Source organism: Sinorhizobium sp. Y406 (assembly GCF_058732025.1).
Map to the genome: position 1 here is coordinate 956,882 of NZ_CM178974.1, position 111,794 is coordinate 1,068,675.

At 62.0% G+C, this 111,794-nt stretch carries 114 protein-coding genes and 4 tRNA genes (2 of these 118 running past the window's edge); 81 read left to right on the plus strand and 37 right to left on the minus strand.

All coding sequences use genetic code 11. The features are described 5' to 3' along the window. The 9 genes from nuoN to dnaE all read left to right on the plus strand — a co-directional run. Positions 1-1,243, plus strand: the 3' portion of a protein-coding gene (gene nuoN / locus AC4P1R_RS04560) for an NADH-quinone oxidoreductase subunit NuoN (RefSeq protein WP_069460752.1). The gene continues 200 nt to the left of window position 1, outside the view; the window shows 1,243 of its 1,443 coding nt (coding positions 201-1,443); its start codon lies beyond the left edge, outside the window; the stop codon is at positions 1,241-1,243. Then, positions 1,240-2,007, plus strand: a complete 768-nt coding sequence (locus tag AC4P1R_RS04565; RefSeq protein ID WP_069460753.1) for a biotin--[acetyl-CoA-carboxylase] ligase — start codon at positions 1,240-1,242, stop codon at positions 2,005-2,007. The genes nuoN and AC4P1R_RS04565 overlap by 4 nt, the downstream gene beginning before the upstream one ends. A gap of 26 nt (positions 2,008-2,033) precedes the next feature. After that, positions 2,034-3,701 (plus strand): ribonuclease J, encoded by a 1,668-nt coding sequence (locus tag AC4P1R_RS04570; protein ID WP_492177461.1) that lies wholly within the window; start codon positions 2,034-2,036, stop codon positions 3,699-3,701. A gap of 64 nt (positions 3,702-3,765) precedes the next feature. Then, positions 3,766-4,170 carry a methylmalonyl-CoA epimerase gene (gene mce / locus AC4P1R_RS04575; RefSeq protein WP_069460755.1) on the plus strand — a complete coding sequence of 135 codons (405 nt, stop codon included), beginning with the start codon at positions 3,766-3,768 and terminating at the stop codon, positions 4,168-4,170. A 259-nt stretch (positions 4,171-4,429) separates the two neighbouring features. Beyond that, positions 4,430-4,699, plus strand: a complete 270-nt coding sequence (locus tag AC4P1R_RS04580; RefSeq protein WP_069460756.1) for a DUF1467 family protein — start codon at positions 4,430-4,432, stop codon at positions 4,697-4,699. 864 nt (positions 4,700-5,563) lie between these two features. Beyond that, positions 5,564-6,892: a proline--tRNA ligase gene (proS, locus tag AC4P1R_RS04585; RefSeq protein ID WP_069460758.1), complete on the plus strand. Its 1,329-nt coding sequence runs from the start codon at positions 5,564-5,566 to the stop codon at positions 6,890-6,892. An 18-nt stretch (positions 6,893-6,910) separates the two neighbouring features. After that, a complete protein-coding gene (locus AC4P1R_RS04590) occupies positions 6,911-8,221 on the plus strand; it encodes a lipoprotein-releasing ABC transporter permease subunit (protein ID WP_069460759.1) in 1,311 nt (436 codons plus the stop codon). Positions 8,222-8,238: 17 nt separating this feature from the next. Beyond that, complete coding sequence (locus AC4P1R_RS04595; RefSeq protein ID WP_069460760.1) at positions 8,239-8,925, plus strand: ABC transporter ATP-binding protein; 687 nt, start codon at positions 8,239-8,241, stop codon at positions 8,923-8,925. Between the two features lie 602 nt (positions 8,926-9,527). Continuing rightward, the gene (dnaE, locus tag AC4P1R_RS04600; protein ID WP_069460761.1) at positions 9,528-13,022 is read left to right on the plus strand and encodes a DNA polymerase III subunit alpha; all 3,495 of its coding nucleotides are present in this window, start codon (positions 9,528-9,530) and stop codon (positions 13,020-13,022) included. Between the two features lie 25 nt (positions 13,023-13,047). Here dnaE and AC4P1R_RS04605 read toward each other — a convergent pair whose 3' ends face one another. Together AC4P1R_RS04605 and AC4P1R_RS04610 are read right to left on the minus strand one after the other, a co-directional pair. After that, positions 13,048-14,259, minus strand: a complete 1,212-nt coding sequence (locus AC4P1R_RS04605; RefSeq protein ID WP_069460762.1) for a L,D-transpeptidase family protein — start codon at positions 14,257-14,259, stop codon at positions 13,048-13,050. A gap of 122 nt (positions 14,260-14,381) precedes the next feature. Further along, positions 14,382-15,674, minus strand: a complete 1,293-nt coding sequence (locus tag AC4P1R_RS04610; RefSeq protein WP_069460763.1) for a DNA polymerase IV — start codon at positions 15,672-15,674, stop codon at positions 14,382-14,384. Between the two features lie 154 nt (positions 15,675-15,828). Between AC4P1R_RS04610 and AC4P1R_RS04615 the strand changes: the two genes are divergently transcribed. Then, positions 15,829-16,416: a GNAT family N-acetyltransferase gene (locus AC4P1R_RS04615; RefSeq protein ID WP_069460764.1), complete on the plus strand. Its 588-nt coding sequence runs from the start codon at positions 15,829-15,831 to the stop codon at positions 16,414-16,416. Between the two features lie 50 nt (positions 16,417-16,466). On the opposite strand, the gene AC4P1R_RS04620 is transcribed toward AC4P1R_RS04615, so the two are convergent. Both AC4P1R_RS04620 and AC4P1R_RS04625 read right to left on the minus strand, forming a co-directional pair. Then, on the minus strand, positions 16,467-17,117 hold the full coding sequence (locus AC4P1R_RS04620; protein WP_069460765.1) for a hypothetical protein: 651 nt from the start codon (positions 17,115-17,117) through the stop codon (positions 16,467-16,469). Between the two features lie 8 nt (positions 17,118-17,125). Continuing rightward, positions 17,126-17,398 carry a DUF3572 domain-containing protein gene (locus AC4P1R_RS04625; RefSeq protein ID WP_069460766.1) on the minus strand — a complete coding sequence of 91 codons (273 nt, stop codon included), beginning with the start codon at positions 17,396-17,398 and terminating at the stop codon, positions 17,126-17,128. Between the two features lie 156 nt (positions 17,399-17,554). Here AC4P1R_RS04625 and AC4P1R_RS04630 point away from each other — a divergent pair, with 156 nt between their 5' ends. Together AC4P1R_RS04630 and AC4P1R_RS04635 are read left to right on the plus strand one after the other, a co-directional pair. Beyond that, positions 17,555-17,926, plus strand: a complete 372-nt coding sequence (locus AC4P1R_RS04630; protein ID WP_003537642.1) for a response regulator — start codon at positions 17,555-17,557, stop codon at positions 17,924-17,926. Between the two features lie 17 nt (positions 17,927-17,943). Beyond that, a complete protein-coding gene (locus AC4P1R_RS04635; RefSeq protein ID WP_069460767.1) occupies positions 17,944-19,311 on the plus strand; it encodes a PleD family two-component system response regulator in 1,368 nt (455 codons plus the stop codon). A gap of 754 nt (positions 19,312-20,065) precedes the next feature. Here the strand turns inward: AC4P1R_RS04635 and rpmG are convergent. The 10 genes from rpmG to AC4P1R_RS04685 form a co-directional block, all read right to left on the minus strand. Further along, a complete protein-coding gene (gene rpmG / locus AC4P1R_RS04640; RefSeq protein ID WP_034795357.1) occupies positions 20,066-20,233 on the minus strand; it encodes a 50S ribosomal protein L33 in 168 nt (55 codons plus the stop codon). 93 nt (positions 20,234-20,326) lie between these two features. Then, positions 20,327-21,511, minus strand: coding sequence for an MFS transporter (locus tag AC4P1R_RS04645; protein ID WP_069460768.1), 1,185 nt, complete (start codon positions 21,509-21,511; stop codon positions 20,327-20,329). A gap of 114 nt (positions 21,512-21,625) precedes the next feature. Next, a complete protein-coding gene (locus AC4P1R_RS04650) occupies positions 21,626-22,333 on the minus strand; it encodes an NUDIX hydrolase (RefSeq protein WP_069460769.1) in 708 nt (235 codons plus the stop codon). Next, entirely contained in the window at positions 22,330-22,785 is a 456-nt protein-coding gene (locus tag AC4P1R_RS04655) for a DUF983 domain-containing protein (protein ID WP_069460770.1), read from the minus strand. The genes AC4P1R_RS04650 and AC4P1R_RS04655 overlap by 4 nt, the downstream gene beginning before the upstream one ends. Before the next feature lie 149 nt (positions 22,786-22,934). Then, on the minus strand, positions 22,935-25,301 hold the full coding sequence (gene rnr / locus AC4P1R_RS04660) for a ribonuclease R (RefSeq protein WP_069460771.1): 2,367 nt from the start codon (positions 25,299-25,301) through the stop codon (positions 22,935-22,937). A 2-nt stretch (positions 25,302-25,303) separates the two neighbouring features. Continuing rightward, positions 25,304-27,961 carry a type I DNA topoisomerase gene (gene topA / locus AC4P1R_RS04665; RefSeq protein WP_069460860.1) on the minus strand — a complete coding sequence of 886 codons (2,658 nt, stop codon included), beginning with the start codon at positions 27,959-27,961 and terminating at the stop codon, positions 25,304-25,306. Between the two features lie 225 nt (positions 27,962-28,186). Continuing rightward, on the minus strand, positions 28,187-29,356 hold the full coding sequence (dprA, locus tag AC4P1R_RS04670; RefSeq protein ID WP_069460772.1) for a DNA-processing protein DprA: 1,170 nt from the start codon (positions 29,354-29,356) through the stop codon (positions 28,187-28,189). Continuing rightward, positions 29,356-29,967 carry a glycerol-3-phosphate 1-O-acyltransferase PlsY gene (plsY, locus tag AC4P1R_RS04675; protein ID WP_492177462.1) on the minus strand — a complete coding sequence of 204 codons (612 nt, stop codon included), beginning with the start codon at positions 29,965-29,967 and terminating at the stop codon, positions 29,356-29,358. The genes dprA and plsY overlap by 1 nt, the downstream gene beginning before the upstream one ends. A 28-nt stretch (positions 29,968-29,995) precedes the next feature. Further along, positions 29,996-31,288 (minus strand): dihydroorotase, encoded by a 1,293-nt coding sequence (locus AC4P1R_RS04680; protein WP_069460774.1) that lies wholly within the window; start codon positions 31,286-31,288, stop codon positions 29,996-29,998. Then, complete coding sequence (locus AC4P1R_RS04685) at positions 31,285-32,238, minus strand: aspartate carbamoyltransferase catalytic subunit (protein ID WP_069460775.1); 954 nt, start codon at positions 32,236-32,238, stop codon at positions 31,285-31,287. Before AC4P1R_RS04685 ends, AC4P1R_RS04680 begins: the two co-directional genes overlap by 4 nt. A 157-nt stretch (positions 32,239-32,395) precedes the next feature. Here AC4P1R_RS04685 and AC4P1R_RS04690 point away from each other — a divergent pair, with 157 nt between their 5' ends. Beyond that, on the plus strand, positions 32,396-34,048 hold the full coding sequence (locus AC4P1R_RS04690) for an acyl-CoA dehydrogenase family protein (protein ID WP_069460776.1): 1,653 nt from the start codon (positions 32,396-32,398) through the stop codon (positions 34,046-34,048). Here AC4P1R_RS04690 and AC4P1R_RS04695 read toward each other — a convergent pair. Continuing rightward, positions 34,030-34,965, minus strand: coding sequence for an AEC family transporter (locus AC4P1R_RS04695; RefSeq protein ID WP_069460777.1), 936 nt, complete (start codon positions 34,963-34,965; stop codon positions 34,030-34,032). The genes AC4P1R_RS04690 and AC4P1R_RS04695 overlap by 19 nt on opposite strands. 167 nt (positions 34,966-35,132) lie before the next feature. Between AC4P1R_RS04695 and AC4P1R_RS04700 the strand changes: the two genes are divergently transcribed. Continuing rightward, positions 35,133-35,285, plus strand: coding sequence for a hypothetical protein (locus AC4P1R_RS04700; protein ID WP_106407952.1), 153 nt, complete (start codon positions 35,133-35,135; stop codon positions 35,283-35,285). Then, entirely contained in the window at positions 35,282-35,632 is a 351-nt protein-coding gene (locus AC4P1R_RS04705; RefSeq protein WP_069460778.1) for a DUF6105 family protein, read from the plus strand. Before AC4P1R_RS04700 ends, AC4P1R_RS04705 begins: the two co-directional genes overlap by 4 nt. Here the strand turns inward: AC4P1R_RS04705 and ruvX are convergent. Continuing rightward, on the minus strand, positions 35,575-36,063 hold the full coding sequence (gene ruvX, locus AC4P1R_RS04710) for a Holliday junction resolvase RuvX (RefSeq protein WP_069460779.1): 489 nt from the start codon (positions 36,061-36,063) through the stop codon (positions 35,575-35,577). The two genes, AC4P1R_RS04705 and ruvX, sit on opposite strands and share 58 nt — an antisense overlap. A 123-nt stretch (positions 36,064-36,186) precedes the next feature. On the opposite strand from ruvX, the gene AC4P1R_RS04715 reads away from it, so the two are divergent. From AC4P1R_RS04715 to AC4P1R_RS04750, 8 genes are all read left to right on the plus strand, one after another. Further along, a complete protein-coding gene (locus AC4P1R_RS04715; RefSeq protein WP_069460780.1) occupies positions 36,187-36,891 on the plus strand; it encodes a metal-dependent hydrolase in 705 nt (234 codons plus the stop codon). Between the two features lie 91 nt (positions 36,892-36,982). Further along, a complete protein-coding gene (gatC, locus tag AC4P1R_RS04720; protein ID WP_034854016.1) occupies positions 36,983-37,270 on the plus strand; it encodes an Asp-tRNA(Asn)/Glu-tRNA(Gln) amidotransferase subunit GatC in 288 nt (95 codons plus the stop codon). 49 nt (positions 37,271-37,319) lie between these two features. Continuing rightward, positions 37,320-38,801, plus strand: a complete 1,482-nt coding sequence (gatA, locus tag AC4P1R_RS04725; protein WP_069460781.1) for an Asp-tRNA(Asn)/Glu-tRNA(Gln) amidotransferase subunit GatA — start codon at positions 37,320-37,322, stop codon at positions 38,799-38,801. Between the two features lie 70 nt (positions 38,802-38,871). Next, positions 38,872-39,378, plus strand: a complete 507-nt coding sequence (locus AC4P1R_RS04730; protein WP_151611119.1) for a GNAT family N-acetyltransferase — start codon at positions 38,872-38,874, stop codon at positions 39,376-39,378. A gap of 130 nt (positions 39,379-39,508) precedes the next feature. Beyond that, entirely contained in the window at positions 39,509-41,011 is a 1,503-nt protein-coding gene (gene gatB, locus AC4P1R_RS04735) for an Asp-tRNA(Asn)/Glu-tRNA(Gln) amidotransferase subunit GatB (RefSeq protein ID WP_069460783.1), read from the plus strand. Between the two features lie 2 nt (positions 41,012-41,013). Further along, positions 41,014-41,511, plus strand: coding sequence for a GNAT family N-acetyltransferase (locus AC4P1R_RS04740; protein ID WP_069460784.1), 498 nt, complete (start codon positions 41,014-41,016; stop codon positions 41,509-41,511). Between the two features lie 174 nt (positions 41,512-41,685). Next, entirely contained in the window at positions 41,686-42,081 is a 396-nt protein-coding gene (locus tag AC4P1R_RS04745; protein WP_069460785.1) for an NADH:ubiquinone oxidoreductase subunit NDUFA12, read from the plus strand. A 125-nt stretch (positions 42,082-42,206) separates the two neighbouring features. Then, on the plus strand, positions 42,207-42,659 hold the full coding sequence (locus AC4P1R_RS04750) for a DUF2155 domain-containing protein (protein WP_069460786.1): 453 nt from the start codon (positions 42,207-42,209) through the stop codon (positions 42,657-42,659). 45 nt (positions 42,660-42,704) lie between these two features. On the opposite strand, the gene aat is transcribed toward AC4P1R_RS04750, so the two are convergent. From aat to AC4P1R_RS04775, 5 genes are all read right to left on the minus strand, one after another. Next, a complete protein-coding gene (aat, locus tag AC4P1R_RS04755) occupies positions 42,705-43,325 on the minus strand; it encodes a leucyl/phenylalanyl-tRNA--protein transferase (protein WP_192803749.1) in 621 nt (206 codons plus the stop codon). A 3-nt stretch (positions 43,326-43,328) separates the two neighbouring features. Continuing rightward, entirely contained in the window at positions 43,329-44,672 is a 1,344-nt protein-coding gene (gene accC / locus AC4P1R_RS04760) for an acetyl-CoA carboxylase biotin carboxylase subunit (RefSeq protein WP_069460787.1), read from the minus strand. A gap of 12 nt (positions 44,673-44,684) precedes the next feature. Continuing rightward, a complete protein-coding gene (accB, locus tag AC4P1R_RS04765; RefSeq protein WP_069460788.1) occupies positions 44,685-45,164 on the minus strand; it encodes an acetyl-CoA carboxylase biotin carboxyl carrier protein in 480 nt (159 codons plus the stop codon). A 23-nt stretch (positions 45,165-45,187) separates the two neighbouring features. After that, the gene (aroQ, locus tag AC4P1R_RS04770) at positions 45,188-45,634 is read right to left on the minus strand and encodes a type II 3-dehydroquinate dehydratase (protein ID WP_069460789.1); all 447 of its coding nucleotides are present in this window, start codon (positions 45,632-45,634) and stop codon (positions 45,188-45,190) included. 137 nt (positions 45,635-45,771) lie between these two features. After that, positions 45,772-46,539 (minus strand): DsbA family protein, encoded by a 768-nt coding sequence (locus tag AC4P1R_RS04775; protein WP_083265439.1) that lies wholly within the window; start codon positions 46,537-46,539, stop codon positions 45,772-45,774. 221 nt (positions 46,540-46,760) lie between these two features. Here AC4P1R_RS04775 and AC4P1R_RS04780 point away from each other — a divergent pair, with 221 nt between their 5' ends. Next, positions 46,761-47,918: a pyridoxal phosphate-dependent aminotransferase gene (locus tag AC4P1R_RS04780; RefSeq protein ID WP_492177463.1), complete on the plus strand. Its 1,158-nt coding sequence runs from the start codon at positions 46,761-46,763 to the stop codon at positions 47,916-47,918. Between the two features lie 41 nt (positions 47,919-47,959). Here the strand turns inward: AC4P1R_RS04780 and AC4P1R_RS04785 are convergent, their stop codons facing one another. Together AC4P1R_RS04785 and AC4P1R_RS04790 are read right to left on the minus strand one after the other, a co-directional pair. After that, positions 47,960-48,868: a C45 family autoproteolytic acyltransferase/hydrolase gene (locus AC4P1R_RS04785; RefSeq protein WP_492177464.1), complete on the minus strand. Its 909-nt coding sequence runs from the start codon at positions 48,866-48,868 to the stop codon at positions 47,960-47,962. 186 nt (positions 48,869-49,054) lie between these two features. Further along, positions 49,055-51,835 carry an Rne/Rng family ribonuclease gene (locus AC4P1R_RS04790; protein ID WP_492177465.1) on the minus strand — a complete coding sequence of 927 codons (2,781 nt, stop codon included), beginning with the start codon at positions 51,833-51,835 and terminating at the stop codon, positions 49,055-49,057. A gap of 812 nt (positions 51,836-52,647) precedes the next feature. Here AC4P1R_RS04790 and AC4P1R_RS04795 point away from each other — a divergent pair. From AC4P1R_RS04795 to prfB, 3 genes are all read left to right on the plus strand, one after another. Further along, entirely contained in the window at positions 52,648-53,832 is a 1,185-nt protein-coding gene (locus tag AC4P1R_RS04795) for an N-acetylmuramoyl-L-alanine amidase (RefSeq protein ID WP_427915843.1), read from the plus strand. A gap of 441 nt (positions 53,833-54,273) precedes the next feature. Further along, positions 54,274-56,730, plus strand: a complete 2,457-nt coding sequence (locus tag AC4P1R_RS04800; protein ID WP_069460795.1) for a penicillin-binding protein 1A — start codon at positions 54,274-54,276, stop codon at positions 56,728-56,730. 97 nt (positions 56,731-56,827) lie between these two features. Then, positions 56,828-57,959, plus strand: a protein-coding gene (gene prfB / locus AC4P1R_RS04805) for a peptide chain release factor 2 (RefSeq protein ID WP_106407942.1) whose coding sequence is annotated in 2 segments (ribosomal slippage) — positions 56,828-56,896 and positions 56,898-57,959 — 1,131 coding nt in all. Because the reading frame shifts where the segments join, the coding sequence is not laid out codon by codon here. Between the two features lie 52 nt (positions 57,960-58,011). Here the strand turns inward: prfB and AC4P1R_RS04810 are convergent. Then, positions 58,012-58,503 carry a hypothetical protein gene (locus AC4P1R_RS04810; RefSeq protein ID WP_273362739.1) on the minus strand — a complete coding sequence of 164 codons (492 nt, stop codon included), beginning with the start codon at positions 58,501-58,503 and terminating at the stop codon, positions 58,012-58,014. A 78-nt stretch (positions 58,504-58,581) separates the two neighbouring features. Next, positions 58,582-59,352: an NAD kinase gene (locus AC4P1R_RS04815; RefSeq protein ID WP_069460797.1), complete on the minus strand. Its 771-nt coding sequence runs from the start codon at positions 59,350-59,352 to the stop codon at positions 58,582-58,584. 156 nt (positions 59,353-59,508) lie between these two features. Here AC4P1R_RS04815 and AC4P1R_RS04820 point away from each other — a divergent pair. The 3 genes from AC4P1R_RS04820 (at position 59,509) to AC4P1R_RS04830 (ending at position 61,168) form a co-directional block, all read left to right on the plus strand. After that, positions 59,509-59,584, plus strand: a tRNA-Thr gene (locus AC4P1R_RS04820). A gap of 257 nt (positions 59,585-59,841) precedes the next feature. Then, positions 59,842-60,747 carry a LysR family transcriptional regulator gene (locus tag AC4P1R_RS04825; RefSeq protein ID WP_069460798.1) on the plus strand — a complete coding sequence of 302 codons (906 nt, stop codon included), beginning with the start codon at positions 59,842-59,844 and terminating at the stop codon, positions 60,745-60,747. Between the two features lie 127 nt (positions 60,748-60,874). Continuing rightward, the gene (locus tag AC4P1R_RS04830) at positions 60,875-61,168 is read left to right on the plus strand and encodes a YciI family protein (protein ID WP_069460799.1); all 294 of its coding nucleotides are present in this window, start codon (positions 60,875-60,877) and stop codon (positions 61,166-61,168) included. A 16-nt stretch (positions 61,169-61,184) separates the two neighbouring features. Here the strand turns inward: AC4P1R_RS04830 and AC4P1R_RS04835 are convergent, their stop codons facing one another. Next, complete coding sequence (locus AC4P1R_RS04835) at positions 61,185-62,126, minus strand: LysR family transcriptional regulator (protein ID WP_069460800.1); 942 nt, start codon at positions 62,124-62,126, stop codon at positions 61,185-61,187. A 204-nt stretch (positions 62,127-62,330) separates the two neighbouring features. Here AC4P1R_RS04835 and AC4P1R_RS04840 point away from each other — a divergent pair, with 204 nt between their 5' ends. Further along, positions 62,331-62,951 carry an FMN-dependent NADH-azoreductase gene (locus AC4P1R_RS04840; RefSeq protein WP_069460801.1) on the plus strand — a complete coding sequence of 207 codons (621 nt, stop codon included), beginning with the start codon at positions 62,331-62,333 and terminating at the stop codon, positions 62,949-62,951. A 119-nt stretch (positions 62,952-63,070) separates the two neighbouring features. Then, positions 63,071-63,346, plus strand: coding sequence for a hypothetical protein (locus AC4P1R_RS04845; RefSeq protein ID WP_069460863.1), 276 nt, complete (start codon positions 63,071-63,073; stop codon positions 63,344-63,346). A 15-nt stretch (positions 63,347-63,361) separates the two neighbouring features. Here AC4P1R_RS04845 and AC4P1R_RS04850 read toward each other — a convergent pair whose 3' ends face one another. After that, positions 63,362-64,237 (minus strand): TrmH family RNA methyltransferase, encoded by an 876-nt coding sequence (locus tag AC4P1R_RS04850; RefSeq protein WP_069460864.1) that lies wholly within the window; start codon positions 64,235-64,237, stop codon positions 63,362-63,364. A 216-nt stretch (positions 64,238-64,453) separates the two neighbouring features. On the opposite strand from AC4P1R_RS04850, the gene AC4P1R_RS04855 reads away from it, so the two are divergent. The 14 genes from AC4P1R_RS04855 to rpoC all read left to right on the plus strand — a co-directional run bounded on the left by AC4P1R_RS04855 (position 64,454) and on the right by rpoC (position 80,900). Continuing rightward, positions 64,454-64,538, plus strand: a tRNA-Tyr gene (locus tag AC4P1R_RS04855). A 23-nt stretch (positions 64,539-64,561) separates the two neighbouring features. Beyond that, positions 64,562-64,635: transfer RNA gene (locus AC4P1R_RS04860), tRNA-Gly, on the plus strand. Positions 64,636-64,899: 264 nt separating this feature from the next. After that, complete coding sequence (gene tuf, locus AC4P1R_RS04865; protein WP_069456381.1) at positions 64,900-66,075, plus strand: elongation factor Tu; 1,176 nt, start codon at positions 64,900-64,902, stop codon at positions 66,073-66,075. A 328-nt stretch (positions 66,076-66,403) separates the two neighbouring features. Then, positions 66,404-67,066: a hypothetical protein gene (locus AC4P1R_RS04870; RefSeq protein WP_069456476.1), complete on the plus strand. Its 663-nt coding sequence runs from the start codon at positions 66,404-66,406 to the stop codon at positions 67,064-67,066. A gap of 213 nt (positions 67,067-67,279) precedes the next feature. After that, positions 67,280-68,179 carry an NAD-dependent epimerase/dehydratase family protein gene (locus AC4P1R_RS04875; protein ID WP_069456477.1) on the plus strand — a complete coding sequence of 300 codons (900 nt, stop codon included), beginning with the start codon at positions 67,280-67,282 and terminating at the stop codon, positions 68,177-68,179. A gap of 288 nt (positions 68,180-68,467) precedes the next feature. After that, positions 68,468-68,543 (plus strand) — tRNA-Trp (locus tag AC4P1R_RS04880). 191 nt (positions 68,544-68,734) lie between these two features. Continuing rightward, the gene (gene secE, locus AC4P1R_RS04885; RefSeq protein ID WP_069456478.1) at positions 68,735-68,935 is read left to right on the plus strand and encodes a preprotein translocase subunit SecE; all 201 of its coding nucleotides are present in this window, start codon (positions 68,735-68,737) and stop codon (positions 68,933-68,935) included. Between the two features lie 16 nt (positions 68,936-68,951). Next, positions 68,952-69,482 carry a transcription termination/antitermination protein NusG gene (gene nusG, locus AC4P1R_RS04890; RefSeq protein ID WP_069456479.1) on the plus strand — a complete coding sequence of 177 codons (531 nt, stop codon included), beginning with the start codon at positions 68,952-68,954 and terminating at the stop codon, positions 69,480-69,482. Positions 69,483-69,686: 204 nt separating this feature from the next. Beyond that, positions 69,687-70,115, plus strand: a complete 429-nt coding sequence (rplK, locus tag AC4P1R_RS04895) for a 50S ribosomal protein L11 (RefSeq protein WP_069456480.1) — start codon at positions 69,687-69,689, stop codon at positions 70,113-70,115. 4 nt (positions 70,116-70,119) lie between these two features. Then, a complete protein-coding gene (rplA, locus tag AC4P1R_RS04900; RefSeq protein WP_069456481.1) occupies positions 70,120-70,818 on the plus strand; it encodes a 50S ribosomal protein L1 in 699 nt (232 codons plus the stop codon). A 328-nt stretch (positions 70,819-71,146) separates the two neighbouring features. Next, entirely contained in the window at positions 71,147-71,665 is a 519-nt protein-coding gene (gene rplJ / locus AC4P1R_RS04905) for a 50S ribosomal protein L10 (RefSeq protein WP_069456482.1), read from the plus strand. A 58-nt stretch (positions 71,666-71,723) separates the two neighbouring features. Then, on the plus strand, positions 71,724-72,101 hold the full coding sequence (gene rplL / locus AC4P1R_RS04910) for a 50S ribosomal protein L7/L12 (RefSeq protein WP_069456483.1): 378 nt from the start codon (positions 71,724-71,726) through the stop codon (positions 72,099-72,101). 263 nt (positions 72,102-72,364) lie between these two features. Further along, a complete protein-coding gene (rpoB, locus tag AC4P1R_RS04915) occupies positions 72,365-76,507 on the plus strand; it encodes a DNA-directed RNA polymerase subunit beta (RefSeq protein WP_069456484.1) in 4,143 nt (1,380 codons plus the stop codon). 187 nt (positions 76,508-76,694) lie between these two features. After that, a complete protein-coding gene (gene rpoC, locus AC4P1R_RS04920; protein WP_069456485.1) occupies positions 76,695-80,900 on the plus strand; it encodes a DNA-directed RNA polymerase subunit beta' in 4,206 nt (1,401 codons plus the stop codon). Between the two features lie 108 nt (positions 80,901-81,008). On the opposite strand, the gene AC4P1R_RS04925 is transcribed toward rpoC, so the two are convergent. Continuing rightward, the gene (locus AC4P1R_RS04925; protein ID WP_069456486.1) at positions 81,009-81,302 is read right to left on the minus strand and encodes a transcriptional regulator; all 294 of its coding nucleotides are present in this window, start codon (positions 81,300-81,302) and stop codon (positions 81,009-81,011) included. 671 nt (positions 81,303-81,973) lie between these two features. On the opposite strand from AC4P1R_RS04925, the gene rpsL reads away from it, so the two are divergent. The 31 genes from rpsL (at position 81,974) to rplQ (ending at position 101,217) form a co-directional block, all read left to right on the plus strand. Next, the gene (gene rpsL / locus AC4P1R_RS04930) at positions 81,974-82,345 is read left to right on the plus strand and encodes a 30S ribosomal protein S12 (RefSeq protein WP_003507760.1); all 372 of its coding nucleotides are present in this window, start codon (positions 81,974-81,976) and stop codon (positions 82,343-82,345) included. 57 nt (positions 82,346-82,402) lie between these two features. Further along, the gene (gene rpsG, locus AC4P1R_RS04935) at positions 82,403-82,873 is read left to right on the plus strand and encodes a 30S ribosomal protein S7 (protein WP_034858889.1); all 471 of its coding nucleotides are present in this window, start codon (positions 82,403-82,405) and stop codon (positions 82,871-82,873) included. A gap of 30 nt (positions 82,874-82,903) precedes the next feature. Continuing rightward, entirely contained in the window at positions 82,904-85,003 is a 2,100-nt protein-coding gene (gene fusA / locus AC4P1R_RS04940; protein ID WP_069456487.1) for an elongation factor G, read from the plus strand. Positions 85,004-85,074: 71 nt separating this feature from the next. Beyond that, on the plus strand, positions 85,075-86,250 hold the full coding sequence (tuf, locus tag AC4P1R_RS04945; RefSeq protein ID WP_069456381.1) for an elongation factor Tu: 1,176 nt from the start codon (positions 85,075-85,077) through the stop codon (positions 86,248-86,250). A 147-nt stretch (positions 86,251-86,397) separates the two neighbouring features. Beyond that, a complete protein-coding gene (gene rpsJ, locus AC4P1R_RS04950; RefSeq protein WP_003547547.1) occupies positions 86,398-86,706 on the plus strand; it encodes a 30S ribosomal protein S10 in 309 nt (102 codons plus the stop codon). Positions 86,707-86,829: 123 nt separating this feature from the next. Then, a complete protein-coding gene (gene rplC, locus AC4P1R_RS04955; RefSeq protein WP_071023197.1) occupies positions 86,830-87,516 on the plus strand; it encodes a 50S ribosomal protein L3 in 687 nt (228 codons plus the stop codon). Between the two features lie 12 nt (positions 87,517-87,528). Continuing rightward, positions 87,529-88,149, plus strand: coding sequence for a 50S ribosomal protein L4 (gene rplD, locus AC4P1R_RS04960; RefSeq protein WP_492177466.1), 621 nt, complete (start codon positions 87,529-87,531; stop codon positions 88,147-88,149). Then, on the plus strand, positions 88,146-88,439 hold the full coding sequence (locus tag AC4P1R_RS04965) for a 50S ribosomal protein L23 (protein ID WP_034859451.1): 294 nt from the start codon (positions 88,146-88,148) through the stop codon (positions 88,437-88,439). The genes rplD and AC4P1R_RS04965 overlap by 4 nt, the downstream gene beginning before the upstream one ends. 43 nt (positions 88,440-88,482) lie before the next feature. Then, complete coding sequence (rplB, locus tag AC4P1R_RS04970; protein WP_069457937.1) at positions 88,483-89,319, plus strand: 50S ribosomal protein L2; 837 nt, start codon at positions 88,483-88,485, stop codon at positions 89,317-89,319. Positions 89,320-89,334: 15 nt separating this feature from the next. Next, positions 89,335-89,613 carry a 30S ribosomal protein S19 gene (gene rpsS / locus AC4P1R_RS04975; protein WP_002964358.1) on the plus strand — a complete coding sequence of 93 codons (279 nt, stop codon included), beginning with the start codon at positions 89,335-89,337 and terminating at the stop codon, positions 89,611-89,613. A 2-nt stretch (positions 89,614-89,615) separates the two neighbouring features. Then, a complete protein-coding gene (gene rplV / locus AC4P1R_RS04980) occupies positions 89,616-90,005 on the plus strand; it encodes a 50S ribosomal protein L22 (RefSeq protein ID WP_071023189.1) in 390 nt (129 codons plus the stop codon). Next, positions 90,005-90,718 (plus strand): 30S ribosomal protein S3, encoded by a 714-nt coding sequence (gene rpsC, locus AC4P1R_RS04985; RefSeq protein ID WP_034859448.1) that lies wholly within the window; start codon positions 90,005-90,007, stop codon positions 90,716-90,718. The genes rplV and rpsC overlap by 1 nt, the downstream gene beginning before the upstream one ends. A 38-nt stretch (positions 90,719-90,756) precedes the next feature. Beyond that, complete coding sequence (gene rplP, locus AC4P1R_RS04990) at positions 90,757-91,170, plus strand: 50S ribosomal protein L16 (RefSeq protein WP_069457935.1); 414 nt, start codon at positions 90,757-90,759, stop codon at positions 91,168-91,170. 12 nt (positions 91,171-91,182) lie between these two features. Then, positions 91,183-91,383 (plus strand): 50S ribosomal protein L29, encoded by a 201-nt coding sequence (rpmC, locus tag AC4P1R_RS04995; RefSeq protein ID WP_034859457.1) that lies wholly within the window; start codon positions 91,183-91,185, stop codon positions 91,381-91,383. 13 nt (positions 91,384-91,396) lie between these two features. Next, positions 91,397-91,633 carry a 30S ribosomal protein S17 gene (gene rpsQ, locus AC4P1R_RS05000; protein WP_069457934.1) on the plus strand — a complete coding sequence of 79 codons (237 nt, stop codon included), beginning with the start codon at positions 91,397-91,399 and terminating at the stop codon, positions 91,631-91,633. A 178-nt stretch (positions 91,634-91,811) separates the two neighbouring features. Next, positions 91,812-92,180 (plus strand): 50S ribosomal protein L14, encoded by a 369-nt coding sequence (gene rplN, locus AC4P1R_RS05005; protein ID WP_069457933.1) that lies wholly within the window; start codon positions 91,812-91,814, stop codon positions 92,178-92,180. Between the two features lie 14 nt (positions 92,181-92,194). Next, positions 92,195-92,506 carry a 50S ribosomal protein L24 gene (gene rplX / locus AC4P1R_RS05010; protein WP_069457932.1) on the plus strand — a complete coding sequence of 104 codons (312 nt, stop codon included), beginning with the start codon at positions 92,195-92,197 and terminating at the stop codon, positions 92,504-92,506. Further along, the gene (gene rplE / locus AC4P1R_RS05015) at positions 92,499-93,056 is read left to right on the plus strand and encodes a 50S ribosomal protein L5 (protein WP_069457931.1); all 558 of its coding nucleotides are present in this window, start codon (positions 92,499-92,501) and stop codon (positions 93,054-93,056) included. The genes rplX and rplE overlap by 8 nt, the downstream gene beginning before the upstream one ends. A 34-nt stretch (positions 93,057-93,090) precedes the next feature. After that, positions 93,091-93,396, plus strand: a complete 306-nt coding sequence (gene rpsN, locus AC4P1R_RS05020) for a 30S ribosomal protein S14 (RefSeq protein ID WP_066875649.1) — start codon at positions 93,091-93,093, stop codon at positions 93,394-93,396. A gap of 12 nt (positions 93,397-93,408) precedes the next feature. Next, complete coding sequence (rpsH, locus tag AC4P1R_RS05025; RefSeq protein WP_069457930.1) at positions 93,409-93,807, plus strand: 30S ribosomal protein S8; 399 nt, start codon at positions 93,409-93,411, stop codon at positions 93,805-93,807. 39 nt (positions 93,808-93,846) lie between these two features. After that, positions 93,847-94,380: a 50S ribosomal protein L6 gene (gene rplF / locus AC4P1R_RS05030; protein WP_069457929.1), complete on the plus strand. Its 534-nt coding sequence runs from the start codon at positions 93,847-93,849 to the stop codon at positions 94,378-94,380. A gap of 12 nt (positions 94,381-94,392) precedes the next feature. Next, on the plus strand, positions 94,393-94,755 hold the full coding sequence (gene rplR / locus AC4P1R_RS05035; RefSeq protein WP_151611126.1) for a 50S ribosomal protein L18: 363 nt from the start codon (positions 94,393-94,395) through the stop codon (positions 94,753-94,755). A 132-nt stretch (positions 94,756-94,887) separates the two neighbouring features. Further along, positions 94,888-95,457 carry a 30S ribosomal protein S5 gene (gene rpsE, locus AC4P1R_RS05040; RefSeq protein WP_069457927.1) on the plus strand — a complete coding sequence of 190 codons (570 nt, stop codon included), beginning with the start codon at positions 94,888-94,890 and terminating at the stop codon, positions 95,455-95,457. Positions 95,458-95,469: 12 nt separating this feature from the next. After that, complete coding sequence (gene rpmD / locus AC4P1R_RS05045; RefSeq protein ID WP_026617379.1) at positions 95,470-95,673, plus strand: 50S ribosomal protein L30; 204 nt, start codon at positions 95,470-95,472, stop codon at positions 95,671-95,673. Positions 95,674-95,686: 13 nt separating this feature from the next. After that, complete coding sequence (rplO, locus tag AC4P1R_RS05050; protein WP_069457926.1) at positions 95,687-96,160, plus strand: 50S ribosomal protein L15; 474 nt, start codon at positions 95,687-95,689, stop codon at positions 96,158-96,160. Between the two features lie 231 nt (positions 96,161-96,391). Continuing rightward, positions 96,392-97,732, plus strand: coding sequence for a preprotein translocase subunit SecY (gene secY / locus AC4P1R_RS05055; RefSeq protein WP_069457958.1), 1,341 nt, complete (start codon positions 96,392-96,394; stop codon positions 97,730-97,732). Next, entirely contained in the window at positions 97,729-98,307 is a 579-nt protein-coding gene (locus AC4P1R_RS05060; protein ID WP_069457925.1) for an adenylate kinase, read from the plus strand. Before secY ends, AC4P1R_RS05060 begins: the two co-directional genes overlap by 4 nt. A 232-nt stretch (positions 98,308-98,539) precedes the next feature. After that, positions 98,540-98,908 (plus strand): 30S ribosomal protein S13, encoded by a 369-nt coding sequence (gene rpsM / locus AC4P1R_RS05065; RefSeq protein WP_014328076.1) that lies wholly within the window; start codon positions 98,540-98,542, stop codon positions 98,906-98,908. 230 nt (positions 98,909-99,138) lie between these two features. Beyond that, positions 99,139-99,528, plus strand: coding sequence for a 30S ribosomal protein S11 (rpsK, locus tag AC4P1R_RS05070; protein WP_003536496.1), 390 nt, complete (start codon positions 99,139-99,141; stop codon positions 99,526-99,528). 105 nt (positions 99,529-99,633) lie between these two features. After that, positions 99,634-100,644, plus strand: a complete 1,011-nt coding sequence (locus AC4P1R_RS05075) for a DNA-directed RNA polymerase subunit alpha (protein WP_069457924.1) — start codon at positions 99,634-99,636, stop codon at positions 100,642-100,644. Positions 100,645-100,791: 147 nt separating this feature from the next. Then, positions 100,792-101,217 (plus strand): 50S ribosomal protein L17, encoded by a 426-nt coding sequence (gene rplQ / locus AC4P1R_RS05080; RefSeq protein WP_071023160.1) that lies wholly within the window; start codon positions 100,792-100,794, stop codon positions 101,215-101,217. A gap of 44 nt (positions 101,218-101,261) precedes the next feature. On the opposite strand, the gene msrQ is transcribed toward rplQ, so the two are convergent. Both msrQ and msrP read right to left on the minus strand, forming a co-directional pair. Then, positions 101,262-101,927: a protein-methionine-sulfoxide reductase heme-binding subunit MsrQ gene (gene msrQ, locus AC4P1R_RS05085; protein ID WP_492177721.1), complete on the minus strand. Its 666-nt coding sequence runs from the start codon at positions 101,925-101,927 to the stop codon at positions 101,262-101,264. Between the two features lie 2 nt (positions 101,928-101,929). After that, positions 101,930-102,865, minus strand: coding sequence for a protein-methionine-sulfoxide reductase catalytic subunit MsrP (gene msrP, locus AC4P1R_RS05090; RefSeq protein ID WP_492177467.1), 936 nt, complete (start codon positions 102,863-102,865; stop codon positions 101,930-101,932). Positions 102,866-103,267: 402 nt separating this feature from the next. Here msrP and AC4P1R_RS05095 point away from each other — a divergent pair, with 402 nt between their 5' ends. The 3 genes from AC4P1R_RS05095 to sugE all read left to right on the plus strand — a co-directional run bounded on the left by AC4P1R_RS05095 (position 103,268) and on the right by sugE (position 106,454). After that, positions 103,268-104,665: a DegQ family serine endoprotease gene (locus tag AC4P1R_RS05095; protein WP_069457921.1), complete on the plus strand. Its 1,398-nt coding sequence runs from the start codon at positions 103,268-103,270 to the stop codon at positions 104,663-104,665. Beyond that, positions 104,662-105,972 carry a replication-associated recombination protein A gene (locus AC4P1R_RS05100; protein WP_492177468.1) on the plus strand — a complete coding sequence of 437 codons (1,311 nt, stop codon included), beginning with the start codon at positions 104,662-104,664 and terminating at the stop codon, positions 105,970-105,972. Before AC4P1R_RS05095 ends, AC4P1R_RS05100 begins: the two co-directional genes overlap by 4 nt. Before the next feature lie 167 nt (positions 105,973-106,139). Continuing rightward, on the plus strand, positions 106,140-106,454 hold the full coding sequence (gene sugE, locus AC4P1R_RS05105; RefSeq protein WP_492177469.1) for a quaternary ammonium compound efflux SMR transporter SugE: 315 nt from the start codon (positions 106,140-106,142) through the stop codon (positions 106,452-106,454). Positions 106,455-106,499: 45 nt separating this feature from the next. On the opposite strand, the gene AC4P1R_RS05110 is transcribed toward sugE, so the two are convergent. The 3 genes from AC4P1R_RS05110 to AC4P1R_RS05120 are packed head-to-tail and all read right to left on the minus strand — an operon-like array spanning position 106,500 to position 108,932. After that, positions 106,500-107,282 (minus strand): ATP12 family chaperone protein, encoded by a 783-nt coding sequence (locus tag AC4P1R_RS05110; protein ID WP_151611130.1) that lies wholly within the window; start codon positions 107,280-107,282, stop codon positions 106,500-106,502. Then, positions 107,275-107,940: an HAD-IA family hydrolase gene (locus tag AC4P1R_RS05115; RefSeq protein WP_151611131.1), complete on the minus strand. Its 666-nt coding sequence runs from the start codon at positions 107,938-107,940 to the stop codon at positions 107,275-107,277. The genes AC4P1R_RS05110 and AC4P1R_RS05115 overlap by 8 nt, the downstream gene beginning before the upstream one ends. Beyond that, a complete protein-coding gene (locus AC4P1R_RS05120) occupies positions 107,940-108,932 on the minus strand; it encodes an RluA family pseudouridine synthase (RefSeq protein WP_069457956.1) in 993 nt (330 codons plus the stop codon). Before AC4P1R_RS05120 ends, AC4P1R_RS05115 begins: the two co-directional genes overlap by 1 nt. 166 nt (positions 108,933-109,098) lie before the next feature. On the opposite strand from AC4P1R_RS05120, the gene AC4P1R_RS05125 reads away from it, so the two are divergent. Continuing rightward, positions 109,099-109,410, plus strand: coding sequence for a DUF1883 domain-containing protein (locus AC4P1R_RS05125; RefSeq protein WP_069457955.1), 312 nt, complete (start codon positions 109,099-109,101; stop codon positions 109,408-109,410). Positions 109,411-109,481: 71 nt separating this feature from the next. Here the strand turns inward: AC4P1R_RS05125 and fghA are convergent, their stop codons facing one another. From fghA to AC4P1R_RS05145, 4 genes are all read right to left on the minus strand, one after another. Beyond that, positions 109,482-110,315: an S-formylglutathione hydrolase gene (fghA, locus tag AC4P1R_RS05130; protein WP_151611132.1), complete on the minus strand. Its 834-nt coding sequence runs from the start codon at positions 110,313-110,315 to the stop codon at positions 109,482-109,484. Positions 110,316-110,328: 13 nt separating this feature from the next. Next, on the minus strand, positions 110,329-110,985 hold the full coding sequence (locus tag AC4P1R_RS05135) for a DUF1345 domain-containing protein (protein ID WP_492177470.1): 657 nt from the start codon (positions 110,983-110,985) through the stop codon (positions 110,329-110,331). A gap of 101 nt (positions 110,986-111,086) precedes the next feature. Beyond that, a complete protein-coding gene (locus AC4P1R_RS05140; RefSeq protein WP_069457914.1) occupies positions 111,087-111,527 on the minus strand; it encodes a YaiI/YqxD family protein in 441 nt (146 codons plus the stop codon). Positions 111,528-111,701: 174 nt separating this feature from the next. Continuing rightward, positions 111,702-111,794, minus strand: partial view of an S-(hydroxymethyl)glutathione dehydrogenase/class III alcohol dehydrogenase gene (locus AC4P1R_RS05145; RefSeq protein ID WP_151611133.1) — the 3' portion only. 1,035 nt of this gene lie beyond the right edge of the window; 93 of the gene's 1,128 nt are visible here — the last part of the coding sequence; its start codon lies off the right edge, out of view; its stop codon occupies positions 111,702-111,704.

Sequence of the window (111,794 nt, forward strand, 5' to 3'; positions counted from 1 at the left end):
CGGTGCCTTCCTCTCCGATCCGTTCTCCAAGTTCATGAAGGTCCTGGCGCTGATCGGCTCGATCACTGTCATGGTCATGACCGTCGGCCATGCCCGCTCGGCCCAGATCGACCGGTTCGAGTTCCCGGTGCTTCTGCTGCTTGCCACGCTCGGTATGCTGTTGATGATTTCTGCCAACGACCTGATCTCGCTTTATCTGTCGCTGGAACTGCAGTCGCTCGCGCTCTACGTGGTCGCAGCGATCAATCGCGACAGCATCCGTTCGACGGAAGCGGGCCTCAAATATTTCGTTCTCGGTGCTCTGTCGTCAGGCATGCTGCTCTACGGCATGTCGCTCGTCTACGGCTTCACCGGCCATACCGGCTTCGACCAGATCGCCACTGCGCTGACATCCGAGGGCCGCTCGCTCGGCCTCGTCTTCGGTCTCGTCTTCATTCTTGCCGGGATCGCCTTCAAGATCTCCGCCGTGCCGTTCCATATGTGGACGCCGGACGTTTACGAGGGTGCACCGACGCCGGTCACGGCCTTCTTCGCCGCAGCGCCGAAGGTCGCGGCCATGGCCATGCTCGTCCGCATCGTCATCCACGCCTTCGAACCGGTCGTCGCCGACTGGCAGCAGATCGTCGTTTTCATCTCGATCGCTTCGATGCTGCTCGGGTCCTTCGCTGCGATCGGCCAGCGCAACATCAAGCGGCTGATGGCCTATTCGTCGATCGGCCACATGGGCTACGCCCTGGTCGGCCTCGCCGCCGGCTCGATGACCGGCGTACGCGGTGTGATCCTCTATATGCTCATCTATATGGTGATGACGCTCGGCACCTTCGCCTGCATCCTCGCCATGCGCCGCCGGGAAGGCGAGAATGTGGAAGGCATCGATGATCTGTCGGGCCTGTCGCAGACGAACCCCTTCATGGCGACGGTTCTGACGCTCCTGATGTTCTCGCTTGCGGGCATCCCGCCGCTTGCCGGCTTCTTCGGGAAGTATTTCGTATTCGTGGCTGCGATCGAGGCGCATCTCTATGCGCTTGCGATTATCGGTGTGCTCGCCTCCGTCGTGGGCGCCTACTATTACCTGCGCATCGTCAAGGTCATGTGGTTCGATGAGGCGAAGGGCGAGTTTGCACGCACCGCCGGTGAATTGCGTCTGGTCTTCGGGCTGTCCGGGCTGTTCGTGCTCGGCTATGTGCTGATCGGCGGCCCGCTCGGCAATGCTGCGGAAGTCGCGGCGCGGACCTTCTTTTGACGCGCGGGCAGGGCAGCGGCCGGATTTCAGCTGAGGACTTCCGGCATGTTGCGCTCGACGAAGCGGTCTCGACCAATAGCGAGTGCCTGGCGCGGGCCCGCGAAGGCGATCCAGGTCTGCTCTGGATCACGGCGGAGCGCCAGACCGGCGGCCGCGGCCGGCGGGGCCGTGCCTGGTTTTCGGAACCTGGAAACCTCTATGCGTCGCTGCTGCTCGTCGATGCCGCTCCCGTCGAACGCCTGCACGCGCTGCCGCTCGCGGCGGCGGTGGCGGTTCACCGCGCCATTCGCCGGGTCATGCCTCCGGGCGGGCCGGAGGTTTCGATCAAATGGCCGAACGACATTCTGATCGATGGCCGGAAGACCTGCGGCATTCTTCTTGAGGGCGAGGGGCTGCCGGACGGCCGCCATGCCTTGGTGATCGGCTGCGGTGTCAATGTGGCGGCGACGCCGAAGGAGGCCCTCTATCCGGTCACGTCGCTGCGGCAGGTGGGCGCCACGGTATCGCCCGTGGAACTTTTCGCCCACCTCTTCGTAACGATGGCCGAGACGCTGTCGCTGTGGGACCGGGGCGCCGGGATCGGCGCCATTATCGATCAGTGGAGGGCGTCGGCAAAAGGCATAGGTGAACCCATCACCGTCAACCTGCCGGATCGGTCGCTTTCCGGACGTTTTGTCGGAATTGACGAGGACGGCCGGCTGCTACTCGATACCGGCGCCGCGGCGCCGGTCGCGATAGCAGCGGGTGACGTATTTTTCGGATGAACGAGGAACAGAGGCGCATAGAATAAATGGCGCAAGAAGAAGAACTGGTATTCTTGCCGCTCGGCGGCGTCGGCGAGATCGGCATGAATCTCGGCCTCTACGGCTATGGCAGGCCGGGCAACCGCCAATGGATCATGGTCGATTGCGGCGTGACCTTCCCCGGCCCGGACCTGCCGGGGGTCGATTTGGTTCTGCCGGATATCTCCTTCCTGGCTGAAGAGCGGCGCAACTTGAAGGCCATCATCATCACGCATGCGCATGAAGACCATTATGGCGCCTTGAACGATCTTTGGCCGGGGCTGAACGTCCCGGTCTATGCCTCGCCGTTCACCGCCGGCATGCTCGAGGCGAAGCGAGACTACGAGAAGGCGCGGGCCGAAATTCCCGTCACGGTTTTCAAGTCGGGAGACCGCACCAATGTGGGTCCCTTCAGTATAGAGGCGGTCGGCGTCAACCACTCCATTCCCGAGCCGATGTCGCTCATTATCCGCACGCCTCTCGGCACCGTGGTGCACACGGGCGACTGGAAGATCGATCTTGAACCGTCGCTCGGGCCGCTGACCGACGAGGCGCGGTTCCTCCAGGTTGGCGAGGAGGGCGTGCTGGCACTCGTCTGCGATTCGACGAATGCGCTACGCGACGGCGTTTCGCCATCGGAGCGACAGGTCTCCGAGAGCCTGGCAAAGATCATTGCCGATGCGGAGGGCCGTGTCGGCATCACGACCTTCTCCTCCAATGTCGGCCGCATTCGCTCGGTCGCCGAAGCGGCGGAAGCCGCCGGCCGGGAAGTGCTCCTGCTGGGCAGTTCGATGAAGCGCGTGGTCGCCGTTGCAAGGGATCTCGGTCTGATGGAAGGGCTGAAGCCGTTCCTCGCCGAGGACGAGTTCGGCTATATCCCGCGCGACAAGGTCGTCGTCATTCTGACGGGAAGTCAGGGAGAGCCGCGGGCCGCGCTTGCCAAGATCGCCCGGGACGAGATGCGCAATGTCGCGTTCTCGGCCGGCGACACGATCGTGTTTTCGTCGCGCACCATTCCCGGCAATGAAAAGGCGATCAACGACATCAAGAACGGCTTGATTGAGCAGGGCATCCATATCATCACCGATGGCGAGGCGCTGGTGCATGTCTCCGGTCACCCGCGCCGCAACGAGCTGCAGCAGATGTATCAATGGCTGAAGCCCCGGACCGTCGTGCCGGTGCACGGCGAGGCGGCGCATCTCACGGCCCATGCCGAGTTCGCGCGGCATTCCGGCATTGCGGACGTGCCGCGCCTGCGCAACGGCCAGATCCTGCGCCTGGCGCCAGGTCCGGCGGAGGTGGTCGACGAGGCGCCGCACGGCCGCATCTTCAAGGACGGCATGCTGATCGGCGACTTCGACGAGATGGGCATAGGCGAACGGCGCAAGCTCTCCTTCGCCGGCCATGTCTCCGTCAACGTCGTGCTCGACAATCGTTATGATTTCCTGAACGATCCGGTGGTCGTGCCGATCGGACTTCCCGAGTTCGATGACGAAGGCGACGATATGGCCGACGTGCTCTATGATTCGGTGCTCGGTGCGGTGGAGAGTATTCCCCGTCCCAAGCGCAAGGACCTCGCAACCCTGCAGGAAGCGGTACGGCGCGCCGTTCGCAGCACGGCCAACCAGGTCTGGGGCAAGAAGCCGATGGTCACGGTTTTCGTCACCAAGGTCTGATTGTCGGGGCGTGGCGGTCGCAGCACCGCTTTGTCTGGCGAGGCACGCAGCGGGAGGACGTTCGATGCTGGGAAGAGTGAACCACGTGGCGATCGCGGTGCCGGATCTGGAGGCAGCAGTCGCGAGCTACCGTGCGACGCTCGGAGCGTCCGTCAGCCAAAGGCAGGCCCTGCCGGAACACGGCGTGACCGTCGTCTTTGTCACGCTTGCCAACACCAAGGTGGAGCTCTTGGAGCCGCTCGGCGATGCATCGCCGATTGCGGCATTTCTCGAAAAGAACCCGTCCGGCGGCATGCACCACATCTGCTACGAGGTGGAGGACATAATCGCGGCGCGCGATCGCCTGCAGCGGGCCGGTGCGCGTGTCCTCGGCGACGGGAACCCGAAGATTGGTGCCCATGGCAAGCCGGTCCTCTTCCTGCACCCGAAAGATTTCCAGGGCACACTGATCGAGCTTGAAGAGGTGTGACAGTCGGGCGCGGCGGAAATGTTTGCCCATTGCGCCGCATTGGCGCTATAAGGCGCCCAGTGCGTGACGGCGCCCTACTGCTTGTCTCCTTTAGTCGAGCTCGATTAAAGGACGAAGACAAGCAGCAAAACATTGCAGCGGCCTTTGCGCGTCTAAAATGACGCGCAGCGCTGTAGCTGCTGTCATGGTGCGGAAGACAAAGCCACCGCGAGAAGCTGCCGCAGCGCGGCTCGACCGCGACTCCTTTCAGGGATGCTGCATGTCCGCCTTTTCGACCTTCGCCGTTTATTTCATCATCTGGTGGATCACGCTCTTCGCGGTGCTGCCCTTCGGCGTGCGGACGCAGGCAGAGGAGAACGATGTCGTGCTCGGCACGGTCGAAAGTGCGCCTGCCAGGTTTCGTGGTCTACGCGTGGTATTGCTGACGACGGTCGTCGCCGCCGTCATCCATCTCGGCTGGTATGTCCTGTCGGTCAAGCTCGGCTATGACCTGGATACGATATTCGGTTTCATCGCTCCTCAGGGGTAGTCGCCTCCGCCACAGCGCGTCTGCTACAGCGCCGCGCGTCTTATCAGACGCGCAATAAGCAGTAGGACGAACAACGGACGCTGCAGAATTGGCAAAAAGCAAAAAGCGTGCCGCTTTCGGGTTGCTTGTGATGATGCACGCCCGCACGCATCGGCGCTGATGTGCAGTCTTGACAGCCGGCTAAATGCCGTATTCGGCGTCGCTGCTTCGGTGGGGCTGGAGCTAAAGCCAAAAAAAAACAAGGCCAAAGCCTTGTTTTTAAGTTTCGCGTGATCTCTAATCCGTTTCCGGCGGCAGCGAACGAGCGCGCCTAAGATCTTATCCTCCCAAGACTTGACCGCGAATATCGGCAGAAATTTGGCCTTCCTGCCTGTTTTGTGGGCCGAAATTAGCTCAAACATTGGGCGCTGTCACTCGATTTTTTTGCATTTTTGCTACACTCCGGCAAATTTTTCCGGTTGACAGGGGCGGCTCGCCTCCTGTTACTAGCGTGCTCTTTTGACGCAGGGTGAGGTCCGCAGTTCCGCGCAGGCCGACCAGAGCTGGATACGAGGCTGGTTCAGGCTGTCCCGACCCGTATTCCTGTGGCGAGCATGGAAGCCGGTCATTCTCGGTAACATTTTCATAGAAGGTTCGGCGGCGCGAAAATCGCCGTGCTGGAGCCGTTGCGGCAGGGTTTCCTTCCGCGCGCGAAGCGGCTATGAACGCTGGACTTAAGGCTCCCGCCGGCGCCGACGGGAGACCAAGGAGCCGAATTCAATGCAGCTCCTCCATTGCCCGGAACGGCCAATGGAGGGGTGAAGCCTAACGTCATTTCGCCCGAATCCCTCGATAGTGCGAGATTCGCCAGTTCTGGAACCCGTCATGCGCCTTTCCCGTTATTTCATGCCCATTCTGAAGGAAAATCCGAAGGAAGCCGAGATCGTTTCCCATCGTCTGATGCTGAGGACGGGCATGATCCGCCAGCAGTCGGCGGGCATCTACAGCTGGCTGCCGCTCGGCAAGCGCGTGCTCGATAAAGTGAACGCGATCATTCGCGAGGAGCAGAACCGTTCCGGCGCGATCGAGCTTCTGATGCCGACCCTGCAATCTGCGGAACTCTGGCAGGAAAGCGGACGTTATGACGCCTACGGCAAGGAGATGCTGCGCATCAAGGACCGGCAGGATCGGCCGATGCTCTACGGCCCGACGAATGAGGAGATGATCACGGACATCTTCCGTTCCTATGTGAAGTCCTATCGAAACCTGCCGCTCAACCTCTATCACATCCAGCTGAAGTTCCGTGACGAGATCCGTCCGCGCTTCGGCACCATGCGCTCGCGCGAGTTCCTGATGAAGGACGCCTACTCCTTCGATCTCGACCGGGAAGGGGCGGAACATGCCTATAACAAGATGTTTGCCGCCTATCTGCGCACCTTCGACCGCATGGGTCTGCGCGCCATTCCGATGCGCGCCGATACGGGCCCGATCGGAGGAAACCTGAGCCATGAATTCATCATTCTTGCCGATACCGGCGAGTCGGAAGTCTTCTGCCACAAGGACTTCCTCGATTTCGGGATTCCGGGCGAGGGCACCGATTTCGATGACGCCGTCGGCCTGAAGGCGATTTTCGAGAAATGGACATCGCGCTACGCCGCCACCTCGGAAATGCACGACGAGGCCGCCTTCGACGCCATTCCGGAAGCAGAGCGCCTGTCGGCGCGCGGCATCGAAGTTGGTCACATCTTCTATTTCGGTACCAAATATTCTGAGACCATGGGCGCCAAGGTGCTCGGCCCCGACGGCAAGGAGCACTTGGTGCACATGGGCTCCTATGGCATCGGTCCCACCCGTCTGGTGCCGGCGATCATCGAAGCCTCGCATGATGAAAACGGCATCATCTGGCCGAAGTCGGTCGCACCGTTCGACGTCGTCGTCATCAACATGAAAACGGGCGATGATGCTTGCGATGCCGCCTGCGCCACGCTCTACTCGGACCTCGGCAATGCCGGGCTCGATGTGCTTCTGGACGATACCGACGATCGTGCCGGGGCAAAATTCGCCACCGCCGATCTCATCGGCGTTCCCGTGCAGATCGTCGTCGGGCCGCGTTCGATCGCCAATGGCGAGGTCGAGGTCAAGGACCGAAAGACCGGCGCGCGCGAGACGATGACGGTCGGGGCCGCGATCAACAAGCTGATCGCGTTGAAATAAGAGGCAAAGGGATCGAATATGACCGCGGCGACGGAAGAGCAAGCAAAGGCAGCCGCCCCGGCGGGCGTGTCTTCCAGCCGTCCCTTCTCCGCCTTCGAGCGCATGGTGGCCTGGCGCTACCTGCGCTCGCGGCGGAAGGAAGCCTTCATCTCGGTCATCGCCGGCTTTTCCTTCGTCGGCATCATGCTTGGCGTGGCGACGCTGATCATCGTGATGGCGGTGATGAACGGTTTCCGCACCGAACTCATCTCGCGCATTCTCGGCATGAACGGCCATGTCATCGTGCAGCCGCTCGATGGTCCGCTCACCAATTATGCCGATCTTGCGGCGCGGTTCTCCGCCATTCCGGGCGTGACCATGGCGATCCCGACGGTTGAAGGCCAGGTGCTTGCCCAGGGCGTCGGCGACGCTTCGACGGGTGCGCTGGTTCGCGGCGTGAGGGCGGACGATCTTTCGAAGTTGAAGTCGATATCGAACCATATTGTTTCCGGCGATCTCGTCGGTTTCGCGTCGGGCAGCGGCATCGCCATCGGATCGCGCATGGCTGACCAGTTGGGCGTTAGCGTCGGTGGCACGGTCACGCTGACCTCGCCGAACGGCGACGTGACTCCGCTCGGGATGAACCCGCGCATCAAAGCCTATACCGTTTCGGCGATATTCGAGATCGGCATGTCAGAATATGATGCGACGATCATCTTCATGCCGCTCGAGGAAGCGCAGCTCTATTTCAATGCGGAAGGGCTCGTTCAATCGATCGAGCTCTTCGTCGAGCATCCCGATGCCGTCGACGACCTGCGCCAGCCGATCGAGGAGGCCGCCGGCCGGCAGGTCTTCATCACCGATTGGCGGGATCGCAACAAGACCTTCTTCTCCGCGCTCGCCGTCGAGCGCAACGTGATGTTCATGATCCTGACGCTGATCGTTCTGGTTGCGGCGTTGAACATCGTCTCGGGTCTGATCATGCTGGTCAAGGACAAGGGCAGCGACATCGCCATCCTGCGCACCATGGGCGCGACTTCGGGCTCGGTCATGCGGATCTTCTTCATGACCGGCGCCGCGATCGGCGTAGCCGGGACGGTGGCCGGCGTCGCGCTTGGCGTGGTCGTCTGCCTGAACATCGAATCGATCCGCCAGTTCTTCTCCTGGCTGTCCGGCGCCACACTCTTCGATCCGGAGCTCTATTTCCTGAGCCAATTGCCGGCAGACATGAATGCCGACGAAACCATCGCCGTCGTCGTCATGGCGCTGGCGCTCTCCTTCCTTGCGACGATCTTTCCGGCCTGGCGCGCCTCGCGCCTCGATCCGGTGCAGGCCCTGCGGTACGAATAACAAGGACAACAACCGGAATGAATGCGCGCGTGGCACTGCATCTCTCGGCCGTCGAGCGGCACTATGGCGAGGGCGATACCTTCCTGCCGATCCTCAAGGGCGTCGACCTGATCTTGCGGCGCGGTGAGACCGTGGCACTGGTTGCGCCATCCGGCACAGGGAAGTCGACGCTCCTGCACATTGCGGGGCTTCTCGAACATCCGGACGGCGGCGATGTCATCGTGAATGGCAAGGCTTGCAATGGCCTTAGCGACGATCGGCGCACCGCGATCCGCCGCAACGAGATCGGCTTCGTCTACCAGTTCCACCATCTCCTGCCGGAATTCTCGGCGCTGGAGAACATCATGATGCCGCAGCTGATCGCCGGCCTTCCGAAGGCGGAGGCGGCGGAGCGGGCAAGTGCGCTACTCGACTATATGCGCATCGGGCATCGCGCTTCCCACCGCCCGGCGGAGCTTTCCGGCGGCGAGCAGCAGCGCGTCGCGATTGCGCGCGCGGTCGCCAATGCGCCGCTCATTCTGCTGGCTGACGAGCCGACCGGCAATCTCGATCCCGAGACGGCCGGCTATGTGTTCGAGGCGTTGGAGGCGCTGGCCCGCCAGTCCGGTCTTGCGGCGCTGATCGCCACGCACAATCATGAACTTGCCTCGCTCATGGATCGCCGCGTCACGATCGAGGACGGCAAGATCGTCGAACTGGAATAGCGACTACAGCGCCGCGCGTCCTTTCAGACGCGCAAAGCTCGCTGTAACTCTTGGATCTGCGCATCGAGCTTTCCGAAAGTCGGGTGCGACGCCGCGCGCCAGCCGGGCAAACATTCCGCTTCGCTTGAGCCAACAGAATTGTTTCCATTTAACCCGGAAAGGCTCTAGGCGCATGCGGTGCCGCCGAAACATTTCCGGATATGGTTGTCTTTGGTGTGATCGAGCGGCTTCGCTCTGGAGAGATTGCCTCCGGACCTGGAATGACTTGCACGCCGTCCGGTTGCGTTAACCATAGCCGATGAATAGCGGGCGTTTCATTCGTCCTTGCTTGACTATCGAACAAAAAAAGAACAAAAAGGGAACAATAGCGAAAAGGAGCCATGTTATGACAGATTTCGTTCGTGATCTTGCTGCCTTTGCATCGATGACGCTCTTCATCGCGAGCGTTTCGATGATCGCGCTGGGCATGTGATTCCCTCTTCCCTGGATCGCACATCAGCGGAATGGCCGGTTTAAAAAGGTCCCCGGCCCCGCTGCAAGGCTGGACAGCCGGGACCGGAAACGGGATATGCTCCGCACCGGACAGGAATCGGAGTGCGACAATGGTAAATGGCGAAGGCACTGGGCAGGACATCACGGGCGCAAAGAACCCCCAATTCGTCCATCTGCGTGTGCACTCCGCTTATTCGCTGCTCGAGGGGGCGCTGCCGCTCAAGAAGATTATCGGCAAGGCGGTTGGCGATGACCAGCCGGCAATCGGAATAGCCGACACCAACAACTTGTTTGCGGCGCTGGAATTCTCGCAGAAGGCGGCAGACGACGGATTACAGCCGATCATCGGCTGCCAGCTCTCCATCGATATGGAGGACGAGGATGGCGAGCGGCGGGGGCATCCACATCAACTCGCGAAGCTGCCTACAATCGTCCTTATCGCCGCAACCGACGCCGGCTACGCGCGGCTCGTCGATCTCGTCAGCCGCGCCTATCTCGAAGGCGAAGGGCATCAGGCGGCGCGGATCACGCGTTCATGGCTTGCGGAGGGTGGAACGGAAGGGCTGATCGCCTTGACGGGTGCTGCCGGTGGTCCCGTCGATCTGGCGCTCAAGGCCGGCTCGCAGCCGCTTGCGGAGGCACGGCTGAAAGTGCTGCTCGCGCTTTTCGGCGATCGCTTCTATGTCGAGGTGCAACGGCAGGGCAATTACGATCGGCGTCACGAGAGCCGCATGGTGGAGCTTGCCTATTGCCACGACGTTCCGCTTGTCGCGACCAATGAGGCCTTCTTTCCTTCACCCGCCGACTACGACGCCCATGATGCCCTGATGGCGGTCGCCCATAATGCCGTCGTCTCGGATGACAGCCGTTTCCGGCTGACGCCGGATCATTATCTGAAAAGCCGCAAGGAAATGGCGACGCTCTTCGCCGATCTACCGGAGGCGCTGGAACATACGGTCGAGATCGCGCGACGCTGTTCATTCATGCTCAATACACGCAAACCGATTCTGCCGCGCTTTACCGGCGGCTCGGACGATCCGGAGGAAGCCGAACGCGCGGAAGCGGCGGAGTTGCGCCGGCAGGCGGAGGAGGGGCTGGATTTCCGTTTGGCCAAGCTCGGTATGGCGCCCGGCTATAGGGAAGAGGATTACCGCGAGCGGCTGGCCTTCGAGCTCAGCGTCATCGAGCGCATGAAGTTTCCGGGCTACTTCCTGATCGTTGCGGACTTCATCAAATGGGCCAAGGAGCATGACATTCCGGTTGGCCCCGGCCGTGGCTCCGGCGCCGGCTCGCTGGTCGCCTATGCGCTGACGATTACCGATGTCGATCCGATGCGCTTTTCGTTGCTGTTCGAACGCTTCCTCAATCCCGAGCGCGTGTCGATGCCGGACTTCGACATCGACTTTTGCCAGGACCGGCGCGAAGAGGTCATCCGCTACGTCCAGCGCAAATATGGACGCGAGCAGGTGGCACAGATCATCACATTCGGTTCGCTGCAGGCGCGAGCGGCGCTGCGTGACGTCGGGCGGGTGCTGGAAATGCCTTACGGGCAGGTCGACAAGATCTGCAAGCTCGTACCGAACAACCCCGCCAATCCGACGCCGCTTTCGAAGGCGATCGAGGAGGAGCCGCGCCTGCAGGAGGAGGCGGAGAAGGAGCCGGTCGTCGCCCGCCTTCTCGACATCGCGCAAAAGATCGAGGGTCTCTATCGTCACGCCTCGACCCATGCGGCCGGTATCGTTATCGGCGATCGGCCGCTGTCGCAGCTCGTGCCGATGTACCGCGATCCGCGTTCGGACATGCCGGTCACTCAGTTCAACATGAAATGGGTTGAGCAGGCCGGTCTCGTAAAATTCGACTTTCTCGGGCTCAAGACGCTGACGGTGCTGAAGACAGCCGTCGACTTCGTCGCCAAGCGCGGCATCGAGGTTGATCTTGCGAGCATCCCGATCGACGATCCGAAGACTTACGAAATTCTCTCCCGCGGCGAAACGGTCGGCGTCTTTCAGGTGGAAAGCGCCGGCATGCGCAAGGCGCTGATCGGCATGCGCCCGGACTGCATCGAGGACATCATTGCACTCGTCGCGCTCTACCGCCCCGGGCCGATGGAGAACATCCCGGTCTACAATGCCCGCAAGCATGGCGAGGAGGAGATCGAATCGATTCATCCGAAGATCGATTACCTGCTCAAGGAGACCCAGGGCGTTATCGTCTATCAGGAGCAGGTGATGCAGATCGCCCAGGTGCTTTCGGGTTATTCGCTCGGCGAGGCGGACCTGCTGCGCCGCGCCATGGGCAAGAAGATCAAGGAGGAGATGGACAAGCAGCGCGCCCGCTTCGTCGAAGGCGCCGTTCAGAACGGCGTCTCCAAACCGCAGGCGGATCTGATCTTCGACCTGCTTGCGAAGTTCGCCAATTACGGCTTCAACAAGTCGCATGCGGCCGCCTATGCCATCGTCTCCTACCAGACCGCCTATATGAAGGCGCATTATCCGGTCGAATTCCTGGCAGCGTCCATGACGCTCGACATGTCGAACACGGAGAAGATCAACGATTTCCGCCAGGACGCAAAGCGCCTCGGTATCGAGGTGATCTCGCCCTCGGTGCAGACGTCGTTCCGCCATTTCGAGACCGGCGACAACCGCATCTATTATGCGCTGGCGGCGATCAAGGGTGTCGGCGAGTCGGCGGTCGACCATATCGTGGAGGTTCGTGGCGACCGGCCCTTCGCAAGCCTCGAGGACTTCTGCCTCAGGATCGATCCGAAGCTTTTGAACCGGCGCGTCTTCGAGAGCCTGATCGCCGCCGGTGCCTTTGACTGCTTCGGTCATGATCGGGCCGAGCTCATCGGCGGGCTCGACCGCATCCTCGGCTTTGCGCAGCGCGCCCAGGAAAACAAGGTGAGCGGGCAGAGCGACATGTTCGGCGCAGGCGCTGCGACGGGCCCCGAAAAGATCGTGCTGCCGCCCTACACGCCCTGGCTCGCCTCGGAGAAGCTGCACCGCGAATTCCAGGTGCTCGGCTTCTATCTCTCGGCGCACCCGCTCGATACCTACGCAAAGCTGCTCCAGAAGATGCGGGTGCAGGCATTCGGCGATTTCGCCGCGGCGGTAAAAAAGGGCGCCACCGCCGGCCGGCTCGCGGGGACGGTCACATCGAAACAGGAACGCAAGACGCGCACCGGCAACAAGATGGGCATTGTTGCCTTTTCCGACGCCTCCGGCCAGTTCGAGGCGGTTCTCTTTTCGGAGACGCTGCACCAGAACCGCGATTTGCTGGAACCGGGCAAATCGCTGGTGATGACGGTGGATGCCGACGAGCGCCCGGAAGGCATCGGTCTTCGCATAAGAACGCTCCGTTCGCTAGAGGAGGAATCGCTGCAGATGCAAAAGGCGCTGCGCGTCTATGTGCGCGATTCCGGCCCCTTGCGCTCGATTGCACCCCACCTCAACACGAAGGGCGACGGCCTGGTTTCCTTCATCCTCATCAAGGACGACGGCCAGCGGGAAATCGAGGTCGAACTTGGCGAGAAATACCGGATATCGCCGGAAATCGCCGCGGCGCTGCGCTCGGCACCCGGCGTTGTTGACGTCGAACTGGTTTGAAGCGGCCCGGACCGTGAGCCGTCGCTTACGGTTGCGTGATGATGATGAAATCGGTTCCTACACCGGTCTCCATGCCGCTCTCGGTATCGGAGATCGAAAGCGATGAGCCATCGGCAAGAAGGGATGCAATGCGCCGTTGCGTATCCTCCGGCACCGAGATGCGGTTGAGCGTGTGCTTCAGGGCGTTGAAATCGCTGGTGTCCGCATCGGTCGTGATCCCAAGGCGCTTTTTCGTGGCATTCGTCAGCGCATTATCCAGAGAAAGACCGAACCATTTGCCTTCTCCCGAATAGGGGTCGAGTTCCTGAAACTGCAGAAAATGCGTGCCGAGCGCCACTCCGGGCTCGGCGATGTCGATATCGACTTCGAAGAGCGGCTGGAACGCCCGGCGTACGCGCAGGATCCCGTTCGGCGGCGTCCCGCGGCCGGCCTTGCGGAAGACCGCCTGGAGTAGCTCGGGCGTGATTTCGCCATCGGCCGGCATGCCCTCGGCCACTTGGAAGGCACGGATGGCGGCGCGTGTCGCGGGGCCGCTGTAACCGTCCGGCTCGCCGGCTTCGTGGCCAAGCGCGTTCAGGAGCATCTGCAGGTCGCGCACGCTCTCTCGCATGCCGCCCCGGGTAATCAGAATGCGAATGGGCGCCCCGTCCCGTTCGAACGAGGGCGGTAGCGGAGATCGCTCGGCTGTCGCGACCTCAATGCTGCCGGTCGCGAGATCACCAAGAGCGGGGCGCAGGGGCACGTCGGCAAGCGGCGCCGCTGGCCTTGCCTGGTTCGGCTGGAAGAGCACGTCGCTCGAAACCCGTACGGGGGCGACCTCCCGCTCGGCTATGACCACGTGCATGCCGCGCTCGGTGATCTTGAAGAGATCGGCGGCGAAGCGGTCCGGAAGCCGTACGCATCCGTGCGAGGCTGGATAGTGCGGCACGTGGTTCGAGCCGTGCAGGGCGATGCCCGACCAGGTCAGCCGCTGCATGAACGGCATAGGCGCATTGGAATAGATGTTCGATTCGTGGTGCCGGCGCTTCTCCAGGATCGAAAAGATGCCCGTCGGAGTCCTGTGGTTCGCTCTGCCGGTCGACACGTTCGAGGTGGCGATCACTCGATCGCCGTCATAGACGGCGAGTGACTGCCGCTGGCGCGATATCACGATCTGCAATGGCGACTTGCCGGCTGCTGCGGCGGATGACAAAGACACGGCGAGGACGACGAGCCCTATCCCGAGAGTGGAACGCAAGATAAACCCTCATTTGCGACGGTGGCGCCTGCAAACGGCATGCAAGCCGTAACACGCCAGACTTGTCGAGCGAGGCTATCCTCCAATATTTAAGGAATTGAATCGGCGCCTTCCATCACGGGCTATTGATCGCGTCGCCGTTGACCGAAGGTGTAGCCCGTTTCGACGCTGGTCTTGCCGAACTTGTCGCGCAGCTTGTTGATCGCCTCCTCGGCGGCCGCCCGCCGCGTTGCCAAGGGGTCCACGAGATCCGGCGGATCGGCATGAACGGGATCGCAAAGATCGCTGACGCCGATGCCGATCAGCCTGTATCTCGTCCCGTCGAGTTCCCGCTCGAGCAGTTGCAGGCCGATGCGGAAAATGCGGTCGGCAAGGCGGGTTGGGCTCTCCAGCCGCCGGTTGCGCGTACGGCTCTTGAAGTCCGCCGTCTTCAATTTCAGGACGACGGTCTGACCGGCGAGTTCGGATTTGCGCAGCCTGAGGGCTACCTGCTCGCTGAGGCGCCTGAGATGCGAGACGAGTTCCTCCGGGCGAGACAGGTCCTCGTTGAAGGTCGTTTCGGATGAAACGCTCTTGGCCTCCCCATCCGTCTCGACAATGCGTTCGTCCTGGCCGCGCGACAGCCGGTAAAGCCTCCGGCCCATCGTGCCGTAGCGGCGCATCAGTTCTGCTTCTTCCATCGTCTGCAACTGCCCGATCGTGCGGATGCCGTCCCGCTCGAGAGTCGCGGCAAAGGCCTTGCCGACGCCCCAGATCAAGGTGACCGGACGGTCCTTCAGGAAATCCACGGCCTCGGCCTGTCCTATCACGGAGAAGCCGCGCGGCTTTTGCAGGTCGGAGGCGACCTTGGCGAGGAACTTGCAGTAGGAGAGGCCGACGGAGACGGTGATGCCGACTTCCTGCTCGATGCGCCGGGCGAAGTGGGCGAGCGTCCGGGCTGGCGCGGCGTGGTGCAGCCGCTCGGTGCCGCTCAGGTCGAGGAAAGCCTCGTCGATCGACAGCGGCTGCACGAGCGGAGTCAGGTCCAGCATCATGCTTCTGATTTCGCGCCCGACACGGGAATATTTCTCCATGTTCGGCGTGATCACCACCGCTTCGGGGCAGGCCTCGAGCGCCTTGAACATCGGCATGGCCGAACGCACGCCATGAATGCGGGCGATGTAGCAGGCGGTCGAGACGACGCCACGTTTGCCGCCGCCGATGATGACCGGCTTGTCGGCGAGCTCTGGATTGTCGCGTTTCTCGATCGAGGCGTAGAAGGCATCGCAGTCGATATGCGCCAGAGTGAGCCGATCGAGTTCGGCGTGGTGCAGGAGACGCGGACTGCCGCAGGCGCGACACCGCCGGGCGAGGGCTGCCTGGTCTTTCAGGCAGTCTCGGCAGAGGCCGGAAATCGGTACAGCGCTGTCTCGCATGTCTGGGAACAAATGTTGAACGGGGCGACTTTACGCTCTACGCTACTGCATGATTCCTTAAATCGGAACCGATTTAAGGGCGGAATCATGCAGCGAGCTTGCGTGTCTGACAGACGTGCGGCGCTGTGGTGGTGAGCGGGCGTTGGAGGCTTCATTGGATGTCGCCCTGCAATTTGCGCCGGCAACAGCGGATCGCTGGCCGGACTTCGAGAGGCTTTTCGGCCCGCAAGGCGCGTTCTGCGGCTGCTGGTGCGTAGCGTTGCGCCTGCCGCACGCCGTTCGAATGAGGATGAGCGCCGGAGAACGCAAGGACGCCATGAGGCGCAGGATCGAGGCGAGACCACCGCCCGGCCTCCTCGGCTATCATGTGGGCGAGCCGGTCGCCTGGGTCCAGGTCGGCCCCCGCTCCGACGTGCCGCAATTCAATTCGCCACGCACCGTTTCGCGTCCGCTGCAAGCAAGCGAGGCGCAGGATGAGAGCGTCTGGGCGCTGAGTTGCTTTTTTCTTTCCTCGCCCTTGCGCGGCAAGGGGTTGAGCCATCGCATGCTCACGGCTGCAATCGCGCATGCCCGGGCTGCCGGCGCCCGGTATCTCGACGCCTGTCCGATCGACCATGCCAAGCAGTCGAAATCCGTCGCGCTCTGTATCGGCTCGACGACGATCTTCGATGCCGCCGGCTTCGAGATCGTGGCACGGCGCAAGGACGGCAGGCCCCTGATGCGATTGGAATTGAGGCAATGACGGTTCGCGCCGTAATGACTTGCCCCGGCCGGGCGGCGCTGAAGGGCGGTTCAGCAGGCGTCGGGACGGGCGCGACAATGGACGCGGATCAGCTCCGCCGCCTCCGGCCAGTCCGCGGCGACGCGGATGTCGACGCCGGGTGCGGGTGCAAGGGCGCGAAATTCCGCGTTCGCCATCAGGTTGATGAGGAGGCAGCCTGGAGCGTGTTCCCGCACGGAGTGGAGGTTGCGCAAAATATCGTCGACGAAGGCGAGCGGCAGATCGCGCGCTTGATGCAGGCGCTTGACCAGCGGTCCCTTCGGCTCTTCGGAGGCGAGCAGCGGATACGGAAGATCGAGGGCGTCGAGCAGCCGGCGGCGGGCCGCCGCGTGACGCGGCGGCATCGCCGTCAGAAAGACGATGTCGGCCTCTCCGGAAAATCCTTTCAGCGTCTCGACCACCTGCATCGCGGGCGTCTGCCACCGGTCCTGCGCCGCATAAAAGGCGTCGAGCAGCGCTTCCGCCGCCGCGTCGCTCACCGCTTCGCCGCTTACCCGATCGACTATGTTGCCGGAAAGGCGGAAGGAGCGGGGAAGGAGTGCATGGTCCCGAGCCTCCAAAAAAGCCATGAAGGGCGTCAGGAATTCGAGCACGACCTCATCGACATCGCTGACGATCAGCGGCCGGTCGGAAAGACGGATGCCGGTTCCTGGTTGCCACATGGCTACGCTCAGCCGTCCGCAAAATCCGCCGGACCGGACAAGGCCTGGTGTGCCCTGACCACGTCTTCCGGCGGCGTTCCGGTCCCGGCGCAAAACGCCATCAGCGTCGGCTCGTGCTCCATCAGAAAGGCGACGAGACCGCCCAGGAAGCCGGGATCGCCAGCCGCCTGGCGCAGCGAGCCGATATCGGTACCGGAGAGCGCCAGAAAGCGCGACATGAGTTCCGGCTCGCTCGCGAGCCAGGACAGAATGGCGATGGCTGTTTCGTCAGCGCTCTTCATCGTGTTGAATCTCTTTTCATTTGGCGGCCGGGTTTACCTCTTTTTCAACCAAATAGCGCTAGCCTCGCGAATGACGGAATGGGTCGAGTCGCCAACTGCGAAGCTTATATCTCTAAAAGGGACTTGCAAGGCGGCGACAGACAGCAAGGGATCGACATGCCCAAACAGGTGATGATTGTTGAGGACAACGAGCTGAACATGAAGCTCTTCCGAGACCTGATTGAGGCTTCGGGTTACGCGACGATCCAGACGCGCAACGGCATGGAAGCGCTAGAACTTGCGCGCAAGCACCGGCCAGACCTCATCCTGATGGACATCCAGCTGCCCGAGGTTTCCGGTCTCGAGGTGACCAAATGGCTGAAGGAAGATGACGAGCTGCACGTCATTCCCGTTATTGCCGTAACCGCCTTCGCCATGAAGGGCGACGAGGAACGGATTCGCCAAGGTGGGTGTGAAGCATATGTCTCTAAACCGATTTCCGTTCCCAAGTTCATTGAAACAATCAAGACCTACCTGGGCGACGCCTGAAGTGCAGGGAAACTGATATGACTGCGCGTATCCTCGTCGTCGATGACGTACCAGCCAATGTGAAGCTCCTCGAGGCGCGGCTCGTGGCTGAGTATTTTGACGTGCTGACCGCCGAAAACGGACATTCAGCCCTCGCGATTTGCGAGACGACGCCGGTGGATCTCGTGCTGCTCGATATCATGATGCCGGGCATGGACGGGTTCGAGGTTTGCGAGAGGCTGAAAGCGAATAGCCGAACGGCGCATATTCCCGTGGTCATGGTGACGGCACTCGACCAGCCTTCCGATCGCGTGCGCGGGCTGAAGGCCGGCGCGGATGATTTTCTCACGAAACCCGTCAATGACCTGCAACTGATGTCGCGGGTGAAAAGCCTCGTACGCTTGAAGAACGTCAGCGACGAGCTGCGCCTCAGGGCGCAGACGACGCACACGATCGGGCTGCAGGAACTGCTGCGGCAGGACCGACCGGACGAGCCCGGTTCCGTGCTCCTTGTCGATGGCCGCGCCTCGTCGCAGGAGCGGCTGTTGAGGGCCCTGAAGCCGATTGCCGCAGTCTCGGTCATGGCCGAGCCGCAGGCCGCTCTCTTCGAAGCCGCCGAGAGCGATTTCGATCTCGTCATCGTCAACGCGAATTTCGACGACTACGACCCGTTGCGTCTCTGCTCGCAATTGCGCTCTCTCGAGCGGACGCGTTTCATCCCGATTCTGCTCGTTGCGGACCAGGGCAATGACGAGTTGATCGTGCGCGCGCTCGAACTCGGGGTAACGGACTATATCATGCGTCCAGTCGATCCCAACGAACTGCTCGCCCGTTGCCTCACGCAGATCCGTCGGAAGCAGTGCAACGATCGGCTGCGCGCCAGCGTGCAGCAGACAATCGAACTGGCGATCACCGACGATCTGACCGGCCTCCACAATCGCCGTTATCTGGACAGTCATCTGAAGCTGCTCGTCGATCGGGCGATGGCACGCGGACGGCCGTTGTCGATCTGCATCACCGATATCGACCGCTTCAAGCAGGTTAACGACACCTATGGTCACGACTCCGGCGACGAAGTCCTGCGCGAATTTGCCAGCCGGGTGCGGGCGACTGTCCGCGGCGCCGATCTCGCATGCCGCTTCGGCGGCGAGGAATTCGTAATCGTCATGCCCGATACCCCGGCGGAGATGGCCGCGGTCGTCGCCGAGCGGCTTCGGCTGATGGTTGCAAGCCGCGGTTTCGAAATTGCCCGCGCCGACGCGGTGTTGAGCGTGACGGCATCCCTCGGGCTTGCCAGCCTGCGGCCGGAGGGCGATACGCCCGAAGCCTTGCTCAAGCGGGCCGACGTGGCGCTCTACGACGCGAAAAACAATGGGCGAAACAGGGTCGTCGCCGCCGCAGCTTGAGCAGGTCTGCTCTCATCGCTTTTGTCCGCAGCACCGCGCGCAGCAGTCTGCGGTCGGTAAGCGGCGCATCAGACCGCCTTTGTCTGCTCTTGCCAACTTCCTTAAAGGTTGTATCGTTGCGCCGTCGCTGGTGCTGGGGCAAAGCATCTTCCATGGGCGCCCCGTTCGGATTCGTCCGAATACGGGACAGAAATTAACCAAACACCGAGCAAGCCTGTTTCGGTGATTAAGAATTCGTTGATTTTTTTTTAGTTTCAGGCAATGCTCATAGGCATGGAAGTGCGACTTCCATTACCAATTCGTTACCCCATGATGCTCAGGTCCGCCGCATCTCCTGGGTCGTGGGGTCGGTCGGCTGGCTTCCGGCGTCTGCGGATTCCTCGTGCCGCTGCTGGGACCAGCCGACCCCCTTTGAAAACGCCGCTTCGGAAAGAAGGTGGCGTTTTTCCTTGGATACGAATGGCGCGAGTTTACCGCCTGCCGTCCCGGATCGAAACTGTTTGAAGCGCCCACGCGGCGCTTCGAGACCTCTTGGCTGCGCTTGTGTGTCCGAAAAGTCGCAGGCGCCTATACTGAGCCGTGAGTTCTGCGGGCGCGCGCAACGTGGCGTAGCTTCGGCTTGCAGCGCCGCGCGTCATTTTAAAGGATCGCTGTGGCTCGCTTGGGTTAAATTGCACAACTCGCGAGAGCCGTCTTCAAAAGAAAAGGCGCCGGACCCTGCGGTCGGCGCCTGCGAAATAAGGAAACGATGATCTTACTTGATCTTCGTTTCCTTGAATTCGACGTGCTTCTTGACGACTGGGTCGTATTTCGTCTTCGTCATCTTTTCCGTCATGGTACGGCTGTTCTTGGTCGTGACGTAGAAGAAACCCGTGTCGGCCGTCGACAGCAGCTTGATCTTGATGGTGGTAGCTTTCGCCATGGTCGTCCTGCCTTTATAGAAAATGAAAGCCGTGAACAACCGGATGCGGGCCACGGTCAAGTTGGCGCGAAACTACAAATCGCGCCCGAAAAGTCAAGGCCGTTTTGGCTTCAAAACGATCCGGGCGATGGAAAGCACAACATAAAGCCCGAAGAAGGCGGCGATGGTCCAGGCGAAACCGTTATTGCCGGTGACGTCCATGGCTGCTCCGATGGCCTGCGGCCCTGCGACGGTGCCGACGGCATAGGAGAAGACGAAGGCGGCATTGGCCGCGGCAAGATCCGAACCCTGCAACCGCGAGCCGAGATGGCTAAGGCCGACCGTATAGAGCCCGGAGACGCATCCGCCCCAGAAGAGCAGCACCAGCGCCATCAGGAACCAGCTTTCGACGAGCAGGGGTAGGAAAAGCGCGCCGACGAGGCCGATCAGCGTCAGCGCGGAGAGGAGCGTGCGTCGGTCCTTAACCGTATCGGAGAGCATCCCGAGCGGGATCTGAAAGATGAAATTGCCGACACCCATGACAGTGAGCAGGAGCGCGGCCTGCGACTCGCCGAATCCCGCGCGTGTCGCGAAAATCGGAAAAAGTGAGAGGCCGCCCGATTCGACCGCACCGAATATGAAGACTGCCGCGGTCGCCGTCGGCACCAGGAAGACATAGCGCATAAAATGCCGCCCCGGCTTTTCGTCTATGACGGGGCTTTCGTTACGCGCGAGATAAATCGGGATCGCGGCGAGCAGGATGACGCCGGCACCGACGGCGAATGGCAGGATGCCGTCACTGCCGAGGATGGAGAAGAGCAGCGGCCCGCTGGCAAAGCCGAGGGAAAGCACGGTGCCGTAGATGCCGAGAACGAAGCCGCGCTTGTTTGGCGGCGCCGTCGCGTTGATCCAGAATTCCGAGAGAATAAAAAGCACGGTGATGGCGCCGTGGAAGATGATCCGGAGCGGAAACCAGAGCCAGAAATCGGTGATGTAGAAGAAACCGAGCGCGCTGGCGGCAGCAAGAACGATTGCCAGCAGCATGGTCGGCGCGACGCCATGGCGATGCGCGAGTTTGGTCGTGAGCGGGGCGGCCGCCATCGAGGCGAGCCCGGCCATTGCCGAATTCAACCCGATCAGCGTCGAGGCAATGCCGCGCTTCTCCATGATGATGCTGAGCAGCGGCAGCCCCAGGCCGATGGCAATGCCGACGGAGGTGATGGAGGCGACAGCCGCGATCAGCGAGGGCCAGTGGATTTCGTCAACCGGCGCAGGCTTTCCGGATAGCGGCTTCGACATTTCGTCAGGTTCCTAGAACATTTTGCCGCCAGGTGGGTTCACCTGACGTCGCTGAAATGCGGCAATGACATACGAATAGGGCAAGAGCGCAAACATGGGTGAACGTATACGGCTCTAGAGAAGCGTGCGGACGAAGCGCCGATGGCGCATGGAATAGAACGGTATCGGTATTTCCCGGGGAAGCAGGGGATCGGATTCGAGGGCATGCCTCAGATCCGCGAGAATGATTGCGGTGATCTCGGGTATTCTAAGAGCACAGTCGTTCACGTCGATCCACTGCAAATCCTGAAGCTCCCGGCTTTCCAGAACGTCGGACGGATCGAGTTCGGCCTCGTCCGCGAATATCGCGAAGAAGCGGGTGTCGAAACGCCTCGGCTGTCCCGGAGGAGTGATGGCCCGAGCCATATAGCGCAAGTTTGTGAGGTCGGGAAGAAAGGGAAGCGGGGCGTGCGCCCCCTCGTGCCTGCTTCCGAGGCTTACGCCAGCCTCTTCATAGAGCTCCCGCACGGCCGCAAGTGCCAGTGCCCTGGCGCGCGCCTCGGTGAGCGGTCGGCCAACGGTCGCTTTCAGCGCGTGCAGAACCGCCGGGTGAAGGTCGCCGGAGAATGGGAGCCGATAATCGGTAGGGTCGCAGCGGCCGCCGGGAAACACATAGAGATCCGGCATGAAGGCATGGGCGCTGTGGCGTTTGCCCATCAGCACGCGCACGGTACCACCGGACCGGTCGAGCAGCATGATCGATGCCGCGTCCCGCGGCCGGATCGCAGGATGTTTGCTCACCGGCGATCGTGGCAGGGAAGCGCGACCGCGCTCACGCATCATGCGGAGGGGTCTCGCGGCGGCAAACCATCTTCCGGCTCGTCCGCGTGGCCGCCGAAGCCGTGCATTTTCAAGGCCCATTGCAGACCGATGACCGCGCCCTTCACCGGCTGCATCAGCGCGATCGCGCTTGCGAGCGTCACCGGCCCCCAAAACGCCAGATGTTGCCAGGTCGTAAGCGGCAGTATCAGATCGGTCATCATGTAGCCGCCCAGCACCAGATGACCGACGATCGTCACGACGATATAGGGTGGGAAGTCGTCAGCGCGGTGATGATCCATGCGCTCGCCGCAAGCCGCGCAGGCATCGACCGATTTGACGAAGCTGCGAAACAGCCGGCCATTGCCGCAGGCCGGGCACCGGCCGAAAAGCCCGCGTTTGATGGAGCGGCCGACCGGCCGTTCGTCCTTTTCCGCACCACCGAACTGAAGCATATCCGTCGCCGTTGCCTTCATGTCCAAAATCCTTCGTGCCGAACGGGGGCCACGTCCCTCATGCATGTCTCCTTTGATCGACCTCGGTTAAAGGACAAAGACATGCAGCAATTCAAAGTGCTACAGCGACCTTTGCGCGTCTAACAAGACGCGCGGCGCTGTAGGACGGATCAGCGTCTGCCGCGCGGCGGTCGCGTGCCCGGCCGCTTGCCCGCATTTACACGATTGCGCCGGCCGGCCTTGTGGAAGGAGCGCATCGCAGTTGGCATTTTGCGCCCTTCACTCACCATCTCGAAGCGAAGCGCGCCGGCAAGGGGCACCGCTTCGGCGAGCTTGACGCGCACGGGGTCGCCAAGGCGGTAGCCGAGGCCGGTTTTCTCACCGGACATCGCCTGGTGGGCTTCGTCATAGATGAAGTAGTCGCGTCCCAGCGTCGATACAGGTATGAAGCCGTCGGCGCCATAGGAAGGCAGCGTGACAAAAAGTCCCGCCCTGGTCACGCCGGACACGCGTCCGTCGAATTCCTCGCCGACGCGGCCGCTCAGGTGATGGGCGATCAGCCGGTCGACGGTATCGCGTTCGGCTGCCATCGCGCGCCGTTCGAAAGTGGAGATTTCGGCGGCGATATCATCGAGCGCGCCTTCCTCCTGCGGTGTCAAGCCGCCTTCGCCGAGACCGAGCGAGGCGACCAGAGCCCTGTGCACCACCAGATCCGCATAGCGCCGGATGGGTGAGGTGAAATGGGCATAGCGCATCAGATTGAGGCCGAAATGACCGATGTTTTCCGGGCTGTAGATTGCCTGGCTCTGGGAGCGCAGCACCATTTCGTTGACCATGGTCTCGTAGGGTTTGCCGTCGGCCTTGGCCAGGATGCCGTTGAAACTGTTCGCCCGCATGCTGCCGCCCTTGGCGAGCGGGATGTCGAGCGTAGCCAAGAATTCCCGCAGGCTCTCCTGTTTGGCAAGCGAGGGCTGGTCGTGCACGCGGTAGATCAACGCCTGCCGCTTCTGCTCCAGCGTCTCGGCGGCCGCGACGTTGGCCTGGATCATCATTTCCTCGATCAGCTTGTGCGCATCGAGTCGTTCCGGCACGAAGACCCGATCGACCGTGCCGTCCGGCTTCAGGATGATCTTGCGCTCCGGCACATCGAGCTCGAGCGGCTGGCGCCGCTCCCGGCCGCGCGTAAGGGTGCGATAGGCTTCCCAGAGCGGCTTCAGGATCGGTTCGAGGAGCGGACCCGTCTTGTCGTCCGGGTTCCCGTCGATCGCCGCCTGGGCTTGGTTGTAGGAAAGCTTGGCGGCGCTGCGCATCATGATGCGATGGAAGCTATGCCCGGCTTTCCGGCCTTCCTTCGAGAACCGCATGCGCACCGCGAGCGCCGGACGGTCGACGCCCTCCCTGAGTGAGCAAAGGTCGTTGGAGATGCGCTCGGGGAGCATGGGCACGACGCGATCCGGGAAGTAGACGGAATTGCCGCGCTTCAGGGCCTCGAGGTCGAGCGCGGACTTCGGCCTCACATACCAGGAGACGTCGGCGATCGCGACGGTGACGATGACGCCGCCGGGATTGTCGGGCGAGGGATCCGGCTCGGCATGGACGGCATCGTCATGGTCCTTGGCGTCCGCCGGGTCGATGGTGACGAGCGGCAGCGGGCGCCAGTCCTCACGGTGCGCCATCGACGCCGGTTCGGCCGCGTCGGCCTCTTTCAGCACGCGCTCGGGGAAGAGGTGGGGAATCCCGTGCGCGTAGATAGCGATCATCGAAATCGCCTTCTCGGAAGCGACCGAGCCGATCACGTTCTGCACCTGGGCCCGCGGCAGCCCGTAGCGCCCGAGGCGGGTCAGATGCACTTCGACAAGATCGCCGTCCGCGGCATCTCCGGTGAAATCCGGATCGACCAGCAATTCTTCGCCACGCTTGTCGATCGGCAACAGCCGACCGCCGCCCCCGGGCGTCGAGCGGAAGACTCCGAGAACCGCATCCTTGCGCTTATCGAGAACCTTTATGACGCGCCCGGTATAGGCCGGGCCGCCACGGTCCTTTGCGGGGAAGATCTTGGCGAGCACCCGGTCGCCGAGACCGGCGACGGGTGTCTTGGATTTCCCTTTCGCGACGCTCGGCTGTTTGATGAGCACCGCCGGCGCGACGCCGTCGTCGTCCAGCCATTCGGCCGGACGGCCGATCAGTTCGCCGTCGATGTCACGGATGGTGATGTCGAGCACCGTAACCGGGGGCAGGGCGCCGGGACGAAGGAGCGATTTGCGCTTCTTCTCGACGAGCCCATCCTCCTCAAGCGAGCGCAAAACCGCCTTGAGCTCAACTCGCGCCTCGCCCTTGAGACCGAAGGCCTTGGCGATCTCGCGTTTCGACGCCTGCTGCGGATTCTCGGAGATGAAGCGCAACAGGACGTCGCGCGGCGGCACCGCGCCGTGGATGATCGTCTCGCCTGCAGCGTGCGCCGGCTTGGCCGCGCGTGACTGTTTCCTGCCGGCGTCTCTGGCAGGTCGTTCCGTCGGATCGCGCGGGATTCTGGTCAAGTTCAGTCCTTCTTGGCCGTGGCGGCCGTCCTGGTTTTCGCCTTGGCGCCGGACTTGGGCTTTGCCGCCTTCGAGCCGGCGCTCTTCGCCCCTGCGGCCGATGCCTTGCTCCTGGACGTCTTGCCCTTCGTTCCGCCACCCTTGGCGGCGCGCTCGGCAATCAGGGCAAGTGCCTCTTCTGCGGTGACCGACTGCGGATCCTTGCCCCTCGGCAGGGTGGCGTTCACCTTGCCCCAGTTGACGTAGGGACCAAAGCGTCCGTCGCGCACCGTAATCGCGCCGCCCTCGGGATGTTCCCCAAGGTCCTTGAGAGCCGCTGCGGTGCGCCCGCGCGCTCCTGCGCCCTTCGACTGCTTGTCCGCCAGTACCGAGACGGCGCGGTTGAGGCCGATCGAGAAGACGTCCTCGACAGATTCCAAGTTGGCGTAGGTGCCGTCATGGAGCACGAAGGGTCCGTAGCGGCCGATCCCGGTGGAGATCATCTTTCCCGATTCCGGGTGCGCGCCGATATCGCGGGGCAGCGAGAGGAGGGCGAGCGCCTTTTCGTGATCGATCGTGGCTGGCGTCCAGCCCTTCGGTAGGCTGGCACGTTTCGCATCCTTGCCGTCGCCTCGCTGCACGTAGGGACCGAAGCGGCCGCTGCGCAGCGTTATTTCCTCGCCGGTATGCGGATCCTTTCCAAGGCTCTGCGGCTCGTTCGATACAGCCGCTTCCGCCTCGCCGTTGCTTTCGGACGAGAGCTGGCGGGTGTAGTTGCACTCCGGATAGTTGGAGCAACCGACGAAGGCACCGTATTTGCCGAGCTTCAGCGACAGCTTGCCGGTGCCGCAGACCTGGCAGATACGCGGATCGCCGCCGTCTTCGCGCTTCGGGAAGACGAGCGGTGCCAGTTCCTCGTTGAGCGCATCGAGCACATTGGTGACGCGCAGTTCCTTGGTGTCCTCGACCTGCGAGAAGAAATCATTCCAGAATTCGCGCAGGACGTCCTTCCAGTTGAGTTCGCCGGCGGAAATCTGGTCGAGCTTTTCTTCGAGCGACGCGGTGAAATCATATTCCACGTAGCGGGTGAAGAAGCTCTCGAGGAAGGCCGTGACCAACCGGCCTTTCGCCTGCGGCACCAGTTTGCGCTTGTCGATCGCCACATAGTCGCGGTCGACGATCGTCGTGACCGTCGCGGCATAGGTCGAGGGGCGCCCGATGCCGAGCTCCTCCATCTTCTTGATCAGCGTTGCTTCCGAATAGCGCGGCGGCGGCTCGGTGAAGTGCTGGCTGGCATCGATCTTCTGCTTGGCGAGGCTCTCGCGGGCGTTGATCTCCGGCAGGCGGCCACCGTCTTCACCATCCTCCGCCTGCTCGCCGTCTTCCTTCATGTCCGTATAGGCGGCGATGAAGCCGTCGAAGCGGATGACCGAGCCGGTCGCCCTGAGGCCGGCCCTCTTGCCGCCATTGTCAGCCGTGATCTCGGCGGTCGTCCGCTCGATCTCGGCCGAGGCCATCTGGCTGGCGATGCCGCGCTTCCAGACGAGGTCGTAGAGCTTCAGCATGTCGCCGTCGAGAAAACGGCGAACCTGCTCGGGCGTGCGGTAGAAATCCGTCGGGCGAATCGCCTCGTGTGCTTCCTGAGCGTTCTTGGCCTTTGTCGAATAGAAGCGGGGCTTTTCCGGCAGGTAGCGGTCGCCGAACTGGCTGCCGATCGCCCGGCGCGCCGCATCGATCGCCTCCGGCGCCATTTGCACGCCGTCGGTACGCATATAGGTGATGAGACCGACGGTCTCGCCGCCGATGTCGACGCCCTCATAGAGCTTCTGCGCCACCTGCATGGTGCGCGACGCCGAGAAGCCGAGCTTGGAGGAGGCGGCCTGTTGCAGCGTCGATGTGGTGAAGGGCGGGGCCGGATTGCGCTTGACCGGCTTCGCCTCGACGCTTTCAACCACATAGCTGGCGCCGTCGAGCAGCGCCTTCAGCCGGTTGGCCTCTTCCGCATTGCCGATCGCCTTCGGCTGGAACCGCTTGCCGTCGGCCGACACCAGCCGCGCCTCGAATTCGTCGCCGCGCGGCGTCTTCAGGAGGGCGGAGATATTCCAGTACTCCTCCGTCACAAAGCGCTCGATCTCCGCCTCGCGATCGCAGACGAGGCGCAGCGCCACCGACTGCACGCGGCCGGCCGAACGGGCGCCCGGAAGCTTGCGCCAGAGAACCGGCGAAAGGTTGAAGCCGACGAGATAATCGAGGGCGCGGCGGGCGAGATAGGCGTCGACCAGCGAGATGTCGATGTCGCGCGGATCCGCCATCGCGTCGAGCACCGCTTTCTTGGTGATCGCATTGAAGACGACGCGCTTGACCGGCTTGTCGCCGATGACCTTCTTCTTCTTGAGAAGGTCGAGCACGTGCCAGGAAATCGCTTCACCCTCGCGATCCGGGTCGGTCGCCAGGATCAGGCCGTCGGACGACTTCACGGCGTCGGCAATGTCTTTCATCCGCTTGGCCGAGGCGCCATCGACTTCCCACGACATCTCGAAGTCCTCGTCCGGTCGCACCGAACCGTCCTTGGCCGGCAGGTCCCGCACATGGCCGAACGAAGCAAGCACCTTATAGCCGGGGCCCAGGTACTTGTTGATCGTCTTGGCCTTGGAAGGCGATTCCACCACTACAACATTCATCGTCATTCTCTGACACAACTCTTATGGCAAGGCGCAAGCCCTTATGCGCCGAACTTCGACGCCACGAAATGGACAGGGATTCAGGCGCGGTCAAGGGGTTATATCAAAATAGCGGTATCCCGGTCGCTCGCAATCAAGTGGCAAGTGCCGAAATCTATCAACTAAACGTTGTCCAACTCATAGGTCTGATCGGTGCGTCGGCCTTGCCAGGCGGATGCCTCGACCCTATTCGACAGAGACGAGCGAGACCAGATTGGCACCATGGCGGCAGAGCTGGCCGGCAAGGTCCAACTCCAGAAGCACGAGATAGACTTCGGAGGCGGAAAGCCCCGTATGCCGGATGACGTCGTCGATCTCGACCGGCGTTGGCCCGAGTGCCTCGACGATCCGGGCGCGGTCGCTGTCGCCCGGTGCGCTCTTCGCCGTCGATGCCGCCGGAGCGATCGGCCTCTCCTCGATCGAGGGCTCCTTCATGTCCAGGCGCGAAAAAAGGTCGTCGCGGCTGAGCGGGGCCAAGCCCTCGAGGACGTCGGCAGGAGAAGTGGTCACGGTCGCCCCCTGCTTCAGGAGGTCGTTCGTGCCGTGGCAGCGCGGATCGAGCGGAGAGCCCGGCACCGCAAAGACGAGTCGGCCAAAATCGGCGGCGTAGCGGGCGGTGATCAGCGAGCCGGAACGGTTGGCGGCTTCGATGATGGCGATGCCGAGGCTGACGCCGGCGATGAGGCGGTTGCGCCGCGGGAAGTCGCGGGCGCGCGGCTCCCAGCCGAAGGGCATTTCGCTGATCGCGAGACCCGCCCCGGAGGTGATTTCCTGCAACAGCCCGATATTCTCCGGCGGGTAGGGCCGGTCGAGACCGCCTGCAAGCGCCGCAATCGTGCCGGTCTCGACGCTCGCACGATGGGCGGCGGTGTCGATGCCGCGGGCGAGGCCGGAGGTTACGATGTAACCGGCAGCCCCGGCCTCGCGGGCGATCATCGCCGCGAATTTGACGCCGCTGACGGAGGCATTGCGGGAGCCGACGATGCCGAGCGAGGGGCGGGTCGCCACCATTGGATTGCCCTTGACGGCCAAGAGCGGGGGAGCTCCATCGATCTCCTTGAGAGCCTGCGGATAGTGGGGCTCGCCGATGCCGATGAAGACGGCACCGAAACGATGCGCCGCTTCGAGTTCGCGTTCCGCATCGGCGAGCGAGGCCACGCGGATCGGCCGGCCAGCGCCGCCACGGCGGGAAAGCTCCGGCAGCGCCTCGAGAGCGGCCTCGGCGGAGCCGAAATGATTGATCAGGTCCCGAAACGTCGCAGGGCCGACATTGTCACTGCGGATCAGCCGTAGCCAGGCGATCTTCTGCCGTTCCGTCAGCGCGATTCCGGGTGGTCGAGCGCTGCCGTTCCGCATTATCCCTTTTCTCCGATCCGGCTTTCCGTGCCGCTCAGGAGCCGCTGGATGTTGGCCCGATGCTTGATCCAACTGATGACGGTCATTGCGGCAAAGAGCAGTGCGACCTTTTCAGATCCCGTTGCGTAGAGCACCACCGGAATGATGGCGGTCGCGACGAGCGCCGAGAGCGAGGAGTAACGCGTGATCCTTGCCACCGCGAGCCAGATCACAGCGAAAGCAAGCATCATGATGGGCGCGAGACCGAGCAGCACGCCGATATAGGTGGCGACCCCCTTGCCGCCCTTGAAGGAAAGCCACACCGGGAAGAGGTGCCCGAGAAAGGCGGCAAATCCGGCAGCGATCCCCGCTTCGGCTCCCCAATAGGAGGCGATCGCCGCTGCCGCGGTACCCTTCAGCGCATCGAGCAGAAGCGTTGCAGCGGCAAGTTTCCTGTTGCCTGTTCTCAGCACATTCGTTGCGCCGATATTGCCGGAGCCGATCTTGCGGACATCGCCGAGCCCCGCAATGCGGGTCAGGATGAGGCCGAACGGGATCGATCCCAGGAGATAGCCGAAAGCCAGGCACAGGAGTGTTGTAGGCAGCCCCAACTGCCAGGAAAGAATGTCCACCGGTTGTCCCCCGCTTAACCGCTTGCTCTCACACCGCGTGTACGAGCTTGCCCGCAACATAGGTCTGCACGACCCGCCCGGTAAAGCGCGCATTTTCGAAAGGCGTGTTCTTGGAGCGGGAGACCAGCGCTTCCTTGTAGAGAACCCAGGGCTCGTCGAGGTCGAGTATGGCGAAGTCGGCCTTCGCCCCGGGCTTCAGCGTGCCCGCTTCGAGGCCGAAGATCGCCGCCGGTCGGGTGGACAGCGCATCGATCAGCCGCATCAGCGGCACCTGACCGCTGTGGTAGAGGCGGAGTGCCGCGGCCGCGAGCGTCTCGAGGCCGACCGCACCATCGGCGGCATCCGCAAAGGGAAGCCGCTTGGTGTCGACGTCCTGCGGGTCGTGGGACGAGACGATGATGTCGACCGTGCCGTCCGCCAGCGCCTCGACCATCGCCATGCGGTCGTCTTCGCCGCGCAAGGGCGGCGATAGCTTGAAGAATGTCCGGTACTCGCCGATGTCGTTCTCGTTCAGCGTCAGGTGGTTGATGGAGATGCCGCAGGTGACGTTTGCCCCGCGCTGCCGCGCCATCCGGATGGCCTCTGCCGATTCCGGAACGGAAATCTTGGCGGCGTGGTAGGCGGCCCGCGTCAGTCCGGCAATGCGCAGGTCGCGCTCGAGCGGAATGATCTCGGCCTCGCGCGGAATGCCCGGAAGGCCGAGCCAGCTCGCGAGCAGCCCTTCGTTCATGACGCCGTTGGCGCCGAGATATTTGTCGCGGGCCTCGAGCGCGATCACGGTCCCGATCTCGCGCGCGTAGGTCATGGCGCGGCGAAGCACGAGCGTATCGTGGACCGGCTTCCGGCCGTTGGTGAAGCAGACCGCGCCCGCATGCTTGAGCAGTCCGAGTTCGGTCATCTCTTCGCCGAGCAGGCCCTTCGTAAGCGCGGCGGACGGATGGACGTTGACGAGCGCCTTGTCGCGGGCGGCCTTCTGCACGAATTCGACAAGCGCGATGTCATCGATGACCGGATCGGTGTCGGGCATGGCGATGAAGGACGTGACCCCGCCGCTCGCCGCCGCGCGCGCGGCCGATTCGATCGTCTCGCGGTGTTCGCTGCCCGGTTCGCCGACGAAGACGCGTGCATCGACGAGGCCGGGCACGGCGACGAGGCCGGCGCAGTCCTTGACGAAGGCACCGGCCGGGGCGCCCTGGTTCTGTGCATCCTTCCCGGCCGCGAGGATGCGGCCGTCGCCACCGACGATGAGGGTGCCGGTTTCATCAAGATTTCGCGAGGGATCGATGATGCGCAGATTCTGCAGAACGAGTGGTCTGGTCATGGGCGCGGCCCCTGGTTCTGGGAAAGCCCCTGGGAAAGAAGGAGCGTCTCCATCACGGCCATGCGCACGGCGACGCCCATTTCCACCTGCTGCTCGATGACGCTCTGGGGCCCGTCGGCGATGTCCGAGGCGATCTCGACGCCGCGGTTCATCGGGCCAGGGTGCATGACGAGCGCATCCTCCTTGGCGGCTTTCAGCTTCTCCGCATCGAGACCGTAATAATGGAAGTACTCCCGCACCGAAGGCACGAAGGAACCGGCCATGCGCTCGCGCTGCAATCTCAACATCATGACCACGTCGGCATCCTTCAGGCCCTCGGCCATGGAGTGGTAGACCTCCACGCCCATCTGCTCGATCCCTGCGGGAAGCAATGTCGCCGGCGCCACCACGCGCACGCGCGCCCCCATCTGGTTCAACAGCAGGATGTTCGAGCGGGCGACGCGTGAATGCAGAACGTCGCCGCAGATCGCCACGATGATCCTGGCGAGTGTACCCCTGGCGCGGCGGATCGTCAGTGCATCGAGCAGCGCCTGCGTCGGGTGCTCGTGCTGGCCGTCGCCGGCGTTGACGACGGAGCAGGAGACCTTCTGCGCCAGCAGGGCCGCGGCGCCCGCCGATGAATGGCGCACCACGAGCACGTCGGGATGCATGGCATTCAAGGTCATCGCCGTGTCGATCAGCGTCTCGCCCTTCTTCACGGAGGAGTTGCCGACGGACATGTTCATGACGTCGGCGCCGAGCCGCTTACCCGCGAGTTCGAAGGAGGATTGCGTTCGGGTCGAAGCCTCGAAGAAAAGATTGATCTGCGTCAGTCCGCGGAGGGTGGAAGTCTTCTTCTCCCTCTGGCGGGAGATTTTCACGGCTTCGTCGGCGCGATCGAGCAGGAGCGTGATGTCCTGTTCCGTCAGCCCCTTGATGCCGAGCAGGTGGCGATGCGGGAAAGTGATCATGGGCCGCCCTTGCATGCTGGGATTTGGCCCGCTCTATAGAACGTGGTCCGGGATGCGGCAAGCGGCGCGCCAGCTCTTCTCGAGAAAACTTGTCGGGGCCACGCCTTCTTTCTGCAGGCCTGTTTCGCACCCGCGAAACTTGCGCTAGAACCGGCTCATGAATCAGATGAGCCGGACCGAACAGAAACTTGCGGAACTGAACCAGCCGAAGCCCTGGTCCGGCGTCAATGCCTATCGATCCGATCCCTTGATGGTCGATCTCACCTCGGGCATGCCTAAGACGCTGCGCGACGACTTCGACGCGCTCGGCCGCCATGTGACTTCGCCCGAGGCGCAGGAGCTGGCGCGCATGGCGAATGAGGGCGCGCCGAAGCTGAAGACCCATGGGCCGCGCGGCGAACGCCTCGACGTGGTCGAGTTCCACCCGGCCTGGCACGCGCTGATGCGCCGGTCGATGGCGACGGGCTTGCATTCCTCCGCCTGGGAGAGCCTGCCCGACGAGCGCGGCCGCTCGCACAAGGTGAGGGCGATCCGCTTCTATCTGACGGCGCAGCTCGAATGCGGCCATCTCTGTCCGCTGACGATGACCAGCGCGTCCGTTGCCGCGATCACCGCCTCGCCCGCCGTCCAGAAGGAATGGGCGCCGAAGATCCTGTCGCGCAAATACGACTCGTCCAATCGGCCATGGATGCAGAAATCCGCCGTTACCATCGGCATGGGCATGACGGAGAAGCAGGGCGGTACGGATGTGCGCGCTAACACGTCCACTGCCGAACGGGTCGGCGAGGGAATTTATCGGCTCAATGGCCACAAGTGGTTCATGTCCGCGCCGATGAGCGATGCCTTCGTGATGCTGGCGCAATCCCGCGACGGCCTTGGCTGCTTCCTGGTACCGAGGCTGCTCGAGGATGGTTCGGCCAACGGCTTGCGCTTCCAGCGCCTCAAGGACAAGCTCGGCAACCGCTCCAACGCCTCCTCCGAGGTCGAGTTCTCGGACACGTTCGGCTTCCTGCTCGGAGCGCCGGATGCCGGCATCCGCACGATCCTCGATATGGTGACGCTGACGCGGCTCGACTGTGCGCTCGCTTCCGCCGGCATGATGCGCGCCTCGCTTGCCGAAGCGGTGCATCACACCCGCGGCCGCAAGGTGTTCGGCAAGGCGCTCGTCAGCCAACCGATCATGACCCGGGTGCTCGCCGATATGGCGCTCGATGTCGCGGCCGCGAGCGCGCTGTCGTTCCGCCTCGCCGACGCCTTCGACAAGGCGCATGGCAGCGCCGAGGACGCCGCCTATGCACGGATCATGACGCCGGTCGCAAAATACTGGTCATGCAAGATCGCTCCCGCACTGATCTACGAGGCGATGGAGTGCCTGGGCGGCAACGGCTATGTGGAGGAGCGTTCGCTCGCCCGCCACTATCGCGAAGCGCCGGTCAACGCGATTTGGGAAGGCTCCGGCAACGTGATGGCGCTCGACGTGCTTCGGGTGCTCGGGCGCCGCAAGGAGCTGTTCGAGCAGCTTTTCGGCGTCTTCAGCCGCGATCTCGGCCCTGCCGGCCGCAAGACGATCGAGGTGCTGCGCGCCGCCATGTCGCTCTGCGAGCGCGACGAGGGGGCTGCCCGCATGCTGGTCGAGCAGCTGGCGCTCGCCGCGGCGGCGGCGGAACTCTACCGGCTCGGCGCCGGGCGGATCGCCGACGCGTTTCTCGAGTCGCGGCTCGCTGCCGGCTGGCGCTCGACCTACGGCATGCTCGATTCGCGCTTCGACTCCTCTTACATCCTCGATCTGCTCTACCCGGCCGCGACATAGCCGGTGATCGCGAGCACCAGCGGTATCGTGAAGAAGGACGCGGCCGTCTGGACCGTGGCGACGGCCGCGTAAAGCTCCGCGTCTCCCCCCATCTGCTTTGCCAGGAGATAGCCATTCATCGCCGTCGGCACGGCTGCACCGATCGCGATGACGAGCAAGGCGTCGCCCCGGATGCCGAGCAGGACGCCGGCACCCACCATGAACGCCGGCATGACGATGAGCTTGAGCGTGACCGCAAGGAGAGCAGGGGCGCTCGGCTTCATCGCGTCGGCGATCTTCAGTCCGGCGCCTACCATGATCAGGCCGAGGCTGAGCGAAGCGGTGGCCAGCATGTCGATCGCCGTCATCGCCGGCGCATAGATCGGGATATCGGCGAGGTTCACCAGGATGCCGGCCGCCGACGACAGGATCAGCGGATTGGTGAGGATCTTGAAGAAGAAGAACCCGAGCCCGCGGCTGCGGCCGTTGAACCAGACGAGCACGGCGACATTGTAGAAGTTGATCGGGATGATGACCAGCGTCATGACCAGTGCCGTCAGGCTTAGGCCGATCGCGCCGTAAAGCTTCTGGGCGATGGCGAGCGCCATGAAACCGTTCCAGCGGGTGGCCGTCTGGAAGATCGAGGTGAAGGTGGCGCCGGAGATTTCGCGCGCCCTCAGAAACGGCCAGGTGAAAAGAAGCGCCAAGGACATCAGCGTGACGCTGCCGATGGTGGCGACGGCCGTCGCATCGGCCTTCATCCCGGTAAAATCCGCCTTCGCCAATGTCGAGAAGAGCAGGGCGGGGAAGAGAAAGTAGTAGCCGAACTGCTCGAGTCCGGCCCACATGCCCTGATCGACAAGGTTCGAGCGCCGCAGCCAGACGCCGAGGAGCACGAGCAGGAAGATGGGCAGGATGCTTTCGAAGATGATGGTCATGGCCGGCCTGTCAAGGGGTAGGTGCTACCCATAAAGCGCCGGATGGTGCCTCGCAAGGCGCGGATTGCCTGTGAATATTAACCTTAACAAATGGTTTACGTTGCGCCGAGCGGCCGGACGCTGGGATAGTGGCCTGGAGTTCAATGCATTCGGAACGGAGCGGTTCGGTGAGAACTGGCCTGTTGATCATCATGATGATGTTTTTTGCCGGGCTGGCGCTCGATATAGCCTCGTTGGCGGCCGCTCTCGTCGCCGTCGTTCTGGCCGACCGGGCGATCTATCCGCTCCTCAGCGGATTGGCCGAAGGGAGGGGCGCATGAAGTGGCTTCTGATGTTCTGGGGCGGTCCGGTGGTGCTTCTGACCGGCTGGTACGGGCTTTCCTATTACGATATGAGCTTCGGTATCTTCATGCTGACGCGCGACGCGCACGACCTGGTGTTCCGGGTCTATGGCCATGTTCTCGGGATTCCGCCCGAGACGATCCCGCCGCTCGTCGCGCGGGCGATGATCGTCGACACAATCGTCCTGTTCGCCCTCGTGGCTCTCCGCAAGCGCCGGCAGATCATGGCCTGGTACCGGCGCCGCTACGGCACGCCGGCGGCGCATCATCAGCCGGCGGACGCTCCGTCTTTCGGGAGCAAGGCCAATCTGTCGAGCGCACCCTGAAGGATGAAGGAGGCGGCAGCCGAGTCGATCCGCTCGGCACGCTTCTTCCGCGATACATCCATCTCGATCAGGGCCCGTTCGGCCGCGACCGTCGAAAGCCGCTCGTCCCAGAGCACGAAAGGAATATCCGTCCTTTCGCCCATATTGCGCACGAAGGCGCGCGTTGCCTGGCAGCGCGGCCCTTCGCTGCCGTCCATGTTGACCGGCAGGCCGATGACGAAGGCGGCGATCTTTTCTTTCGCCGCCAGCGCCAGCAGCGCCTGCGCATCGATGCCGAACTTGACGCGCCGGATCACCTCGCGCGGGCTCGCGAGGCGTCGCCCGAGATCGGAAACGGAAACGCCGATAGTCTTGGTGCCGAGATCGAGCCCGGCGATGGCCTGATACGGCGGCAGCCGGGTCGCCAACTCTTCGATGGTGAGAATAGCCATGGGATTCGTCGATTCGATCTTTTCACTGGGTCGGGTTGATCCATATGCTTGTCTGACAGAGAAAGCGATCACGTTTATGGTTTGGCTCGGATTCGCGAGCCGTCGTGACCGGAGGAGAGCGTCATGAAGATCAAATGGCTGGGTCACTCCGCCTTCCACATCGAGACCGCGAAGGCGAAAATCCTGATGGATCCGTTCTTTACGGGCAATCCGGCGTTCCGCGACAGCGAGCGCAAGGCGGCAACCGCGGGACTGACGCATATCCTGCTCACTCACGGCCATGGCGATCACGTCGGCGATACGGTGGCGATCGCCCAGGAGACCGGCGCCACCGTCGTCGCGAACTACGATCTCTGCATGTGGCTCGGCCGTCAGGGCCTCGAGAAGCTGGAGCCGGGCAACACCGGCGGCACGATTCATCTCGGCGGCTTTTCCGCAACCTTCGTCAACGCGCTGCATTCGTCGGCGCAGATCACCGAGGACGGAGTGTCCCACTCGCTCGGCAACGCCAACGGCCTCGTACTTCATTTCGAGGAAGAGCCGACGCTTTATCACATGGGCGACACGGATATTTTCTCCGACATGGAACTCGTCCAGGAATTACATGAGCCGGTTATCGGCATCGTGCCGATCGGCGACCGCTTCACCATGGGCGGTGCGGTGGCGGCACTTGCCTGCCAGCGCTATTTCAAGTTCCACACCGCCATTCCCTGTCACTACGGCTCTTTTCCGATCATCGACCGGACGCCGGAAACCTTCGTCACCGGCATGGACGGCGCTTCGACGCTCGTCGCAACGCCTGAGGTCGGCGGCGTCGTCTCGGTCTGACGGAAGCGAACCGGTTCGGCGACATTCCCCCGTTGCGCAGCATTGAACTCGTCTTTATAGCGGGGGAAATATTGAGAGACCGGAGACGATCATGTCCGTAGACCTTGCCACCGTGAAGCGCGTCGCGCGCCTCGCCCGCATCGCCGTCAGCGAAGAGGAAGCCGAACGGATGACGGGCGAACTCAACGGTATCCTCGGCTTCGTCGAGCAGCTTTCCGAGGTGAATGTCGACGGCGTCGAGCCGATGACGTCGGTCACGCCGATGCAGATGAAGAAGCGGGAAGACATCGTCATGGATGGCGACAAGGCGGCCGACGTCGTTGCCAACGCGCCGAATTCGGACCGCGATTTCTTCCTCGTCCCGAAGGTAGTCGAATAACGCGCCCCTCCCGTCCCGACGTCCTGAATTGCGAAAGTCCGATTGCACCATGACCGATCTCACGAGCCTCACGATCGCCGAAGCCCGCGCGAAACTCTCCGCCAGGGAAATTACTGCGGTTGAACTGACGGATGCCTATATCGCCGCGATCGAGGCGGCCAACGAAACCATCAATGCCTATGTCGACGTGACGCCGGAAAAGGCGCGAGAGATGGCCAGGGCTTCCGACGCCCGTATCGCTGCCGGCCAGGCCGGGGCGCTTGAGGGTATCCCGCTTGGCATCAAGGATCTCTTCGCGACCGAAGGCGTCCACACCCAGGCCTGCAGCCACATTCTCGACGGCTTCAAGCCGCGCTATGAATCGACCGTCACCCAGAACCTTTGGAACGATGGCGCCGTCATGCTTGGCAAGCTCAACATGGACGAGTTCGCCATGGGTTCGTCGAACGAGAGTTCCTATTACGGTCCGGTCAAGAATCCCTGGCGCGCCAAAGGTTCCAACCTCGATCTCGTGCCCGGCGGCTCCTCCGGCGGCTCGGCGGCCGCGGTCGCCGCGCATCTCTGTGCCGGGGCGACGGCTACCGACACGGGCGGCTCCATCCGCCAGCCGGCAGCCTTCACGGGCACCGTCGGCATCAAGCCGACCTATGGTCGGTGCTCGCGCTTCGGCATCGTCGCCTTCGCGTCGTCGCTGGACCAAGCCGGCCCGATCGCGCGCGACGTGCGCGACGCTGCGATCCTCCTGAAGTCGATGGCAAGCGTCGATCCCAAGGACACGACCTCCGTCGACCTGCCGGTTCCCGATTACGAAGCGTCGGTCGGCCAATCGATCAAAGGCATGAAGATCGGCATTCCGAAGGAGTACCGCGTCGAGGGCATGCCGGAGGAGATCGAAGCGCTCTGGCAGCAGGGTATCGCCTGGCTGAAGGACGCCGGCGCCGAGATCGTCGACATCTCGCTGCCGCACACGCAGTACGCGCTGCCGGCCTATTATATCGTCGCGCCGGCGGAGGCTTCCTCGAACCTCGCGCGCTACGACGGCGTGCGCTATGGGCTGCGCGTCGACGGCAAGGACATCGTCGACATGTATGAGAAGACGCGCGCCGCGGGCTTCGGTCGGGAAGTCAAGCGCCGCATCATGATCGGCACCTATGTGCTGTCGGCCGGCTATTACGACGCCTATTACCTGCGCGCACAGAAGGTCCGCACCCTGATCAAGCGCGACTTCGAACTCGCCTTCCAGGCGGGCGTCGACGCCATCCTGACCCCTGCGACGCCGTCCTCCGCCTTTGGTATCGCCGACGAGGATCTCGCCGCCGATCCGGTCAAGATGTATCTGAACGATATCTTCACGGTGACGGTCAACATGGCCGGGCTGCCGGGCATCGCGGTGCCGGGCGGGCTCGACCACAAGGGACTGCCGCTTGGTCTGCAAGTGATCGGCAAACCATTTGAAGAAGAAACGCTCTTCAAGACCGCCCACGTCATCGAGCAGGCCGCGGGTCGTTTCACCCCGGCCAAGTGGTGGTAACCGGCTCCTGGCCGCCGATCTTCAAGCCGCGGGAGACATGATGTAATGAAGCGGAAAAGGGTTCCGCATCATGGTTGTGATTCGCCACGCGCGCCAGAATGAAATTGGCCTTCTCTGCGAAGTCGGGTTAAGCGCCTGGGAGAAGGCGACTGCCGGCATCGGCGACGTCGCAGCCATGCGCGCCCCGGCAAAACGCGCCTTCGACGATTTCCTGGCGAGCCACTGGCTGACCGTCCTCCTCGTCGAGGACGAGAACCGCATCTGCGGTTGGGCCGCGCGCGAGGAATTGGACGGCGTCATCTCCGATCTGTGGATCGATCCGCGCGCCCAGGGCAGGGGTCTCGGCTCTGCCCTGCTCGCCGACGTCGAGCGGCGGATTGCCGCCGACGGCTTCGAAGTGGCGAGCGTGAAAACCCATTCGCAGAATGCGGCCGCGGTCGGCTTCTTTCAGCACGCAGGCTATCGGGTGAAATGGCTTTCGACTGCCTATTCGCAAAGGCTCGACCGCGACGTCGAATTCATCGGTCTGGAAAAGCCGCTCTTGCGTGAGGCGGAGGAGCGCCCCTGGCACGGTTGAATCGTCTGCGGTTCGAAGTCATATAAGGACCTGCCGCGCTGCCGCGGCCGTGCGCCTCTGAAGCCTTGCACGCCGGGATCAATTGCTCTACCGAGAAACCTCGAATTCAGGCTTCAGAGAAGAGCATGAGATGAGCATCGTCGACGTCCGCACTCCCGATCCGAAACGCTTCATTCCCGGCGCCACCGGCGACTGGGAGGTGATCATCGGCATGGAGGTCCATGCCCAGGTGCTGAGCAATTCGAAGCTGTTCTCGGCGGCCTCGACCGAGTTCGGCAATGCGCCGAACGCCAATGTCTCGCTTGTCGACGCCGCCATGCCCGGCATGCTGCCGGTCATCAACGAGGAATGCGTAAGGCAGGCGGTACGCACCGGCCTCGGCCTCAAGGCCAAGATCAATCACCGTTCGATCTTCGACCGGAAGAACTATTTTTATCCCGACCTGCCTCAGGGCTACCAGATATCGCAATACAAGGATCCGATCGTCGGCGAGGGCAAGATCATCATCTCCGTCGGGCCGGATCGCCAGGGTCAGTTCGAGGACGTGGAAATCGGCATCGAGCGCCTGCACCTGGAGCAGGATGCCGGCAAGTCCATGCATGACCAGCACCCCTCGATGTCCTATGTGGACCTCAATCGTTCCGGCGTGGCCCTGATGGAGATCGTCTCGAAGCCCGATCTGCGCTCGTCGGACGAGGCCAAGGCCTATCTGACCAAGCTGCGGTCGATCCTGCGCTATCTCGGTACCTGCGACGGCAACATGGACGAGGGTTCGATGCGCGCCGACGTCAACGTGTCCGTGCGTCGTCCGGGCGAGCCCTTTGGTACGCGCTGCGAAATCAAGAACGTCAATTCGATTCGCTTCGTCGGCCAGGCGATCGAATACGAGGCGCGCCGCCAGATCGCGATTCTCGAGGATGGCGGCGTCATCGATCAGGAGACCCGGCTCTTCGACCCGAACAGGGGCGAGACGCGCTCCATGCGCTCGAAGGAAGATGCGCACGACTATCGCTACTTCCCCGACCCGGACCTGCTGCCGCTGGAATTCGACGATGATTTCGTCGAGGCGCTGAAGGCCGATCTTCCGGAACTCCCGGATGACAAGAAGGAGCGCTTCGTCCGCGATCTTGGGCTCTCGGTCTATGACGCCTCGGTGCTCGTTTCGGAAAAGGCGATCGCCGATTATTTCGAGGCCGTGGCCGAGGACAGGGACGGCAAGATGGCGGCAAACTGGGTTATCAACGACCTTTTGGGTGCCTTGAACAAAGCCGGCAAAACCATTGAAGAGACTCCGGTTTCCCCCGCCCAGCTCGGCGGCGTCATCGACCTCATCAAGGACGGAACGATTTCGGGCAAGATCGCCAAGGACCTCTTCGAGATCCTATGGAACGAAGGCGGCGACCCGGCGGAACTCGTCGAGAGCCGCGGGATGAAGCAGGTCACCGACACCGGCGCCATCGAGAAGGCGGTTGACGAGATCATTGCGGCCAATCCCGACCAGGTGGAGAAGGCCAAGGCAAAGCCGTCGCTTGCCGGCTGGTTCGTCGGCCAGGTTATGAAGGCGACCGGCGGCAAGGCCAATCCGCAGGCGGTGCAGGCGCTCGTCAAGTCCAAGCTCGGCATCGAGGAGTGACGGTGTTCTTTGTCCGCACGGCAAGCGAGCGCGACCTCGATCAGGTCCGAGCCCTGCTTGTCGAGACCTGGCACGCCACCTACGACAGCTTCTATGGCGGCGATAAGGTCGACGAGCTGACCGCCAAATGGCATTCGATCGACGCCTTGAAGGCGCGCTTGCAACGCAAGAACGCGGAATTCGTCGTCGCGGACAATGGCCGCGAGATCGCGGGCATGGGATTTGCGGCCATGTCGGATACGCTCGGGAAAACCGTCATCCTCCACCAGCTCTACGTGCTGCCGAAGTACCAGCGGCAGGGCGTCGGCCGCGATATGTTCGCCGAGCTGGAAACCTGCTTCCCCGATGCCGAGCGCATGCGGGTTGAAGTGGAGCCGCAGAACCTGCATGCACTGGCCTTCTATCGGGCGCATGGGTTTTCCGAGGTTGCAAGCACGGCCAATTGCGGGGACGAGCACTCCGGCATTCCCGCGCTGATCCTGGAGAAGCAGTTGGCCTGACCCGACGGTGCGGCGGGGGCTCGGCTTCGAGCGCATCCATTTCGGCGCCAGGATGCAGGTGAAATGACCTTGCGCCCGCTGGAATCACTGGACAAGGCGGGAGCAGCACGGCATAAGCGGGAGCGAGATTTTGATGTCCGGTCGTCTCCCATCGGCCGGTAAGGGACGATATCCATGAAGCTCCTGCTGCAGATTTTCACCTGGTGGAATGGACAGACGATCGGTACGCGCTTCCACACCTGGCGCCACGGACAGCGCGTCGGGGAAGACGAGTTCGGCAATGTCTACTACCAGGGCGGCAAGGATTCCGAGGGCCGGACGCGCCGTTGGGTGATCTACAATGGTCCTGCCGAAGCCTCTGCGATCCCGCCCGGTTGGCATGGCTGGATGCATCATCGCACCGATATTTCGCCTGCCGATGAAAACTATGTCCAGCGCGAATGGCAGAAGCCGCATCGTCCGAATCTAACCGGTACGCCCCAGGCCTATCGGCCGAAGGGCTCGCTCGCACGTGCCGGCGAGCGGCCGCGGGTCACCGGCGACTACGACGCCTGGACGCCGCGCTCTTAAACGGGCAGTGCGGGGTCAACGCGCCCGCACCACTTCCAACTCACGAGAACTGAACACGGCGCAGCCACAATTCGGGTCTAGCGCTTGGTCCGAGGACAACAGCGAGCACGCGGGGATTGGCGGGAATGGCAGCGTTCTGTCTGCGCAGTTTTATCGGTCGGATCGCGAAGCCTGCCGGTCTTGGCTTCCTTCTTGGTCTGCCGCTGATTGCCGTAACCGGGCCGGCGGGGGCCACGCGCCTCACCAATGCCGTGGCCGTCTTTTCCGGTATCGACAAGATCACCGGCCGCATCACCACCTTCGACGTCTATATCGGCGAAACGGTGCAGTTCGGCGCGCTGCAGGTGACGCCGCGCGTGTGCTACAGCCGCGACGAAACCGAGGCGCCGAAGACGACCACCTTCGTCGAAGTCGATGAAATCACCCTCGACCGCAAAATTCGTCGTATCTTTACCGGCTGGATGTTCGCCGACAGCCCCGGTCTCAACGCCGTCGAACATGCCGTCTACGATGTTTGGTTGCAATCCTGCCAGGAGACCTCCGAGGTGCCGCCACCGGACGCTGCGGCGCAACGCTGATTTCTTTTAAGAGTGGCGGCTCCCGCTTGAAGGCCGTTTTTTGCCTCAAAATTCGAGATTCGGCGAGGCGATTGCCCTGGCGAGCAGCAGGTCGTATTCGGCCTTCGGCACATCGATGGCGCCGAAGGATTTCAGGTGCTCAGTTGTAAATTGCGTGTCGAGAAGCTCAAACCCCCTGGCGCGGAGCCGTTCGACCAGGTGGACGAGGCAGATCTTGGAGGCGTCCTTGCGTAGGGAGAACATGCTCTCGCCGAAGAAGGCGGCGCCGAGGGAAACGCCGTAAAGCCCGCCGACAAGCAAATCACCCTGCCAGGCTTCCACGCTATGGGCGTAGCCCATGCGGTGGAGCGCCGCGTAGAGGGCGCGGATCCTGGTGTTGATCCACGTCGTCGGTCGGCCCGGCGCGGGCCGCGCGCACCCCGCAACGACCGCTTCGAAGGCCGTGTCATAGCGAATCTCGAAAGGGCGTTTGCGGAGGGTCTTTGCGAGGCTACGGGAAACGTGAAAGCTGTCCAGCGGTATGACGCCGCGGATTTCCGGCTCGACCCAGAAAAGCTCCGGATCGTCCGCCGAATCGGCCATGGGAAAGAGGCCGATGGAGTAGGCGCGCAACAACATGTCCGGGGTTATTTCCGGTTCTCTGCTGCGCGACCCCTTCAATGTCATGTCCTACGCCGATGTAGCGGCCAGATGATGCTCGAGCCAGTGGATATCATAGTCGCCGTTAGCGATATCCTGATTGTTGATCAGATCCTGGAACAACGGCAAGGTCGTTTTGATGCCATCGATGACAAATTCGTCGAGCACTCGGCGCAGCCTCATCATGCATTCGACGCGTGTCCGCCCGTGCACGATCAGCTTGCCGATCAGGCTGTCATAGTAGGGCGGGATGCGATAGCCTTGATAGGCGCCGCTATCGACGCGCACACCGAGACCGCCAGGTGCGTGGAAGTGCGTGATCGTACCCGGGGAGGGGACGAAGGTTCGCGGATCCTCGGCATTGATACGGCATTCGATGGCGTGCCCGGAGAAGACGATATCCTCCTGCTTCACTGAGAGACCGGCGCCCGATGCTACGCGGATTTGCTCGTGCACTAGGTCGATGCCGGTGATCGCCTCGGTGATCGGGTGCTCCACCTGCAGGCGCGTGTTCATTTCGATGAAGTAGAACTCGCCGTTCTCGTAGAGAAACTCAATCGTGCCGGCGCCGCGATACTTCATCTTCTTCATTGCATCGGCGCACACCTGACCGATCTGCATGCGCTGCTCGACGTTGAGGGCAGGCGAATTTGCCTCTTCCCAGACCTTCTGGTGGCGGCGTTGCAGCGAGCAATCGCGCTCACCGAGATGGATGGCATTGCCTGCCCCATCCCCCACGACCTGGACCTCGATGTGACGCGGCTTTGTGAGGAACTTCTCCATGTAGACCGCATCATTGCCGAAGGCGGCGGCGGCCTCGGAGCGTGCCGTCGCCACCGCGTTCTCAAGTTCCTCCTCGGTCCTGGCGACCTTCATGCCGCGGCCGCCGCCGCCCGCCGTCGCCTTGATCAGGACCGGGAAGCCGATCTTGCGGGCGACCTTGAGCGCGTTCTCGGGTTTCACCTCTCCATGGGAGCCTGGGACCACGGGAATGCCCAGTTCTTCCGCCGTCTTCTTGGCGGTGATCTTGTCGCCCATTAGCCGAATGTGCTCGGCCGTCGGTCCGATGAAGGTGATGCCATGCGCATCGAGGATATCGGCGAACTTGGCGTTTTCCGAGAGGAAGCCGTAGCCCGGATGCACGGCATCGGCGCCGGTGATCTCGCAGGCGGCCACGATCTGATGGATGTTCAGGTAGCTGTCGCGCGACGGTGGCGGTCCGATGCAGACGCTCTCGTCGGCGAGCCGCACATGCATGGCGTCGCTGTCTGCGGTCGAATGGACCGCGACGGTGGCGATGCCGAGTTCCTTGCAGGCGCGCAGCACCCGGAGAGCGATTTCGCCGCGATTGGCAATGAGGATTTTCGAAATCATCCAATCCGCGCCTTATTCGATCACGATGAGGGGTTCGCCATACTCGACCGGGGCGGCGTCCTGCACAAGAATTTCGGTCACCTTGCCGGCGCGCGGAGCCGGAATCTGGTTCATCGTCTTCATCGCTTCGATGATCAGGATCGTCTGGCCTTCCTTGACCGTTGCACCGACCTCGATAAAGGGACGAGCGCCCGGTGCCGGGGAGAGATAGGCGGTGCCGACCATCGGCGCCGTCACGGCGTTCTTGGCGTTGTGACCGCCGCCTTCCGCGGCTGCCGGAGCGGCCGGGGCTGCAGGTGCCGCCGCAGCTACCGGCGGCATGTGATAGGTGGGCATCGGCGGCATGGACATCGCGACGGGCGTACCGTTGCGCGAGACGCGGATGCGCAGGTCGTCCTGTTCCACTTCGATCTCGGTCAGGTCGGTATCCTTGAGGATATTGGCGAGATCGCGGATCAGCGCCTGGTCGATACCGGGTTTCTTGTCAGCCATGGGATATGAGCCTCGTGTTCTTCTTATTTCGACGTGTCTGTCAGGTTCTTTAGCGCATGCAGCGCAAGAATGTAACTCTGCGCGCCGAAGCCGCAGACCACGCCTTTTACGGCCGGTGCAATCATCGACCTGTGGCGGAATTCCTCGCGTGCATGGATGTTGGAAAGGTGCAGCTCCACCACCGGAACGCCAATTGCGCGGATGGCGTCGTGCATGGCGATCGAGGTGTGACCGTAGGCGCCGGGATTGACGGCGACGCCCGCGGCCGTTTCGCCGGCCTCATGCAACCAGTCGACCAGGACGCCTTCGTGGTTCGACTGGCGAAAGTCGATCTCAAAACCGAGGGCTTGACCCTCCGCCTTGCACATCGCCTCGATGTCGGCCAGCGTCTGGCCACCGTAAATGCCCGGCTCGCGCCTGCCGAGGGCATTCAGATTGGGGCCGTTCAGCACGAAAATAGTCGAGGACATAAGGAATTCCGGTCGGATGATGGAGTTTTACCTATAGACCGACGGTTCCGCGAGGGAAAGCCCCTTGGGACACGCGCGGATTTGTCCACAAGTCGCGGCGCTTCCCGAGGGGCGGCCCGGTGATCGGAGGGAACTCGTCAGCAGGCGGTCTTGCCGCACTGGCGCATATTGGCCACCTTCTTCGTCAATTCGCCGGAACCGACTGCGCCGAAGACCGCTTCGTTGCCGATCACGTAAGAGGGCGTTCCGGTGATGCCGAGATCGTTGGCGAGCGTGTAGGCCTCGCGCACTCCGGCGTCATGCGGATCGTCTTCCATCTTCTCGCGCAACTGCGCTTCCGTCACACCGAGGCTGGCGGCGACCGCGATCGCCGTTTCCTCCGTCGCGCGTTCCTCTCCCCCTAAGAGCCCACGGTGGAAGTCGCCGTATTTTTCCGGAGCGATGGCGCGGAACGCGGCGCTCACCTTATGGGCGGCGAGGGAGTCGGGTCCAAGGATCGGGAACTCCTTAAGCACGAAACGAATGTTTTTGTCCTTGGCTAGGATCTGGTCCATGTCCGAGAGGGCGCGCTTGCAGTAGCCGCAATTGTAGTCGAAGAATTCGACGATCGTGACGTCACCCTCGGGATTGCCGAGTGTGAAGTCGTAGGCGGAATTGAAGATGGCCGACTGATTGTCGGCGATCGCCGCCGTCGCTGCCGCCTGCTGCTGGGCGCGCTGCTTGGTGGTGAGCGCCTCCTGGACTTCCAGCATGATTTCCGGATTGGCGAGCAGGTACTCCTTGATGAAGGCGCCGAGCTCTTCCTTTTGTTTCGCATCGAGAGCGGCTGCAGATTGGGGCAGGGCGATGCCGGCTGCAAGCGCGATCAGCGTTCCGCCGACAATCATCTTCTTCTTGAGTATCATCATTCCCTCATTGTCTTCCGTGCCCTATTGTCGTCGATTCCATCAATGCCTGTCGAAAAGCAACGAGAAATCCCGCCCTTCTGCGGGCTTTGCGAGCATACGGGGTGCCGCGGCGAAACGAAACGGCAAAATCGGCCGAATTGCGGCACTCGCACACTTGTGAAGCTGAAATCTATCAGGCAAAGGGGCGAGGATCAGCGAAACCTTACGAGGATCTGTCATTGGTACAGATGTCGAAACGCAGCGCGGTCGAGCCGTTCCACGCCATGGATGTTCTGGCGGAGGCCACGCGCCGCCGTGATGCCGGCCACCCGGTAATCTCGATGGCGGTCGGCCAGCCGGCATATCCGGCCCCGAAGGCCGCGCTCGAGGCGGCGCGGCGCGCGTTGGAACATGGCCGGCTCGGCTACACGGATGCGCTAGGCACGCTGTCCTTGAAGCAGGCGATTGCCGCTCACTATCAGAGCCGCCACGGGATCGCCGTGGACCCGCAGCGCATCGCCGTCACGACGGGCTCGTCGGCGGGGTTCAATCTTGCCTTCCTGGCGCTCTTCGATCCAGGCGATTGCGTCGCGGTCGCCCGTCCCGGATATCCCGCCTACCGCAATATCCTGGCGACCCTGGGCCTGACCGTCGTCGAGATCGACGCGAATGCCGAGACCGGCTTCACGCTCACGCCGGAAAGCCTGGAGCGGGCGGCGGAAAAGGCGGGCAGGCCGCTCAAAGGTGTGCTCCTAGCAAGCCCGGCCAACCCGACGGGTACGGTGACCGGTAGGGCGCGGCTGAAGGCGCTGGCGGACTATTGCGGCACGCAATCGATCGCCTTCATTTCCGACGAGATCTATCATGGGCTGACTTTCGCCGGTGAGGAAGCGACCGCGCTCGAGGTTGCCGACGACGCGGTCGTGATCAATTCCTTCTCGAAATATTATTGCATGACCGGCTGGCGCATCGGCTGGATGGTGCTGCCCGAGACCCAGGTGCGCGCCTTCGAGCGCATCGCCCAGAGCCTCTACATCTCGCCGCCGGAACTCTCTCAGATCGCGGCCGAGGCGGCGCTCGGTGCGCAGGAGGAACTGGACGGTTACAAGCGCGCCTATGCCGCCAACCGCGATCTCCTGCTGAAGCGCTTGCCCGAGATCGGCCTCTCCATCGCCTCGCCGATGGACGGTGCCTTCTACGCCTATGTGGATGTCAGCCGGTTCACCAATGACAGCATGGCCTTTGCCCGGCGCATGCTGAGCGAAATCAACGTCGCCGCAACGCCCGGCTTCGATTTCGACCCCGTAGAGGGGCATCGCACCATGCGCTTCTCCTACGCAGGCTCGACGCCGGAGATGGCCGAAGCGATGGACCGCCTCGCGCGTTGGCTGGCGTAGTCGCGGCCCCGCTGCGACCAGCCTAAAGGGGCACCATGCTGTCATGCAGTCGCGACGTAACGCTCGCCCTCGGAAAAATCGGCCAGGCTCTGACGCCAAGTGGATTGGCCGGGCCAGCGATATTCGACGGAGCCCTCCGCCGGTGATATGACGGCTGTATAGAGCGTGCCCAACCCGCCGCGGTAATCGGTTCTATATAGCGGGGCCGAGTGGAAGGCGCCGATAAAACGATCGAGGTCCGGAGATTTCGCGCGACGAGCCGACAGGCACTCGGCGCGCTCGGCCGTTTCCGACCACCTGTTGCGCTCCGGCCATTCGAGAGCCAGTTGGTGGTTCGTCGCAATTGGGCTTCGACGCGTTACCGCTTCCCGATCCGGAGCCAGATAGACGACGGCGTAGTCACCGGTTTTGTCGAGGATTACGACATTCTGTACTGCCTGGACCGGAATCCGGCTCAAGGTCTCGCTAGCTTCGATCGTGGTCGAGCAGCACTCCAGCACATAGCGCAACAGGAGAGGCACCTGGAATCCCTCCGGAGAGTACGCGATCCGCCCCCCGAATGTGAGGGCAACTGCCAGGCCGGCACTATTTACGCCGTCGAGGGCGCCGAGCCACGCTTCTGACGTCACGATGACGTCGTGGTGCTCCGTCCATCGGCTGCGAAGAACGGTTCCTTCGAAAAAGTCGGGTGTGAAATCGTAATTACGAACAAGAACGGGAATCCCACCTAGCGCGACGGCCACGCTGCAGCCCGAGATGACCGGCGGCGTCCGGTACAGCGACAAAGCACGGTGAGCGATTTCGTCCGAGCCGACGAGGCTGCATGCCCGATCGAAAACGGGCACGAGTTCGGGCATATGGGCCGCCAGTTTTCCCCGCGCCTCGTCTATCGTGGGACGACGCTCCAGCCCCTCGCTCAAGTACCAGTCCCTGTACCGGGGCCACGACACGGCAAAGCGCTCACGCCACTTGTCCCCCCATGGCCGATTCCGAAACTGCAAAGACCTTCACCATGCGCCTTCAAAGTACCTGTCGGAGAAGCCTCATGCGGGAATAGAAACAGCCGCCCGCAACAGAATTGCGGACGGCTGACAGGATATCGAGGTGAAAACCCCGAATACAAGCTGTTGATGCGCTCAGAAGAAGCCGCGGCGTTGCCACCAGCCGCCCTTTTTCGGCTTGTTCGTCTCTTCCTCGCCGGCTTCGGGCTTGTTCGAAGTGACGACCGGTTCGGAGGCGATTGTCGCGAGATCGCGGTTGGCCCGTGCCGGCTTGGCACCTTCGAGATCAGCCGCCGCTTCCTCGATGGCCTCGGCCTGAGGGACGGTCAGATCTTCCGGTTGCGATTCGACCGACTTCTCGGCGGCGGCATCGACGTCTTCCTCCGCTGTGGCATCGGATGCCTTTGCGGGTTTCTTGCGGCTGCGCTTCGGTTTGGCGGGTTTTTCTTCCGCCGGCGCCGCCACGTCGGCAACGGCCACAGGGGCGGCTCCCTCGATGGCCGCGCGCGCGGCTGTTTCCGCCTTTTCGTCGGCTTCCGGCTCCTCTACGCTCCCCGCATCCCCATTCGTCTCCGCCTCGGCGCCGGCAAGCTCGTCCGAATCCAGACGATTGCGGCGGCCACCGCGCTTGCCGCGGCGCCGGCGCTTGCGCTTCTGATCGCCGTCGGCGGTCGCCTCTCCGGCCTCCAGCGTCTCGACGTCGTCTTCGTCTTCGTCGTCGGCTTCATCCGATGCCTCAAGCTCTGCCGATTCCCCGGCAGCCGCTTCGCCGGCCTGTGCCGCGCCCTTGCCGCGGCGACGGCGGCGGCGTTTGCGTTTGCGTCCACCCTGATCGTCGGAGGCTTGCGCCTTCGGCTGTCCTGCCTGCTCGGAGGTTTCCACGGCCTCCTCCTCGTCGAGGTCTTCTTCGACGATGATGTCCTCTTCTTCTTCTTCTTCCGGTTCCGGTTCGAAGTGCAGGAGTTGTTCGATCTTGACCGGGTTTTCGACCGGCTCCCCGCGATCGATCGCGAAATGCTGCGCGCCGACATGGGCGTCGGCCTCGACGACGATCGAAACGCCGAAGCGCTGTTCGTAATCGGTGATCGTGCCACGCTTGTAGTTGAGCAGGTAAAGCGCGATTTCCGGAACCGTCCGAACGCAGATGTCGTGGGTGGTGTTCTTCAGCAGGTATTCTTCGATGCCGCGCAGAACGTGCAGCGCGACGGAAGACTGCGAGCGGATATGGCCCGTGCCGTTACAGTGCGGGCAGGTCTGCATCGTGCTTTCGAGCACTGAAGCGCGAATGCGCTGGCGCGACATTTCCAGAAGGCCGAAATGCGAGATGCGTCCGACCTGGATGCGCGCGCGGTCGTGCTTGAGGCAGTCCTTGAGCTTCTTCTCGACGGCGCGGTTGTTCCGCTTCTCCTCCATGTCGATGAAGTCGATGACGATTAGACCGGCGAGGTCGCGCAGCCGCAACTGCCGCGCCACTTCCTCAGCCGCCTCGAGATTCGTCTGCAGAGCGGTGTCTTCGATCGAGTGCTCGCGCGTCGAACGGCCGGAGTTGACGTCGATCGAGACCAGCGCTTCGGTCTGGTTCATGATGATGTAGCCGCCCGACTTCAGCGTTACCTGCGGCTGCAGAATCCGGTCGAGCTGCGCCTCGATGCCGGAGCGCGAGAAGATCGGATGCACGTCGCGATAGGGCTGGACGACTTTCGCATGACTTGGCATCAGCATCTTCATGAAGCTCTTGGCTTCGCGGTAGCCTTCCTCGCCGGCAACGATGATCTCGTTGATATCCTTGTTGTAGAGGTCGCGGATCGACCGCTTGATCAGGCTGCCTTCCTCATAGACCAGGCATGGCGCCGTCGAGTTCAGCGTCAGCGTGCGGACGTTTTCCCAGAGCCGCATCAGATATTCGAAGTCGCGCTTGACCTCGACCTTGGTGCGGTTGGCACCGGCCGTGCGCAGGATCACGCCCATCCCCTGCGGCACGTCGAGGCCACGGGCGATTTCCTTCAGCCGCTTGCGGTCCTGCAGATTGGTGATCTTGCGGGAAATGCCGCCGCCGCGCGCCGTGTTCGGCATCAGAACCGAATAGCGGCCGGCGAGCGAAAGATAGGTCGTCAGCGCCGCGCCCTTGTTGCCGCGCTCTTCCTTGGCGACCTGGACGAGGAGGATCTGGCGGCGCTTGATGACTTCCTGAATGCGATATTGCTTGCGCGGCTTGCGGGTCTGACGGTCCGGAACCTCTTCCATCGCGTCTTCCGCGCCAACCGATTCAATGACCTCGTTCTCGCCGTCGTGGTTGTCGTCGTCGTCGTCGTCGCTACGGCGGCGCGTGTCCACCTCTTCGGAAATCGAGTCCGTGTCGACCATCGCGGCCATTTCGCCGGCGCTGCCTTCCTCGTCGACTTCCGCGGGGGCCTCTGCTGCTTCTGCCCCTTCCGCCGTCTCGCTCGCCTTGGTCTTCGTCCGCCGCGTACGCTTTGGTTTTGCCTTGGGCTTTGCCGCGGGAACTTCGGCTTCCGGCGCCTCGGCGACGCCTTTCTCCGCCGGCGCCGCTGCACCCTCCGCCTCGGCCGGTGCTGCCGCCTCTTCCGGCACGATGTCGACCGGTTCGCTCTCCTCCTCGCGGCGGGCCTCTTCGGCCTCCGCCTTCAGGAGCGCCTGACGATCGGCGAGCGGAATCTGGTAGTAGTCGGGATGGATTTCGGCGAAAGCCAGAAAGCCGTGGCGATTGCCGCCGTAGTCGACGAAAGCGGCCTGCAGCGAAGGCTCGACCCTCGTCACCTTTGCCAGGTAGATATTGCCGCGGATCTGTTTCTTATGTTCCGATTCGAAATCGAATTCTTCTATGCGGTTCCCGCGTACGACGACGACGCGCGTCTCCTCCGCGTGAGACGCATCGATAAGCATTTTCTCTGCCATCTAAGCTGTGCTCCTCGGCGCAGGTGGACGGCAGACAGAGTGGTTTCACTGGGAAAACTGTCGAACACGCCGGGAACTGCGCCGGATGTAAAGGGTCCTGTTTGGCGCAGGCGACGGTGCAACAGCCAGACGGCAGCCGGGACGGTCACGTCCCAGGACCACTTTACGTCTGACCGATACTGCTTATTCACATCAAAAGACCAAACAAGAATGCCAATGTCCTAGGCCCGAACAGGGCCCGATGAATGTGCCCGCTGGCGGGCATTCGGTGAAAATCACCATCAAGAACTCCGGCCACCGCCGGAAATTTGCGATCCAGTGTACGAAGGAGGAAATGCAGAGACGGCGGATGAATGCCTGCGGCCGCGAAAGCACGATACGGTTGCAACCGGTTGTCCGGCTCGATCGCTTCTTGGCGCCAAGCTCGGGAAAGCTCCGGCTGCCCGGCCGACGATTCTATCCCGTCAACACTTTCTCCTTGTGACGCTTTTATGGATTCTATGTCACATTGGCAAGGGAAAAGCCTGTGCCGCCACAATATTGATTGATTCGCTTGCCCCGGTGAAGCGGCGCCGCCGGCGGGCGACGAAAGCCTCGCCGATGCGCCGCCCGCGGCTCTTGCTGTCAAGCTTTGGTTAACCATGGAAAGGCATTGGAGAATGTTGCTTGCGTGACGTCACGAGGGTGCCGGAGCAATGGCGCCTTGACTTTTGAAGGGACGACGGGGGAATTTTGAGGTGAGGGCTACGGCAAATGTGGTGCGTTCGTTGTGGGCGAAGGGAACATTGCGGCGCGCGGCGCGCTCGCTTGCGATCCTGTTCGCGCTGGTGACCGCGCAGCCATCGTCAGGCGTGGCGGCCGACGGGGAGGCCCCGCCGCTTCTTGCATTCAGCGCGAGAATCGCTGGCGACGACGCGCGCACGCGTCTGGTCATAGCATTCGACCGCAAGCCGGATTTTTCCATTCACTACGTCGCAGACCCGGTTCGCGTCGTCGTCGATCTGCCGGAAACCTCCTTTGGACTGAAACCGGAGAGCCTCGATCCAAGAGGCCTGTTCAACGCGATACGTTATGGCGGAATGGGGGCAGGGGCTTCCCGTCTCGTCCTCTCCGCCAACGGGCCGACCGAGATCACCGAGGCGAAGGTGCTGCCGGAGGAGGACGGCAGCGGCTATCGGCTCGTGCTCGATGCGGAACGGATCGATCGGGCGCGTTTCGAAAAGCTGCTGAGCGAGCAGCAGTGGAAGGGGAGCGCGCGCGCGGTCAAGGCCGACCGACCGTCGGCGCCGCCGCCGAAGGCCGGCACCTTCGTGATCGCGGTGGACGCGGGTCATGGCGGAATCGATACGGGCGCCATCGGCGGCACGAGCAAGATCGAGGAAAAGCGCGTAACGCTCGATTTTGCCCGCGTTCTCGCCGAGACTCTGAACCGCGAGGCCGGCGTCGAGGCTTTCCTGACGCGGGACCGGGACGAGTTCCTCTCCCTGTCCCAGCGGGTGCAGATCGCGCGGCAGGGAAACGCCCATCTGTTCATTTCCCTTCACGCCGATACGCTGAGGCAGAAGGATATTCGCGGCGCAACCGTTTACACCATTTCCGACAGGGCGTCCGACCATCTGGCGGCAGAGCTCGCGCAGCGAGAAAACCTGTCCGACGAGATTGCGGGCATTTCGATCGAAAGCGAACCGCCCGAGGTCGCCGACATCCTCATCGACCTGACGCGCCGCGAAACCCAAGCCTTCTCGGTCAGCCTCGCGCGGAGCGTCGTAACGTCCTTCGAAGGACAGATCAAACTGATCAACAATCCGCATCGCCACGCCGGGTTCCGGGTCCTGCAGGCACCCGACGTTCCCTCGGTCCTGCTCGAACTCGGCTTCCTTTCCAACAAGGAGGACGAGACGCTGCTTCTGGACCCGGAATGGCGCAAAAAGGTGTCCGGCCTCATCGCAGACGCCGTCCGGCGCTATCGGCAAGCGGCGGTTGCAAATGGTGGCTGAATATTGGAGCGCGGCGCGCCTTTTAAGGCGCGAAAAGGACCCTGTAACGTGTTGAACCCGCGCATCGAGCTTTCCGAGGATCGAGTCCGATTTTCGGGCCGACGCGCCAGCGGGAGTGTTCTGCGGCGCGACGGGCCTCCGCTGAGGGGAAGTGATTTGTGTCGCCCTTGTAACAGGGATATGCTTTTCAGCTGGATGCGCACGGGTTAATCGAAAACCAGCCCTATTTTACTCACAATCCGGGCCTTTTGGGGGAGGGGGTCCCGTTTTGTCGGGAAACGGTGTTGATGCGTAGGGCTCCTCGCCATATGAGGGAGCCCACGAGGCGTAGCTGCAATACGAGACTATTCCTGACGGAAGCAATTGGCAGGTCGATGTGCCTGGCGCAAGCGCGGCTTCCGGTTCGGCGATGGGGCGACAATAGGTACCGGTACCTGACTGATGATCAGACTTATAGGATATTTTTTCGGCGTTGGTGTGTTTCTGCTGCTGGGCGCTGCCGTGGCGGTCGCGATCTATATTGGCGCGGTGACGAAGGATTTGCCCGACTATGAGGTACTGGCGAAATATGCGCCGCCGGTAACGACCCGTTTCCACGCCGGCAACGGCGCACTGATGGCCGAATATGCCCGCGAGCGCCGGCTCTATCTGCCGATCCAGGCCATACCGGATCGCGTCAAGGCTGCCTTCATTTCCGCCGAAGACAAGAATTTCTATCAGCATCCGGGCATCGACGTTACCGGTCTCGCCCGTGCCATCGCCGTCAACATCCAGAACATGGGGTCGGGCCGGCGCCCCGTTGGCGCCTCGACGATCACCCAGCAGGTCGCGAAGAACTTCCTGCTTTCTTCCGACCAGACGATCGACCGCAAGATCAAGGAGGCGATCCTCTCCTTCCGCATCGAGCAGGCCTACAGCAAGGACCGCATCCTCGAGCTCTATCTCAACGAGATCTTTTTCGGGCTGAATGCTTACGGGGTCGCCGGCGCGGCGCTCACTTATTTCGACAAGTCGGTCACCGAACTCACCATTGCCGAGAGCGCCTATCTTGCGGCCCTTCCCAAGGGGCCGGCCAATTATCACCCGTTCCGCAAGACGGAAGCGGCCATTGAGCGCCGCAACTGGGTGATCGACCGCATGGTCGAGAACGGTTACGTAACAAAGACGGATGGCGAGGAGGCGAAACAGCAACCGCTTGGCGTCACGCCGCGCCGCGGTGGCGCCCACCTCTTCGCGTCGGATTACTTTGCCGAGGAGGTGCGCCGGCAGATCATCCAGAAATACGGAGACAATGCGCTCTACGAGGGCGGCCTTTCGGTGCGGACCTCGCTCGATCCGCAAATGCAGGTCGTCGCCCGCAAGGCCTTGCAGCAGGGTCTCGTGAGCTATGACGAGCGCCGCGGCTTCCACGGCCCGATCGATACGATCGAGATCGGCGGCGACTGGGGCGTGCCCTTGAGCAAGATCGCAGCGCTCGGCGACGTCCCGGAATGGAAGCTCGCCGTCGTGCTTTCCGTCGACGGCGAAGGGGCGGTCATCGGTCTCGATCCGGAAAAGCAAGCGTCCGGCAAGATCGTCGCCGAACGCATAACGGGCCATATTGCCGCGAAGAACATGGAATGGGCCTACCGGTCCGCGCGCCGCGACCGCAAGAACGCGAAATCCCCGGAAGGGGTCTTCGGGCCGGGCGACGTCGTCTATGTCGAACCGCTCGAGGGGGAAAAGGCGGAATATCGCCTTCGGCAGCCGCCGAAGGTCCAGGGCGGCCTGGTGGCGATGGATCCGCATACGGGCCGCGTCTTGGCCATGGTCGGCGGCTTCTCCTATGCGCAGTCGGAGTTCAACCGCGCCACGCAGGCGATGCGCCAGCCCGGCTCGTCCTTCAAGCCCTTCGTCTATGCGGCGGCACTCGACAATGGCTACACGCCCGCATCGGTTATCCTCGACGCGCCGATCGAAATCGTCTCCGGCGGACAGGTCTGGCGGCCTGAAAACTACGGCGGCGGTTCTGCCGGCCCCTCGACCCTGCGGCTTGGCATCGAGAAATCGCGCAACCTGATGACGGTGCGCCTTGCCAATGACATGGGGATGAACCTCGTTGCGGAATATGCCGAGCGCTTCGGCATCTATGACAAGATGCAGCCGCTCCTGTCCATGTCGCTCGGTTCCGGCGAGACGACGGTGCTGCGCTTGGTTTCCGCCTATTCCGTCCTTGCCAATGGCGGCAAGCAGATCAAGCCGTCGCTCATCGACCGGATTCAGGATCGCTACGGTAAGACCATCTTCCGCCACGAGGACCGCACCTGCGACAATTGTAATGCCAATGACTGGGCGGAGCAGGACGAGCCGGTGCTGAACGACAACCGGGAGCAGGTGCTCGATCCGATGACTGCCTACCAGATCACCTCGATGATGGAGGGCGTCGTCGCTCGGGGCACGGCCGCAGGCAAAATCAAGCTCGATCGCCCGGTGGCCGGCAAGACCGGCACCACCAACGACGAAAAGGATGCTTGGTTCGTCGGCTATACGCCGGATCTCGTAGCAGGCCTTTATCTGGGCTTCGACGATCCGGCCCCGCTCGGCCGCGGTGCGACGGGCGGCGGCCTCGCGGCGCCGGTCTTCAACGCCTTCATGCAGGAGGCCGTCAAGGGCACCCGTCCCGGCAAGTTCGTCGTGCCGGAAGGCATGAGCCTCATTCCGGTCAACCGCAAGACCGGCATGGCCGCCTTCGAGGGCGAACCCGACACGATCATCGAAGCCTTCAAGCCTGGTACGGGCCCGGCCGAGAGCTTCTCGGTCATCGGCGATCTCGATGAATATGCGCCGCCGGAGGAGATCCTGAGGAACTCTCCGCAGGCCAACCAGGCCGTGACCTCGGGTTCGAACGGCCTCTTCTGATCCTTTCCGTTGCAGCTGCCGCCCATCGCCTTTACATCGGCGGCGGGCATCGCTATCTGACCCTCACCATCCTACAACGACTAAAAGAAACAGGATCATGCGCAGCGAAATCGAGAACATTGTCGACGAGATCAAGCAGGCCATAAGCCTGCTGAGGAGGCATCTTTGACTGGGACCAGGCGATAAGACGACTGGACTGGTTGAACAACAAGGCGGAAGATCCGTCGCTTTGGAACGATGCCGCCGAGGCGCAGAAGCTGATGCGCGAGCGTCAGCAGCTTGATGACAATATCAGCGCCCTCAGCCGGCTCGAGCAGCAGCTCAACGAAAACATCGAACTCATCGAACTCGGGGAAGAGGAAGACGATTCGGCGATCGTTACCGAGGCCGAGGAGGCGCTCCGGCAGCTTCGTGGCGAAGCGGCGAAGAAGCAGGTCGAAGCCATGCTTTCCGGCGAGGCCGACCAGAACGACACCTACCTCGAAGTGCATTCGGGCGCCGGCGGCACAGAAAGCCAGGATTGGGCCAACATGCTGCTTCGCATGTACTCCCGTTGGGCGGAACGCCAGGGGTACAAGGTGGAGCTCTTGGAAATCCAGGACGGTGAAGAGGCTGGCATCAAGTCGGCGACGCTCCTCGTCAAGGGCCACAATGCCTATGGTTGGCTGAAGACCGAGTCGGGCGTGCATCGGCTCGTGCGCATCTCGCCCTATGACAGCAATGCTCGCCGCCACACGTCTTTCTCGTCGATCTGGGTCTATCCGGTCGTCGACGAATCGATTCAGATCGATGTCAACGAAAGCGATTGCCGCATCGATACCTATCGCTCTTCGGGTGCCGGTGGCCAGCACGTCAACACGACTGATTCGGCCGTGCGTATCACGCACATGCCAAGTGGTATCGTCGTGCAATGCCAGCAGGAACGCTCGCAGCACAAGAACCGCGCCAAGGCGTGGGACATGCTGCGCGCTCGGCTTTATGAAGCGGAACTGAAGAAGCGGGAGGAGGCGGCCAATGCCGAGGCCGCCTCAAAGACCGATATCGGCTGGGGGCATCAGATCCGCTCCTATGTTCTGCAGCCCTACCAGTTGGTGAAGGACCTGCGGACCGGCGTCGAAAGCACGAGTCCCGGCGACGTGCTCGACGGCGAGCTCAACGATTTCATGGAAGCTGCGCTTGCGCACCGCGTCAGCGGTGGGGGCGATGCCGTGACGGACGATCTGAGCTGATTTCCACAAGGGAAAACGCGGCCGGACACGAGAGCGTCCGGCCGTTCGCGTTTCAGTTTGTCGCGCGCTCGATCTTGATGTCGCCGAGGTCGTCGATCAGCACGGTCCAGGTTTCCGGTTCCGTGGCCGATGGATCTGTCTTCAGGAAAACCGTCGCGAACATGCCCGGCTGCGGCGTGATTCCGGTCGAAGTTTCCGGACGGATATCGGTGACATAGGGCCTTAGGGCAGTAAATTCCTCCAGCTCCGCAGAAGAAACGATTTCTGGCCCCGCCGGCGTCGAGGCGATTTGCTGCAGATGTATTTCTGCCGTGCCGTCCGTCCGGCGCAGTGCAATAAGTTTGTAGTAGCCCCGCCGTCCCGTCGCGGCACCAGGCTCGGCGGCCTCGCCGTCCTCCGCTGCTTCGGCATCGCTTGAACTTTCCTGCCAAAAGCCGGTGCTGGTGACGAAGATGACGTTCGGGGGGAGGATTGCCTCTTGTTGTGCGAGCACAGCGCCCGCAGCCAGATTGATACAGAATGCCAGTACCAGCGCTTTCTTCATCATCGGCACGTCCTTAGATTCTTCGGCCCATGGAAAGGCCGCGCTTCAGAGCCATCGCCTTCGGTCCCAACTGCGTGTCTAATGTGAGAACTGTTCGGCGAGGATGCGGTCGGACCAGGAGTGATCCGGGTCGGACAGGATGCGAGCGGTCAGTTTCTCCGATTCGGCAATCGTCACCTTGACGACCGACTTGACCTCCTGATGATCCGCAACCGCGTTGACCGGGCGCTTCTCCGCTTCGAGAATCTCGATCTCGACGGTCACGCGGTTGGGGAGCAGGGCCCCGCGCCAGCGCCGCGGCCGGAAAGGGCTGACGGGGGTCAGCGCGAGCAGGGGCGCCTCGAGCGGCAGGATTGGCCCGTGAGCGGAGAGATTGTAGGCCGTCGAGCCGGCGGGCGTCGCAAGCAGGAGCCCGTCGCAGGTCAGTTCGTCGAGCCGCACCTTGCCATCGACGATGACCTTGAGCTTGGCGGCTTGATAGGACTGGCGGAAGAGATAGACCTCGTTGATCGCGAGCGCCGTGAAGGCGTTGCCGTGGACGTCGACCGTGTTCATCTCCAACGGATGGAAGGCGTTCTCGACGGCGGTGGCGATGCGCTCGCGAAGGTTTTCTGTGCTGTAGCGGTTCATCAGAAACCCGACAGAGCCGCGATTCATGCCATAGACGCATTTGCCGGTATTCATCGTCTCGTGCAGCGTATGCAGCATGAAACCGTCCCCGCCGAGCGCGACGATGACGTCGGCCTCATCCGGATCGTGATCTCCGTAGATCTCTTTGAGCTCCTTTGCCGCCTTCTGCGCTTCTTCCGCTGGCGAAGCGATGAAGGCGAGAGTGCTGAGCTGGGCCATGAAATCAGTCCGTTGTCGTTGCGAGGCGTGGCAGCAGTGAAAATCCAGACTTATTTTTCTGGCACGGCCTCACAGCCAGTGCACCCGAAAAATTGAGGGAATCGCCATTTTTGCTTTACACGGAATCAGAATATGGTAACTCCGATCCGAAAACGGGCCCTTATAGCTCAGTTGGTAGAGCGGCTGATTTGTAATCAGTAGGTCGGGAGTTCGAGTCTCTCTGGGGGCACCATTATTTTCAGGTGCTTAGCTTCTCCCTTTCATAGCTGCGTGCCGCCTTGACGCAGCGTGAGGCTTCGCAGCCGCGTTTCACGCCCCCGCCGATCTGGAGCTCGCATCACCCGGCATCCGGGCTGGCGCATCTGTCCGAAAAATCGCGCCCGATCCTCGGAAAACGCGACGCGCAAATTCAAAGAGCTACCCGATCTAAAAGGCGCGCGGCGCTGTAAGCTATGCGCATTCGAATCGATCGGCAGCGGAACAGCGGGCATGGCATGGCAATCCAAAATTCTGAACTGGGATGATCTGAGGATCGTGTTGGCGGTCGCCGAATGCGGCACCATATCCGGTGCCGCAGCCGCTTTGCGCATCAGCCATCCCACTCTGTCTCGGCGGCTGCGGAGCCTGGAGCAGCGGCTCGGTGTGCGGCTATTCGAACGCAGACCCACTGTCTGCAGTCCAACGGAAGCGGGCGAGGAGATGCGGCGGGTGGCCGCTCGCCTGCGGGACGAGATCGCCGCCGTGGAAGGGCGCATTGCCGGCCGTGATCAGGATCCATGCGGTCCCGTCCGCCTGACGGCCCCGGATGCGGTGGCGGAATATCTGTTGCCAGGCATGCTGGCGGGCATCTGCCGGCAGGCGCCGGAACTGACCATCGAACTCCTGGTCTCCAATCAGGTGCTCTCGCTTGCGCGGCGCTCGGCCGACATCGCCTTGCGTGTCACCGATACGCCGGATCCGGCGCTGCGGGGGCGGCGCGTCGGCACCGTCGCGATGGCGGTCTATGGGGCAAAGGCCCTGGCCAGCTCAGAGCCGACCGATGACGGCGGTGATCAACCCTGGGTCGGCTACGACGCCGCCTTGGCCTGCACCAGGCCCGGTGCCTGGGTCGCCGCCAATGTCGCCGAGCGCTGCATCCGTTTCCGGGCCAATACGCTGCTCGGCGCGGCGCGCGCGGTCCACTCCGGCATCGGCTTCGGGCTGCTCCCGTGCTTTGTCGGGGGCAGCATGCAGGAGCTTGTTCGGATCACGCTGCCCATTCCCGCGCTGGAACTCGGGCTCTGGCTGCTTGTGCATCCGGACATGTCGCAGGTTCGGCGGATCCGCACCGCAAGCGACGCGCTCGCACGCAAGCTGAAGGCGGCGGCGCCGCTGCTGACCGGCGAATGCGCGTGACGCCTCGAAAATTCTTTCAACTGCCTGTGCAGAAACATTCAATTGGAAGGTCGGGCGAGCGGGCTAAGATGCCATGCAACATCAGCCAGTCGCGGTCCAAAGCCGCGAGGAAAATCGAGGGCGGACGATGACAGTATTCGCGGTGCTACTCAAATTTTCCGACAACAAGGATGCCGCCGGCCCGCTCCTGGAGGGCCACCGATACTGGATAAGGCGCGGCTTCGAGGAGGGCGTATTCCTGCTGGTCGGCAGCCTGAGACCCGATCTCGGAGGTGCGATCGTCGCGCACAACACGACGCTGCCGGACCTCGAAGACCGGGTAAACGCCGATCCGTTCGTGGCCGAAGGCGTGGTGAAGGCCGAGATACTCGAAATCGCTCCCGCAAAGGCCGACGCAAAGCTCGAATTTCTGCTCGGCTGAACGGCGCCCGCCTTCCTCAAATGTCGAACGACATTGCCGGTTTCGGCTCGATCTCGCGGCAGCGCTCCATGGCCTTGATCAGGTTTTCCGCGAGATAATCGATCAGCGCCCGCGTTGCCGGAAGCATGCCGTGGCGGGACGGGAAGACGAGATGGACAACCACGTCGCCCGAGGCCCATTCCGGTAAGACCGGTGCAAGCACGCCGGAGCGGAAGGCGCTTTCGCAGATATGATCGGGCAACAGTGCGATTCCCACGCCTTCGATCGCAGCGCGTTGGAGGATGACGAAGTCGCTGCAGCCGATCACGGGCCGGTGGGGGATCTCGATTGTCCCGCCATTCGCGTGGAAGAGGCGCCAGACGTCGTTCGCGTGCTGTTCGTTCATCGACAGCGTCGGCATGTCGGAAAGATTGGATGTGGTGATCTCGCCGAGACGGGCAAGAAGCGTCGGGCTGGCGGCGAGTCGCTCCCGACCCTCGCCGAGCTTGCGCACGATTAACTGATTGTCGGTATCGAGCTGGTTGCGTGCGCGAAGCGCCAGGTCGAATCGTTCTTCAATCAGGTCGAGGCGGCGGTTCGTGGCGGTGATCAGCAGCCGCACGCCCGGGTAGCGGCGATGGAAACCGGGAAGTATGTCGGCGAGCATCGGCGTGAACCCGAGCGGGCAGCCCAGCCTCACGACGCCCGATGGCTCGCCGCGCACTGTGGCGATTTCGGCCTCAGCGGCGGCAACACCGTCAAGCAGCCCCTGGGCATGTTCGTAGAAGACGCGGCCGATCTCGGTCACGCGCAGCTTGCGCGTGGAGCGCTCGAGCAGGCGCACACCGAGTTGCTCTTCGAGCCGCGCCACGTGCTTGCTGAGCTTGGATTTCGGAATATTCAGGTCGCGCGCGGCAGCGCTGAAGCCGTTGTTCTTCACCACGGCGGCGAAGAGAGCGATATCGTTGAGGTCCTGCATGTGACGTCCTCGGAAGGGAAGGGTACCGCCAACCGGCAATCGGCAATTCAAGTAGGGAGCTTTACGCGTCTGATTGGACGCGGACGCTGTAGCCCGGATGATTGTTTCCCTGAGGAAACGGAATGTCAATTAATCCGGCTCTTATCGGCCGATTGTTTTCAAATCATATGTTGTGCACCGCAACCCGAAACAAAGGTGCCTGCCATGAACGTACTTCACATCGACTCCGGCATTCTCGGCGACCACTCGGTCTCCCGCCGCCTGACTGCGGCGATCATCGCTCAGATCAAGGCCGATCGCCCGGATGCGAAGGTTACCTATCACGATCTCGTTTCCCAGCCGATCGCTCATCTCACCGGTGCGCAGATCATGGCGCCGGCCGATCTCGACGGCGTCGACGCCGGCCTGGCCGCGGATATCCGGACCGGCCGCCAGATGCTCGAGGAATTTCTCGCTGCCGACACCATCGTCGTCGGTGCGCCCATGTACAACTTTTCGATCCCGAGCCAGCTCAAGGCCTGGATCGATCGCCTGGCCGTGGCCGGCAAGACCTTCCGCTACACCGAGACCGGTCCGGAAGGTCTCGCCAAGGGCAAGAAGGTGATCATCGTTTCGACCCGCGGCGGGCACTATTCCGCCGGTGCCGCCGCCGCCATGGACCACCAGGAAAGCTACCTGCGGACCGTCTTCGCTTTCTTCGGGATCACCGACGTCGAATTCGTTCGGGCCGAGGGGCTGAACCTTGGCGCCGATCAGAAGCAGTCTGCCATTACCGAGGCTGAAAAGACGATTGCCGAGGGAAGCGTCCTGCGGCTTGCAAGCTAATCAACGGGACAAGGTCAACTCGACCGGCCTGTTGCCGGTTGGTTGCGGAAGGGTGCCGGTTGCGAAAGCGACCGGCATTCTTCATTTCCGGCGACGCAGAATTGCGCTATTCTGAAGCCATGAAACGGCTGGGCCTGCTCGAGCTTCTGGCGCTGTCACTGGCGACCACCGCCATGGTCGCCGGGACTGTTTCTGCGTCTCCGCCCGACCGGCGTTGCGCCTGCCGCAACCGGGACGGTGCGCGGTATGAACTCGGCCAGATCGCCTGTATCCGCGTCGGCGGGACTTCCTATCTCGCGCGTTGCGAGATGGACCTCAACGTCATGACCTGGAGAAAATTGCGTGACGGCTGCCCGACAGCCGAGATCGTGCCGATGAGCGCTCCAGCGCACTGATTTGCCGGTTCATGGTTATGGCTTCAGATATTGCCTCGCCGCATACATGGCGATGGCGGCCGCATTCGACACGTTGAGCGATTTGATCGCGCCCGGCATGTCGAGCCGCGCCAGCGCGCTGACGGTCTGGCGCGTCTTCTGGCGCAATCCCCTTCCCTCCGATCCGAGCACGAGCGCTACGCGGTTGCCGGAGAAAGTGTTCTCGAGCGGCTGCGGGCCCTCCGAATCAAGGCCGATCGTCTGGAAGCCGAGCCGGTGCAATTCGTCGATCGTGTCTGCAAGATTGGTGATCTGGATGTAGGGAATGAGTTCCAGCGCGCCGGAGGCGGATTTCGCCAGTACGCCCGATTCGGTCGGACTGTGGCGCATGGTGGTGATCAGCGCACCCGCGTCAAAAGCGACCGCCGAGCGCATGATCGCACCGACATTGTGCGGATCCGTCACCTGGTCGAGGACCAGGATCAACGGACAGTCGCGCAGCGCCTCCAATTTGCGGTGCGGAAGCGGCTGCGTCTCCAGCATTACGCCCTGGTGGATCGCGTCCGGCCCGAGCACGCGATCGAGCTCCTGCGGCGTCACGATCTCGACCGGGAAGGGGAGGATTGAAGGCTCGCCGAGCTCCAGCCGCGCAGCCGCGTTCTGCGTGACGCTGAGCCGGATGATGCGGCGCTCCGGATTGTCGAGCGCCGCGCGGACCGTGTGCAGCCCGTAGAGAAGCACCTGATCTGGGGCGAGCGCCGGCGGCTTCCAATCCGCTGGCAGCTTCCTGCGCTTGTCGGGGCGCGGTGTCGGGATCTCGCCGCGCTCCCGGCGCGCATCGCGATGCGCGCGCCGAAGATTGGCGTAGTGGCTGTCCTTGGCGTCTCTGTCGCCGGTCTTATCCTTGCTCATGTGCATCTTATAGTGAGGTTCTCAGGGCGTTGGAAATGGTTTCGGCAATTTCGGGCCGTGGCTGCCTGTGGAGAAATTCTGAAAAATCGCGTTTTGCTCTGTTGACAGGATGAATGCAGGCGGCCATATACCCGGCGCAGATCGCGGGGCGGCACGAAACGGCGCCTGTTCTTCCACGATCTCAAAAGCTTGGTCGATTGATCCCGACAGGATAATGGAGGGATGCCCGAGTGGTTAAAGGGGACGGACTGTAAATCCGTTGGCTCAGCCTACGTTGGTTCAAATCCAACTCCCTCCACCATTCTGCTTCAGGATCGAAGACCCGCGGGTATAGCTCAATGGTAGAGCAGCAGCCTTCCAAGCTGAATACGCGGGTTCGATTCCCGCTACCCGCTCCACCCTCTATTCACCTTCCTGAGCCCTTCACTTGCGACTTCAGGGAATCGCTGCATGCGTTTGATCGCGTTGGCTTTCGCGTTTGTGAGGCATCTAGAGGCTGACGCTGTGCGAATCTTCGTGACAAACTTGCGAAGTGGGGCCAGGCTGTACCGTCCCGCGGACGCAATTAAGTCTTGCGCAATGGCCGCGAAACCCTTAAACGGCTCGACAAACCGGCCCCGCCGGCAGATCCATCGTATTTTTTGACCACAGGAAGCGTACCCATGGCAAAGAGCAAATTCGAGCGCAACAAGCCGCACGTCAACATTGGCACGATTGGCCACGTTGACCATGGCAAGACGTCGCTGACTGCAGCGATCACGAAGTATTTCGGCGAGTTCAAGGCGTATGACCAGATCGACGCGGCGCCGGAAGAGAAGGCCCGCGGCATCACGATTTCGACGGCGCACGTCGAATACGAGACGCCGAACCGTCACTATGCGCACGTCGACTGCCCCGGCCACGCCGACTACGTCAAGAACATGATCACCGGTGCGGCGCAGATGGACGGCGCGATCCTGGTCGTCTCGGCCGCCGACGGCCCGATGCCGCAGACGCGCGAACACATCCTGCTCGCCCGCCAGGTTGGCGTTCCGGCGATCGTCGTGTTCCTGAACAAGGTCGACCAGGTCGACGACGCCGAGCTGCTCGAGCTCGTCGAGCTGGAAGTGCGCGAACTGCTGTCGTCCTACGAATTCCCGGGCGACGACATTCCGATCATCAAGGGTTCGGCGCTGGCCGCACTCGAAGATTCCGACAAGAAGATCGGCGAAGACGCGATCCGCGAGCTGATGGAAGCGGTCGACGCCTACATCCCGACGCCGGAGCGTCCGATCGATCAGCCGTTCCTGATGCCGATCGAAGACGTGTTCTCGATCTCGGGCCGTGGCACGGTGGTGACCGGCCGTGTCGAGCGCGGCATCGTCAAGGTCGGTGAGGAAGTCGAGATCGTCGGCATCCGTCCGACGACGAAGACGACCTGCACGGGCGTTGAAATGTTCCGCAAGCTGCTCGACCAGGGCCAGGCCGGCGACAACATCGGTGCGCTGCTGCGCGGTATCGACCGCAACGGCGTCGAGCGCGGCCAGATCCTGTGCAAGCCGGGTTCGGTCATGCCGCACACGAAGTTCAAGGCCGAGGCCTACATCCTGACGAAGGAAGAGGGTGGCCGTCATACGCCGTTCTTCACCAACTACCGTCCGCAGTTCTACTTCCGCACGACGGACGTGACCGGCGTGGTGACGCTGCCGGAAGGCACGGAGATGGTGATGCCGGGCGACAACGTGACGGTCGACGTCGAGCTGATCGTGCCGATCGCGATGGAAGAAAAGCTGCGCTTCGCGATCCGCGAAGGCGGCCGCACCGTCGGCGCCGGCATCGTCGCCTCGATCATCAAGTAATGATCGCAACGACGATGCCGTTAGCTGCCGACGGCAGCAAGAGAGGTGCAAATGGCGCGCAAGCGCGATTTGCACGCGGCGCCGGCATCGTCGCCTCGATCATCAAGTAATCCGCCTTACCGGATTTTCGGATCTAGAGACCCTGCGGGCGACCGCGGGGTTTTTCTTTAGGGTCGACAGCGTCGCACGTGTGATGTTTGCAACAGTACGGACCCGGTTCGGTCTCCTGCCGCCGATTATCGCAAGGCTTTTGCCGCCGATCTATGTTATCCTCCGATCCCGATGAATGCCCGTGTGGCACGGCTGCGGCCGAGGATCGGAATCCGAAATGAGAAGACGTATCGCTGTGCGGTTCGCCGCTGCCGGCATCGCTTTGATTTGCGTGGGCCCTCTCGCGCCGGCATTGGCGGGCGAGGACGGTCCGCTTGTCTGGGCGCCCTCAAGGACCGGCGCCAACGCCTATAAGCTGCGGCTCGGCCTTCGCTCGGTGGGACGGTGGGAGGCAGCGAGCGGTGCCGAGCTCGCTATGAAAGCGGCGCCGTCCGGCAAAATCGTCCCACCCGAGGCCCCGGTTCGGCTCTGGGGATCGGTCTCACGCCAGAATGGACCGCGTGCAGCGGCACGCTCCTCACGCGTTAGCATGGGCTTCAATCCCCTAACCGGTACCGGCAATGTCGGTGCCGGGACCGCAAGGACCTGGATCGTCACGCCGACAGTGGATGCGGAGGTCCAGCGAAACATAGCCGTTCAGTGCAATGTCTATGAAAAGCACTGCGATCAACCGAAGCTGACGCAATCCGCCAGGCTTTCCTCGACCGCAACCAAGACCTCGATTGCGGTGGAGAGCGGCCTATCGGCTGGAGGCTTCAGCGGTCTTGATAGCATTGGCGTCGAACAGGGGGTGGGTAATCTTATGCTCGGGGCCGCTGTCGCCGACCCGTTGCTGGCGCCCCGCAGCCTGTTTACCCTGCGCTACAGCTGGAAGTGGTGAGCCATGCAACGACGTGCATGAAAACAAAGAACCAAAGCGCGTTGGCCCAGACGTCGGAGCCGATCGTCGGAAAGCTCGATGCGCAGACGCAAGGAGTTACCGTGACCTTTGCGCGCCCGAAAAACGCGCGACCCTGCAAGGGTATAGGGCTCGCATCTTGCGCAAGGAGGTGGAGCAACTAATCTGTTCGTGTCTTTTCAAGGGGGAGGCGTCATGAAGAAGCGCATTCTGTTTACTGGCGGGGCCGGCAAGGCTGGGCGGCACGCCGTGCCCTATCTCGTCGATGCGGGCTATGAGGTGCACAATGTCGATCTGGTGCCGCTCGACAGCCCGGGCGTCACCAATCTGATCGCCGACATCACCGACAGCGGTCAGATGTTCAACGCGCTTTCCATGCATCGGGATTTTCCCGATCTCGATGCGGGGAGGGGGCAGCAAGCCTTCGACGCCGTCGTTCACTTCGCCGCCATTCCGCGCATTCTGATCAAGCCGGACAACGAGACCTTCCGCGTCAATGTGATGGGAACCTATAATGTGGTCGAAGCGGCGGTGAAGCTCGGAATTCGCAAGATCATCGTCGCTTCCAGCGAAACGACCTACGGCGTCTGCTTCGCTGAGGGCCACCGGGACTTCCATCACTTTCCGCTCGAGGAAGACTACGACGTCAATCCGATGGACTCCTATGGGCTCTCGAAGGTGGTGAACGAGCAGACGGCGCGAGCATTCGCGGAGCGGTCCGGTTTCGATGTCTACGCCCTGCGCATCGGCAATGTGATCGAACCGCACGAATACGAGCACTTCCCGCATTATTTCGCGCACCCGGAAATCCGCAAGCGAATTGCCTGGAGCTATATCGACGCCCGCGACTTGGGGCAGATCGTCAAGCTTTGTATCGAAAAGGACGGGCTCGGTTTTGCAGTCTTCAACGCCGCGAACGACACCGTGTCCGCGGACACGCCGTCTCGCGAACTTGCCAGGCGTTACTATCCGAATGTCCCCTTCAAGCGGGAGATCGGCGAGTTCGAGGGGCTTCTTTCGAATCGCAAGATTCGCGAGGTGCTCGGCTTCAAGGAGGAGCATGACTGGCGCAAGTACGTGCGCGTCGACCGCTGAGTTTGTTGATCCGATCGTACCGGATCTGGAGCATCGATCCGAACATCGGAAAGCACGATGTGCAGGGTCGAAGAGCTACAGCAAGCTTTGCGCGTCTGAAAAGACGCGCGCCGTTGTGGGGCGACGGGTTGCCAATAAGGCGCAATAGACCCTCGCGGGAGCGGGCGCCGAAATTATCCGGCAATTTTTCTGCTTTTGTTGCAAATGCGCTTGAAAGCGCCCGTCAAACTGAATATGAAGCCGCTGACTTGAAGCGTTTCCCGTGGTTTTGGCGAGCGCTACAGTCATAGGGGTATAGCTCAGTTGGTAGAGCGGCGGTCTCCAAAACCGCAGGTCGGGGGTTCGAGCCCCTCTGCCCCTGCCAGCCATTTCATTCTTGCCTCGTAGTTCCGATTTGGTCAGAATGTTCGGCGGGCGGCTTGGCCGTCATATTCACAAAAAAGACTGATTGGCTCTTGTGGTTTTCAGAATCGGTCTTTATGTAGGGTCCAAACAGACACGCGGTGCGTGGGGCTGAAAGCTCGGCTTCACGCGCCGTAATGGCGTGAGCATTCAATGGCATCGAAAACGAATCCGTTTACGTTTCTGCAGCAAGTGCGCTCCGAAACGTCGAAAGTGACTTGGCCTTCGCGGCGCGAGACAACGATCTCGACGCTGATGGTCTTCGTCATGGTCTCTCTTGCCGCCGCCTTCTTCTTTGGTGCGGACCAGCTGTTGGGCTGGCTGATGAGCCTCGTCCTCAACGTTGGCGCTTAATTGGGTGGAGAGTAGCATGGCTGCGCGCTGGTATATCGTTCACGCCTATTCGAATTTCGAGAAGAAGGTGGCCGAATCCATCGAGGAGAAGGCCAGGCAGAAGGGTCTGACGCATCTGTTCGAAAAGATTCTCGTGCCGACCGAGAAGGTCGTCGAGATTAGGCGCGGGCGCAAGGTCGACGCGGAGCGCAAGTTCTTCCCGGGCTATGTGCTCGTTCGCGCCGATCTGACGGATGAGGCCTACCACCTCATCAAGAACACGCCGAAGGTCACCGGATTCCTCGGGACCGACAGCAAGCCCGTGCCGATTCCGGACTATGAGGCGGAGCGCATTCTCGGTCAGGTCCAGGATGGCGTCGAGCGTCCGAAGCCGTCCGTGTCCTTCGAAATCGGCGAGCAGGTTCGCGTTTCGGATGGTCCGTTCGCCTCCTTCAACGGCATTGTTCAGGATGTCGATGAGGAGCGGTCGCGCTTGAAGGTCGAAGTGTCGATCTTCGGCCGTGCGACCCCTGTCGAGCTGGAATACGGGCAGGTCGAAAAGGTCTGAAGGCAGATTTCAGAATGGGTGGGCGTCAGCCTGCTCGGCGGAGCGATCCGCATGCGCGTGGGAGATGTCCGGTCTTAGCCGGGCCGGATTGTCGCAACCACGCAACCGCAGCCGCCGATCGCTCGATCGGCAAAGGGCCGGGCAACCGGCTAACAGTTCCTGCCTCGAACGCGTTCGGGGAGGGGCAATGAGAGGCAGAGAGAAATGGCTAAGAAAGTTGCAGGCCAGCTCAAGCTGCAGGTGAAGGCCGGCTCGGCGAATCCGTCGCCGCCGATCGGTCCTGCGCTTGGTCAGCGTGGCATTAACATCATGGAATTCTGCAAGGCGTTCAACGCCGCCACGCAGGAAATGGAAAAGGGTATGCCGATCCCGGTCGTCATCACCTACTACCAGGACAAGTCCTTCACCTTCGTCATGAAGCAGCCGCCGGTCAGCTACTTCCTGAAGCGCGAAGCGAAGGTCCAGTCTGGCTCGAAGACGCCGGGCAAGGCCAAGGCCGGCTCGATCTCCAAGGCTCAGATCCGCACGATCGCAGAGGCCAAGATGAAGGACCTCAACGCGGCCGATATCGAAGGCGCAATGGCAATGGTCGAGGGCTCCGCCCGCTCCATGGGCCTGGAAGTGACGGGCTAAGACCATGGCGAAGATTGCAAAGCGTGTACAGAAGACCCGTGAGGGTGTCGATCCGGCGAAATTCTACGGCCTTGCCGAAGCCGTGACGTTGATCAAGGAGCGTGCGACGGCGAAGTTCGACGAGACGATCGAAGTCGCCATGAACCTCGGCGTCGATCCGCGCCACGCGGACCAGATGGTCCGCGGTGTTGTCAACCTGCCGAACGGCACCGGCCGCTCGGTTCGCGTTGCCGTTTTCGCCCGTGGCGCCAAGGCTGACGAAGCCAAGGCGGCCGGCGCCGACGTCATCGGCGCGGAAGACCTGGTCGAGATCGTTCAGGGCGGCAAGATCGACTTCGATCGCTGCATCGCCACCCCGGACATGATGCCGCTCGTCGGCCGTCTCGGTAAGGTTCTTGGGCCGCGCGGCATGATGCCGAACCCGAAGGTCGGCACCGTCACCATGGACGTGACCGGCGCGGTCAAGGCCTCCAAGGGCGGTGCGGTCGAGTTCCGCGTCGAAAAGGCCGGTATCGTTCACGCCGGTGTCGGCAAGGCGTCCTTCGATGCCAAGGCGCTGGAAGAAAACATCCGTGCTTTCGCCGACGCAGTCGTCAAGGCGAAGCCGACCGGCGCCAAAGGCAACTATGTCAAGCGCGTCGCCATCTCGTCGACCATGGGGCCTGGCCTCAAGATCGATCCGGCAACGCTCAGCGTCGCCTGATAAATTACGGGGCTTCGGCCCGGCACAGAATTCCCGGCCCTTCGGGGTCGGGAATGTCCGGACGTAAAGTCCGGATTCCTGTCCGAGATTGCGGGTGGTTTTACCTTAATCACCATTGCCCGCATGAGACGGGTAAGATCTGAATTTCAAGACGCCGGACGCGTCGGAATTCGGTTCGAACCTTCGCTTGCCTTGTGTCTGACCCGGGACCTCCGGGGACGCCAGGGGACAGGATCCTTAAGCGTTGCTTGGGATCGTCGTTTGATCCCGGTGACAAGGCAAACCCGGCAGGGCTGCGAAGAGCAACCCTGTCAACTGGAGACAGACAGTGGAAAGAGCGGAAAAACGCGAATTCGTCACGGAGCTGAACGAAGTCTTCAAGGCTTCCGGTTCGGTTGTCGTGGCCCACTATGCTGGTGTCACAGTCGCGCAGATGAACGACTTCCGTTCGAAAATGCGCGCCGCTGGCGGCACCGTCAGAGTCGCGAAAAACCGCCTGGCCAAGATCGCTCTTCAGGGTACGGAGTCTGAAGGGATGATCGATCTCTTCAAGGGTCAGACGCTGATCGCATTCAGCGCGGATCCGATCACGGCTCCGAAGGTCGTCATGGACTTCGCCAAGACCAACGACAAGCTCGTTGTTCTCGGTGGCGCCATGGGGGCAACCACGCTCAACGCCGAAGGCGTCAAGTCGCTTGCGACTCTGCCTTCTCTCGATGAGCTGCGCGCGAAGCTGCTGGGCCTCCTCAACGCCCCGGCAACCCGCGTCGCGACGGTTGTCGCAGCACCGGCAAGCCAGCTTGCCCGCGTGTTCTCGGCCTACGCCAAGAAGGACGAAGCCGCCTGAGGCGGAATTTCGCTGTTGTAGATAAAACCAGTTCGAACCGAACAAAAGGAAAAGTAAAATGGCTGATCTCGCAAAGATCGTTGAAGACCTGTCCTCGCTGACCGTCCTGGAAGCTGCTGAGCTTTCCAAGCTGCTCGAAGAAAAGTGGGGCGTTTCTGCCGCTGCTCCGGTAGCCGTTGCTGCTGCTGGCGGGGCTGCTGCCGCTGCTCCGGCTGAAGAAGAAAAGACCGAGTTCGACGTCATCCTGACGGATGCCGGCGCGAACAAGATCAACGTCATCAAGGAAGTCCGCGCCATCACCGGCCTCGGCCTCAAGGAAGCCAAGGACCTCGTCGAAGGCGCTCCGAAGGCGGTCAAGGAAGCAGTTTCCAAGGCAGAAGCTGCCGACCTCAAGAAGAAGCTCGAAGACGCTGGCGCCAAGGTCGACGTCAAGTAATTCGACGAACTGCGAAGGGAGGGGGCCCTTGCGGCCGCCTCTCTTTGAACGTTTTTAGAACATATTACCCAAAAGCCTGTCGAAACGGCTTTTGGGTAATGGGTTCTTCAAGAGGATGGTCTCGATCGGGAGAGAGCACAGCAATCCGCGCTGTCGTCTTCCGGAAGCTGGACGAGATTGAACTACTCATTGATTGACGGGGTCGACTGGCCATCGGTTCCCGTCCGTTGCAGGCCCGGATGCAAGATTGACAAGGAGCGACGATGGCTCAGACCCTTTCGTTTAACGGTCGCAGGCGCGTACGCAAGTTTTTTGGTAAGATTCCAGAAGTCGCGGAGATGCCGAACCTCATCGAGGTTCAGAAGGCGTCTTACGACCAGTTCCTCATGGTGGAAGAGCCCGCAGGCGGGCGTCCGGATGAGGGACTTCAAGCCGTTTTCAAGTCGGTATTTCCGATCAAGGATTTCTCGGGTGCTTCTATGCTCGAATTCGTATCCTACGAATTCGAACCGCCGAAGTTCGACGTCGAAGAGTGCCGCCAGCGCGATCTGACCTATGCGGCGCCGCTGAAGGTGACACTGCGCCTGATAGTGTTCGATATCGACGAGGATACGGGCGCCAAGTCGATCAAGGACATCAAGGAACAGAACGTCTACATGGGCGACATGCCGCTCATGACGGACAACGGTACCTTCATCGTCAATGGCACCGAGCGCGTCATCGTCTCGCAGATGCACCGGTCCCCGGGCGTCTTCTTCGATCATGACAAGGGCAAGAGCCATTCGTCCGGCAAGCTGCTCTTCGCCGCGCGCGTCATTCCCTATCGCGGTTCCTGGCTCGACATCGAGTTCGACGCCAAGGACATCGTCCACGCCCGCATCGACCGCCGCCGCAAGATTCCGGTGACGTCGCTGCTGATGGCACTCGGCATGGATGGCGAGGAAATCCTCGATACCTTCTACACCAGCTCGCTGTACCAGCGCGACGGTGATGGCTGGCGCGTGCCGTTCCAGCCGGATGCGCTGAAGGGCCAGAAGGCGGTTACCGACATGATCGACGCCGATACCGGCGAAGTCGTGGTCGAGGGTGGCAAAAAGCTGACGCCGCGTCTGCTGCGGCAGTTGCAGGATAAGGGCCTGAAGGCGCTGAAGGCGACCGACGACGATCTCTACGGCAACTATCTTGCCGAGGACGTGGTCAACGTCGAAACCGGCGAGATCTACCTGGAAGCCGGCGACGAGATCGACGAAAAGACGCTTCCGGTCATCCTCGAGGCTGGCTTCGACGAGATCCCGGTTCTCGATATCGACCACATTAATGTCGGCGCCTATATCCGTAACACGCTTGCCGCCGACAAGAACGAAAACCGGCAGGATGCGCTCTTCGACATCTACCGCGTCATGCGTCCGGGCGAACCGCCGACCATGGATTCGGCGGAAGCCATGTTCAACGCGCTGTTCTTCGATGCGGAACGTTACGATCTTTCCGCCGTCGGCCGCGTCAAGATGAACATGCGTCTGGACCTCGACGTCCCGGATACGGTTCGTACGCTGCGCAAGGAAGACATCCTGGCGGTCGTCAAGATGCTCGTCGAACTGCGCGACGGCAAGGGCGAGATCGACGACATCGACAATCTCGGCAACCGCCGCGTCCGCTCGGTCGGCGAACTGATGGAGAACCAGTATCGCCTGGGTCTCCTACGCATGGAACGGGCCATCAAGGAGCGCATGTCCTCGATCGAGATCGACACGGTCATGCCACAGGACCTGATCAACGCGAAGCCGGCAGCCGCCGCGGTTCGCGAGTTCTTCGGTTCCTCGCAGCTTTCGCAGTTCATGGACCAGGTGAACCCGCTTTCGGAAATCACCCATAAGCGCCGCCTTTCGGCTCTCGGCCCGGGCGGTCTGACGCGCGAGCGCGCCGGCTTCGAAGTCCGCGACGTGCATCCGACCCATTACGGCCGCATCTGCCCGATCGAGACGCCGGAAGGTCCGAACATCGGTCTCATCAACTCGCTCGCAACCTTTGCCCGCGTCAACAAATACGGCTTCATCGAGAGCCCGTACCGCAAGATCGTCGACGGCAAGGTCACGAACGACGTGGTCTATCTCTCGGCGATGGAAGAGGCCAAGTACCACGTCGCACAGGCGAACTCGGTCCTTGACGATGACGGTTCCTTTGCTGAGGAATTCGTCGTCTGCCGCCATGCCGGCGAAGTCATGCTGGCGCCGCGCGACAACATCAACCTGATGGACGTTTCGCCGAAGCAGCTCGTTTCGGTTGCTGCCGCGCTCATCCCGTTCCTCGAGAACGACGACGCCAACCGTGCGCTCATGGGATCGAACATGCAGCGTCAGGCCGTGCCGCTTCTGAGAGCCGAGGCGCCGTTCGTCGGCACCGGCATGGAGTCGGTCGTGGCTCGCGATTCCGGCGCCGCGATCGCCGCCCGCCGTGGCGGCATCGTCGACCAGGTCGATGCGACGCGTATCGTTATTCGCGCCACCGAAGACCTCGACCCGTCGAAGTCGGGCGTCGATATCTACCGCCTGCAGAAGTTCCAGCGGTCGAACCAGAACACCTGCGTCAACCAGCGTCCGCTGGTCACGGTCGGCGACGCTGTCAACAAGGGCGATATCATCGCAGACGGTCCCTCGACCGATCTCGGCGATCTGGCGCTCGGCCGCAATGCGCTCGTCGCTTTCATGCCGTGGAACGGCTACAACTACGAGGACTCGATCCTGCTTTCCGAGCGGATCGTGCGCGACGACGTGTTCACCTCCATCCACATCGAGGAGTTCGAGGTGATGGCGCGTGACACCAAGCTTGGTCCGGAAGAAATCACGCGCGACATTCCGAACGTGTCGGAAGAGGCGCTGAAGAACCTCGACGAGGCCGGCATCGTCTACATCGGGGCCGAGGTCCAGCCGGGTGACATCCTCGTCGGCAAGATCACGCCGAAGGGCGAAAGCCCGATGACGCCGGAAGAGAAGCTTCTGCGCGCCATCTTCGGCGAAAAGGCGTCCGACGTGCGCGACACGTCCATGCGCATGCCGCCCGGCACCTTCGGCACGATCGTCGAAGTGCGCGTCTTCAACCGCCACGGCGTGGAGAAGGACGAACGCGCGATGGCGATCGAGCGCGAGGAGATCGAACGGCTTGCCAAGGACCGCGACGACGAACAGGCGATCCTCGATCGCAACGTCTATGCGCGTCTGATCGACATGTTGCGCGGTCACGTTGCCGTCGCCGGCCCGAAGGGCTTCAAGAAGGGCACCGAGCTTTCGAACGCCGTCGTCAGCGAATATCCGCGCTCGCAGTGGTGGATGTTTGCCGTCGAGGACGAGAAGGCCCAGGGCGAAATCGAAGCCCTTCGCGCCCAATACGACGAGTCCAAGTCGCGCCTTGAACAGCGCTTCATGGACAAGGTCGAGAAGGTCCAGCGCGGCGACGAGATGCCTCCGGGCGTCATGAAGATGGTCAAGGTCTTCGTCGCGGTGAAGCGCAAGATCCAGCCGGGCGACAAGATGGCCGGCCGTCACGGCAACAAGGGTGTCGTGTCGCGGATCGTGCCGATCGAAGACATGCCGTTCCTCGAAGACGGTACGCATGTCGACGTAGTGCTGAACCCGCTCGGCGTGCCGTCGCGCATGAACGTCGGCCAGATCCTGGAGACGCATCTCGGCTGGGCTTGCGCCGGCATGGGCAAGAAGATCGGAGCGATGCTCGATGCGTATAAGGCGGGCGCTGATATCCAGCCGTTGCGCGACACCATCGACAGTGTCATCGGTTCCGGTCCGAAAGGCGAGCCGATCAAGCATTACGACGACGAATCGATCGTTCGGCTCGCCGAGCAGACCCGCCGAGGCGTTTCGATCGCAACGCCGGTCTTCGACGGTGCTGTCGAAGCGGACGTCAACGAAATGCTGGAGCAGGCGGGCCTCAAGGTGACCGGTCAGTCGACACTCTACGACGGACGCACCGGGGACCAGTTCGACCGCCAGGTGACCGTGGGCTACATCTATATGTTGAAGCTCAACCACCTGGTCGACGACAAGATCCACGCTCGCTCGATCGGTCCGTACTCGCTCGTTACCCAGCAGCCGCTCGGCGGCAAGGCGCAGTTCGGCGGCCAGCGTTTCGGCGAAATGGAGGTCTGGGCTCTGGAAGCCTACGGTGCTGCCTACACGCTCCAGGAAATGCTGACGGTCAAGTCGGACGACGTGGCCGGCCGCACCAAGGTCTACGAGGCGATCGTCCGTGGCGACGACACGTTCGAGGCGGGCATTCCGGAGAGCTTCAACGTTCTCGTCAAGGAAATGCGCTCGCTGGGCCTCTCGGTCGAGCTGGAGAATTCCAAGGTCGAGGACCTCGGCGCCACGGCGCAACTGCCGGACGCAGCGGAGTAAGACGACATCAGGTGCGTGCCGCGAGCGCGGCGCGCACCGTATCCGCCGCCGGGCATTTCGATTGCCCGCGGCAGGAAAAGGGCCGCACGCGATGCGGTTTTAGCCGTTTATGGGGCAGGGGCCGGCGCCCGGGATTTGCCGGCACCCTCGCCAAGCTCAGGGCGTAGCGCCCGCAAAGGAGACAGGCATGAACCAAGAGGTCATGAATCTTTTCAATCCGCAGGTGCCTGCACAGACCTTCGATTCCATCCGGATTTCGATCGCGTCGCCGGAGAAGATTCTTTCCTGGTCTTACGGTGAGATCAAGAAACCGGAGACGATCAACTACCGGACCTTCAAGCCGGAGCGCGATGGTCTGTTCTGCGCCCGCATCTTCGGACCGATCAAGGACTACGAGTGCTTGTGCGGCAAGTACAAGCGCATGAAGTACAAGGGCATCATCTGCGAAAAGTGCGGCGTCGAAGTCACGCTGTCGCGTGTACGCCGCGAGCGCATGGGCCATATCGAGCTCGCCGCCCCGGTTGCCCACATCTGGTTCCTGAAGTCGCTGCCGAGCCGCATCGCGACCCTGCTCGACATGACGCTGAAGGACATCGAGCGCGTTCTCTATTTCGAGAACTACATCGTCACCGAGCCGGGCCTGACGTCGCTCAAGGAAAACCAGCTCCTCTCCGAAGAAGAGTACATGATCGCCGTCGACGAGTTCGGCGAGGACCAGTTCACGGCCATGATCGGCGCCGAGGCGATCTACGAGATGCTCGCTTCGATGAATCTCGAGAAGATTGCCGGCGATCTGCGCGCGGAAATGGCTGAAACGACATCCGATCTGAAGCAGAAGAAGCTGATGAAGCGGCTGAAGATCGTCGAGAACTTCATGGAATCCGGCAACCGTCCGGAGTGGATGATCATGAAGGTCGTTCCCGTGATCCCGCCGGACCTGCGTCCGCTGGTGCCGCTCGACGGCGGCCGTTTCGCGACCTCCGACCTCAACGATCTCTACCGCCGCGTCATCAACCGAAACAACCGTCTAAAGCGGCTGATCGAGCTGCGTGCGCCGGGGATCATCATCCGCAACGAAAAGCGCATGCTGCAGGAATCCGTCGATGCGCTGTTCGACAACGGCCGCCGCGGCCGCGTGATCACCGGCGCCAACAAGCGTCCGCTGAAGTCGCTCTCCGATATGCTCAAGGGCAAGCAGGGCCGCTTCCGCCAGAACCTGCTCGGCAAGCGCGTCGACTATTCCGGCCGTTCGGTCATCGTGACCGGTCCGGAGCTGAAGCTGCACCAGTGCGGCCTGCCGAAGAAGATGGCGCTCGAGCTCTTCAAGCCGTTCATCTACGCCCGCCTCGACGCGAAGGGCTACTCCTCGACCGTCAAACAGGCCAAGAAGCTGGTCGAAAAGGAAAAGCCGGAAGTCTGGGATATTCTCGACGAGGTCATCCGCGAGCATCCGGTACTTCTGAACCGTGCGCCGACGCTGCACCGCCTGGGCATCCAGGCCTTCGAGCCTATCCTGGTCGAAGGCAAGGCGATCCAGTTGCACCCGCTCGTCTGCACCGCCTTCAACGCCGACTTCGACGGCGACCAGATGGCCGTTCACGTGCCGCTGTCGCTCGAAGCGCAGCTCGAAGCCCGCGTGCTGATGATGTCGACCAACAACATTCTGCATCCGGCAAACGGTGCGCCGATCATTGTTCCGTCGCAGGACATGGTTCTCGGTCTCTACTATCTCTCGATCCTGAACCAGAACGAGCCGGGCGAAGGCATGGCCTTCTCCGACATGGGCGAACTGCACCATGCGCTGGAGACCAAGGCCGTCACCCTTCACGCCAAGATCCGCGGCCGTTACAAGAGCGTCGACGCCGAGGGCAACCCGGTTTCGAAGATCTTTGAAACGACGCCCGGCCGCATGATCATCGGTGAGCTGCTGCCGAAGAACCCGAACATTCCCTTCGACATCTGCAATCAGGAGATGACCAAGAAGAACATCTCCAAGATGATCGACACGGTCTACCGCCATTGCGGCCAGAAGGACACGGTCATCTTCTGCGACCGGATCATGCAGCTCGGCTTCTCGCATGCCTGCCGCGCCGGTATTTCCTTCGGCAAGGACGACATGGTGATCCCGGACACCAAGGTGAAGATCGTCGGCGATACCGAAGCGCTCGTGAAGGAATACGAGCAGCAGTACAATGACGGCCTCATTACCCAGGGCGAGAAGTACAACAAGGTCGTCGACGCCTGGGGCAAGGCGACCGAGAAGGTCGCCGAGGAGATGATGGCGCGCATCAAGGCGGTCGAGTTCGACGATAGCGGCCGTCAGAAGCCGATGAACTCGATCTACATGATGTCGCACTCGGGTGCTCGTGGTTCTCCGAACCAGATGCGCCAGCTCGGCGGGATGCGCGGCCTGATGGCGAAGCCGTCGGGTGAGATCATCGAAACGCCGATCATCTCGAACTTCAAGGAAGGCCTGACCGTGAACGAGTACTTCAACTCGACCCACGGCGCCCGCAAGGGGCTGGCGGACACCGCCTTGAAGACCGCGAACTCCGGTTACCTCACGCGTCGTCTTGTCGATGTGGCGCAGGACTGCATCGTCACGCACACGGATTGCGGTACCGAAAAGGGCCTCACCATGACGGCGATCGTCGATGCGGGTCAGGTCGTGGCGTCGCTCGGCCAGCGTATCCTCGGCCGTACCGCGCTTGACAACATCGACAACCCGGTCACCGGCGAGCGCATCGTCGATGCCGGCAAGATGATCCTGGAAGCCGATGTCGTCGAGATAGAGAAGGCCGGCATCCAGTCCGTCCGCATTCGCTCGGCTCTGACTTGCGAAATCCAGACCGGTGTCTGCGGCGTCTGCTACGGTCGCGACCTGGCTCGGGGTACGCCGGTCAATATGGGCGAGGCCGTCGGCGTCATCGCGGCGCAGTCCATCGGGGAGCCGGGCACGCAGCTCACCATGCGAACCTTCCACCTGGGTGGTACGGCGACCGTGGTCGACCAGTCGTTCCTGGAAGCCTCCTATGAAGGCACGGTTCAGATCAAGAACCGGAACATGCTGCGCAATTCCGAAGGCGTACTCGTCGCCATGGGCCGCAACATGGCGATCCAGATCCTGGATGAGCGCGGTGTCGAGCGTTCCTCGCAGCGCGTCGCCTATGGCTCGAAGATCTTCGTCGACGATGGCGACAAGGTGAAGCGCGGCCAGCGCCTCGCCGAGTGGGACCCCTACACCCGTCCGATGATGACGGAAGTGGAAGGTACCGTTCACTTCGAAGACGTGGTCGACGGGATCTCGGTTCTGGAATCGACCGACGAGTCGACCGGCATCACCAAGCGCCAGGTCATCGACTGGCGCTCGACGCCGCGCGGTACGGACCTGAAGCCCGCGATCGTCATCAAGGACAAGAACGGCAACATTGCCAAGCTTGCCCGCGGCGGCGAGGCCCGCTTCATGCTCTCGGTCGACGCGATCCTGTCCGTCGAGCCGGGGCAAAAGGTCAGCCAGGGTGACGTTCTTGCGCGTTCGCCGCTTGAAAGCGCCAAGACCAAGGACATCACCGGTGGTCTGCCGCGCGTTGCCGAACTGTTCGAGGCGCGTCGCCCGAAGGATCACGCCATCATCGCTGAGATCGACGGCACGGTTCGTTTCGGCCGCGACTACAAGAACAAGCGTCGCGTGCTGATCGAGCCGGCGGAAGACGGTGTCGAGCCGGTCGAATACCTGATCCCGAAGGGCAAGCCCTTCCATCTTCAGGATGGCGACTATATCGAGAAGGGCGACTACATCCTCGACGGCAACCCGGCGCCGCATGACATCCTGGCGATCAAGGGCGTGGAAGCGCTTGCTTCCTACCTCGTCAACGAGATCCAGGAAGTCTATCGCCTGCAGGGCGTTGTCATCAACGACAAGCACATCGAGGTCATCGTCCGGCAGATGCTGCAGAAGGTCGAAATCACCGATGCTGGCGACTCGACCTATATCGTCGGCGACAATGTCGACCGCATCGAACTCGAGGACGTCAATGATGCGCTGATCGAGGAAGGCAAGAAGCCCGCCTCCGGCGAGCCGGTCCTTCTCGGCATCACCAAGGCATCGCTGCAGACGCCGTCCTTCATCTCGGCCGCTTCGTTCCAGGAAACCACCAAGGTCCTGACCGAAGCCGCGGTTGCCGGCAAGACGGACGGCCTGCAGGGTCTCAAGGAGAACGTCATCGTCGGCCGTCTCATCCCGGCCGGCACGGGCGGTACGATGACGCAGATCCGTCGCATCGCGACGGCGCGCGACGAGCTCATCCTCGAAGAGCGTCGCAAGGGCACGGGCGCGGATGCCGCGACACCGATGCTCGCCGACATGGCGAACGAGAACGCCGCGGCGGAGTGACCTGTTGGAGTTGGGGGGCGGTCATCGCCCTGCGTCAAGAATGAAAGAGGCCGCCCGGCTTGCGCCGGGCGGCCTCTTTGTCTTCCATCCGCCGGTTGGCGGCTGCGATCAGTTGAAGCGAATGATCGAGACCTCGCCTTCGAGGGCACCCTGATAGGCGGAGGCGTGCGGTTCCTCGTCTGGAACGTCGGTCATGGTGCCGATCTGGTCGAGATCTGCCTGGAAAAAGCCTTCCTCCGCCAGCGCATTGAGCGCCTCCCGAACGGCCGTGTCGTCATCCGGCGCCTGCAGCATCACGTGAATCTCAATGCCGTTGGCGTCGCCGGTCTCATAAGCCCGGCCGATAATGATGAAGATCAGCGGCTCTTCGGCCAAATTGTCGTTGTCGGGAGTGAAAGTCATGGAAAGGTCCTTCTTGAAGTGACGCCCAGCTTAGTCCGGTTTACATGGGCTTGCGAAGGAAAATAGCGAGGCGGCGCGGCTTTTCACTGTAGCGCCGCGCGTCCTAAACATCGCTGGAGCACTTCGGATTGCCGCATGTTTTAATCCTTGAGTCGCGATCGATTTGAGGAGACATGCAGGGGGAGGCGGCGCCGAGGGCAAGTGCCGAATCGAGGCGGCGGAATACCTGGGGGAGAATGGCCGATTCCCTGATCATGGCCGTGTTTGGCACCGTCATTGGGCGTCCGCGTGTCGCCGCGGGGCATTCCGCGCCGCAAAGCCTTGTTTTTCAGGCATATCAGGGCTGCAGCGGCGAGATTAATTGTTAATTGCCCTTGACGGATCGCCCTGAAAACATTACACCCCGCCGCATCAGAGCCCATGTGAGGCTGGCTGGTTCGGAGCGTCGCGTTCTGGAGTTCGCCTCAAACAAGGTTCAAAACGCACGCTGAAGACAAAAATGCTGCACGCAAGACGCTCGAAATAGTGCGTCCTCTGCATTTGATGGGGCCATCTGCGAAACGGCGGATCGGCCCTCGTTTTGCGCATTTCATAGGCGTTCGATACCGCCGGCGACGGCAACGATCCGCCCGAAAGGGTAACGTGACAAAGTTTTTGCAAGGGATGGTTACATGCCTACCGTAAACCAGCTGATCCGCAAGCCACGTCAGGCACAGGTAAAGCGCAACAAGGTTCCTGCTCTGCAGGAGAACCCGCAGAAGCGCGGCGTTTGCACTCGCGTCTACACGACGACCCCGAAGAAGCCGAACTCGGCTCTGCGTAAGGTTGCAAAGATCCGCCTGACGAACGGCTTCGAAGTGATCGGCTACATTCCCGGTGAAGGCCACAACCTTCAGGAACACTCCGTCGTCATGATCCGCGGCGGTCGCGTGAAGGACCTTCCGGGTGTTCGTTACCACATCATCCGCGGCGTTCTCGATACGCAGGGTGTGAAGAACCGTAAGCAGCGTCGTTCGAAGTACGGCGCGAAGCGTCCGAAATAACATCGCAACCGGCGCCATTTCGCTGGTCACAAGATATAAAGTTGAGAGACGAGAAGTATGTCCCGACGTCACAGAGCAGAAAAGCGTGAGATCAACCCGGACCCGAAGTTCGGTGATCTGGTCGTCACGAAGTTCATGAACGCAATCATGCTGGACGGCAAGAAGTCCGTTGCGGAGAGCATCGTCTACGGTGCCTTCGATGCAGTGCAGGCGAAGCTGAAGCAGGAACCGGTTGCCGTCTTCCACTCTGCGCTCGACAACATTGCTCCGCACGTCGAAGTGCGTTCGCGTCGCGTCGGTGGTGCCACCTACCAGGTTCCGGTCGATGTCCGTCCGGAGCGTCGTCAGGCGCTTGCTATCCGCTGGCTGATTGCCGCTGCGCGCAAGCGCAATGAAACGACCATGGTCGATCGCCTCTGCGGCGAACTCATGGATGCGGCGAACAACCGCGGCAGCGCCGTGAAGAAGCGCGAAGACACGCACAAGATGGCGGATGCCAACCGCGCGTTCTCGCACTACCGCTGGTAATACGAATTACGTCTCGAAAGGCAGTCACCCATGGCTCGCGAATATAAAATCGAAGATTACCGAAATTTCGGTATCATGGCGCATATTGACGCCGGCAAGACGACGACGACCGAGCGCATCCTCTATTACACCGGCAAGTCCCATAAGATCGGCGAAGTCCATGACGGCGCTGCGACCATGGACTGGATGGAGCAGGAGCAGGAGCGCGGCATCACGATCACGTCTGCAGCCACCACGACCTTCTGGAAGGGCCGTGACGGCAAGATGCGTCGCTTCAACATCATCGACACCCCCGGCCACGTGGACTTCACCATCGAAGTCGAGCGTTCGCTGCGCGTTCTCGACGGCGCGATCGCCCTTCTCGATGCCAATGCCGGCGTCGAGCCGCAGACGGAAACCGTCTGGCGCCAGGCCGAGAAGTATCATGTTCCGCGCATGATCTTCTGCAACAAGATGGACAAGACCGGTGCCGATTTCTATCGCTCGGTCGAGATGATCAAGTCCCGTCTCGGCGCGACCGCCGTCGTCATGCAGCTGCCGATCGGTGCTGAAAGTGAGTTCAAGGGCGTTGTCGACCTGATCGAGATGAACGCGCTTGTCTGGCGTGACGAATCGCTCGGTGCTCAGTGGGATGTGGTCGAAATTCCGGCCGACATGAAGGATAAGGCTGAGGAGTACCGCGAAAAGCTGATCGAGACGGTTGTCGAGATCGACGAAGCGGCGATGGAAGCCTACCTCGAAGGCACCTATCCGGACAACGACAAGATCCGTGAGCTCGTCCGTCGCGGTACCATCGACGTCAAGTTCCACCCGATGTTCTGCGGCACGGCCTTCAAGAACAAGGGCGTTCAGCCGCTGCTCGACGCCGTCGTCGATTACCTGCCGTCGCCGATCGACATTCCCGCGATCAAGGGCATCGACGTCAAGACCGACGCGGAAATCAGCCGTAAGGCCGATGACAACGAGCCGCTGTCGATGCTGGCGTTCAAGATCATGAACGACCCCTTCGTCGGTTCGCTGACTTTCGCCCGCATCTATTCCGGCAAGCTCGAAAAGGGCACGTCGGTCATGAACACCGTCAAGGAGAAGCGCGAGCGCGTCGGCCGCATGTTGCAGATGCACTCCAATTCGCGTGAAGACATCGAGGAAGCCTATGCGGGCGACATTGTTGCCTTGGCGGGTCTCAAGGAAACCACCACTGGCGATACGCTCTGCGATCCGCTGAAGCCGGTTATCCTCGAGCGCATGGAATTCCCGGAGCCGGTTATCCAGATCGCGATCGAGCCGAAGACCAAGGGCGACCAGGAAAAAATGGGCCTCGCGCTCAACCGTCTGGCTGCAGAAGATCCGTCATTCCGCGTCAAGACCGACGAGGAATCGGGTCAGACGATCATTGCCGGCATGGGCGAGCTTCACCTCGACATCATCGTCGACCGCATGCGTCGCGAATTCAAGGTCGAGGCATCCGTCGGTGCTCCGCAGGTTGCCTACCGCGAAACGATCACGCGTCAGCACGAAGAAGACTACACGCACAAGAAGCAGTCCGGTGGTACCGGTCAGTTCGCACGCGTCAAGATCGTCTTCGAACCGAACCCGGAAGGCGAGGACTTCGTATTCGAATCCAAGATCGTCGGCGGCGCGGTTCCGAAGGAATACATTCCGGGTGTTCAGAAGGGCATCGAAAGCGTCCTGTCGTCGGGTCCGCTCGCAGGCTTCCCGATGTTGGGCGTCAAGGCGACGCTCATCGATGGTGCCTTCCACGATGTCGACTCGTCGGTTCTGGCCTTCGAAATCGCTTCGCGCGCCTGCTTCCGCGAAGCAGCGAAGAAGGCCGGCGCTCAGCTCCTCGAGCCGATCATGAAGGTCGAGGTCGTGACGCCGGAAGACTACGTCGGCGACGTGATCGGCGACCTGAACTCTCGCCGTGGCCAGATCCAGGGCCAGGAGTCGCGCGGCGTGGCCGTGGTGATCAACGCCCACGTGCCGCTCGCGAACATGTTCAAGTACGTGGACAACCTGCGTTCGATGTCGCAGGGCCGCGCTCAGTACACGATGCTGTTCGATCACTACGCGCCGGTTCCGTCGAACGTCGCGCAGGAAATCCAGGCGAAGTATTCCGGTCAGAAGTGACCGGAATACCCCAGCACTGAAACAGAATGAAAAGATTTCCCCTCTAGGGATCAGGAAACGGAGAGCCGAAAATGGCAAAGAGCAAATTCGAGCGCAACAAGCCGCACGTCAACATTGGCACGATTGGCCACGTTGACCATGGCAAGACGTCGCTGACTGCAGCGATCACGAAGTATTTCGGCGAGTTCAAGGCGTATGACCAGATCGACGCGGCGCCGGAAGAGAAGGCCCGCGGCATCACGATTTCGACGGCGCACGTCGAATACGAGACGCCGAACCGTCACTATGCGCACGTCGACTGCCCCGGCCACGCCGACTACGTCAAGAACATGATCACCGGTGCGGCGCAGATGGACGGCGCGATCCTGGTCGTCTCGGCCGCCGACGGCCCGATGCCGCAGACGCGCGAACACATCCTGCTCGCCCGCCAGGTTGGCGTTCCGGCGATCGTCGTGTTCCTGAACAAGGTCGACCAGGTCGACGACGCCGAGCTGCTCGAGCTCGTCGAGCTGGAAGTGCGCGAACTGCTGTCGTCCTACGAATTCCCGGGCGACGACATTCCGATCATCAAGGGTTCGGCGCTGGCCGCACTCGAAGATTCCGACAAGAAGATCGGCGAAGACGCGATCCGCGAGCTGATGGAAGCGGTCGACGCCTACATCCCGACGCCGGAGCGTCCGATCGATCAGCCGTTCCTGATGCCGATCGAAGACGTGTTCTCGATCTCGGGCCGTGGCACGGTGGTGACCGGCCGTGTCGAGCGCGGCATCGTCAAGGTCGGTGAGGAAGTCGAGATCGTCGGCATCCGTCCGACGACGAAGACGACCTGCACGGGCGTTGAAATGTTCCGCAAGCTGCTCGACCAGGGCCAGGCCGGCGACAACATCGGTGCGCTGCTGCGCGGTATCGACCGCAACGGCGTCGAGCGCGGCCAGATCCTGTGCAAGCCGGGTTCGGTCATGCCGCACACGAAGTTCAAGGCCGAGGCCTACATCCTGACGAAGGAAGAGGGTGGCCGTCATACGCCGTTCTTCACCAACTACCGTCCGCAGTTCTACTTCCGCACGACGGACGTGACCGGCGTGGTGACGCTGCCGGAAGGCACGGAGATGGTGATGCCGGGCGACAACGTGACGGTCGACGTCGAGCTGATCGTGCCGATCGCGATGGAAGAAAAGCTGCGCTTCGCGATCCGCGAAGGCGGCCGCACCGTCGGCGCCGGCATCGTCGCCTCGATCATCAAGTAAGAAGAAAACGGCTTGGCCGTTTCGGCAGGGACATGGTCGCCCATGTCCCTGCGATTTTTGAAAAGAAGCGGCGCAAGCGAAACGAATTTCAGAAGTTTTGAACGTGTGCCCTGAGGCACACCGGAAACACGAGCAAGGACAAGTCGAATGAACGGCCAGAATATCCGCATCCGCCTCAAGGCGTTTGATCACCGGATCCTCGATGCCTCCACGCGCGAAATCGTGTCGACGGCCAAGCGCACCGGTGCGAGTGTGCGTGGGCCCGTGCCGCTTCCGACCCGGATTGAAAAATTCACGGTCAACCGGTCGCCGCATATCGACAAGAAGAGCCGCGAACAGTTTGAGATGCGCACCCATAAGCGTCTTCTCGATATCGTTGATCCGACCCCCCAGACGGTTGATGCGCTGATGAAGTTGGATCTGGCCGCTGGCGTCGACGTCGAGATCAAGCTCTAAGGTCCGGCGCAAGCCGAAATAACAAGGAAGGTACGTGGAGTTTCTCCAACGGCTTCCAGGAACAGGAAACCGGAAGGTGCAGGAATGCGCCGGACGGGAACCCTAAACAAGAGGCGTGAACCGATGCGTTCAGGTGTGATTGCACAGAAAGTGGGAATGACCCGCGTCTACAACGACGCCGGCGAGCATATCCCGGTAACAGTATTGCGGCTGGAGAGCTGCCAGGTCGTGGCCCACCGCACGGAAGACAAGAACGGCTATACCGCGGTTCAGCTGGGTGCCGGCCGTTCGAAGGTCAAGAATACGACGAAGGCTCTGCGCGGCCATTTTGCCGCTGCGAGCGTCGAGCCGAAGGCGAAGCTTGTCGAGTTCCGCGTCAGCGCCGACAACATGATCGAAATCGGCGCCGAACTGACGGCCAGCCATTTCGTCGCCGGGCAGCTGGTGGACGTAACCGGCACGACGATCGGTAAGGGCTTTGCCGGCGCCATCAAGCGCCACAATTTCGGCGGCCTTCGCGCCACGCACGGCGTATCCGTTTCGCACCGCTCGCATGGTTCGACCGGCTCCAACCAGGATCCGGGCCGCGTCTGGAAGGGCAAGCGCATGGCTGGTCACATGGGCCAGACGCGCGTGACGACGCAGAACCTGGAAGTCGTATCGACCGACGAAGACCGTGGCCTGATCCTGGTCAAGGGCGCAGTCCCGGGCTCCAAGGGCGCCTGGATCGTCGTCCGCGACGCAATCAAGTCGGGCACTCCGGATGGCGCTCCGCGCCCGGCCGGTCTGCGCGCTGCAGCATCGAAGTAAGGGAGCCGAATAATGGATCTCACCGTCAAAACCCTCGAGGGCAAGGACGCGGGAAAGGTTTCCCTTTCTGACGCCATTTTCGGCCTCGAACCCCGTGAAGACATCATCGCCCGCGTCATTCGCTGGCAGCTTGCCAAGCGCCAGCAGGGTACGCACAAGGCCAAGGGCCGCGCCGAAGTTTCCCGCACCGGCGCCAAGATGTACAAGCAGAAGGGTACGGGCCGCGCTCGTCACCATTCCGCTCGCGCTCCGCAGTTCCGCGGCGGCGGCAAGGCCCATGGCCCGGTCGTCCGCAGCCATGCGCACGACCTGCCGAAAAAGGTTCGCGCGCTCGGCCTGCGCCACGCACTGTCGGCAAAGTTGAAGGCTGAAGAGATCATCGTCCTCGACGATCTCATCGCCAACGAAGCAAAGACGAAGGTACTCGCCGGCGCATTTGCTTCGCTCGGCCTCACCAATGCCCTGATCATCGGCGGCGCCGAGATCGAGAGCAACTTCAAGCTCGCAGCCCAGAACATCCCGAACGTGGACGTTCTGCCGGTTCAGGGCATCAATGTTTATGACATTCTGCGCCGTGGCAAGCTCGTGCTTTCCAAGGCCGCCGTGGAAGCTCTGGAGGAGCGGTTCAAATGACGGATCTTCGCCACTATGACGTGATCGTGTCTCCCTCGATCACCGAAAAGTCGACGCTGGTTTCCGAACAGAACCAGGTCGTCTTCAATGTCGCCAAGGGCGCGTCGAAGCCTGAGATCAAGGCTGCCGTCGAAGCTCTGTTCGGTGTGAAGGTCACGGCCGTGAACACGCTCGTCCGCAAGGGCAAGCTGAAGCGCTTCCGCGGCTTCGCCGGAAAACAGAAGGACGTGAAGAAGGCGATCGTAACGCTCGCCGAGGGTCAGTCCATCGACGTTTCCACCGGTCTCTAACGGATAGGCCCATTAGGGTAAAAACCCAAAAGGGAACAAGAAAATGGCATTGAAAAGCTTCAATCCGACGACGCCGAGCCAGCGTCAACTGGTCATCGTCAACCGGGCAGGCCTTCATAAGGGCAAGCCGGTCAAGGCGCTGACCGAGGGCCTGTCCTCCAAGGGCGGCCGCAACAATCTCGGCCGCATCACCGTCCGCTTCCAGGGCGGCGGTCACAAGCGTACCTATCGCCTGGTCGACTTCAAGCGTCGCAAATTCGACGTCGAAGGCACGGTCGAGCGTCTGGAATACGACCCGAACCGCACTGCCTTCATCGCGCTCGTCAATTACGCCGACGGTGAACAGGCCTATATCCTGGCGCCGCAGCGTCTGGCTGCAGGCGACAAGGTCATCGCCTCGGACAAGGCCGTCGACGTCAAGCCCGGCAACGCGATGCCGCTGCAGTACATCCCGGTCGGCTCCATCATCCACAATGTGGAAATGAAGCCGGGCAAGGGCGGGCAGATCGCTCGCTCCGCAGGTACCTACGCACAACTCGTTGGCCGTGACCAGGGCATGGCGATCCTTCGCCTGAACTCCGGCGAACAGCGCCTCGTGCACGGCTCTTGCCTCGCATCGATCGGTGCTGTATCGAACCCGGATCACGGCAACATCAATGACGGTAAGGCCGGCCGTTCGCGTTGGCGCGGTAAGCGCCCGCACGTACGCGGCGTCGTCATGAACCCGGTTGACCACCCGCACGGCGGTGGTGAAGGCCGCACGTCCGGTGGCCGTCACCCGGTTACCCCGTGGGGCAAGCCGACGAAGGGCAAGCGCACGCGCTCCAATAAGTCGACCGACAAGTTCATCATGCGCTCGCGTCATCAGCGCAAGAAGTAAGAGAGGAAGTCTCAAGTGGCTCGTTCAGTTTGGAAAGGTCCGTTTGTTGACGGCTATCTTCTCAAGAAGGCTGAGAAGGTTCGCGAAGGCGGACGCAACGAAGTGATCAAGATGTGGAGCCGCCGCTCTACGATCCTTCCGCAGTTCGTCGGTCTGACCTTCGGCGTCTACAACGGCAACAAGCATGTTCCCGTCTCGGTGTCCGAAGAAATGGTCGGTCACAAGTTCGGTGAATTCGCTCCGACCCGGACCTATTACGGTCATGGCGCGGACAAGAAAGCGAAGAGGAAGTAACGATGGGCAAGGCAAAAGCCGAACGCCGGCTGAAGGATAATGAGGCGCAGGCCGTTGCGCGCACGATCCGCGTCAGCCCCCAGAAGCTCAACCTGGTTGCCGCGCTGATCCGCGGCAAGAAGGTCGATCGCGCTCTGGCCGAACTCGAGTTCTCCCGCAAACGCATCGCAGACACGGTCAAGAAGACGCTTGAATCCGCGATCGCAAACGCCGAGAACAACCACGATCTCGACGTTGATTCACTCATCGTTGCAGAAGCTTATGTTGGCAAGTCGATCGTGATGAAGCGCTTCCACGCCCGTGGTCGCGGCCGTGCATCGCGCATCGAAAAGCCGTTCTCGCACTTGACGATCGTTGTTCGTGAAGTGGAAGCCACAGGGGAGGCCGCATAATGGGCCAGAAGATTAATCCGATCGGTTTCCGTCTCGGCATCAACCGGACCTGGGACAGCCGTTGGTTCGCGGACAACGCCGAGTACGGCCAACTGCTCCACGAAGACCTGAAGATCCGCGCTTACCTCATGGAAGAGCTGAAGGCCGCGGGCATCGCCAAGGTCGTGATCGAGCGTCCGCACAAGAAGTGCCGCGTGACCATCCACTCGGCGCGTCCGGGCCTGATCATCGGCAAGAAGGGCGCCGACATCGAGAAGCTTCGCCGGAAGCTTTCCGAGATGACCAATTCGGAGACGCACCTCAACATCGTCGAAGTGCGTAAGCCCGAAGTCGACGCAACGCTCGTTGCCCAATCGATCGCCCAGCAGCTCGAGCGCCGCGTGGCCTTCCGCCGGGCGATGAAGCGCGCCGTTCAGTCGGCGATGCGTCTTGGCGCCGAAGGCATCAAGATCACCTGCGCCGGTCGTCTCGGCGGTGCGGAAATCGCCCGTACCGAGTGGTATCGTGAAGGCCGCGTTCCGCTGCACACGCTGCGCGCCGACATCGACTACGGCACGGCAGAAGCGGAAACCGCATTCGGTATCTGCGGCGTCAAGGTCTGGATCTTCAAGGGCGAAATCCTGGAGCACGATCCGATGGCTTCCGAGCGTCGCGCGACCGAGAGTGACTCCCAGGGCTCTGGCAGCAGAGACCGCCGTCGTGAAAACGCGTAACATCCGCGCGTGGCAGCCAATATCGGAGAAGTAAAAAAATGTTGCAGCCAAAGCGTACGAAGTATCGCAAGCAGTTCAAGGGGCGCATCAAGGGCATCGCCAAGGGCGGCTCTGCGCTTGCTTTCGGCGAGTTCGGTCTGAAGGCTCAGGAGCCGAACCGCGTTAACGCACGTGAGATCGAAGCGGCTCGCCGCGCGATCACCCGCTACATGAAGCGCGCCGGCCGCGTCTGGATCCGCGTGTTCCCGGATGTTCCGGTCACCGCCAAGCCGACGGAAGTCCGCATGGGTAAGGGTAAGGGTTCGGTCGAATACTGGGCGTGCAAGGTCAAGCCTGGCCGTATGATGTTCGAGATCGATGGTGTCAGCGAAGAGATCGCCCGTGAGGCACTTCGTCTTGGCGCTGCCAAGCTCTCTGTAAAGACGCGCTTCGTGCAGCGCATCGCAGAGTAAGGAGTGAAGCTCATGAAAGCCGCAGATGTTCGCGCTCTGAGCGCCGACCAACTCAAGGAAGAGCTTGCCAAGCTGAAGAAGGAGCAGTTCAACCTGCGCTTCCAGAAGGCGACCGGCCAGCTCGAGAAATCTTCGCGTGTCAACGAAGTCCGCAAGGACATCGCACGCATCAAAACCATCGCCCGCCAGAAGGCGGCAGAAGCCAAGGCCTAAGGACCAGAAGAATATGCCGAAACGCATTCTGCAGGGCACCGTCGTCAGCGACAAGAACGACAAGACCATCGTTGTCAAGGTCGAGCGCCGCTTTGCGCACCCGATCCTTCAGAAGACCGTGCGTCGTTCCAAGAAGTACAAGGCTCACGACGAGAACAATCAATACAAGGTCGGCGATGTCGTTTCCATTCAGGAATGCGCGCCGATTTCGAAGGACAAGCGCTGGACGGTGGTTTCCGCCCAGGCTTGAATTCTGCAGGATTTGCCTTTCGGACCCTTGCGTCCCGAGCAAATATCTGTATGAAGCACGCAATTAAAGCCGAGGAACGCTCGAGTCCGAGCGTTCTTTTGCTTTGAGATGAGCAAAATAAGCCGGGCAAGGGGGTTTCGGCCCAACCGGCCTGGTCACAACAAGAAGGCGACCTGACATGATTCAGATGCAAACAAACCTCGACGTGGCGGATAATTCCGGCGCACGTCGTGTCATGTGCATCAAGGTGCTGGGCGGCTCCAAGCGCAAATACGCGTCGATCGGCGACATCATCGTCGTCTCGATCAAGGAAGCCATTCCGCGCGGCCGCGTGAAGAAGGGTGACGTCATGAAGGCAGTTGTCGTTCGCACCGCGAAGGACATCCGCCGTGCGGATGGCAGCGTCATCCGCTTCGACACCAACGCTGCCGTTCTCATTGACAACAAGAGAGAGCCGATCGGCACCCGTATCTTCGGACCGGTTCCGCGCGAACTTCGCGCCAAGAACCACATGAAGATCATCTCGCTGGCTCCGGAAGTACTGTAAGGGAGCGTTCAGAGATGCAAAAGATTCGCAAGGGCGACAAGGTCGTCATTCTCACCGGCAAGGACAAGGGCCGTACCGGCGAAGTCATCCAGGTCATGCCCAAGGAAGACCGGGCAGTGGTTCGCGGCGTCAACATGGTGAAGCGTCACCAGCGCCAGACCCAGAACCAGGAAGCCGGCATCATAACCAAGGAAGCCCCGATCCACCTGTCGAACGTCGCGATCGCCGATCCGAAGGATGGCAAGCCGACCCGCGTCGGTTTCAAGATCGATGGTGACAAGAAGGTCCGCGTGGCCAAGCGTTCGGGAGAAGTGATCGATGGCTAAGACCGCTTATGAGCCGCGGCTCAAGAAGGAATATGTGGAGCGTATCCGCAAGGCGATGCAGGAGCAGTTCTCCTACGCCAACGAAATGCAGATTCCGCGCCTCGACAAGATCGTCATCAACATGGGCGTTGGTGAAGCGACCGGCGACTCCAAGAAGCCGACCGTTGCTGCCGCCGACCTCGCTGCGATTGCCGGCCAGAAGCCGGTGATCACCCGCGCACGCAACTCCATCGCTGGCTTCAAGCTCCGCGAAGGCATGCCGATTGGTGCCAAGGTTACCCTGCGCGGCGTTCGGATGTATGAGTTCCTGGATCGTCTCGTGAACATCGCCCTGCCGCGCGTTCGCGACTTCCGTGGCCTCAACCCGAAGTCCTTCGATGGCCGTGGCAACTTCGCCATGGGCGTCAAGGAGCACATTGTGTTCCCTGAGATCAACTACGACAAGGTTGATCAGATGTGGGGCATGGACATCATCGTTTGCACGACGGCCAAGACCGACGACGAAGCTCGCGCTCTGCTCAAAGAGTTCAACTTCCCGTTCCGTCAGTAATCCGTAACGACAAGCGTAAAGAAGGATAACTCTTATGGCGAAAACGAGCGCAGTTGAAAAGAACAAGCGCCGCCGCAAACTGGTTGCCGGCCACGCCTCCAAGCGCGCGGCCCTCAAGGCAATCATCATGAACCAGTCGTTGCCGATCGAAGAGCGGTTCAAGGCCACCCTCAAGTTGGCCGAGCTGCCTCGCGACGGGTCGAAGACCCGCATCCGCAATCGCTGTGAAGTCACTGGCCGTCCGCGCGCCTACTATCGCAAGCTTCGCATGTCGCGTATCGCGCTTCGCGAACTGGGCAATCTCGGCAAGGTGCCGGGCGTGGTCAAGTCGAGCTGGTAAGGAGACGGGCACATGGCAATGACTGATCCTTTGGGCGATATGCTCACCCGTATCCGCAACGGCGCTGCTCGCCGCAAGTCGAGCGTTTCGACGCCGGCTTCCAAGCTCCGCGCGCGCGTCCTGGATGTCCTTCAGTCCGAAGGCTACATCCGCGGATACTCCGAGGTCGAATTCGGCAACGGCAAGTCCGAGCTGAACATCGAGCTGAAGTACTATGAAGGCGCATCTGTGATCCGCGAGATCGCGCGTGTTTCCAAGCCGGGCCGCCGGGTTTATGTCTCGGTCAAGTCCATTCCGCAGGTCGCGAACGGCCTCGGCATCACCATCCTTTCGACCCCGAAGGGCGTGATGGCCGATCATCAGGCACGCGAACAGAATGTTGGTGGCGAGATTCTTTGCTCGGTCTTCTAAGGCCGGGCAGATCTCCATAGCGAACAGACAGGTAAAAAAATGTCTCGTATCGGTAAAAAGCCCGTTCCGGTTCCGGCAGGCGTCACGGCTAGCGTCGATGGCCAGAAGGTAACGGCGAAGGGTCCGAAGGGCGAACTGTTCTTCGTCGCAAACGACGAAGTTTCGGTAAAGCTCGAAGATAACACGGTTGTCGTTCAGCCGGTCAATCAGAGCAAGGATGCTCGCTCGAAGTGGGGCATGTCCCGCACGATGATTGAGAACATCTTCAAGGGCGTCAAGGACGGCTACGAGCGCAAGCTCGAAATCAACGGCGTCGGTTACCGTGCGTCGATGCAGGGCAAGAACCTGCAGCTGGCGCTCGGCTTCAGCCACGACGTCGTCTACCAGACGCCGGAAGGCATCACGATCGCTGTGCCGAAGCCGACGGAAATCGTCGTTTCCGGCATCAGCAAGCAGCAGGTCGGCCAGGTGGCCGCGGAGATCCGCGAATACCGTGGCCCCGAGCCCTACAAGGGCAAGGGCGTCAAGTATGCCGAGGAGCGGATCGTCCGCAAAGAAGGCAAGAAGAAGTAAGGATCACGCGAAATGGCTAGCAGGAAAGATACTCTTGTGCGTCGCGCCAGCCGCGTGCGCCGTCAAATCAAGGCGGTCGCCAATGGCCGTCCGCGCCTGTCGGTTCATCGCTCGTCGAAGAACATCTATGCGCAGATCATCGACGATGTCGCCGGCAAGACGATTGCCGCCGCATCGACCCTCGAAGCGGATATCAAGTCTGCGTTGAAGACTGGCGCCGATACGGCTGCAGCCGCGGCTGTCGGCAAGCTCATTGCAGAGCGCGCTTCCCAGGCGGGCGTCAAGGACGTTGTCTTTGACCGTGGCGCCTTCATCTACCACGGCCGCGTCAAGGCGCTGGCCGAGGCAGCTCGCGAAGGCGGCCTGAACTTCTAAGGTTCTTCGCCCGGGCAGCAATGTCCGGGCGAAATCCCGCCTCGCACCCCATGGCCGCTTCGATTTCCAAGGAAGCGAGGCGGCTTTCGTCAATCTGCCGATTGCACCCGGAAAAGAAAAAGGAAGAGGACAATGGCACAAGAAAGAAGAGGCTCGCGCGAAGATCGCCAGAGCCGCGAAGAGCGCGACAGCGAATTTGTCGATAAGCTCGTCGCAATCAACCGCGTCGCCAAGGTGGTGAAGGGCGGTCGTCGTTTCGGTTTCGCCGCTCTCGTCGTCGTCGGCGACCAGAAGGGCCGCGTTGGCTTTGGCCATGGCAAGGCACGCGAAGTGCCGGAAGCCATTCGCAAGGCTACGGAAGCTGCAAAGCGCGACCTGATCTTCGTGCCGCTTCGCGGCGGTCGCACGTTGCATCACGATGTCAACGGCCGTCACGGCGCCGGCAAGGTTCTGCTGCGCTCGGCCAAGCCCGGTACCGGTATCATCGCCGGCGGCCCGATGCGCGCCGTCTTCGAAACGCTCGGCGTCCATGACGTCGTCGCCAAGTCGACCGGCTCGTCGAACCCCTACAACATGGTTCGCGCGACCTTCGACGCGCTCAAGAACCAGATGCACCCGAAGGACATCGCGGCACAGCGCGGCATGAAATACGCCACGCTCCAGTCTCGTCGCGTTGCCGCCGGCGCTGCTTCCGAAGAATAAGGGAGCTGACAGATGGCTAAGAAAGAAGTTGCCAAGAAGACGGTTACCGTCGAGCAGATTGGTAGCCCGATCCGCCGTCCGGCCGTACAGCGTCAGACGCTCATCGGCCTGGGCCTCAACAAGATGCACCGGGTGCGCACGCTGGAGGATACTCCGGCCGTTCGCGGCATGATCCGGGCCGTCCAGCACCTCGTTCGCGTCGTCGACGAGAAGTGAGGGGGATCCAGAAATGAAACTGAACGAAATCAAGGACAACGAAGGCGCGACCAAGAGCCGCAAGCGCTTGGGTCGCGGTATCGGTTCTGGCTCCGGCAAGACCGGCGGCCGTGGCGTGAAGGGCCAGAAGGCTCGTTCGGGCGTCTCGATCAATGGCTTCGAAGGCGGCCAGATGCCCATCTACCGCCGCCTGCCGAAGCGCGGCTTCAACAACATCTTCGCCTCGGAATATGTTGTCGTATCGCTGGGCCGGATCCAGGCTGCCGTTGACGCCAACAAGCTCGATGCGTCGAACACCATCGATGCGGCGGCCCTCAAGGCTGCAGGTGTCATCCGCCGCACCAAGGACGGTGTCCGGGTTCTGGCCGACGGCGAACTGAAGGCGAAGATCTCGCTCGAGGTTGCCGGCGCTTCGAAGTCGGCGGTCGAGAAGATCGAAAAGGCTGGCGGCTCGATCAAGCTGCTCGCAGCAGCCGCCGCTGAATAATATTACGACAAACCGCCCGGGGTGCTTCACGCCGGGCGGTTTTGCTCCCATATGTGAGCCTCACGTCCGAGCGCGGCGAATCGCCTGCCGCGACGCGACACAACGGAAACCGCGGTGAGGCATCCGATTGCAGCGACAATCGCCTCGCGTCAGGTTTTCGGCAAAGAAGACTTTTTCATTCCGGAGCCGGACTGTGCCGCCGCTCCCGGGATTCGGCACGCGGAGAATTGCATGGCTTCTGCAGCGGAACAGCTCGCCTCGAACCTGAATTTCTCGACTTTCGCCAAAGCGGAAGATCTGAAGAAACGACTCTGGTTCACCCTGGGTGCGCTCCTGGTTTACCGTCTTGGCACCTATATCCCACTGCCCGGCCTCAATCCGGAAGCCTTCGCCCAGGCCTTTCAGGGGCAATCAGGCGGCATTCTCGGCCTGTTCAACATGTTTGCGGGCGGCGCGGTTGAGCGCATGGCGATCTTCGCGCTCGGCATCATGCCCTATATCTCCGCCTCGATCATCGTTCAGCTGATGACGTCGGTCGTTCCGGCGCTCGAGCAGCTGAAGAAGGAAGGCGAGCAGGGGCGCAAGGTCATCAACCAGTATACCCGCTACGGCACGGTGCTTCTAGGCACGATGCAGGCCTACGGCATCGCCGTTGGCCTTGAAAGCGGCAGCGGCCTCGTGAACGATCCGGGCTGGTTCTTCCGCATTTCGACCGTCATTTCGCTCCTCGGCGGCACGATGTTCCTGATGTGGCTCGGCGAGCAAATCACGTCGCGCGGCATCGGCAACGGCATCTCGCTCATCATCTTTGCCGGCATCGTCGCGGCCCTGCCGTCGGCCCTGGCCGGAACGCTGGAACTCGGCCGGACCGGTGCGCTGTCGACGCCGCTGATCCTGGTGATCATCGTGATGGTGGTTGCTGTAATCGCGCTGATCGTCTTCGTCGAGCGTGCGCAGCGCCGTCTGCTGATCCAGTATCCGAAACGGCAGGTCGGCAACCGCATGTTCCAGGGAGATACGTCGCATCTGCCGCTCAAGCTCAACACTTCGGGCGTAATTCCGGCGATCTTTGCGTCATCGCTCCTATTGCTGCCTGCGACGGCTGCAGGCTTCGCCAATACCGCGACTCTGCCCGACTGGGCAACGACCATCGTCGGCGCGCTTTCCCACGGACAGCCGCTCTATATGGTTTTCTATGGCGCGATGATCGCGTTCTTCGCCTTTTTCTACACCGCGATCGTCTTCAATCCGAAGGACACTGCCGACAATCTGAAGAAGCACGGGGGCTTCATTCCGGGGATTCGCCCCGGTGAGCGCACCGCCGAATATATCGACTACGTGCTGACGCGAGTCACCGTCGTCGGCGCGCTCTATCTGGTTTTCGTCTGTATCCTGCCTGAGATCCTTATCTCGCAGACCGGCGTGCCGTTCTACCTTGGTGGTACGTCGCTTTTGATTGTTGTCAGCGTAACCCTTGATACTGTAGCACAGATTCAGGGTCACCTCATTGCCCAGCAGTATGAGGGGCTGATCAAGAAGTCGAAGCTGCGCGGAGGAAAGAGGGGACGATGAGACTTATTTTTTTGGGACCGCCGGGCGCTGGCAAGGGAACGCAGGCCAAGCTTCTGACGGAGAGATACGGCATTCCTCAGCTTTCCACCGGAGACATGCTCCGCTCCGCCGTCGCCCAGGGGTCCGAAGTCGGCAAGCGTGCGAAAGCGGTTATGGATGCGGGGCAACTCGTCTCCGACGAGATCGTCAATGAAATCGTCTCCGACCGCATCGATGCTCCGGACTGCACCAGGGGCTTCATCCTCGACGGCTATCCGCGCACGGTTCCGCAGGCCGTCGCACTTGACCGGATGCTCGAGCAAAAGGGCATGAGGCTCGACGCGGTCATCGAACTCAAGGTCGACGAAGGCGCTCTTGTGCGGCGCATGGAGAATCGCGTAGCGGAAACCGTGGCGGCGGGCGGAAACGTCCGTTCCGACGACAATCCGGAAGCCTTCCGGCGCCGGTTGGAGGAGTATCGGGCGAAGACCGCGCCGCTTTCGGCCCATTACGCAGGCACCGGTCGGTTGAAGACGGTGGACGGCATGGCTGATGTCGAGACGGTCAGCGCCGAGATCGAGAAGATTCTGGCCTAGGCTGTTGCCTTTGCCAAAATGGAAACGCCGGGGAGTTGACTTTTCCGGGCGATTCCTCCAAAGACAGCGTCAACTCGCGATATGAGAAGCGATCGGCGCGGTCTTCAAGACAACGAAGTCCGGGTACGGTCGTTTTTGACATGTCTCGAACCTCGATCAACGAGCGGCTCTTCGTGGTCGCGTAACGAAGCACCTATTGCCGGATGGCAACTGGAACGCAAGGAGAATAGACGTGGCACGTATCGCTGGCGTCAATATCCCGACGGCAAAGCGCGTGGTCATCGCGCTGACGTATATTCACGGGATCGGCACGAAATTCGCACAGGAAATCATCGAGAAGGTCGGTATTCCGGCTGATCGCCGCGTGCATCAGTTGACGGACGCCGAGGTCCTTCAGATCCGTGAAACGATCGATCGTGACTACCAGGTCGAAGGTGACCTGCGTCGCGAAACCTCGATGAACATCAAGCGTCTGATGGATCTAGGCTGCTATCGCGGTCTTCGCCATCGTCGTGGCCTGCCAGTGCGCGGTCAGCGCACGCACACCAATGCACGCACCCGCAAGGGTCCGGCAAAGGCGATCGCCGGTAAGAAGAAGTAATTTCCCGAAAAGGGGAAACGGGAGGCTGGCGCACGCGCCGGCCTCCTTTTGCAGTTTGGGAAGGGCAAGTGTCCGACCGTCGCGAGTGCCGCTAGCGGTCTTGCGAAATGCCCGCGACGCTGGTGCGCCGGCTGTCGCGTAATTGAAGTGCAGGGCAGGGGACGAACAATCCTTTTCCCGGTGGAGCCGCTGGAATTACGGCGGTGCAGAGATCTTAAGAAAGGGATCCTATGGCCAAGGAAGCCACCCGCGTTCGCCGTCGCGAGCGCAAGAACATCACGTCTGGCGTCGCACACGTCAATTCGTCGTTCAACAACACGATGATCACCATCACCGACGCGCAGGGCAATGCCATTGCCTGGTCGTCCGCCGGTGCGAAGGGTTTCAAGGGTTCGCGCAAGTCGACCCCGTTCGCCGCGCAGATCGCCGCTGAAGATTGCGCCAAGAAGGCCCAGGAACACGGCATGAAGTCGCTGGAAGTGGAAGTCTGCGGCCCGGGGTCCGGTCGCGAATCCGCTCTGCGGGCGCTGCAGGCTGCGGGCTTCATGATCACGTCGATCCGCGACGTGACCCCGATCCCGCACAACGGCTGCCGTCCGCGCAAGAAGCGCCGCGTCTGACCATTTGGATTTGAACATTTCCGGCGAGGGCGCTGATGCGCTCTCCCGGACTTCGGGGCTCGGTTGTCACGATTGGATGGTGGCAACGAACGGAAGGCAGAAAACATGATCCAGAAAAATTGGCAGGAACTGATCAAGCCGAACAAGGTGGAGTTTTCCTCCTCGGGCCGCACCAGGGCAACGTTGGTTGCGGAACCGCTTGAGCGCGGCTTCGGTCTGACCCTCGGCAACGCGCTCCGCCGCGTGCTTCTGTCGTCGCTTCGCGGTGCTGCCGTCACGGCAGTACAGATCGACGGCGTACTGCACGAGTTCTCCTCGATCCCGGGTGTTCGGGAAGATGTGACGGACATCGTGCTCAACATCAAGGAAATCGCCATCAAGATGGATGGCGACGACGCAAAGCGCATGGTCGTGCGCAAGCAGGGTCCTGGTGTCGTGACGGCCGGTGATATCCAGACGGTTGGCGATATCGAGATCCTCAACCCGAACCATGTGATTTGCACCCTCGACGAGGGTGCTGAAATCCGCATGGAGTTCACCGTCAACAACGGCAAGGGCTATGTCCCGGCCGACCGCAACCGTTCCGAAGACGCGCCGATCGGCCTTATCCCGGTCGACAGCCTGTATTCGCCGGTCAAGAAGGTCTCCTACAAGGTTGAAAACACCCGTGAGGGCCAGGTTCTCGACTACGACAAACTGACCATGTCGATCGAGACCGACGGCTCCGTCACGGGTGAGGACGCGATCGCGTTCGCGGCCCGCATTCTTCAGGACCAGCTCTCGGTCTTCGTCAATTTCGAAGAGCCGCAGAAGGAAACCGAGGAAGAGGCCGTCACCGAACTCGCCTTCAACCCGGCACTTCTCAAGAAGGTCGACGAACTGGAGCTTTCCGTCCGTTCGGCCAACTGCCTGAAGAACGACAACATCGTCTATATCGGCGACCTCATTCAGAAGACGGAAGCGGAAATGCTCCGTACGCCGAATTTTGGTCGCAAGTCGCTCAACGAGATCAAGGAAGTTCTCGCTTCCATGGGCCTGCATCTCGGCATGGAAGTGCCGTCCTGGCCGCCGGAGAACATCGAAGATCTCGCCAAGCGCTACGAAGACCAGTACTAAGGCCGCACGCGTTCGAAAGAACGCGTAAAGCTGGCCTTAGAAATTTTAACTGCGTATATGTCTCATCGTCTTGAGCCTTCGGCTCTCAGCGGAATATACGCCTCTATTAGACTGCGGGCGGATGCCTGCAAGTAAAGGAGAATAGCCATGCGCCACGCTAAAGCCGGTCGCAAGCTGAACAGGACTGCCAGCCACCGCAAGGCGATGTTTGCCAACATGGCAGCTTCGCTGATCGAACACGAACAGATCGTGACGACCCTGCCGAAGGCGAAGGAAATCCGTCCGATCGTCGAGAAGCTCGTCACGCTCGGAAAGCGCGGCGATCTGCATGCCCGCCGCCAGGCGATCTCGCAGATCCGCGACGTTGCGGTCGTCTCGAAGCTATTCGATGCGATTGCATCGCGCTACGCCACCCGCAACGGCGGCTACCTGCGCATCATGAAGGCTGGTTTCCGCCACGGCGACAATGCGCCGCTCGCTGTCATCGAGTTCGTTGACCGCGACGTCGACGCCAAGGGTGCAAAGGACCGCGCTCGCGTCGCCGCCGAAGCGGAAGAAGCAGAAGCAGCCTAATCCAGCTTTGAGGGTTGGAAGAGTCGAAGCGGCCGGGTGATGCCTCACCCGCCCGCTTTCTCCGTTGTGGGGTGGTGCGGCCTTGCAATGCCGCTACGCTGTCGCCTCCAGCGGAGGTAAGGCATCCTGATCGGCCGCCAGGCCAGAAGCAGCGCGACAAGGGCGATGTAGAGCATCTGCTCCGGCCCTACGATCTTGACCGACATCGCGAAATGCAGGGCCCCCGCCGCGGCGATGAGATAGACGAGCCGGTGGAGCTTGTTCCAGCGTTGGCCGAGTTTGCGGATCGACCAGTTGTTCGACGTCAGCGCGAGAGGAATAAGCAGGACCAAGGCCGTCATCCCGATGGTGATGAAGGGGCGGCGAGCGATATCGGCGACGATCGCCGGAAAGCGCAACATCTGGTCGAGCAGCATATAGGCGAGGAAGTGCATCAGCACGTAATAGAAGGCGAGCAGCCCGAGGGCGCGGCGGTATCTTAGCCAATTCAGGCCGAACAGATCGCGGATGGGCGTGATGGCGAGGGTGGCCACCAGGAAACGCAGCGCCCAAAGGCCGAGCAGGTGTTCGAATTCCTTGACCGCGTTTCCGGGCAGTTGACCGGTGGCGCCGAGATAGAAGGCCAACGCTGCCGGCATGAAACCGACGGCGTAGAGAGCCCAGACCGACGGACCATGCAGTCGCTTGGGCAGGGTGGGAAGGACGGCCATCATCAGAAATTCGCTGCCAGATCCATGCCGGCATAAAGGCTCGCGACCTCGTCGGCATAACCGTTGAAGGGAAGCGTATCGCGCCGGTTGGAGCCGAAGAAGCCGCCTTCGCCGATGCGGTTCTCCGTGGCCTGACTCCAGCGTGGGTGGTCGACGGCCGGGTTCACATTGGCGTAGAAGCCGTATTCGCTCGGCGCGGCGAGATTCCAGGTGCAGGGAGGAACTGTCTCGGTGAGCGAGATGCGCACGATCGATTTGATGCCCTTGAAGCCGTATTTCCAGGGCACGACCAGACGAACCGGTGCGCCATTCTGGTTCGCCAGGGTCTTGCCATAGAGACCGACGGCAAGGATCGTCAGCGGGTGCCGGGCTTCGTCGAGCCGCAGGCCCTCGCGATAGGGCCAGGGCAGGGGTTGGAACAGGCCGGACTGGCCGGGCATTTCCTCCGGCCGAACGACGGTCTCGAAGGCGACATATTTGGCGCTGCCAAGCGGCTCGACCTTGTCGAGGAGTGTGGCCAGCGGAAAGCCGAGCCAGGGGATCACCATCGACCAGGCCTCGACGCAGCGCATGCGGTACACGCGCTCCTCGAGCGGAAAGCCGAGGAGTTCCTCGATACCGAATTCGCCCGGCTTGGCGACGAGGCCATCGATTTTGACGGTCCATGGCGTAGGTTTGAATGCGCCCGACCGGGCGGCTGGATCTGCCTTGCCCGTGCCGAATTCGTAGAAGTTGTTGTAGCTCGTGACGTCCTCTTCCGGCGTCAGGGCCTCGTCTACCCTGTAGGGGCTTGCAGCCGCCTTCAGCGCCGCTGCATTTACCGGCCGGGCCGCAAGCGTCAGGCCGGCGGCCGCCGCGAGAAAGGCGCGCCGATCAAGGAAGAAGCGTTCCGGCGTGATCTCGGAGGCGGCGATCCGCGGCGGGCGGTAATGAGGCATTTCGGTTCCCCGGCGTTGAATGTTGGTGCAATCAGATGACCAAAGTTTAGCTCATTCGGAAAGAGGGGCCAGACCACGTTTTCGTGCATGTCGCGTGAGCCGCGCGGCTGTCGGCAGGTTCCTGCGCATCGGCCCGAAAATCGGACCCGATTATCGGAAAGAGTAACGGCGTCCGTTGTGCGCCCCAAGGGCGCCTCGATCGGCACTGAGCGAGGTTTTGCGCTTGTGCATCGGGCCAGTGGACGCAGCGGCCGTGCGTTTGCCTTTTTTCTCGCGAAATCCTATCTGAACCTCGTACATGCCGCCCGAACTGTTTGGGGGAGTGTCCATGGAAAGACCAGCGTCCGGGGCGCGCCCGCCGAATGCGGCGCGCTTCCACGGGAATGAAAGGGAGAATGCTTCATGATATTTGGCGGTCGGGTTCTGTCGGCTCTTGTCCTTGCAATCGCCATGTCGAGCTCCGCCGGGGCGCAGGACGCCAAGGTCGTTCCCCAATCCCGCGTCGAAATGCAACTCTCCTTCGCGCCGCTGGTCAAGCAGACGGCGAATGCCGTGGTCAACGTCTATGCCGAGCGGGTCGTGGAGCGGCGCTCGATATTTTCCGGAGATCCCTTCTTCGAGGAATTCTTCGGCCAACGCATGCCTAATCGCAGCGAGAAGCAGTCGTCGCTCGGATCGGGTGTGATCGTCGGCCGCAATGGCGTCATCGTGACCAACAACCACGTCATCGAAGGCGCCGACGACATCAAGGTGGCACTTGCGGATGGGCGTGAATTTCCCTGCAAGATCGTGCTCAAGGACGATCGCCTCGATCTTGCGGTGTTGGAGATCCAGGCGGACGGCCCGTTCGATGTCGTTCCGATCGGCGATTCGGACGCGGTCGAGGTGGGTGACCTTGTCCTGGCCATGGGTAATCCGTTCGGCGTCGGGCAGACCGTGACAAGCGGCATCGTTTCGGCGCTCGCCCGCAACCAGATTTCCAACGGCGATTTCGGCTTCTTCATCCAGACCGATGCAGCCATCAACCCGGGGAACTCCGGCGGCGCCCTGATCAACATGAACGGCGAGCTGATCGGCATCAACACAGCCATCTTCTCGCGCGGCGGCGGCTCCAATGGCGTTGGCTTTGCGATTCCCGCCAATTTGGTCAAGGTCTTCGTCGCTTCGGCGGAAGGCGGGGGCGGCTCTTTCATTCGTCCCTTTGTGGGTGCTACGTTCGAACCGGTCACCTCGGATATCGCGGAAGCACTCGGGCTCGATCGAGCCCGCGGCGCATTGGTCACGGCGGTGCTGCCCAATGGTCCGGCCGCACATGCCGGGCTGAAGCCCGGGCAGGTGGTGACGTCGGTCAACGGGATTGCGGTCGAACATCCCGATGCCCTCGGCTACCGACTGACGACAGTGGGAATCGGCCATGAGGCGCGCGTGACGGTCGCGGACCATGGGAAGGCGCACGACATCACCTTGAAGCTGGAGCGGGCGCCGGAAACCGAGCCGCGCGACGAAAGGCTGATCGAGGGCAGGAATCCTTTCGCCGGCGCGATCGTGGCCAATCTGTCGCCGCGGTTGGCGGAGGAACTGCGCATGCCGACCTCCTCGCAGGGTGTCGTCGTCGCTGCGGTCAATCGCGGTTCGCCGGCGGCGCGAATCGGGCTCGCGCCAAAGGACATCGTCCGTTCGGTGAATGGGGTGACCATCGACAGCTCGAAGATGCTTGAGAGCGTCGTTGCCGAAGAGGCCTCCTTCTGGCGCGTCGAGATCGAGCGCGACGGCCAGATCATTCGTCAGTTTTTCCGATGAGCGACCTCTTTTCCCCGCATGAACCGCCGGAAATGGCCTCGGCAAGACCGCTTGCCGATCGACTGAGGCCGAAGACGCTCGCTGAGGTCACCGGACAGGAGCACTTGACGGGCGCCGACGGTACGCTCACGCGGATGATCGCCTCCGGCTCGCTCGGCTCGATGATCTTCTGGGGCCCGCCCGGCACGGGCAAGACGACGGTGGCGCGCCTGCTCTCAGGCGAGGCGGGGCTCGCCTTCGAGCAGATCTCGGCGATCTTCTCCGGTGTAGCCGATTTGAAGAAGGTCTTCGAAGCCGCCCGGACCCGGCGCATGTCCGGGCGTCAGACGCTGCTGTTCGTCGACGAGATCCATCGCTTCAACCGTGCCCAGCAAGACAGCTTCCTGCCGGTCATGGAAGACGGTACGGTGATTCTCGTCGGCGCCACCACGGAGAATCCGTCCTTCGAACTCAACGCCGCGCTTCTGTCGCGAGCGCGGGTGCTGACCTTCAAGCCGCATGACGAGGCGAGCCTGGAGGAGCTGTTGACGCGGGCGGAGACGGCCGAGAGCCGGCCGTTGCCGCTCGACCCCGACTCGCGCGCGAGCCTGATCCGCATGGCGGACGGGGACGGCCGGGCCGTGCTGACGCTGGCGGAAGAGGTCTGGCGCGCAGCCCGCAAGGACGAAATCTTCGATGCCAAGGCACTCCAGGAGATCGTCCAGCGCCGCGCGCCCGTCTACGACAAGGGCCAGGATGGCCACTATAATCTGATCTCGGCGCTTCACAAATCCGTGCGCGGCTCCGACCCGGATGCCGCACTCTATTATCTCTGCCGCATGCTCGATGCCGGCGAGGATCCGCTCTATATCGGGCGACGGCTGGTGCGCATGGCGGTCGAAGATATTGGCCTTGCCGACCCGCAGGCACTGGTGATCTGCAATGCGGCCAAGGACGCCTATGATTATCTCGGCTCGCCGGAGGGGGAACTGGCGCTGGCACAGGCTTGCGTCTATCTCGCGACCGCGCCGAAGTCGAATGCCGTCTATACCGCCTACAAGGCGGCGATGCGGTCGGCAAAGGAAAACGGCTCGCTGTTGCCGCCGAAACATATCCTCAACGCCCCGACAAAGCTTATGAAGGGGGAGGGCTACGGCGACGGCTATCGCTATGACCACGACGAACCGGACGCCTTTTCCGGGCAGGATTACTTCCCGGAAAAAATGGGACGACAGACGTATTACGATCCGCCGGAGCGCGGTTTCGAGCGCGAGATCCGCAAGCGCGTCGAGTGGTGGGCGAAGGTTCGGCGCGAGCGGAACTCCTGACGTTATTAACTCTGCCGACGGTGCAGGGCAGGCCTGCGATCGATTGTCTTGCGGCCGTCGATAAACCTGTGCGATAGCTAAGCCTCGATTGCAGACGGCTGCACGGATCGGGATGATTGATCCTAACCTCCGCGGGGACGGCCTCGCTCCAGACGAAGGAGTTGAAAATGGCCTGGTTCACCCTGCTGCTCGCCGGAATTCTCGAAATCGGCTGGGCAATCGGCCTCAAATACACGGACGGATTCACGCGTTTGGTTCCGACAGTGTTCACGGCCGGCTCGATGGTCCTGAGCATGGCTCTGCTCGGCATCGCCGTCCGTTCGCTGCCGCTCGGTACGGCCTATGCGGTGTGGACCGGTATTGGAACCGTCGGAACAGTGGTTCTCGGCATCGTTCTGTTCGCTGAGCCCGCCAACGCCGTTCGCCTCGGCTGCATCGGTCTCATCGTCGTGGGCATTGCAGGCCTGAAGCTCGTTGCCTGACTGCGCGTGATGTATGAGGCACTTGCCGTTGCCACAGGGCCTGCTCTATCTCAGCGCCTCCAGCACGGCGGCGGCGGCCCGCATCTCTTGCCAGCGGTTCTCACGCCGTTGGATAGCCTCCCCGTCGGTGCCCCAATGTTCGATCTGCCAATCCTCGTCGACATGGGCGGCCGCCCAGGCGTCCTGCGTCGACAGGCGGCCGCTTGCAAATGCGAGCGCCAGCATTGCCGATCCCGTCAGAGCGGTGATCGTGTGCAGGCAGGCGAGACCAAGCGGGGTCGCGAAGGCGCGCAGGGCATCGGCAAATGCCGAGATCGCCTCGGGCGGCTGTTCCTGATGGATGACGCCTTCTGCCAGGATGAAACGGGCGCCGAGCGATTGGGCGGCCCAGTCGAGCACGGGGTTCCAACTATCATTCTGCCGCTTCACCAGCCCCTCGGGACTATCGGCGCGGTAGCAGAGGAGATCGCTGCCGGCGAAGCGCAGAATATCGTCGAAGACGGCGCGCTGGTCGAGCGCGACGCCGTCGATCGCCGTGTTGACCAGGCGGGTCAACGGCATGGCGGGCGGATTGATGACCTCGCCCTGCGCGTCCCATTCGGCCGCCAGAAGCTCCGCAAGCTTGCGCGTCGGCACGGCCAATGGCCGCCTGGCCGGCGTCCGTACGCTCCTTCCGTCCAGGAGCACCGCATGGCCGCTATCCGCTGGAGCAACGCTGACTTCCTTGTAGAAGCGCTTCGCCAGGGGCTTGTGCATCTGGATCTGGGCGCGCCGCACCGGGTCCTCATGGGTGAGGGCGCTTTGCAATTCGTCGCGAATATCAGGCATGGCTTGCCTCCATCCATTCGATTATGTCGGCCGGCACATGGGCGATGTGGTCGGCACCGGCCTCGATCAGCGCCGGTACGCTGGCGTAACCCCAGGAAACCCCGAGAGCACCGGCGCCGGCCGCCTTGGCCATTTGCATATCATAGATCGCGTCGCCGATGACGATCGTGTTCTTCGGGTCGACGCCCGCTTCCGCGCAGCACTCCACCACCATGGCCGGGTGGGGTTTCGAAGGACAGTCGTCGGCAGTGCGCGAGACGTAGAAGAGCTTATCGAAACCGTGCGCCTCGGCGATGTGGCTAAGCCCGCGTCTCGATTTTCCGGTGACGGCGCCGATCAACAGCCCGTCTCGGCCTGCCAGGCTCTCCACCATGTCCGCAATGCCCGGGAAAAGGGCTTCCTGCAGATGTCCTTCGCCGCGCACCGAAGTGAAGATTGTCTTGTAATGCGCCGTCATCGCCGTGATTCGGCCATCAATGCGACTCTGATCCATAAGACGGGCAATCGCGATGTCGAGCGTCAGCCCGATGACCGCGCGCGTCGCCTCGGCCTGCGGTCGCGGAAGTTCGAAGGCGTCGAAGGTGCGGCCCATCACTTCGTGAATCAGCCCGGCGCTGTCGACCAGCGTTCCGTCGCAATCGAAGAGCACCAGTTTCATCAATCCTCCTCGCCGGCGGTGTTCTCGTCGAAGCCAAGCAGGTTCCAGCTCTGCACCATATGCGGCGGCAGCGGAGCGGTGATCCTCAGCCGGCCGCCGTTCGGATGCGGAATGTCGATATGCCGGGCGTGCAGGTGCAGCCGATTCTGAATGCCGCCGGGAAAGGCCCAGTTGATGTCGGCTTCGAAATATTTCGGATCGCCGATGATCGGATGGCCGATATGCGCGGCGTGGACGCGCAGTTGATGCGTGCGGCCGGTATAGGGTTCCATCTCGAGCCAGGCCAGATTCTGGCCCGCCTGTTCGATGATGCGATAATAGGAGATCGCGTGGTCGGCGCCCTCGTCGCCGTGCTTGGCGATCCGCATGCGATCGCCATCGGGCGTCTGCTCCTTGACCAGCCAGGTGGAAATCCGATCTTCGCGCTTGCGCGGAACGCCCTTGACGAGCGCCCAATAGCTCTTCTTGGTATCGCGTTCGCGGAAGGCGGCGGTCAGCTGCTGTGCGGCGCCGCGGGTGCGGGCGATGACGAGCACGCCGGAGGTGTCGCGGTCGAGCCGATGGACGAGCCGCGGCTTTTCGCCCTTCTGGCTTGTCCAGGCTTCGAGCATTTTGTCGATGTGCCGGCTGACCCCCGAACCACCCTGAACTGCAAGCCCCGCCGGCTTGTTGAGAACGATCACCTTGGCATCCTCGTGCAGCACCATGCGTGACAGCAGTTCGGCATCGGAGGAGTTGCGCAGGTCGCGTCCGGCGATCGGTCCGGACTTGCTGTCCTTGGGATCGACGCCAAGCGGAGGAATGCGGATTGTCTGTCCCGGCTGGACGCGCGTGTCGGATTTCGCACGCGCGCCGTCGACGCGGATCTGGCCGGAGCGCAAGAGCTTCTGCAGCGGCCCGAATCCCAGTCCTGGGAAATGTACCTTGAACCAGCGGTCAAGGCGCATCCCCGCCTCATCGCTGTCCACCTGCCTGTGTTCAATGCCTGCCATCTGCGCGATCCGCTTCCATTTAATCAGCAAGGCTCTACCCCATTGCGACCGCCAGAGCCAGCCCGCAGCATTCGCCCGCATGCGAATGGCCAAAACCATTCGTTAAGCGGCGGCCGCTACGATCGTGAGACTTCCCTTATATATGCAAGAAGGCGGGTATTTGCCGATGGCGAAGCAAGCTTTGAACTATACCCATTACGACCTGAAGGCCCAAAGGGCTGGTACCCGCATCGAGATCACGCTGTCTGCAGTCGCCAATGTTCGCCTGATGACCGACGTCAATTTCACGCGTTTTACAGAAACGCTGAAGCACCAGTTTTTTGGTGGCGTCGCGCGGAAATCGCCGCTCCGGATGACCATCCCGGAGACGGCGCACTGGCATGTGGTGATAGATACTGAAGGCCTTCAGGGCCTTGCCGAATCGAGCGTGCGCGTCATCGAAACGGCCGGCCAGCCACGTATGCAGCCGGCGCGTTGACAACAACACCAGCAATTCCAAGCGCAACAGCGACCTTTGCGCATCTATAAAGACGCACGGCGCAGTAGGTCTCAGCCGAGCCTCTCGGCGTGCCACTTCAGGTGATCGTCCATGAAGGTCGAGATGAAGTAATAGGAATGGTCGTAGCGCTCGTGCATGCGGAGCGTGAGCCCGATGCCGGTGCCTTTGACCACGTCCTCGAAGAGCCACGGACGCAGCCCGTTTTCGAGGAAGCTGTCGGCCTTGCCCTGATCGATCAGGAATTCCGGGAAGCGCGCGCCATCCTCGACGAGTGCGCAGGCATCGTATTCCCGCCAGGCGGTCTTGTCGGCGCCGAGATATTTTTCGAAGGCGCCGACCGACCAGTCGGCCGAGGAGGGCGCGACGATCGGCGCAAAGGCGGAGCAGCTCTTGAACCGGTCAGGATTCTTGAGCGCCATGGTCATGGCGCCATGGCCGCCCATCGAGTGCCCGAATATGCCCTGGCGGCTCGGATCGATGCGGAATTGCTCGCCAATGAGCGCAGGCAGTTCCTCGGTGAGGTAGGTGTACATCTGGTAGTGCTCGGCCCAGGGCTTTTCCGTTGCATCGAGGTAAAATCCTGCGCCTTTGCCCATTTGCCAGTTCGTAACCTCGTCGGGCACATCGCCGCCGCGCGGGCTGGTATCCGGGCAGACGATGATGAGGCCGAGTTCGGAAGCCATCCGGCGATACTCGCCCTTCTCCATGACGTTGGCATGCGTGCAGGTGAGGCCGGAGAGATACCAGAGCACGGGACGGGCCGCTGTGACCGCCTGCGGCGGCACATAGACGGCGAAGGTCATTTCTGCATTGCAGGCTTTGGAATCATGGGCGAACACGCCCTGCATGCCGCCGAAAGCAGTATTCTGTGAGACGATTTTCATGGGACTCTCCTGATCAGGTACTGCCGGCAAGTTGGACCGCGGCATTGACCGCGGCTGCGACGAGCACCGTGTTGAAAAAGAAGGAAACGATCGCGTGCAGCAAGCTGACGCGCCGCATTTCCGTCGTGGTAACGGCAACGTCGGACGTCTGCGCGGTCATGCCGATCACGAAGGCGAAATAGAGAAAGTCGTAACCGCCGGGCTCGTTCGTTTCCGGAAAGAGGAGCCCGCGCGCCGCGGGCGCGCGGATATCGCCCTGGCAGTCGGCAAGCCAATGGAGATGCGCATAATGCAGTGCCGCCATCGTGTGGATCGTCGCCCAGCCGAGCGCGACCGATGCGAAGGCGAGGATCAGTTCGATGCCGCTGCCGCCATCCTTTCGATTGAGCGCCAGGAACAGGGCCACGAGCGAAACGGCCGCGGCGGTAAGCGTCACGAGGAAGATGATGGGCTCCGGCTCGCCCGTGTCGCGCGCATTGGCCCGCAGGTAGCTTCCCGTGAGCTTCGGGAGCAGGGATGCCGTGATGGCAAGATAGATGCAGAAAAACGTGATCGCTGCGGTCTCGATCGCCTGATCGCGGAACAGCGGGAGGCTTAGCGCAAAACTGAGAAGCGCGCCGGCAAGCGCGAGATAGAACGGCCAGTGTCTCAGACGTGTGTTGGGGTTCATCCGCCGCTCCGCTTGTCGCTGCTGCTGTCCCGCTATGTCGTGCCCGATTTGATGATAGCGAGATGCAGCGACCAAAAGTGCTACAGCGAGCTTTCCGGATTTTACCTTTTGACCTGCCGGCAAAGCCGGTCAAGCGTTTCGAGAAATGCCGAACGATCCCTGGCGGTGAAGGCTGCATTGTAGCCCTTGCTCTCACCTGTTTCCCTGAGATGCGCGCCGAGGTCGCGCATGGCGGTTGCCAGACCGATATTGGCGCGATCGAAGACGCGGCCGGCGGGTCCGGTGACGAGGGCTCCCGCGACCACGCAACGCGCGGCAAGCGGTACATCGGCTGTGACCACGATGTCGCCTTGGCCCGCCCGTTCCGCGATCCAGTCGTCCGCCGCGTCGAAGCCGGCCGAAACGACGACGTTGCGAACCATCGGGTCACGTGATGGGCGCAGCCCCGAATTGGCAACGAAGGTCACTTCCATCCCGCGGCGCTCGGCCACTTTCAGGACTTCCGCTTTTACCGGACATGCATCGGCGTCGACATAGATCATGACAATTGCTTCTGCAGGAAAGCAAAACCCCAGACCGCAAGTGATGGCAATCACATGGGTCCGGTGCTTTGTTCCGCCGAACTAAGCAGGTCCGCAAAAATGTTCGACGGATTTGCGATGAGAACCTGCGGCAAATCTAAGCAGATAATCGTGGGTAACCCCATGAACATCTGCTCAGTAGACCACGACGCTTCTGATGCTTGTCCCCGAATGCATCAGTTCGAAGCCCTTGTTGATCTCTTCGAGCGGCATGGTGTGGGTGATCAT

Bases quoted from the DNA above. Each gene is read 5' to 3' on its own strand.
- AC4P1R_RS04595 (WP_069460760.1), top strand. From the start codon at position 8,239: ATGAATGCGCGCGTGGCACTGCATCTCTCGGCCGTCGAGCGGCACTAT.
- rpmG (WP_034795357.1), bottom strand. From the start codon at position 20,233: ATGGCGAAAGCTACCACCATCAAGATCAAGCTGCTGTCGACGGCCGAC.
- AC4P1R_RS04825 (WP_069460798.1), top strand. From the start codon at position 59,842: ATGGCATGGCAATCCAAAATTCTGAACTGGGATGATCTGAGGATCGTG.
- gatB (WP_069460783.1), top strand. From the start codon at position 39,509: ATGAGCATCGTCGACGTCCGCACTCCCGATCCGAAACGCTTCATTCCC.
- AC4P1R_RS04695 (WP_069460777.1), bottom strand. From the start codon at position 34,965: ATGACCATCATCTTCGAAAGCATCCTGCCCATCTTCCTGCTCGTGCTC.
- AC4P1R_RS04690 (WP_069460776.1), top strand. From the start codon at position 32,396: ATGAATCAGATGAGCCGGACCGAACAGAAACTTGCGGAACTGAACCAG.
- mce (WP_069460755.1), top strand. From the start codon at position 3,766: ATGCTGGGAAGAGTGAACCACGTGGCGATCGCGGTGCCGGATCTGGAG.
- AC4P1R_RS04750 (WP_069460786.1), top strand. From the start codon at position 42,207: ATGGCAGCGTTCTGTCTGCGCAGTTTTATCGGTCGGATCGCGAAGCCT.
- rpoC (WP_069456485.1), top strand. From the start codon at position 76,695: ATGAACCAAGAGGTCATGAATCTTTTCAATCCGCAGGTGCCTGCACAG.
- accB (WP_069460788.1), bottom strand. From the start codon at position 45,164: ATGGCTGACAAGAAACCCGGTATCGACCAGGCGCTGATCCGCGATCTC.
- AC4P1R_RS04705 (WP_069460778.1), top strand. From the start codon at position 35,282: ATGAAGTGGCTTCTGATGTTCTGGGGCGGTCCGGTGGTGCTTCTGACC.
- AC4P1R_RS04745 (WP_069460785.1), top strand. From the start codon at position 41,686: ATGAAGCTCCTGCTGCAGATTTTCACCTGGTGGAATGGACAGACGATC.
- nusG (WP_069456479.1), top strand. From the start codon at position 68,952: ATGGCTGCGCGCTGGTATATCGTTCACGCCTATTCGAATTTCGAGAAG.
- AC4P1R_RS05095 (WP_069457921.1), top strand. From the start codon at position 103,268: ATGATATTTGGCGGTCGGGTTCTGTCGGCTCTTGTCCTTGCAATCGCC.
- rplE (WP_069457931.1), top strand. From the start codon at position 92,499: ATGGCTAAGACCGCTTATGAGCCGCGGCTCAAGAAGGAATATGTGGAG.
- AC4P1R_RS05115 (WP_151611131.1), bottom strand. From the start codon at position 107,940: ATGAAACTGGTGCTCTTCGATTGCGACGGAACGCTGGTCGACAGCGCC.
- rpmC (WP_034859457.1), top strand. From the start codon at position 91,183: ATGAAAGCCGCAGATGTTCGCGCTCTGAGCGCCGACCAACTCAAGGAA.
- AC4P1R_RS04610 (WP_069460763.1), bottom strand. From the start codon at position 15,674: ATGCGAGACAGCGCTGTACCGATTTCCGGCCTCTGCCGAGACTGCCTG.
- aat (WP_192803749.1), bottom strand. From the start codon at position 43,325: ATGACATTGAAGGGGTCGCGCAGCAGAGAACCGGAAATAACCCCGGAC.
- dnaE (WP_069460761.1), top strand. From the start codon at position 9,528: ATGGTAAATGGCGAAGGCACTGGGCAGGACATCACGGGCGCAAAGAAC.
- rpsH (WP_069457930.1), top strand. From the start codon at position 93,409: ATGGCAATGACTGATCCTTTGGGCGATATGCTCACCCGTATCCGCAAC.
- rplV (WP_071023189.1), top strand. From the start codon at position 89,616: ATGGGCAAGGCAAAAGCCGAACGCCGGCTGAAGGATAATGAGGCGCAG.
- rpsE (WP_069457927.1), top strand. From the start codon at position 94,888: ATGGCACAAGAAAGAAGAGGCTCGCGCGAAGATCGCCAGAGCCGCGAA.
- AC4P1R_RS04630 (WP_003537642.1), top strand. From the start codon at position 17,555: ATGCCCAAACAGGTGATGATTGTTGAGGACAACGAGCTGAACATGAAG.
- rplR (WP_151611126.1), top strand. From the start codon at position 94,393: ATGGCTAGCAGGAAAGATACTCTTGTGCGTCGCGCCAGCCGCGTGCGC.
- rpsL (WP_003507760.1), top strand. From the start codon at position 81,974: ATGCCTACCGTAAACCAGCTGATCCGCAAGCCACGTCAGGCACAGGTA.
- secE (WP_069456478.1), top strand. From the start codon at position 68,735: ATGGCATCGAAAACGAATCCGTTTACGTTTCTGCAGCAAGTGCGCTCC.
- fusA (WP_069456487.1), top strand. From the start codon at position 82,904: ATGGCTCGCGAATATAAAATCGAAGATTACCGAAATTTCGGTATCATG.
- AC4P1R_RS04875 (WP_069456477.1), top strand. From the start codon at position 67,280: ATGAAGAAGCGCATTCTGTTTACTGGCGGGGCCGGCAAGGCTGGGCGG.
- gatC (WP_034854016.1), top strand. From the start codon at position 36,983: ATGTCCGTAGACCTTGCCACCGTGAAGCGCGTCGCGCGCCTCGCCCGC.
- AC4P1R_RS05100 (WP_492177468.1), top strand. From the start codon at position 104,662: ATGAGCGACCTCTTTTCCCCGCATGAACCGCCGGAAATGGCCTCGGCA.
- AC4P1R_RS04680 (WP_069460774.1), bottom strand. From the start codon at position 31,288: ATGACCAGACCACTCGTTCTGCAGAATCTGCGCATCATCGATCCCTCG.
- AC4P1R_RS04790 (WP_492177465.1), bottom strand. From the start codon at position 51,835: ATGGCAGAGAAAATGCTTATCGATGCGTCTCACGCGGAGGAGACGCGC.
- rplB (WP_069457937.1), top strand. From the start codon at position 88,483: ATGGCATTGAAAAGCTTCAATCCGACGACGCCGAGCCAGCGTCAACTG.
- AC4P1R_RS05120 (WP_069457956.1), bottom strand. From the start codon at position 108,932: ATGGCAGGCATTGAACACAGGCAGGTGGACAGCGATGAGGCGGGGATG.
- rplN (WP_069457933.1), top strand. From the start codon at position 91,812: ATGATTCAGATGCAAACAAACCTCGACGTGGCGGATAATTCCGGCGCA.
- sugE (WP_492177469.1), top strand. From the start codon at position 106,140: ATGGCCTGGTTCACCCTGCTGCTCGCCGGAATTCTCGAAATCGGCTGG.
- rplO (WP_069457926.1), top strand. From the start codon at position 95,687: ATGAAACTGAACGAAATCAAGGACAACGAAGGCGCGACCAAGAGCCGC.
- fghA (WP_151611132.1), bottom strand. From the start codon at position 110,315: ATGAAAATCGTCTCACAGAATACTGCTTTCGGCGGCATGCAGGGCGTG.
- AC4P1R_RS04840 (WP_069460801.1), top strand. From the start codon at position 62,331: ATGAACGTACTTCACATCGACTCCGGCATTCTCGGCGACCACTCGGTC.
- rpsQ (WP_069457934.1), top strand. From the start codon at position 91,397: ATGCCGAAACGCATTCTGCAGGGCACCGTCGTCAGCGACAAGAACGAC.
- AC4P1R_RS04870 (WP_069456476.1), top strand. From the start codon at position 66,404: ATGAGAAGACGTATCGCTGTGCGGTTCGCCGCTGCCGGCATCGCTTTG.
- AC4P1R_RS05125 (WP_069457955.1), top strand. From the start codon at position 109,099: ATGGCGAAGCAAGCTTTGAACTATACCCATTACGACCTGAAGGCCCAA.
- rpsK (WP_003536496.1), top strand. From the start codon at position 99,139: ATGGCCAAGGAAGCCACCCGCGTTCGCCGTCGCGAGCGCAAGAACATC.
- rpsN (WP_066875649.1), top strand. From the start codon at position 93,091: ATGGCGAAAACGAGCGCAGTTGAAAAGAACAAGCGCCGCCGCAAACTG.
- AC4P1R_RS04655 (WP_069460770.1), bottom strand. From the start codon at position 22,785: ATGAAGGCAACGGCGACGGATATGCTTCAGTTCGGTGGTGCGGAAAAG.
- AC4P1R_RS04570 (WP_492177461.1), top strand. From the start codon at position 2,034: ATGGCGCAAGAAGAAGAACTGGTATTCTTGCCGCTCGGCGGCGTCGGC.
- AC4P1R_RS04645 (WP_069460768.1), bottom strand. From the start codon at position 21,511: ATGTCGAAGCCGCTATCCGGAAAGCCTGCGCCGGTTGACGAAATCCAC.
- AC4P1R_RS04835 (WP_069460800.1), bottom strand. From the start codon at position 62,126: ATGCAGGACCTCAACGATATCGCTCTCTTCGCCGCCGTGGTGAAGAAC.
- AC4P1R_RS05060 (WP_069457925.1), top strand. From the start codon at position 97,729: ATGAGACTTATTTTTTTGGGACCGCCGGGCGCTGGCAAGGGAACGCAG.
- tuf (WP_069456381.1), top strand. From the start codon at position 85,075: ATGGCAAAGAGCAAATTCGAGCGCAACAAGCCGCACGTCAACATTGGC.
- accC (WP_069460787.1), bottom strand. From the start codon at position 44,672: ATGATTTCGAAAATCCTCATTGCCAATCGCGGCGAAATCGCTCTCCGG.
- AC4P1R_RS05110 (WP_151611130.1), bottom strand. From the start codon at position 107,282: ATGCCTGATATTCGCGACGAATTGCAAAGCGCCCTCACCCATGAGGAC.
- AC4P1R_RS04685 (WP_069460775.1), bottom strand. From the start codon at position 32,238: ATGATCACTTTCCCGCATCGCCACCTGCTCGGCATCAAGGGGCTGACG.
- rplQ (WP_071023160.1), top strand. From the start codon at position 100,792: ATGCGCCACGCTAAAGCCGGTCGCAAGCTGAACAGGACTGCCAGCCAC.
- rpsJ (WP_003547547.1), top strand. From the start codon at position 86,398: ATGAACGGCCAGAATATCCGCATCCGCCTCAAGGCGTTTGATCACCGG.
- AC4P1R_RS04850 (WP_069460864.1), bottom strand. From the start codon at position 64,237: ATGAGCAAGGATAAGACCGGCGACAGAGACGCCAAGGACAGCCACTAC.
- AC4P1R_RS04625 (WP_069460766.1), bottom strand. From the start codon at position 17,398: ATGAAGAGCGCTGACGAAACAGCCATCGCCATTCTGTCCTGGCTCGCG.
- AC4P1R_RS05140 (WP_069457914.1), bottom strand. From the start codon at position 111,527: ATGATCTATGTCGACGCCGATGCATGTCCGGTAAAAGCGGAAGTCCTG.
- AC4P1R_RS04620 (WP_069460765.1), bottom strand. From the start codon at position 17,117: ATGTGGCAACCAGGAACCGGCATCCGTCTTTCCGACCGGCCGCTGATC.
- AC4P1R_RS04830 (WP_069460799.1), top strand. From the start codon at position 60,875: ATGACAGTATTCGCGGTGCTACTCAAATTTTCCGACAACAAGGATGCC.
- AC4P1R_RS05135 (WP_492177470.1), bottom strand. From the start codon at position 110,985: ATGAACCCCAACACACGTCTGAGACACTGGCCGTTCTATCTCGCGCTT.
- AC4P1R_RS04965 (WP_034859451.1), top strand. From the start codon at position 88,146: ATGACGGATCTTCGCCACTATGACGTGATCGTGTCTCCCTCGATCACC.
- AC4P1R_RS04845 (WP_069460863.1), top strand. From the start codon at position 63,071: ATGAAACGGCTGGGCCTGCTCGAGCTTCTGGCGCTGTCACTGGCGACC.
- AC4P1R_RS04775 (WP_083265439.1), bottom strand. From the start codon at position 46,539: ATGATACTCAAGAAGAAGATGATTGTCGGCGGAACGCTGATCGCGCTT.
- rplX (WP_069457932.1), top strand. From the start codon at position 92,195: ATGCAAAAGATTCGCAAGGGCGACAAGGTCGTCATTCTCACCGGCAAG.
- AC4P1R_RS04590 (WP_069460759.1), top strand. From the start codon at position 6,911: ATGACCGCGGCGACGGAAGAGCAAGCAAAGGCAGCCGCCCCGGCGGGC.
- tuf (WP_069456381.1), top strand. From the start codon at position 64,900: ATGGCAAAGAGCAAATTCGAGCGCAACAAGCCGCACGTCAACATTGGC.
- AC4P1R_RS04715 (WP_069460780.1), top strand. From the start codon at position 36,187: ATGAAGATCAAATGGCTGGGTCACTCCGCCTTCCACATCGAGACCGCG.
- rplA (WP_069456481.1), top strand. From the start codon at position 70,120: ATGGCGAAGATTGCAAAGCGTGTACAGAAGACCCGTGAGGGTGTCGAT.
- AC4P1R_RS04635 (WP_069460767.1), top strand. From the start codon at position 17,944: ATGACTGCGCGTATCCTCGTCGTCGATGACGTACCAGCCAATGTGAAG.
- gatA (WP_069460781.1), top strand. From the start codon at position 37,320: ATGACCGATCTCACGAGCCTCACGATCGCCGAAGCCCGCGCGAAACTC.
- AC4P1R_RS05075 (WP_069457924.1), top strand. From the start codon at position 99,634: ATGATCCAGAAAAATTGGCAGGAACTGATCAAGCCGAACAAGGTGGAG.
- dprA (WP_069460772.1), bottom strand. From the start codon at position 29,356: ATGCGGAACGGCAGCGCTCGACCACCCGGAATCGCGCTGACGGAACGG.
- AC4P1R_RS04800 (WP_069460795.1), top strand. From the start codon at position 54,274: ATGATCAGACTTATAGGATATTTTTTCGGCGTTGGTGTGTTTCTGCTG.
- topA (WP_069460860.1), bottom strand. From the start codon at position 27,961: ATGAATGTTGTAGTGGTGGAATCGCCTTCCAAGGCCAAGACGATCAAC.
- rplD (WP_492177466.1), top strand. From the start codon at position 87,529: ATGGATCTCACCGTCAAAACCCTCGAGGGCAAGGACGCGGGAAAGGTT.
- proS (WP_069460758.1), top strand. From the start codon at position 5,564: ATGCGCCTTTCCCGTTATTTCATGCCCATTCTGAAGGAAAATCCGAAG.
- AC4P1R_RS04925 (WP_069456486.1), bottom strand. From the start codon at position 81,302: ATGACTTTCACTCCCGACAACGACAATTTGGCCGAAGAGCCGCTGATC.
- rplC (WP_071023197.1), top strand. From the start codon at position 86,830: ATGCGTTCAGGTGTGATTGCACAGAAAGTGGGAATGACCCGCGTCTAC.
- rplP (WP_069457935.1), top strand. From the start codon at position 90,757: ATGTTGCAGCCAAAGCGTACGAAGTATCGCAAGCAGTTCAAGGGGCGC.
- aroQ (WP_069460789.1), bottom strand. From the start codon at position 45,634: ATGTCCTCGACTATTTTCGTGCTGAACGGCCCCAATCTGAATGCCCTC.
- AC4P1R_RS04730 (WP_151611119.1), top strand. From the start codon at position 38,872: ATGGTTGTGATTCGCCACGCGCGCCAGAATGAAATTGGCCTTCTCTGC.
- msrQ (WP_492177721.1), bottom strand. From the start codon at position 101,927: ATGGCCGTCCTTCCCACCCTGCCCAAGCGACTGCATGGTCCGTCGGTC.
- AC4P1R_RS04580 (WP_069460756.1), top strand. From the start codon at position 4,430: ATGTCCGCCTTTTCGACCTTCGCCGTTTATTTCATCATCTGGTGGATC.
- rplK (WP_069456480.1), top strand. From the start codon at position 69,687: ATGGCTAAGAAAGTTGCAGGCCAGCTCAAGCTGCAGGTGAAGGCCGGC.
- rpsG (WP_034858889.1), top strand. From the start codon at position 82,403: ATGTCCCGACGTCACAGAGCAGAAAAGCGTGAGATCAACCCGGACCCG.
- AC4P1R_RS04815 (WP_069460797.1), bottom strand. From the start codon at position 59,352: ATGGCCCAGCTCAGCACTCTCGCCTTCATCGCTTCGCCAGCGGAAGAA.
- ruvX (WP_069460779.1), bottom strand. From the start codon at position 36,063: ATGGCTATTCTCACCATCGAAGAGTTGGCGACCCGGCTGCCGCCGTAT.
- AC4P1R_RS04810 (WP_273362739.1), bottom strand. From the start codon at position 58,503: ATGAAGAAAGCGCTGGTACTGGCATTCTGTATCAATCTGGCTGCGGGC.
- rpoB (WP_069456484.1), top strand. From the start codon at position 72,365: ATGGCTCAGACCCTTTCGTTTAACGGTCGCAGGCGCGTACGCAAGTTT.
- AC4P1R_RS04650 (WP_069460769.1), bottom strand. From the start codon at position 22,333: ATGATGCGTGAGCGCGGTCGCGCTTCCCTGCCACGATCGCCGGTGAGC.
- secY (WP_069457958.1), top strand. From the start codon at position 96,392: ATGGCTTCTGCAGCGGAACAGCTCGCCTCGAACCTGAATTTCTCGACT.
- rpmD (WP_026617379.1), top strand. From the start codon at position 95,470: ATGGCTAAGAAAGAAGTTGCCAAGAAGACGGTTACCGTCGAGCAGATT.
- rplF (WP_069457929.1), top strand. From the start codon at position 93,847: ATGTCTCGTATCGGTAAAAAGCCCGTTCCGGTTCCGGCAGGCGTCACG.
- rplL (WP_069456483.1), top strand. From the start codon at position 71,724: ATGGCTGATCTCGCAAAGATCGTTGAAGACCTGTCCTCGCTGACCGTC.
- msrP (WP_492177467.1), bottom strand. From the start codon at position 102,865: ATGCCTCATTACCGCCCGCCGCGGATCGCCGCCTCCGAGATCACGCCG.
- rpsC (WP_034859448.1), top strand. From the start codon at position 90,005: ATGGGCCAGAAGATTAATCCGATCGGTTTCCGTCTCGGCATCAACCGG.